General features: G+C 71.8%; 112 protein-coding genes, 2 tRNA genes and 2 pseudogenes (1 of these 116 cut by a window edge). 63 read left to right on the top strand and 53 right to left on the bottom strand.

Features of this window, described 5'->3' with window-relative positions; all coding sequences use genetic code 11:
* Nucleotides 1–333 precede the first annotated feature (333 nt).
* From FF096_RS26545 to FF096_RS26535, 4 genes and pseudogenes are all read left to right on the top strand, one after another.
* A pseudogene (locus FF096_RS26545) lies at nt 334–519 on the top strand (nucleotidyltransferase family protein); the annotation flags it as partial.
* Between the two features lie 313 nt (nt 520–832).
* A tRNA-Arg gene (locus tag FF096_RS05950) sits at nt 833–905 on the top strand.
* A gap of 108 nt (nt 906–1,013) precedes the next feature.
* Nucleotides 1,014–1,262, top strand: coding sequence for a hypothetical protein (locus FF096_RS26540; protein WP_230462284.1), 249 nt, complete (start codon nt 1,014–1,016; stop codon nt 1,260–1,262).
* Nucleotides 1,247–1,507, top strand: coding sequence for a hypothetical protein (locus FF096_RS26535; RefSeq protein ID WP_230462283.1), 261 nt, complete (start codon nt 1,247–1,249; stop codon nt 1,505–1,507). Before FF096_RS26540 ends, FF096_RS26535 begins: the two co-directional genes overlap by 16 nt.
* 355 nt (nt 1,508–1,862) lie before the next feature.
* Here FF096_RS26535 and FF096_RS05940 read toward each other — a convergent pair whose 3' ends face one another.
* A complete protein-coding gene (locus tag FF096_RS05940; protein WP_155215293.1) occupies nt 1,863–2,633 on the bottom strand; it encodes a phosphotransferase in 771 nt (256 codons plus the stop codon).
* Nucleotides 2,634–2,844: 211 nt separating this feature from the next.
* On the opposite strand from FF096_RS05940, the gene FF096_RS05935 reads away from it, so the two are divergent.
* From FF096_RS05935 to FF096_RS05915, 5 genes are all read left to right on the top strand, one after another.
* Nucleotides 2,845–3,402: an RNA polymerase sigma factor gene (locus tag FF096_RS05935; protein ID WP_155215292.1), complete on the top strand. Its 558-nt coding sequence runs from the start codon at nt 2,845–2,847 to the stop codon at nt 3,400–3,402.
* The gene (locus FF096_RS05930) at nt 3,399–4,205 is read left to right on the top strand and encodes a hypothetical protein (RefSeq protein WP_155215291.1); all 807 of its coding nucleotides are present in this window, start codon (nt 3,399–3,401) and stop codon (nt 4,203–4,205) included. Before FF096_RS05935 ends, FF096_RS05930 begins: the two co-directional genes overlap by 4 nt.
* A gap of 136 nt (nt 4,206–4,341) precedes the next feature.
* Nucleotides 4,342–5,142, top strand: coding sequence for an ABC transporter ATP-binding protein (locus FF096_RS05925; protein WP_155215290.1), 801 nt, complete (start codon nt 4,342–4,344; stop codon nt 5,140–5,142).
* Nucleotides 5,139–6,524 carry a hypothetical protein gene (locus FF096_RS05920; RefSeq protein WP_230462282.1) on the top strand — a complete coding sequence of 462 codons (1,386 nt, stop codon included), beginning with the start codon at nt 5,139–5,141 and terminating at the stop codon, nt 6,522–6,524. Before FF096_RS05925 ends, FF096_RS05920 begins: the two co-directional genes overlap by 4 nt.
* Complete coding sequence (locus tag FF096_RS05915) at nt 6,521–7,120, top strand: hypothetical protein (protein WP_155215289.1); 600 nt, start codon at nt 6,521–6,523, stop codon at nt 7,118–7,120. Before FF096_RS05920 ends, FF096_RS05915 begins: the two co-directional genes overlap by 4 nt.
* Nucleotides 7,121–7,175: 55 nt before the next feature.
* Here FF096_RS05915 and FF096_RS05910 read toward each other — a convergent pair whose 3' ends face one another.
* Both FF096_RS05910 and FF096_RS26290 read right to left on the bottom strand, forming a co-directional pair.
* The gene (locus FF096_RS05910; RefSeq protein WP_155215288.1) at nt 7,176–7,763 is read right to left on the bottom strand and encodes a ClpP family protease; all 588 of its coding nucleotides are present in this window, start codon (nt 7,761–7,763) and stop codon (nt 7,176–7,178) included.
* Between the two features lie 162 nt (nt 7,764–7,925).
* Nucleotides 7,926–8,558 carry a helix-turn-helix domain-containing protein gene (locus FF096_RS26290; RefSeq protein ID WP_196222466.1) on the bottom strand — a complete coding sequence of 211 codons (633 nt, stop codon included), beginning with the start codon at nt 8,556–8,558 and terminating at the stop codon, nt 7,926–7,928.
* A gap of 161 nt (nt 8,559–8,719) precedes the next feature.
* On the opposite strand from FF096_RS26290, the gene FF096_RS05900 reads away from it, so the two are divergent.
* Nucleotides 8,720–9,733, top strand: coding sequence for a potassium channel family protein (locus FF096_RS05900; protein WP_309222763.1), 1,014 nt, complete (start codon nt 8,720–8,722; stop codon nt 9,731–9,733).
* Nucleotides 9,734–9,811: 78 nt separating this feature from the next.
* Here the strand turns inward: FF096_RS05900 and FF096_RS05895 are convergent, their stop codons facing one another.
* Together FF096_RS05895 and FF096_RS05890 are read right to left on the bottom strand one after the other, a co-directional pair.
* On the bottom strand, nt 9,812–10,849 hold the full coding sequence (locus FF096_RS05895) for a 2-oxoacid:ferredoxin oxidoreductase subunit beta (protein ID WP_155215287.1): 1,038 nt from the start codon (nt 10,847–10,849) through the stop codon (nt 9,812–9,814).
* Entirely contained in the window at nt 10,842–12,689 is a 1,848-nt protein-coding gene (locus tag FF096_RS05890; protein WP_309222762.1) for a 2-oxoacid:acceptor oxidoreductase subunit alpha, read from the bottom strand. Before FF096_RS05890 ends, FF096_RS05895 begins: the two co-directional genes overlap by 8 nt.
* Nucleotides 12,690–13,035: 346 nt before the next feature.
* Between FF096_RS05890 and ndhC the strand changes: the two genes are divergently transcribed.
* Complete coding sequence (ndhC, locus tag FF096_RS05885) at nt 13,036–13,413, top strand: NADH-quinone oxidoreductase subunit A (RefSeq protein ID WP_309222761.1); 378 nt, start codon at nt 13,036–13,038, stop codon at nt 13,411–13,413.
* 62 nt (nt 13,414–13,475) lie between these two features.
* On the opposite strand, the gene folP is transcribed toward ndhC, so the two are convergent.
* The gene (folP, locus tag FF096_RS05880; protein ID WP_309222760.1) at nt 13,476–14,345 is read right to left on the bottom strand and encodes a dihydropteroate synthase; all 870 of its coding nucleotides are present in this window, start codon (nt 14,343–14,345) and stop codon (nt 13,476–13,478) included.
* Between the two features lie 142 nt (nt 14,346–14,487).
* Here folP and FF096_RS05875 point away from each other — a divergent pair, with 142 nt between their 5' ends.
* The 4 genes from FF096_RS05875 to FF096_RS05860 are packed head-to-tail and all read left to right on the top strand — an operon-like array spanning nt 14,488 to nt 16,898.
* A complete protein-coding gene (locus tag FF096_RS05875; RefSeq protein WP_155215286.1) occupies nt 14,488–15,156 on the top strand; it encodes a DivIVA domain-containing protein in 669 nt (222 codons plus the stop codon).
* A complete protein-coding gene (locus FF096_RS05870; RefSeq protein ID WP_309222759.1) occupies nt 15,153–15,650 on the top strand; it encodes an SRPBCC family protein in 498 nt (165 codons plus the stop codon). Before FF096_RS05875 ends, FF096_RS05870 begins: the two co-directional genes overlap by 4 nt.
* A 29-nt stretch (nt 15,651–15,679) precedes the next feature.
* Nucleotides 15,680–16,267, top strand: a complete 588-nt coding sequence (locus tag FF096_RS05865; protein ID WP_309222758.1) for a DNA-3-methyladenine glycosylase I — start codon at nt 15,680–15,682, stop codon at nt 16,265–16,267.
* Between the two features lie 7 nt (nt 16,268–16,274).
* Nucleotides 16,275–16,898 carry a hypothetical protein gene (locus FF096_RS05860; protein WP_155215285.1) on the top strand — a complete coding sequence of 208 codons (624 nt, stop codon included), beginning with the start codon at nt 16,275–16,277 and terminating at the stop codon, nt 16,896–16,898.
* 12 nt (nt 16,899–16,910) lie between these two features.
* Here FF096_RS05860 and FF096_RS05855 read toward each other — a convergent pair whose 3' ends face one another.
* Entirely contained in the window at nt 16,911–17,702 is a 792-nt protein-coding gene (locus tag FF096_RS05855) for an enoyl-CoA hydratase-related protein (RefSeq protein WP_309222757.1), read from the bottom strand.
* The gene (locus tag FF096_RS05850) at nt 17,699–18,523 is read right to left on the bottom strand and encodes a PaaX family transcriptional regulator C-terminal domain-containing protein (protein WP_155215284.1); all 825 of its coding nucleotides are present in this window, start codon (nt 18,521–18,523) and stop codon (nt 17,699–17,701) included. Before FF096_RS05850 ends, FF096_RS05855 begins: the two co-directional genes overlap by 4 nt.
* A 193-nt stretch (nt 18,524–18,716) precedes the next feature.
* Between FF096_RS05850 and FF096_RS05845 the strand changes: the two genes are divergently transcribed.
* Complete coding sequence (locus FF096_RS05845) at nt 18,717–18,884, top strand: DUF3117 domain-containing protein (protein WP_155215283.1); 168 nt, start codon at nt 18,717–18,719, stop codon at nt 18,882–18,884.
* Nucleotides 18,885–19,109: 225 nt separating this feature from the next.
* Entirely contained in the window at nt 19,110–20,576 is a 1,467-nt protein-coding gene (locus FF096_RS05840; RefSeq protein WP_309222756.1) for a leucyl aminopeptidase family protein, read from the top strand.
* Between the two features lie 64 nt (nt 20,577–20,640).
* Here FF096_RS05840 and FF096_RS05835 read toward each other — a convergent pair whose 3' ends face one another.
* A complete protein-coding gene (locus FF096_RS05835; protein WP_230462281.1) occupies nt 20,641–21,315 on the bottom strand; it encodes an O-methyltransferase in 675 nt (224 codons plus the stop codon).
* A gap of 193 nt (nt 21,316–21,508) precedes the next feature.
* Here FF096_RS05835 and FF096_RS05830 point away from each other — a divergent pair, with 193 nt between their 5' ends.
* Nucleotides 21,509–22,828 carry a S1C family serine protease gene (locus FF096_RS05830; protein ID WP_375335293.1) on the top strand — a complete coding sequence of 440 codons (1,320 nt, stop codon included), beginning with the start codon at nt 21,509–21,511 and terminating at the stop codon, nt 22,826–22,828.
* Nucleotides 22,829–22,900: 72 nt separating this feature from the next.
* Nucleotides 22,901–23,314 (top strand): preprotein translocase subunit TatB, encoded by a 414-nt coding sequence (locus FF096_RS05825; RefSeq protein WP_309222755.1) that lies wholly within the window; start codon nt 22,901–22,903, stop codon nt 23,312–23,314.
* 54 nt (nt 23,315–23,368) lie between these two features.
* On the opposite strand, the gene FF096_RS05820 is transcribed toward FF096_RS05825, so the two are convergent.
* From FF096_RS05820 to FF096_RS05810, 3 genes are all read right to left on the bottom strand, one after another.
* Nucleotides 23,369–24,517, bottom strand: coding sequence for an Mrp/NBP35 family ATP-binding protein (locus FF096_RS05820; protein WP_155215281.1), 1,149 nt, complete (start codon nt 24,515–24,517; stop codon nt 23,369–23,371).
* A gap of 65 nt (nt 24,518–24,582) precedes the next feature.
* On the bottom strand, nt 24,583–25,209 hold the full coding sequence (locus FF096_RS05815; protein WP_155215280.1) for a DUF1003 domain-containing protein: 627 nt from the start codon (nt 25,207–25,209) through the stop codon (nt 24,583–24,585).
* Complete coding sequence (locus tag FF096_RS05810) at nt 25,202–26,512, bottom strand: magnesium transporter MgtE N-terminal domain-containing protein (protein WP_309222754.1); 1,311 nt, start codon at nt 26,510–26,512, stop codon at nt 25,202–25,204. The genes FF096_RS05815 and FF096_RS05810 overlap by 8 nt, the downstream gene beginning before the upstream one ends.
* Nucleotides 26,513–26,692: 180 nt before the next feature.
* On the opposite strand from FF096_RS05810, the gene FF096_RS05805 reads away from it, so the two are divergent.
* Nucleotides 26,693–27,562: a PhzF family phenazine biosynthesis protein gene (locus tag FF096_RS05805; RefSeq protein WP_155215279.1), complete on the top strand. Its 870-nt coding sequence runs from the start codon at nt 26,693–26,695 to the stop codon at nt 27,560–27,562.
* Nucleotides 27,563–27,644: 82 nt separating this feature from the next.
* Nucleotides 27,645–28,109 (top strand): hypothetical protein, encoded by a 465-nt coding sequence (locus FF096_RS05800; protein WP_155215426.1) that lies wholly within the window; start codon nt 27,645–27,647, stop codon nt 28,107–28,109.
* A gap of 23 nt (nt 28,110–28,132) precedes the next feature.
* On the opposite strand, the gene FF096_RS05795 is transcribed toward FF096_RS05800, so the two are convergent.
* The gene (locus FF096_RS05795) at nt 28,133–28,843 is read right to left on the bottom strand and encodes an HAD family hydrolase (RefSeq protein ID WP_155215278.1); all 711 of its coding nucleotides are present in this window, start codon (nt 28,841–28,843) and stop codon (nt 28,133–28,135) included.
* Nucleotides 28,844–28,992: 149 nt separating this feature from the next.
* Between FF096_RS05795 and FF096_RS05790 the strand changes: the two genes are divergently transcribed.
* Nucleotides 28,993–29,919 carry a DMT family transporter gene (locus tag FF096_RS05790; protein ID WP_155215425.1) on the top strand — a complete coding sequence of 309 codons (927 nt, stop codon included), beginning with the start codon at nt 28,993–28,995 and terminating at the stop codon, nt 29,917–29,919.
* Nucleotides 29,920–29,933: 14 nt separating this feature from the next.
* Here FF096_RS05790 and FF096_RS05785 read toward each other — a convergent pair whose 3' ends face one another.
* Complete coding sequence (locus FF096_RS05785; RefSeq protein WP_155215277.1) at nt 29,934–30,647, bottom strand: GNAT family N-acetyltransferase; 714 nt, start codon at nt 30,645–30,647, stop codon at nt 29,934–29,936.
* 90 nt (nt 30,648–30,737) lie between these two features.
* Nucleotides 30,738–31,562: an SDR family NAD(P)-dependent oxidoreductase gene (locus FF096_RS05780; RefSeq protein WP_309222753.1), complete on the bottom strand. Its 825-nt coding sequence runs from the start codon at nt 31,560–31,562 to the stop codon at nt 30,738–30,740.
* 109 nt (nt 31,563–31,671) lie between these two features.
* Between FF096_RS05780 and FF096_RS05775 the strand changes: the two genes are divergently transcribed.
* Nucleotides 31,672–32,628 carry a CoA ester lyase gene (locus tag FF096_RS05775; RefSeq protein ID WP_155215276.1) on the top strand — a complete coding sequence of 319 codons (957 nt, stop codon included), beginning with the start codon at nt 31,672–31,674 and terminating at the stop codon, nt 32,626–32,628.
* A gap of 54 nt (nt 32,629–32,682) precedes the next feature.
* On the opposite strand, the gene FF096_RS05770 is transcribed toward FF096_RS05775, so the two are convergent.
* Complete coding sequence (locus tag FF096_RS05770; protein WP_155215275.1) at nt 32,683–33,219, bottom strand: DUF4190 domain-containing protein; 537 nt, start codon at nt 33,217–33,219, stop codon at nt 32,683–32,685.
* 189 nt (nt 33,220–33,408) lie between these two features.
* On the opposite strand from FF096_RS05770, the gene FF096_RS05765 reads away from it, so the two are divergent.
* Nucleotides 33,409–34,245, top strand: a complete 837-nt coding sequence (locus FF096_RS05765; RefSeq protein WP_196222471.1) for an SDR family NAD(P)-dependent oxidoreductase — start codon at nt 33,409–33,411, stop codon at nt 34,243–34,245.
* 8 nt (nt 34,246–34,253) lie between these two features.
* Here FF096_RS05765 and FF096_RS05760 read toward each other — a convergent pair whose 3' ends face one another.
* The gene (locus FF096_RS05760; RefSeq protein ID WP_309222752.1) at nt 34,254–34,736 is read right to left on the bottom strand and encodes a DUF4190 domain-containing protein; all 483 of its coding nucleotides are present in this window, start codon (nt 34,734–34,736) and stop codon (nt 34,254–34,256) included.
* Between the two features lie 204 nt (nt 34,737–34,940).
* On the opposite strand from FF096_RS05760, the gene FF096_RS05755 reads away from it, so the two are divergent.
* The gene (locus tag FF096_RS05755) at nt 34,941–36,137 is read left to right on the top strand and encodes an acyl-CoA dehydrogenase family protein (protein ID WP_155215273.1); all 1,197 of its coding nucleotides are present in this window, start codon (nt 34,941–34,943) and stop codon (nt 36,135–36,137) included.
* Between the two features lie 52 nt (nt 36,138–36,189).
* Here FF096_RS05755 and FF096_RS05750 read toward each other — a convergent pair whose 3' ends face one another.
* The 3 genes from FF096_RS05750 to FF096_RS05740 all read right to left on the bottom strand — a co-directional run bounded on the left by FF096_RS05750 (nt 36,190) and on the right by FF096_RS05740 (nt 39,329).
* A complete protein-coding gene (locus tag FF096_RS05750) occupies nt 36,190–36,735 on the bottom strand; it encodes a DinB family protein (RefSeq protein ID WP_155215272.1) in 546 nt (181 codons plus the stop codon).
* A 42-nt stretch (nt 36,736–36,777) separates the two neighbouring features.
* Entirely contained in the window at nt 36,778–37,185 is a 408-nt protein-coding gene (locus tag FF096_RS05745; protein WP_155215271.1) for a CoA-binding protein, read from the bottom strand.
* Nucleotides 37,186–37,268: 83 nt separating this feature from the next.
* Nucleotides 37,269–39,329: an intein-containing Rv2578c family radical SAM protein gene (locus FF096_RS05740; protein ID WP_155215270.1), complete on the bottom strand. Its 2,061-nt coding sequence runs from the start codon at nt 39,327–39,329 to the stop codon at nt 37,269–37,271.
* 91 nt (nt 39,330–39,420) lie between these two features.
* On the opposite strand from FF096_RS05740, the gene FF096_RS05735 reads away from it, so the two are divergent.
* Entirely contained in the window at nt 39,421–39,819 is a 399-nt protein-coding gene (locus FF096_RS05735; RefSeq protein ID WP_155215269.1) for a thiol-disulfide oxidoreductase DCC family protein, read from the top strand.
* A gap of 71 nt (nt 39,820–39,890) precedes the next feature.
* Here FF096_RS05735 and FF096_RS05730 read toward each other — a convergent pair whose 3' ends face one another.
* The 3 genes from FF096_RS05730 to trxA all read right to left on the bottom strand — a co-directional run bounded on the left by FF096_RS05730 (nt 39,891) and on the right by trxA (nt 41,743).
* On the bottom strand, nt 39,891–40,820 hold the full coding sequence (locus FF096_RS05730) for an HTTM domain-containing protein (protein WP_155215268.1): 930 nt from the start codon (nt 40,818–40,820) through the stop codon (nt 39,891–39,893).
* Entirely contained in the window at nt 40,817–41,257 is a 441-nt protein-coding gene (locus tag FF096_RS05725; protein ID WP_155215267.1) for a hypothetical protein, read from the bottom strand. The genes FF096_RS05730 and FF096_RS05725 overlap by 4 nt, the downstream gene beginning before the upstream one ends.
* A gap of 123 nt (nt 41,258–41,380) precedes the next feature.
* Complete coding sequence (trxA, locus tag FF096_RS05720; protein ID WP_155215266.1) at nt 41,381–41,743, bottom strand: thioredoxin; 363 nt, start codon at nt 41,741–41,743, stop codon at nt 41,381–41,383.
* Between the two features lie 614 nt (nt 41,744–42,357).
* On the opposite strand from trxA, the gene FF096_RS05715 reads away from it, so the two are divergent.
* The 11 genes from FF096_RS05715 to FF096_RS05670 all read left to right on the top strand — a co-directional run bounded on the left by FF096_RS05715 (nt 42,358) and on the right by FF096_RS05670 (nt 50,854).
* A complete protein-coding gene (locus tag FF096_RS05715) occupies nt 42,358–42,873 on the top strand; it encodes a MaoC family dehydratase (protein WP_093408321.1) in 516 nt (171 codons plus the stop codon).
* A 133-nt stretch (nt 42,874–43,006) separates the two neighbouring features.
* Nucleotides 43,007–43,474 (top strand): hypothetical protein, encoded by a 468-nt coding sequence (locus FF096_RS05710; protein WP_155215265.1) that lies wholly within the window; start codon nt 43,007–43,009, stop codon nt 43,472–43,474.
* Nucleotides 43,475–43,582: 108 nt separating this feature from the next.
* The gene (locus FF096_RS05705; protein ID WP_309222751.1) at nt 43,583–44,206 is read left to right on the top strand and encodes an RNA methyltransferase; all 624 of its coding nucleotides are present in this window, start codon (nt 43,583–43,585) and stop codon (nt 44,204–44,206) included.
* A gap of 29 nt (nt 44,207–44,235) precedes the next feature.
* Nucleotides 44,236–44,985: a DUF6758 family protein gene (locus tag FF096_RS05700; protein WP_375335292.1), complete on the top strand. Its 750-nt coding sequence runs from the start codon at nt 44,236–44,238 to the stop codon at nt 44,983–44,985.
* A 116-nt stretch (nt 44,986–45,101) separates the two neighbouring features.
* Nucleotides 45,102–45,260: a hypothetical protein gene (locus FF096_RS26285; protein ID WP_007455302.1), complete on the top strand. Its 159-nt coding sequence runs from the start codon at nt 45,102–45,104 to the stop codon at nt 45,258–45,260.
* Between the two features lie 6 nt (nt 45,261–45,266).
* Nucleotides 45,267–46,133 carry a PH domain-containing protein gene (locus tag FF096_RS05695; protein WP_155215263.1) on the top strand — a complete coding sequence of 289 codons (867 nt, stop codon included), beginning with the start codon at nt 45,267–45,269 and terminating at the stop codon, nt 46,131–46,133.
* 100 nt (nt 46,134–46,233) lie between these two features.
* Nucleotides 46,234–47,073: a SigE family RNA polymerase sigma factor gene (locus FF096_RS26530; RefSeq protein WP_309222749.1), complete on the top strand. Its 840-nt coding sequence runs from the start codon at nt 46,234–46,236 to the stop codon at nt 47,071–47,073.
* A 50-nt stretch (nt 47,074–47,123) separates the two neighbouring features.
* Nucleotides 47,124–48,335 carry a hypothetical protein gene (locus FF096_RS05685; RefSeq protein WP_155215262.1) on the top strand — a complete coding sequence of 404 codons (1,212 nt, stop codon included), beginning with the start codon at nt 47,124–47,126 and terminating at the stop codon, nt 48,333–48,335.
* A 24-nt stretch (nt 48,336–48,359) separates the two neighbouring features.
* Nucleotides 48,360–49,220, top strand: a complete 861-nt coding sequence (locus FF096_RS05680; protein WP_155215261.1) for a PHP domain-containing protein — start codon at nt 48,360–48,362, stop codon at nt 49,218–49,220.
* Nucleotides 49,221–49,260: 40 nt separating this feature from the next.
* Nucleotides 49,261–49,875: a MarC family protein gene (locus FF096_RS05675; RefSeq protein ID WP_309222748.1), complete on the top strand. Its 615-nt coding sequence runs from the start codon at nt 49,261–49,263 to the stop codon at nt 49,873–49,875.
* 136 nt (nt 49,876–50,011) lie between these two features.
* Nucleotides 50,012–50,854 (top strand): PD-(D/E)XK nuclease family protein, encoded by an 843-nt coding sequence (locus tag FF096_RS05670; protein WP_155215422.1) that lies wholly within the window; start codon nt 50,012–50,014, stop codon nt 50,852–50,854.
* A 7-nt stretch (nt 50,855–50,861) separates the two neighbouring features.
* On the opposite strand, the gene FF096_RS05665 is transcribed toward FF096_RS05670, so the two are convergent.
* Nucleotides 50,862–51,728 carry an oxygenase MpaB family protein gene (locus tag FF096_RS05665; RefSeq protein ID WP_309222746.1) on the bottom strand — a complete coding sequence of 289 codons (867 nt, stop codon included), beginning with the start codon at nt 51,726–51,728 and terminating at the stop codon, nt 50,862–50,864.
* A gap of 125 nt (nt 51,729–51,853) precedes the next feature.
* Here FF096_RS05665 and FF096_RS05660 point away from each other — a divergent pair, with 125 nt between their 5' ends.
* Nucleotides 51,854–52,339, top strand: a complete 486-nt coding sequence (locus FF096_RS05660; RefSeq protein ID WP_155215420.1) for a DUF2231 domain-containing protein — start codon at nt 51,854–51,856, stop codon at nt 52,337–52,339.
* A 21-nt stretch (nt 52,340–52,360) separates the two neighbouring features.
* Here FF096_RS05660 and FF096_RS05655 read toward each other — a convergent pair whose 3' ends face one another.
* Nucleotides 52,361–52,726: a hypothetical protein gene (locus FF096_RS05655; RefSeq protein WP_309222745.1), complete on the bottom strand. Its 366-nt coding sequence runs from the start codon at nt 52,724–52,726 to the stop codon at nt 52,361–52,363.
* Nucleotides 52,727–52,854: 128 nt separating this feature from the next.
* On the opposite strand from FF096_RS05655, the gene FF096_RS26280 reads away from it, so the two are divergent.
* Both FF096_RS26280 and FF096_RS27220 read left to right on the top strand, forming a co-directional pair.
* Nucleotides 52,855–53,022, top strand: a complete 168-nt coding sequence (locus FF096_RS26280; RefSeq protein WP_196222474.1) for a hypothetical protein — start codon at nt 52,855–52,857, stop codon at nt 53,020–53,022.
* Between the two features lie 72 nt (nt 53,023–53,094).
* On the top strand, nt 53,095–53,304 hold the full coding sequence (locus tag FF096_RS27220) for a hypothetical protein (RefSeq protein WP_309222773.1): 210 nt from the start codon (nt 53,095–53,097) through the stop codon (nt 53,302–53,304).
* A 14-nt stretch (nt 53,305–53,318) separates the two neighbouring features.
* Here FF096_RS27220 and FF096_RS27215 read toward each other — a convergent pair.
* Both FF096_RS27215 and FF096_RS05645 read right to left on the bottom strand, forming a co-directional pair.
* Nucleotides 53,319–53,459: pseudogene (locus tag FF096_RS27215) on the bottom strand (FmdB family zinc ribbon protein); the annotation flags it as partial.
* Between the two features lie 61 nt (nt 53,460–53,520).
* Nucleotides 53,521–54,150 (bottom strand): 5-formyltetrahydrofolate cyclo-ligase, encoded by a 630-nt coding sequence (locus tag FF096_RS05645; protein ID WP_375335291.1) that lies wholly within the window; start codon nt 54,148–54,150, stop codon nt 53,521–53,523.
* A gap of 118 nt (nt 54,151–54,268) precedes the next feature.
* Between FF096_RS05645 and FF096_RS05640 the strand changes: the two genes are divergently transcribed.
* The 8 genes from FF096_RS05640 (at nt 54,269) to FF096_RS05610 (ending at nt 62,801) form a co-directional block, all read left to right on the top strand.
* The gene (locus FF096_RS05640) at nt 54,269–56,530 is read left to right on the top strand and encodes a diguanylate cyclase (RefSeq protein WP_155215257.1); all 2,262 of its coding nucleotides are present in this window, start codon (nt 54,269–54,271) and stop codon (nt 56,528–56,530) included.
* Between the two features lie 9 nt (nt 56,531–56,539).
* Complete coding sequence (locus tag FF096_RS05635) at nt 56,540–57,493, top strand: UTP--glucose-1-phosphate uridylyltransferase (RefSeq protein ID WP_155215256.1); 954 nt, start codon at nt 56,540–56,542, stop codon at nt 57,491–57,493.
* Nucleotides 57,490–58,803: a gephyrin-like molybdotransferase Glp gene (glp, locus tag FF096_RS05630; RefSeq protein ID WP_155215255.1), complete on the top strand. Its 1,314-nt coding sequence runs from the start codon at nt 57,490–57,492 to the stop codon at nt 58,801–58,803. The genes FF096_RS05635 and glp overlap by 4 nt, the downstream gene beginning before the upstream one ends.
* 57 nt (nt 58,804–58,860) lie before the next feature.
* On the top strand, nt 58,861–59,469 hold the full coding sequence (locus tag FF096_RS05625) for a GNAT family N-acetyltransferase (protein ID WP_155215418.1): 609 nt from the start codon (nt 58,861–58,863) through the stop codon (nt 59,467–59,469).
* A 179-nt stretch (nt 59,470–59,648) separates the two neighbouring features.
* Entirely contained in the window at nt 59,649–60,557 is a 909-nt protein-coding gene (locus tag FF096_RS05620) for a hypothetical protein (RefSeq protein ID WP_309222743.1), read from the top strand.
* 256 nt (nt 60,558–60,813) lie between these two features.
* Nucleotides 60,814–60,887, top strand: a tRNA-Ala gene (locus tag FF096_RS05615).
* Nucleotides 60,888–61,010: 123 nt separating this feature from the next.
* Nucleotides 61,011–61,370: a DUF6086 family protein gene (locus tag FF096_RS27450; RefSeq protein WP_375335290.1), complete on the top strand. Its 360-nt coding sequence runs from the start codon at nt 61,011–61,013 to the stop codon at nt 61,368–61,370.
* Nucleotides 61,371–61,613: 243 nt separating this feature from the next.
* Entirely contained in the window at nt 61,614–62,801 is a 1,188-nt protein-coding gene (locus tag FF096_RS05610; RefSeq protein ID WP_155215254.1) for a Cmx/CmrA family chloramphenicol efflux MFS transporter, read from the top strand.
* On the opposite strand, the gene FF096_RS27210 is transcribed toward FF096_RS05610, so the two are convergent.
* A complete protein-coding gene (locus FF096_RS27210) occupies nt 62,798–63,418 on the bottom strand; it encodes a response regulator transcription factor (protein WP_309222742.1) in 621 nt (206 codons plus the stop codon). The two genes, FF096_RS05610 and FF096_RS27210, sit on opposite strands and share 4 nt — an antisense overlap.
* A gap of 144 nt (nt 63,419–63,562) precedes the next feature.
* Here FF096_RS27210 and FF096_RS05600 point away from each other — a divergent pair, with 144 nt between their 5' ends.
* The 4 genes from FF096_RS05600 (at nt 63,563) to FF096_RS05585 (ending at nt 69,495) form a co-directional block, all read left to right on the top strand.
* A complete protein-coding gene (locus tag FF096_RS05600; protein ID WP_309222741.1) occupies nt 63,563–65,386 on the top strand; it encodes an ABC transporter ATP-binding protein in 1,824 nt (607 codons plus the stop codon).
* The gene (locus FF096_RS05595; protein ID WP_155215252.1) at nt 65,373–67,178 is read left to right on the top strand and encodes an ABC transporter ATP-binding protein; all 1,806 of its coding nucleotides are present in this window, start codon (nt 65,373–65,375) and stop codon (nt 67,176–67,178) included. Before FF096_RS05600 ends, FF096_RS05595 begins: the two co-directional genes overlap by 14 nt.
* 75 nt (nt 67,179–67,253) lie before the next feature.
* A complete protein-coding gene (locus FF096_RS05590) occupies nt 67,254–68,390 on the top strand; it encodes an acyl-CoA dehydrogenase family protein (protein WP_155215251.1) in 1,137 nt (378 codons plus the stop codon).
* A gap of 76 nt (nt 68,391–68,466) precedes the next feature.
* Nucleotides 68,467–69,495: an acyl-CoA dehydrogenase family protein gene (locus FF096_RS05585; RefSeq protein WP_155215250.1), complete on the top strand. Its 1,029-nt coding sequence runs from the start codon at nt 68,467–68,469 to the stop codon at nt 69,493–69,495.
* A gap of 112 nt (nt 69,496–69,607) precedes the next feature.
* On the opposite strand, the gene FF096_RS05580 is transcribed toward FF096_RS05585, so the two are convergent.
* A complete protein-coding gene (locus tag FF096_RS05580; protein ID WP_155215249.1) occupies nt 69,608–70,006 on the bottom strand; it encodes a glyoxalase/bleomycin resistance/extradiol dioxygenase family protein in 399 nt (132 codons plus the stop codon).
* Nucleotides 70,007–70,183: 177 nt separating this feature from the next.
* Between FF096_RS05580 and FF096_RS05575 the strand changes: the two genes are divergently transcribed.
* The 4 genes from FF096_RS05575 to FF096_RS05560 are packed head-to-tail and all read left to right on the top strand — an operon-like array spanning nt 70,184 to nt 73,115.
* On the top strand, nt 70,184–71,119 hold the full coding sequence (locus FF096_RS05575) for an ABC transporter ATP-binding protein (RefSeq protein ID WP_155215248.1): 936 nt from the start codon (nt 70,184–70,186) through the stop codon (nt 71,117–71,119).
* The gene (locus FF096_RS05570; RefSeq protein WP_155215247.1) at nt 71,120–71,896 is read left to right on the top strand and encodes an ABC transporter permease; all 777 of its coding nucleotides are present in this window, start codon (nt 71,120–71,122) and stop codon (nt 71,894–71,896) included.
* Nucleotides 71,896–72,681: an ABC transporter permease gene (locus FF096_RS05565; protein WP_155215415.1), complete on the top strand. Its 786-nt coding sequence runs from the start codon at nt 71,896–71,898 to the stop codon at nt 72,679–72,681. Before FF096_RS05570 ends, FF096_RS05565 begins: the two co-directional genes overlap by 1 nt.
* 44 nt (nt 72,682–72,725) lie before the next feature.
* Nucleotides 72,726–73,115: a VOC family protein gene (locus FF096_RS05560; protein WP_155215246.1), complete on the top strand. Its 390-nt coding sequence runs from the start codon at nt 72,726–72,728 to the stop codon at nt 73,113–73,115.
* Between the two features lie 4 nt (nt 73,116–73,119).
* Here the strand turns inward: FF096_RS05560 and FF096_RS05555 are convergent, their stop codons facing one another.
* Complete coding sequence (locus tag FF096_RS05555; protein WP_155215245.1) at nt 73,120–74,208, bottom strand: bifunctional 2-polyprenyl-6-hydroxyphenol methylase/3-demethylubiquinol 3-O-methyltransferase UbiG; 1,089 nt, start codon at nt 74,206–74,208, stop codon at nt 73,120–73,122.
* 79 nt (nt 74,209–74,287) lie between these two features.
* Here FF096_RS05555 and FF096_RS05550 point away from each other — a divergent pair, with 79 nt between their 5' ends.
* Genes FF096_RS05550 through FF096_RS05525 form a run of 6 tightly spaced genes read left to right on the top strand, consistent with a single transcriptional unit; the run spans nt 74,288 to nt 78,440 of the window.
* Nucleotides 74,288–75,268, top strand: coding sequence for a TauD/TfdA family dioxygenase (locus tag FF096_RS05550; RefSeq protein ID WP_155215244.1), 981 nt, complete (start codon nt 74,288–74,290; stop codon nt 75,266–75,268).
* Between the two features lie 31 nt (nt 75,269–75,299).
* Complete coding sequence (locus FF096_RS05545; protein WP_309222740.1) at nt 75,300–75,695, top strand: MmcQ/YjbR family DNA-binding protein; 396 nt, start codon at nt 75,300–75,302, stop codon at nt 75,693–75,695.
* Between the two features lie 12 nt (nt 75,696–75,707).
* Nucleotides 75,708–76,466: a thioesterase II family protein gene (locus FF096_RS05540; protein ID WP_155215243.1), complete on the top strand. Its 759-nt coding sequence runs from the start codon at nt 75,708–75,710 to the stop codon at nt 76,464–76,466.
* Nucleotides 76,463–76,735, top strand: coding sequence for an acyl carrier protein (locus FF096_RS27005; RefSeq protein WP_196222465.1), 273 nt, complete (start codon nt 76,463–76,465; stop codon nt 76,733–76,735). The genes FF096_RS05540 and FF096_RS27005 overlap by 4 nt, the downstream gene beginning before the upstream one ends.
* On the top strand, nt 76,735–77,838 hold the full coding sequence (locus FF096_RS05530) for an LLM class flavin-dependent oxidoreductase (RefSeq protein ID WP_155215241.1): 1,104 nt from the start codon (nt 76,735–76,737) through the stop codon (nt 77,836–77,838). Before FF096_RS27005 ends, FF096_RS05530 begins: the two co-directional genes overlap by 1 nt.
* Entirely contained in the window at nt 77,835–78,440 is a 606-nt protein-coding gene (locus tag FF096_RS05525; protein ID WP_155215240.1) for an NADPH-dependent FMN reductase, read from the top strand. Before FF096_RS05530 ends, FF096_RS05525 begins: the two co-directional genes overlap by 4 nt.
* Before the next feature lie 57 nt (nt 78,441–78,497).
* Here the strand turns inward: FF096_RS05525 and FF096_RS05520 are convergent, their stop codons facing one another.
* From FF096_RS05520 to FF096_RS05510, 3 genes are read right to left on the bottom strand one after another with little or no spacing between them, the layout of a single operon-like run.
* Nucleotides 78,498–80,099 carry a (2,3-dihydroxybenzoyl)adenylate synthase gene (locus FF096_RS05520; RefSeq protein WP_196222473.1) on the bottom strand — a complete coding sequence of 534 codons (1,602 nt, stop codon included), beginning with the start codon at nt 80,097–80,099 and terminating at the stop codon, nt 78,498–78,500.
* Complete coding sequence (locus FF096_RS05515; protein WP_155215238.1) at nt 80,083–86,889, bottom strand: non-ribosomal peptide synthetase; 6,807 nt, start codon at nt 86,887–86,889, stop codon at nt 80,083–80,085. The genes FF096_RS05520 and FF096_RS05515 overlap by 17 nt, the downstream gene beginning before the upstream one ends.
* The gene (locus FF096_RS05510) at nt 86,886–88,241 is read right to left on the bottom strand and encodes an LLM class flavin-dependent oxidoreductase (RefSeq protein WP_155215237.1); all 1,356 of its coding nucleotides are present in this window, start codon (nt 88,239–88,241) and stop codon (nt 86,886–86,888) included. Before FF096_RS05510 ends, FF096_RS05515 begins: the two co-directional genes overlap by 4 nt.
* Nucleotides 88,242–88,363: 122 nt before the next feature.
* On the opposite strand from FF096_RS05510, the gene FF096_RS05505 reads away from it, so the two are divergent.
* Nucleotides 88,364–89,833, top strand: coding sequence for an aldehyde dehydrogenase family protein (locus tag FF096_RS05505; RefSeq protein ID WP_309222739.1), 1,470 nt, complete (start codon nt 88,364–88,366; stop codon nt 89,831–89,833).
* Nucleotides 89,834–89,861: 28 nt separating this feature from the next.
* Here FF096_RS05505 and FF096_RS26520 read toward each other — a convergent pair whose 3' ends face one another.
* The 20 genes from FF096_RS26520 to FF096_RS05405 form a co-directional block, all read right to left on the bottom strand.
* Nucleotides 89,862–91,085, bottom strand: a complete 1,224-nt coding sequence (locus tag FF096_RS26520; protein ID WP_309222738.1) for a cytochrome P450 — start codon at nt 91,083–91,085, stop codon at nt 89,862–89,864.
* 59 nt (nt 91,086–91,144) lie between these two features.
* The gene (locus tag FF096_RS27205) at nt 91,145–92,287 is read right to left on the bottom strand and encodes an acyl-CoA dehydrogenase family protein (RefSeq protein WP_309222737.1); all 1,143 of its coding nucleotides are present in this window, start codon (nt 92,285–92,287) and stop codon (nt 91,145–91,147) included.
* Nucleotides 92,288–92,293: 6 nt separating this feature from the next.
* The gene (locus tag FF096_RS05490; RefSeq protein ID WP_155215235.1) at nt 92,294–92,584 is read right to left on the bottom strand and encodes a phosphopantetheine-binding protein; all 291 of its coding nucleotides are present in this window, start codon (nt 92,582–92,584) and stop codon (nt 92,294–92,296) included.
* Complete coding sequence (locus tag FF096_RS05485) at nt 92,584–93,915, bottom strand: condensation domain-containing protein (RefSeq protein ID WP_155215234.1); 1,332 nt, start codon at nt 93,913–93,915, stop codon at nt 92,584–92,586. The genes FF096_RS05490 and FF096_RS05485 overlap by 1 nt, the downstream gene beginning before the upstream one ends.
* Before the next feature lie 59 nt (nt 93,916–93,974).
* Nucleotides 93,975–94,190, bottom strand: coding sequence for an MbtH family protein (locus FF096_RS05480; RefSeq protein ID WP_155215233.1), 216 nt, complete (start codon nt 94,188–94,190; stop codon nt 93,975–93,977).
* A gap of 14 nt (nt 94,191–94,204) precedes the next feature.
* Complete coding sequence (locus FF096_RS05475) at nt 94,205–95,455, bottom strand: cytochrome P450 (protein ID WP_155215232.1); 1,251 nt, start codon at nt 95,453–95,455, stop codon at nt 94,205–94,207.
* Nucleotides 95,452–96,969, bottom strand: a complete 1,518-nt coding sequence (locus FF096_RS05470; protein WP_155215231.1) for an AMP-binding protein — start codon at nt 96,967–96,969, stop codon at nt 95,452–95,454. Before FF096_RS05470 ends, FF096_RS05475 begins: the two co-directional genes overlap by 4 nt.
* Before the next feature lie 10 nt (nt 96,970–96,979).
* Nucleotides 96,980–97,735 carry a class II aldolase/adducin family protein gene (locus FF096_RS05465; protein WP_375335289.1) on the bottom strand — a complete coding sequence of 252 codons (756 nt, stop codon included), beginning with the start codon at nt 97,733–97,735 and terminating at the stop codon, nt 96,980–96,982.
* Nucleotides 97,722–98,399, bottom strand: coding sequence for a 2-hydroxychromene-2-carboxylate isomerase (locus FF096_RS05460; protein ID WP_155215230.1), 678 nt, complete (start codon nt 98,397–98,399; stop codon nt 97,722–97,724). The genes FF096_RS05465 and FF096_RS05460 overlap by 14 nt, the downstream gene beginning before the upstream one ends.
* Nucleotides 98,396–99,310 carry a thioesterase family protein gene (locus FF096_RS05455; protein ID WP_309222736.1) on the bottom strand — a complete coding sequence of 305 codons (915 nt, stop codon included), beginning with the start codon at nt 99,308–99,310 and terminating at the stop codon, nt 98,396–98,398. The genes FF096_RS05460 and FF096_RS05455 overlap by 4 nt, the downstream gene beginning before the upstream one ends.
* Nucleotides 99,307–100,089 carry an alpha/beta hydrolase gene (locus FF096_RS05450; RefSeq protein WP_309222735.1) on the bottom strand — a complete coding sequence of 261 codons (783 nt, stop codon included), beginning with the start codon at nt 100,087–100,089 and terminating at the stop codon, nt 99,307–99,309. The genes FF096_RS05455 and FF096_RS05450 overlap by 4 nt, the downstream gene beginning before the upstream one ends.
* Nucleotides 100,086–100,865, bottom strand: a complete 780-nt coding sequence (locus FF096_RS05445; protein ID WP_155215229.1) for a beta-ketoacyl synthase N-terminal-like domain-containing protein — start codon at nt 100,863–100,865, stop codon at nt 100,086–100,088. The genes FF096_RS05450 and FF096_RS05445 overlap by 4 nt, the downstream gene beginning before the upstream one ends.
* Nucleotides 100,859–101,974, bottom strand: coding sequence for a beta-ketoacyl synthase N-terminal-like domain-containing protein (locus FF096_RS05440; protein WP_309222734.1), 1,116 nt, complete (start codon nt 101,972–101,974; stop codon nt 100,859–100,861). The genes FF096_RS05445 and FF096_RS05440 overlap by 7 nt, the downstream gene beginning before the upstream one ends.
* Complete coding sequence (locus FF096_RS05435) at nt 101,965–102,987, bottom strand: beta-ketoacyl synthase N-terminal-like domain-containing protein (RefSeq protein WP_309222733.1); 1,023 nt, start codon at nt 102,985–102,987, stop codon at nt 101,965–101,967. The genes FF096_RS05440 and FF096_RS05435 overlap by 10 nt, the downstream gene beginning before the upstream one ends.
* Entirely contained in the window at nt 102,984–104,198 is a 1,215-nt protein-coding gene (locus FF096_RS05430; protein WP_309222732.1) for a beta-ketoacyl-[acyl-carrier-protein] synthase family protein, read from the bottom strand. The genes FF096_RS05435 and FF096_RS05430 overlap by 4 nt, the downstream gene beginning before the upstream one ends.
* Before the next feature lie 5 nt (nt 104,199–104,203).
* A complete protein-coding gene (locus tag FF096_RS05425; protein ID WP_155215227.1) occupies nt 104,204–104,476 on the bottom strand; it encodes an acyl carrier protein in 273 nt (90 codons plus the stop codon).
* 37 nt (nt 104,477–104,513) lie between these two features.
* Complete coding sequence (locus tag FF096_RS05420; protein WP_155215226.1) at nt 104,514–105,404, bottom strand: hypothetical protein; 891 nt, start codon at nt 105,402–105,404, stop codon at nt 104,514–104,516.
* Complete coding sequence (gene fabG / locus FF096_RS05415; protein WP_155215225.1) at nt 105,401–106,138, bottom strand: 3-oxoacyl-ACP reductase FabG; 738 nt, start codon at nt 106,136–106,138, stop codon at nt 105,401–105,403. Before fabG ends, FF096_RS05420 begins: the two co-directional genes overlap by 4 nt.
* 118 nt (nt 106,139–106,256) lie before the next feature.
* Nucleotides 106,257–107,441 (bottom strand): CaiB/BaiF CoA-transferase family protein, encoded by a 1,185-nt coding sequence (locus FF096_RS05410; protein ID WP_155215224.1) that lies wholly within the window; start codon nt 107,439–107,441, stop codon nt 106,257–106,259.
* Nucleotides 107,442–107,443: 2 nt separating this feature from the next.
* Nucleotides 107,444–107,815 carry the 3' end of a steroid 3-ketoacyl-CoA thiolase gene (locus tag FF096_RS05405; protein WP_309222731.1) on the bottom strand. It continues 825 nt past the right edge of the window, so 372 of the gene's 1,197 nt are visible here — the last part of the coding sequence; the start codon falls outside the window, past its right edge; its stop codon occupies nt 107,444–107,446.

Raw genomic sequence — 107,815 nt, 5'->3', positions numbered from 1 at the left:
CTGCGCATTCGTCACCCTCGCCGCCGCCCTGACCTGCCACAAGCGCTACCTCAAACTCACCACCTGAGACACGCTCTTAATGTGCTGGGTTTCGGACATGCTGGTGGGCGTGTGTCCCCGATATGCAAATGTCGACGTCGCCTGCCTCGACCCGACGGGTCAGCGGCGACAAACCGCGCCACCAGACGGCTGGTAGCGGCCTGGCCGGAGCCACCATGGGAAGCGACGAACCAAGCCGCCGTACACGCCTGGTATCCGGCGAAGTTCGGCAGCGGCCCGGTGCCACCGTTGCGTAGCATCGCCCAAGCAGTCGCCACCTAGCCCGAATACGCCACCGCCGTGGCCATCCGCCTCGACCCACACGACCACATCGCCGTCTGCGCACCACACGGCCTCGACGACCTCCTCGACGGCATATGGCGACCCAACCCCACCAGAGTCAACCCCGAGACCTCCCGGCAACGACTCGCCCGCCACCGCCCCACCGAACGCTGGCCCGACATCCGCGTCATCACCTGAATCCACCCCACGACCCACGCCGACAGCCGCCGCCACGGCCAACACCCGTCCACCAGCATCCCTCCGACCCTGTCCCGGACAGCCAATCGAGATCTTGGTTGATGGGTGCGGCGTGTGCTCTCCAGCCGACACCACCCTGGGTCAACCGGTGCCACACCAGGTCAAAGCAGGCCAACGATCACGACCGCAGGCGCGGCCCGTGTGATCGACGTGTGGTCATCCGCCGCCCCGACCAGCCAGGACAACCCAGGTCAACGCAGGCCACTCCCTGCCACCCCGGGTCAACCCGCAGGCCGTTAGACTGGGCCCTCGCGCCCTCGTAGCTCAGGGGATAGAGCATCGGTTTCCTAAACCGTGTGTCGCAGGTTCGAATCCTGCCGGGGGCACCTCAAAGATCAGCAGAAGCCCCGGGGTGCCGTTTGGCGCCATCCGCGCTCGGTCTGGGGGCGCCTCCGGCATGCATCGGCTGGCGCGGTCCTCCGTCGTTCGTTGCCGTGCACAACTATGTGGTGGATGCAGCCACGCTCAAGCAGGCGCTTGATGACGTGTTTGACCAGGTGCTGGTGTACCACGGGTTCACCGACTACATGCGCGACTACGAGGTCATCGTCTACGCCACCGCGGATCCTCGCAGCGGCATAGCACCGGCCTACCTGCGTTATCTGTTCCACTACTGGTCGAGGCGCACTGCCGGACAACGGTCACGCCTTCCACTTGACGGCAGTCGTTGGATGACCGCCTGATCGACGAGACCGGCGTCGAGTTGGACGGCTACGTCTGGGGCGTGAATTGGCACAACCTTTACCCGGGCGCGCTGCAGGAGTCGCCCACGGCGCGGAGTTGGACCCAGTCGATCGGGCTTGAGTTCCACGAGGTACGGATCGAGACCAACGCACACGAGCTGACTCTGGTGTTCTCGGACTTGCAGGTCAGCGAGCGACCGCAGGGTTATTGCCCGTTCGTCGTCAAGCCGGATGGCGAGCAGTAGGTGCGGGTGGCGTGCCGTGCCTCATGTTCACCGTGGTGGCAGCAGGACCAGGAGGCCGGGTGGAGTCGGGCGACCCATCAGCACCTTTCGGTTCCTCTCGCGAGCCGGATCGTGAAGGATCAGCCCTCGGACGCCGAGACGTGGAGGCATCGCCATGAACCCCGACGAAGCTGAAAAGGCGGCGAGAATGAGGTTCCTCCTCGCTGGCACTGCCTTCTTCCGCGCAGGGCAGGTGGTCGCGTGGGTCGGAGTGGTCTACACCCTCGTGGCGTTGTTGCAGCGAATCAGCGGCTAACGGGCAGGCCGCCGAGGCGCGGCGGGAACCGTCGGCCAGCAGCACCGCGTGGGGCGCGGCCTATGCTTCCGCGAAGGCGGTGCGTAGCTCGTCGCGGTGCGACTGTACGTAGCGGATGTCCGCCTCGTACAGATCGGCGTGCCCCTCCGCGATGTGCTGCTGGAACGCCTCGTTGCCCTGGCTGGCCTGATCGTGCATGAAGTCGACGAGCGCCTGCAGTCGGTCCGGGACGACGTCGATGACCTCGGCGCCCGCTTCCGGCCCGTACGCGCGGCAGAACTCGGCGGTCCGACGCCCCTGCTCCTGCGGTGTGCCGAAGCTTTCCGGGTTGTCCGGCCCCTGCAATGGCGCGAACCGGTAGACGGCGTAGGCGATGTCCCAGACGCGCGGCCCGGGGTGGGCCGCGTCGAAGTCGATGAAACCGACTGCCCGGCCGTCCTTGACGACACAGTTGTACTGGGCGGCGTCACCGTGGCAGATGACCTCGGCCGGCTGCCGGATGGGGAGGAGCCAGCGGTCGTCGGGGCGCGGCCGGAACGTGACGCTCGCGTCGTGCAGGCCGCGCAGCAGTACGGCCGCGGTGGCGAGGACTTCGGGCGTACGCAGCTCAGGCGTGAGCGCATTGGGTACTTCGCCGTCGAGGAACGTGAGTATCTCGTTGCCCTCACTGTCGAAGCCACGCGGCTGCGGCGCGCCGTGGAACCCGTGGTCGTGGAGGTGCCGCAGGAGCCGGTGGATCGCCGGTGTCGCCGGTGCAGCCGGCCGGTGGACGACATCGCCGTAGCGGCGCACGACGTTCACTCCGCCACGAAGTTCCTGCTGTTCAGTCATGTGTTGCTCGCTTCCACCAGCACGCGCCGACGGTACTTGGAGGGGGTGAGGCGGGTGCCGGAAGTTCCCGCAGGGCGAGATCGGGTGGCAGCCTGCTCTGCGGGTGCCTGGCTGGCAGAGTTCCGCCAGCGGGTGAGTGAGTGACGGCGATCACAGGATTTTGTGACCCGTTGCGGGTGGGGGTGTCGTCTTACCGGATGTGAGTGATGGCATGGACGTGGCTGACGAGGGCGAACTCGTGCGGCGCGTGGCCTGTGGGGATCGGCGGGCGTTCGACGAGTTGTACCGGCGTACGGCGCCGTGGCTGGAGGTGCGGCTGCGCCGCCGGTGCGCCGACCCGGACGTTGTCGCCGAGGTTCTCCAGGACACGTACCTGACGGTGTGGCGCGCGTCGGGCAGTTTCGTCGGCACCCGGTCCGGGGGTGACGGCGGGGCGCGGGGAAGTGCGGTGGGCTGGTTGTGGACCATCGCCGCCACTCGCCTGGTCGACGCGTTCCGTCGTCGGGCGCGCCGGGCGCGGGTGCCGCAGGTGCAGCTCATGGCGAGCACGGTCCCGGCGGCCGAGGACGAGGTGATGGCCGTCCGGGTCGGTCAGGAGTTGGAACAGGCGTTGCTCGTCCTGCCACCGGAGGTCCGGGCGGCCCTGCGGGCCACGGTCCTCGACGGGCTCTCCATGCGGGAGGCGTCGGTGCTGTTGGGCGTGCCGGAGAACACCGTCAAGTCTCGGGTACGCCGTGCCCGGATCGCCTTGCGGGAGGCACTGTCATGACGACCGACCATCCCACGTTGTCCCAGCTCGAACGGTACGCCGCCGCAGGCCCCGGCCTCGACGAGCCCACGGTTTGGGCGATCGAGGTGCACCTTGAGGACTGTGCCGACTGTCGTGCCCGGTTGGCCGGCAGTACCACCGGCGACAGCCGGGCCCTGGTCGAGCGGGTCGCGGTGAGCCTGGATCGGGAGATCGCCGCCCGGCCGGTACCCGGCGGCCGTAGTCGTTCCTGGTCGCGGCTGCGGCACCGCTGGTTCGTCGGGACGCTGGCACCGTGGCTGGCCATGACGGCGGCGGTGCTCGCCTGCGCGGCGGTGCTGACCAACCTGTGGACCGGGCTGCCGTCACTGGTGCTCCTGATCGCCCCGCTGGCTCCGCTGCCCGGCGTGGCGGTCGCCTGGCACCGCCGGGCCGACCCGGCCTGGGAACTGATCGCCGCCACTCCGGCCGCCGGCATGACGACGTTGCTTCGGCGTACGGCAGCGGTGCTGGCCTTCGTCATCCCGGTGCTCGCCATCGTCGGAGCCGGTACCGGTGTGTCCCTGGCGCTGGTGCTGCTGCCCTGTCTGGCGTTCACGGTCGGCACGCTCGTGTTGGGAACCCTGATCGGTGTACGCCGGGCCGCAGCGGTCCTGATCGCGGTCTGGATGCTCGTCGTCGTCGCACCCAGTATCGCCGTCGCCCGGGTGCCGATGCTGCTGGAGGCGGACGGGGCCGGTGGCTGGGCACTGGCCACGGTGGTGCTGTCCGTCGTCGCGCTGCTGCGGATGGACGGATTCCGCCGACTCGCCAACCACGCCTAGACGGCCACCACCCCGAAACAACCGGCCACCCCGAAACAGCCAGCCACCCGGAATCAACCGGCCACCCCTAGCAGGCAGCGCCCACTGCGAACCCGGCGATGCCTGCCGCTGACCATGCCAGCTGAAGGAGTTGATGATGCGTACCGTGAGCGCGGCCGAGACGGCCGCCACCACCCATCCCTGGGCGATCCACGCCGAGGGGTTGCAGGTCCGGGCGGGACGGCACCTGGCCGTGAACGGCCTCGACCTGACCCTGACCATCGGTGTGCACGGACTGCTGGGCCCGAACGGTGCCGGCAAGACGACCCTGATGCGGTCACTGGCGACCGTGCTGGCACCGTCCGGCGGGCGGTTGGCACTGCTCGGGCACCCGGTCGACGGCCGCTCCGAGCTGCGTTCGGTGCGCCGCGCCCTGGGCTACCTGCCGCAGCATTTCGGCTTCTACCCCCGGTTCACCGTCCGCGAGTTCGTCGGCTACATGGCCTGGCTGAAGGAGATGCCCAAGGCCGGTGTGCCGGCGGCGGTCCAACGGGCCATCGACCGGGTTGGATTGTCCGCCAAGGCCGACGCCCGACTGAAGGCGCTCTCCGGTGGCATGTTGCGCCGGGCCGGGATCGCGCAGGCCATCGTCAACGATCCGCAACTCCTGCTGCTCGACGAGCCGACCGTCGGCCTCGACCCGGAACAGCGGCTCGACTTCCGCGAGCTGCTGCGTGATCTCGGCACGGACAGTTGCGTGCTGGTCTCCACCCACCTGGTGGAGGACGTGGTGGCGGCCTGTTCCGACGTGATCGTGGTCAACGAGGGACGCCTGGTGTGGCAGGGCAGTCCGGAGAGCCTCAGCGACCAGGGCGGCCAGGGCGATGCCGGGGACAGCCCGGCCGAGCGGGGCTACTCCGCGGTCCTCCGTCGGCACCGCGCGGAGGCCACCCGATGAGCGGGCGTGGCGTTGCCGGCACGCGGCGGAAGGCCGGTACCCGCATGAGCGTCTACGGCATCGAACTACGCCGTTCCGCCGCGCTCGGTGCGGCACTGCTCACCGTGGCGGTCGGGGTCGGCGCACTGTACGCGGCCCCGGGCCGGTGGGCGGCCGGCTGGATGACGCTGGCCATGACCAGTCGGGAGTACCTGCTGCTGCTGTGGCCGTTGGCCCTGGCCGCAGGTGCCTGGCAGGGGCGTCGGGAGCACCGGGCGAAGGTCGGTGAACTGTTCGCCACCACCCCCCGGTCCCGGCTACGACGGATCCTGCCGGTCGTCGGTGCGATGGCTGTCACCCTCGCGGTCGCCTACCTGCTGATGACGGCGGCGGGCATCGCCTGGATCGTGACCACCGCAGCGTACGTGCCGGTGCTGAACTTCACCGTCGTCACCGCTGTCGGTGCGCTGTCCCTGGTCGCGGCGGCGTGGCTCGGACTGGCCATCGGGCGGATGCTCCCCGCCCTGGTGACCGCACCGGCGGTGGGGGTGGCCGGGGTCCTGCTGGTCTTCCTCAGTGCCATCCGGCTCCCGGACTGGCTGGCCGCAGCGGTCTCCCCGGTCCACGGTGCGGTCTCGTTCCACGCCTTCCAGACGATCGACAATCGGGTCAGCGGCGCGCTCGCGATCTCGATGATCGCGCTCGCCGTGACCGGTTTGCTGCTGTTCGCCGCGGACGGCTGGCGGGCCCGGACGGCGGCGCTGGTGCCGGTGCTGCTCGGGCTCACCATGGCGGCGGTGGTCGTCCCCCGGGACGAGGAGGTGCTCAATTGGCCGGTCGATCCCGTCGCCCGGGAACTGGTGTGTACCGATGACGCGCCGACGGTGTGCGTCAGCCGGGTCCACGCCAACGTCCTCGACGCGCTGACCCCGCTGGCCCGGGAGGGTCTGAGCGCGCTGGCGAAGCTGCCGGGTGCCCCGGCCGCCGTGCACGAGGAGACCAGCAGGTTCGGATCCGACGAGGTCAGATCACTCAACGACGGCGTCGTCCGGATCATGATCCGGTCCGATCGGCGGGGCGGGCTCGGCCATCCGGCAGCGGTGGTGTACGAGACCGTCAGGGGGCTCGGGGTCGACTACGACGAGAAGTGCCACAACCGCGACGAAGCGGCCGAACGCGCGGCGACCTACTGGCTGTTGGACCGCGAGCCGCAGTCCGAGGTGGAGGTGATTCCCGAGGTCTTCTACGAGGATCCCGAGGTCACGGTCGAGGCGGTCAGACTGTGGCACAGCCTGCGCGAGCTGCCCGACGACGAGGCGTTGGCCCGGGTGACGGCACTCCGCGATGCCCTGCTGGCCTGCGCGGACCTCACCGGCATCCTGTCCGGGGGCGGGGCCCGATGACCGGCGTCGCGCTGTATCTGCGCTCGCGGCGCGTACCGCTGACCCTGGCGGCGGCCGTCGGCGGCGCGGCGCTGATCTGGGCGCTGTGCCTGGCGTTCGCCAACGAGCGGGACGTCGCTTCGCTGCTGGTCGTCATGACGGTGCTGCTGATGGTCGCGGTGCTGTCGGCCACCCTTGCCGGTCCCGACGAGAACCTGGAGCGGACCGCCTCGCGGCCCTGGCCCTGGCGACGTGCGGTGCACCTGCTCGCCGCCCTGGTGCTGGTCGTCGTGGTCCTGCTCGCCACCCGGCAGACCGGAGCCCGGTTCGGGCCGACTGCTCTGGTGGTCCGCGACGCCGCCGGCCTGATCGGACTGACCGCCCTGTGCGCGACGGTGGTGGGCGCGGCCCGGTCATGGTTCCTGCCACTGGGCTGGACCACCGTCGCGGTGCTGTATCCCCAGGACGGTGTCTGGGGCGCGATCGCCACCTGGCCGGGCCAGCCGTCCGACAGCGGTGCCGCGGTGCTGGCGGCGGTGGTTCTCGCTCTCGGCGGGTCGGTCGTCTACTCGATCGTCGGCCCGGCCCGGCCAGCGGCGTCCGGCGAGGCCGGCTGACCGGTCGGTCGGCCCTACCGCACCGGTCACCAGATTCTCCGGGTACGCCGTCGGGTCAGCTCGCGGGCAGTTGGGTGGCGGCGGTGATCACCTGGTCGATCAGGCCGTAGTCGCGGGCCTCCTCGGCGGTGAACCAGCGGTCCCGGTCCCAGTCACGCTGGATCTCGCCCAGGGTCCGCCCGCTGTGCTGAGCGATCAACTCCTGCATCGTCTGCTTCACGTGCAGCATGTTCTGGGCCTGGATGGTGATGTCGGAGGCGGTGCCGCCCATGCCACCGGAAGGCTGGTGCATGAGGATGCGGGTGTGCGGCAGCGCGTACCGCTTGCCGGGCGTGCCCGCGCAGAGGAGGAACTGACCCATCGAGCCGGCGAGCCCCAGGGCCAGGGTCGCCACGTCGTTGCGGACGAAGCGCATCGTGTCGTAGACCGCCATCCCCGCGCTCACCGAGCCGCCCGGTGAGTTGATGTAGAGGGTGATGTCCCGTTCCGGGTCTTCGGCGGCGAGCAGCAGGATCTGGGCGCAGATCCGGTTGGCGATGTCGTCGTTCACCTCGCTGCCGAGGAAGACGATGCGTTCCCGCAGCAGCCGCTCGAACACCTGGTCGCCGAAGGTCTGTCGGCCATCGTCGAGCATCGTGATCATGGTTAACCTCCACTGCCGGCGGCGACGTCGAACGCTCGGAGACCGGCCCCTTGAGCCTGCGGGATGCCGACGTTCGCTGGCCAGCCGTTCTGCCCCGGGCAGATTCGCCCACGGCAGAACGGCCACACGGCCGGAACCGGTGGCAGCGAAGGGCTGGGCGCGCTACCTCGGGTGACGTCCGGCGGCGACGCGGACGGTGGGGATCCGCCGGGCCGGGCGTCCGGTCCTGGCGCGCCGCGCCGCGCCGACCGACGGCCGTCCGGCCGACGCGCGACGCAGCAGTGGTCCCCGGGTGACGACGTGGACCGGGCCGGTCCGGTCGGCCAGGGCGATGATCCTGATCCCGGCGGAGACGGTGCTCTGCGCCCCGCCGATGCCACCGACCGAGCGGAGCCGGCCGCCGTCGACCGCGTCGCTGCCACCCGGCCCTGCGGTTAGGTGGGAACCGAAGCCGAGACGGGCGACGGGCCCGTCCGTGCCCCGACCGGCCGACGCGGCCACTGGGTCGCCGGGACGGCTGACCGGCACCCGGCCGGTCGGCTCGGTGACGGGCAGTCGCCGTTCGACTCGCCGCAACTCGTCTCGGACCTCCTCCAGCAGGTCCGACAGGTGCAGGCCGAGCGCCCGGCAGATCGCCGCGAGCACCTCGGAGGAGGCCTCCTTGCGCCCCCGTTCCACCTCGGACAGGTACGGCACGGAGACCCCGGCGGCCAGGGCGACCTCCCGCAGCGTACGGCCCTGAAGCTGTCGCCTGCGGCGTAGTACCGCACCGATCACCCGTCTCAGCAACGACATAGGGGCCTCACTCTCGCCGCTTCTTTGCTGATCGTCCCATCATGCCTGGCCGCCGCTCCGTTCGCCGTACCGTGTGCCCGCAACGCCACCCCGCCGTGCGGTTGCCGGATCAGCGGCTATGTTGTGGGCGTGCAGACGACCGAGGTAGGGCGTGTCCTCCGGTGATCCACTTTCCCGCGCAGCGGCGTGGGCCGCTCAGCGCGCTGAGCATCCGGTTGGCCGCCGCCGTCGGGCTGGTGCTCGCCGTGGTGGCGGTGGTCTACCTCGAACGGGAGCAGTACCACGACAACAACGGCGACGGCCTGACCCTGCTGGACTGCTTCTACTACGCGGTGGTTTCCCTGTCGACCACCGGCTACGGCGACATCGTGCCGGTGACCCAGGAGGCCCGGCTGGTCAACGTCCTGTTCATCACCCCCGCCCGGGTGCTGTTCCTGATCATCCTGGTCGGCACCACCCTTGAGGTCCTGACCGAGCAGTACCGGACCGGCCGTCGCCTGCACCGGTGGGAGAGAAAAGTGAAGGACCACGTCATCATCTGCGGCTACGGCACCAAGGGCCGGAGCGCGATCTCGGCGCTGATGGAGAACGGGCTGGACAAGTCCCGGATCGTGGTGGTGGAACGTGCGGGCCCGGCGTTGCGTCAGGCCACGTCGAACGGGCTGGTCGCCATCGAGGGGTCGGCGACCCGATCCTCCGTGCTCAACCAGGCCCACGTACGCACCGCCAAGGCGGTGATCATCGCGACCGACAGCGACGACGCGGCGGTGCTGGTGGCATTGACCGTACGCCAGCTCACCGCCGGTCAGGTGCGGATCATCGCGGCGGCCCGGGAGGCGGAGAACGCTCCGCTGCTCAAGCAGAGCGGCGCGCACCACGTGATCGTCTCGTCGGCGACCGCAGGCCGACTGCTGGGCCTGTCGACGTCGGCGCCACCGCTGATCGACGTGGTGGAGGACCTGCTCACCCCGGGTCAGGGCATGGCGCTGGCCATGCGGTCCGCGGAACGCAGCGAGGTCGGCAGGTCGCCCCGCGAACTGGACACGCTGGTGATCGCGCTGGTCCGGCGGGGCAAGGTGGTCACCCTGGCGGACCGGGCCGGAGCGGTCATCGAGACCGGGGACATGCTGGTGCACGTCCGCGACGACCGACCCACCGCGAACACCCTGCCCTGATCGGCGGTCGGCGAGGCTTCCGGACGCCGACCGGGCCGCCCCCAGCGGGAACGACCCGGTCGGTGGGGTCAGGCCCGGTCAGCCGACGATCGTCCAGGTGTCGCCGCTGCCCAACAGCCCGGCCAGCTGCTGCTCCGGGGTGTCGGTGACGCTCGCCTGTGCCTCGGCCACCTGACCCTGCACCACGCTGTCGTAGGACGGCCGGTGCACCGAGCGGAACACACCGATCGGGGTGTTGCGCAGGTCGAAGCCGGGCAGCCGGGACAAGGCGAACGCGTACGCCGGGTCGTCGACCGTGGCGTCGTGCACGACGATCTCCTCAGCCGGGGTCGACGCGGTGTCGCGTACCTCCAGACCGAAGCCGCCGGGCGGGTGTACGACGCAGAACTGCCCGTCCTTGCCGAACGTGATCGGCTGGCCGTGTTCCAGCCGGATCAGGTGATCGTCGCGGGTGCCTGGCTCCTTGAGCTGCTCGAACGCCCCGTCGTTGAAGATGTTGCAGTTCTGGTAGATCTCCACGAACGCGGACCCCGAGTGCTCGGCTGCGGCGCGCAGCACCGATTGCAGGTGCTTACGGTCGGAGTCGATGGTCCGGCCGACGAAGGTCGCCTCCGCGCCGAGCGCCAACGACAGCGGGTTGAACGGCGCGTCGGCCGAACCGACCGGCGTCGACTTGGTGATCTTGCCGACTTCCGAGGTGGGGGAGTACTGCCCCTTGGTCAGCCCGTAGATCCGGTTGTTGAACAGCAGGATCTTGAGGTTGACGTTGCGGCGCAGCGCGTGGATCAGGTGGTTGCCGCCGATGGAGAGGGCGTCGCCGTCACCGGTCACCACCCACACCGACAGGTCCGGCCGGGAGACCGACAGACCGGTGGCGATCGCCGGTGCCCGCCCGTGGATGGAGTGCATCCCGTAGGTGTTCATGTAGTACGGGAAGCGCGACGAGCAGCCGATCCCGGAGACGAAGACGATGTTCTCCCGGGGGATGTTCAGCTCCGGCATGAACTGCTGGACGGCGGCGAGGATCGCGTAGTCGCCGCAGCCGGGGCACCAGCGCACCTCCTGGTCGGACTTGAAGTCCTTGGCGGTGAGCTTGAGGGCGACGGGCTCAGACATTCTTCAGGACCTCTTCCAGCGTCGTCTCCAGCTCGGTGGCGGTGAACGGCAGGCCACGGACCTGGTTGTAGCCGATGGCGTCGACCAGGTAGCGGGCCCGGATCACGTGTGCGAGCTGGCCGAGGTTCATCTCGGGGATGACCACCCGGTCGTAGGAGCGCAGCACCGTGCCGAGGTTGGCCGGCATCGGGGCCAGGTGCCGCAGGTGTGCCTGCGCGATCGACAGGCCGCGCTGGCGCAGGGCGCGGCAGGCGGCACCGATCGGGCCGTACGTCGAGCCCCAGCCGAGCACCAGCACCCGGGCGTCGCCGTCCGGGTCCTCCACCTCCACGTCCGGCACCGGGATGGTCTCGATCCGGGCCGCCCGGGTACGCACCATGTAGTCGTGGTTCGCCGGGTCGTAGGAGATGTCACCGGTCTTGTCGGCCTTCTCCAGCCCACCGATGCGGTGTTCCAGGCCCGGGGTGCCGGGCACGGCCCACGGCCGGGCCAGGGTCTGCGGATCGCGCAGGTACGGCAGGAAGGTGGTGCCGTCCTCGCTGTTGGGCGCGGTGGCGAACTCGACCCGCAGATCCGGCAGGGAATCCACCTCGGGCAGCAGCCACGGCTCGGAGCCGTTGGCGACGTAGTTGTCCGACAGCAGGATGACCGGGGTGCGGTAGGTCAGCGCGATCCGCGCCGCCTCCAGCGCCGCGTAGAAGCAGTCGGACGGTGACTTCGGCGCGATCACCGCCACCGGCGCCTCGCCGTGCCGGCCGAACAGCGCCATGTTCAGGTCGGCCTGTTCGGTCTTGGTCGGCATGCCGGTCGACGGCCCGGCCCGCTGCACGTCCACGATCACCAGCGGCAGCTCCAACGCCACCGCGAGGGAGATGGTCTCACCCTTGAGCGCCACGCCCGGGCCGCTGGTGGTGGTCACGCCGAGCGCGCCACCGTACGAGGCACCCAGCGCCGCGCCGATCGCGGCGATCTCGTCCTCGGCCTGCATGGTGGTGACACCGAACCGCTTGTGCTTGCTCAGCTCGTGCAGGATGTCCGAGGCCGGCGTGATCGGGTACGCGCCGAGGAAGACCGGGAGGCCGGAGCGGACACCGGCGGCGACGATGCCGAGCGACAGCGCGGCGTTGCCGGTGATGTTGCGGTAGGTCCCCGGCGGCATCTTGGCCGGTTTCACCTCGTAGCGGACGGCGAAGTCCTCGGTGGTCTCGCCGAAGTTCCAACCGGCCTTGAACGCGGCGACGTTCGCCGCGACCAGCTCGGGCCGCTTGGCGAACTTGCGCTCCAGGAACCGCAGCGTCGACTCGTACGGCCGGGAGTACATCCAGCTCAGCAGGCCGAGGGCGAACATGTTCTTGGCGCGCTCGGCGTCTTTCTTGGACACGTCCAGGTCGGCCAGCGCACCGATCGTCATGGAGGTCAGCGCGACCGGGTGCACCGCGTACCCGGCGAGCGTGTCGTCGTCGAGCGGGTTGCTCGCGTAGCCGACCTTGGCCAGGTTGCGCTTGGTGAACTCGTCGGTGTTGACGATGATGTCGGCGCCCCGGGGCAGGTCCACGAGATTCGCCTTGAGCGCCGCCGGGTTCATCGCGACCAACACGTTCGGCGCGTCGCCGGGGGTGAGGATGTCGTAGTCGGCGAAATGCACCTGGAAGCTCGACACGCCCGGCAGGGTGCCGGCGGGCGCGCGGATCTCGGCGGGGAAGTTGGGCAGCGTGGAAATGTCATTGCCCAGTTGCGCGGTCTCGGAGGTGAATCGGTCTCCGGTCAACTGCATGCCGTCGCCGGAATCGCCGGCGAACCGGATGACCACCCGTTCCAACTGGCGGATCTGCTTGCTCACGGCCGCACCTCGCTTCGTCGCGCGCCGTGGCGCGGCCGGCTGAACTGGATGGTGACCTCGCCTTGCCCGGCCACGAGACCTCCTTGACGCGCCGTTGTACCGGCCGTCCGCTAACGTCCGGCCCGTTGTCCTTTCCTCACCGAGAGCCTACGTCTAATCACGGTCCCGCCCGGCCCGGAGGTCCGCCGACTGGGATCGAAAAGTGAGGGTTTATGTGGTCACTTGCGGTGTTTCGCCGGGGCCGCCGTAATCCATATCACCGTACGTATCAACCCGGTCGGTCATCGGTCCGGGACCGGTCGTCTGGTACGGAACAGTCCGACACGGGACGGTAGGCTGATCTACCGTGACCGGTTACCTGGGCTCGTACGCGACGCTCGGGCTCCTGCTCCTCGCCGGCGTGCTCTTCCTCGTCGTGGCGTTCACGGCCAACCGGGTGCTGCGCCCCGCCCGCCCGGCCGATCCGCCCGGCAAGCGCGCCAGCTACGAGTGCGGGCTCGACCCGGTGGGTGGCGACTGGGCGCAGATGCAGATTCGTTACTACGTCTACGCCTACCTCTACGTGCTGTTCGCGGTCGAGGCGGTGTTCCTCTTCCCCTGGGCGGTGGTCTTCGACCGGCCCGGGTTCGGGCTGGTCACCGTGGTGGAGATGGCGATCTTCGTGGGTGTGCTCGCGCTCGGCCTGGCCTACGCCTGGCGGCGCAACATCCTTCGCTGGACCTGAACCCGCAGCTAAGCCTGGGCCGCGCCGACCCCACAGCTCAGGCGGGGCCGCAGCGGCCCGCATCAGGCGAGGCCGCGTCGGCTGAGCGTCGGTGGGCGGTCACCCCGGATGGCCGCGACCATGTCCAGCAGCCGGCGGGTCGGGCGGACCTGATGGGCGCGGAAGACCCGGGCGCCCAACCACGCGGACACCGCCGTCGCGGCGAGCGTCCCCTCCAGCCGCTCGGTGACCGGCAGGTCCAGCGTCTCGCCGACGAAGTCCTTGTTCGACAGGGCCACCAGCACCGGCCAGCCGGTCCCGACCAGCTCGCCCAACCGTCGGGTGATCTCCAGCGAGTGCCGGGTGTTCTTGCCGAAGTCGTGTGCCGGGTCGATGAGGATCCCGTCGGGGCGTACACCCAGGGACACCGCGCGTTCGGCGAGCCCGGTCACCGTCGTGACCACGTCCGCCACCACGTCGTCGAAGGCCGCCCGGTGCGGCCTGGTGCGCGGGGCGAGTCCGCCCGCGTGTGAGCAGACCAGCCCGACCCCGGTCCGCGCCGCCACCTGGGCCAGCGCCGGATCCGCCCCCGACCAGGTGTCGTTGAGCAGGTCCGCGCCGGCCGCCACGGCCTCCACCGCCACCTCGGCGCGCCAGGTGTCGATCGAGATGACGACCTCGGGGAACGCCTCGCGTACGGCGGCGATGGTGCCCACCGTGCGACGGATCTCCTCGGCGACGTCGACCTCGGCGCCCGGCCCGGCCTTCACCCCGCCGATGTCGACGATGTCCGCGCCCTCCTGCACCGCCCGTTCCACCGCCCGCAGCGCGCTGTCGGCCGCGAAGGTCGCGCCCCGGTCGAAGAACGAGTCCGGGGTGCGATTGACGATCGCCATCACCACCAGGTCGCCGGGGCCGAACCGCCGAGCCCCGAGCCGCAGCACCCCGGCCACGCCACCTCCCACATCGCCGTACGCCGTCGGCCGATCACGTCGGCGTCACGATGACGCTATCCGGTCGTCGCCCTGGTGCCTTGTCCGGTACGGCGCGCCGGGTGGGGTCGCCCCGTTCCCTTCGGCGTGCCACGATCAGTGCATGGATCAGCTTCTGCTCCTGCTGGTCGTGGCGGTCACCGTCGCGGCGGTCGTGTTCGGCGTGACGGTGTTGGTGACCGGTCGGGATCCCGGCCTGACCCCGGCCGAGGCGGACGGGCGGGCGGTGCCGTTGCCCGGCGACCGTCCGTTGCGCGAGTCGGACGTGGGCGAGGTGCGCTTCGACATCGCCCTGCGTGGGTACCGGATGGCCCAGGTGGATCAGGCGATGCGCCGGGCGGCGTACGACATCGGCTACAAGGCCGAGCTGATCGGGGTGCTGGAGGCGGAGGTGACGGCGTTGCGAGACGGGCGGACCGCCGACGCGGACGCGCTTCGCCGAGCCCGTGAGCAGGCGGCCAACCCGACCGAGGCGGAGGCGGCGTCGCAGGACGCGCCGGTGATCGACCTTTCGGTGACGGTCGACCCCGACGGGGTCTCCAACCCGGGTTCGGGTGCCGCGTCGGCGACGGAGGCGGAGGCCACGGCGACCGAGCCGACCGACCGCTACGTCCGGCCGGCCGCCGAGCAGTCGGCGGCGGACGGGAAGCCGGTGTCGAACGGGCAGTCGGCCGACGCTGCCGCTGACCCGACCACCGACGGGCAGCCGACCACCAGCGACGCACCGGCGAACAACGACCGCGAATCGGTGGTCCGGTCGGAGTCGACGTGAGCAACCCGGACGGCGCAGACGATCTTCGCGAGGCGGCCCGACCGGGTGCCGGTGAGGTCACCGCCACCGTGATCGTCGACGCGCCGGCCGAGAAGGTCTTCGCCGCCCTGCTGGCCTGGGAACGGCAGTCCGAGTGGATTCCGTTCACCACCGTCCGGGTGGTGGAGGGCGACGGCGGCGAGGGGAGCCTGGTCGAGGCGGTCACCTCGCTCGGCCCGGCGGTGCTGCGGGACACCATGCGGGTGGTCCGGGTGGACGCGCCGTACGAGATCGGCGTGGTGCACTGCGGCACGCTGCTGCGCGGGCCCGGTGCGCTGCGGTGCACCCCGCTGGAGAGCGGGCGCACCCAGGTGGTCTGGCACGAGTGGTTCCACCTGCCGGGTGGCCCGGCCGGGCGGGTGGCCTGGCCGGTGCTCTGGCCCGGCTCCAAGATGAGCCTCACCCGGGCGCTGCGTCGTTTCGCCCGCCAGGTCGAGCAGGGACACCTGCCCTGACTGTCCCGCCCCGGCACTAGCCTGGTCGCGTGACTGAACTGGTGATCGGTGCCGACGGTCTGGCCCGGTGTGGGTGGGGAGCCAGCACCGCCGACTACGCGGTCTACCACGACACCGAGTGGGGGCGCCCGGTGCACGGCGACGACGCCCTCTACGAACGGATGACGCTGGAGGCGTTCCAGTCCGGGTTGTCCTGGCTGACGATCCTGCGCAAGCGACCGGCCTTCCGGGCGGCCTTCGACGACTTCCACATCGACACGGTGGCCGGCTACGGCGAGGCCGACGTGACCAGGTTGCTCGCCGACGCCGGCATCGTCCGGAACCGGGCCAAGATCGAAGCTGCGATCGCGAACGCCCGCGCGGCGCGGGTACTGCCCGAGGGGTTGTCGGCGCTGCTCTGGTCCTTCGCGCCGCCGCCCGGCCGGGCCCGGCCGAACTCCGGGGCCGACGTGCCGGCGTTGACCGACGCCTCCACGGCCATGGCCAAGGCGCTCAAGAAGCGCGGCTTCCGGTTCGTCGGCCCGACCACGGCGTACGCGCTGATGCAGGCCACCGGGATGGTCGACGACCATCTAGCGGGCTGCCACGTCGTGACGTCCACGACGGGCGTGATGTGATGAGGGCATGACGACCGACACCGCACACCGGGTGAACGGGGCGAGCCAGGCCGACAGCACGGGCACCTGGGCCGTGCTCCTGCCCGCCGGACGGTACGACGCCGAACGGCTCGTCCATCACGACACACTCGAACTGACCGGGCTGGACGAGGCCATCCGGCCCCGCCTCGGTGACCAGGTCGCGGTGCTGGCCGACGAGCCGCCCCGGCTGGTGGCGGTGGGTCGGGTCGCCGGCCCGTCCGACCGGCGCCCGGAGGACCCGGACGATCCGCAGTCCGACCTGGCGCCCGGCGAACTGGTCGTCGCGTACACCCGGCGGGCCTTCGACGAGCCGGTCCCGGCCGATGCGCTGGTCCTCAGCGGGCCGGTCACCGCCCTCGACGCGGCCACCTTCCGTGAGCTGGTCGACCGGCTCGGCCCGCCGCCGCAGCGCCGGACCTGGCTGGTCAGCCTGGACCTGCCGATCGAGGCCGACTCGCCGGGCGAGGCGGTCCGGCTGTTCTGGGCGTACGTGCAGGAACTCGGTCCTCGGGAACTGCCCGCCTTCGTCTCACCCTCCGGCGACGAGTTGGCCATGCAGGCGTTCGTGCTCGGCGCGGAGGCGAACCAGGACCCGGAAGAGGACGACTGACCGGCCGACGGTTCACCGGCCTTCGAAGACCGGCTTCTGCTTGTCGACGAAGGCCATGGTGGCCGCGCGGTGGTCCGCGGTAGCGCCGCAGATGGCCTGCGCCTGCGCCTCGGCGGCCAGCGCGTCGGCCAGGGTGCCGGCGTCGGCGACGGAGAGCTGACGCTTGATCGCCCCGTAGGCGACGGTCGGACCGGCGGCGAGCCGGGCGGCCAGTTCCTGCGCGGCGGGCAGCACCTGCTCGTCGTCGTCCAGCATCCGGTTCAGCAGCCCCAACCGGCACGCCTCCTCGGCGCGTACCGGCTCGGCCAGCATCAGCAGCTCGACGGCCTTGGCGTGGCCGACGAGCCGGGGCAGGGTCCACGAGGCGCCGGTGTCAGCGGCCAGCCCCACCTTGGCGAAGGCCATCAGGAAGCTGGTGGAGGGCCCGCCGATGCGGATGTCGGCCAGGAAGGCCAGGGAGGCGCCCGCCCCGGCGGCCATGCCCCGGACCGCCGCCACCACCGGCTTGGGCAGGCTGGCCAGCCGGGCGGCGATCGGGTTGTAGTGCGCCCGGACCGTGTCCAGCGGGTTGCTGTCGCTGGCCTGGAGGGTGTTGACGTGCTCCCGCAGATCCTGACCGGCGCAGAACGACCCACCCGCCCCGGCCAGCACCACCGCCCGGCAGCTGCGGTCGGACTCCAGCTCGGCGAGGGTGTCCCGCAGCGCCTCCTTGAGCGCCACGTCGAGCGAGTTCATCGCCTTCGGGCGGTTCATGGTGAGGGTGACGACCGCGTCGGTGCGGTCGACGAGCAGCGGCTCGGTCACGTCTGGCGACCCTTCTGTCGGGCTATCCGGTGTCCACCGTCGAGGCACTGCTCGACGTACCGGTCGGCGGCCGGTCGGAGCCGGGCCGCGTGGCGGTCGAAGAAGCTGGCCGCGGCGATACCGGGCCAGCGTTCGGGCAGCAGTGCCGGTGGCAGCTGCGGATCCCGGAAGAGGAACGTACGCCATGCGTGCACCAGCCGGAACCGGGCCGCGTACGCCTCCTCGTCGCCGCTGCGGGCCGTGACGCCGGTCAGCAGCGTGCGCTGCTCCGCGACGAACTCCTCGTACGCTCGGCCGATCTCGGCCAGGTCCCAGGCCCGGCGGACCAGACCCATCGCGCCCGGCGTCCCGGCGGCGTGCGCGGCACTGAACCGCTCGAAGCGTACGCCCGCCTCGCTGAGCAGCAGGTCGACGTCCTCGGCCGGGCGGGTGGCCACCCAGGTCTGCTCGTCCAGCGTGCCGTAGCCGAGGTAGCGCAGGTTGGCGGCGAGTCGCTGGCGGTCCCGCCGGGCCCCCGGCCCGTCCAGCACCAGCAGGTCGAAGCGCCCGTCCCAGGTGACCCGGCCGGTGCGGTAGATCCGCGAGGCGGCCTCGTCCAGCCGGCGGGCCGCCTTCGGCGTGATCGAATATCCCGGACCGGAGGTCAGCCTGACCGGTTCGAGCCAGCCCTGGCGGACCATCCGGGACACCGCCGTGCGTACGGCCGGTGGTGCGATCCCGAGCGGTGCCAGCAGCTTGACCAGCGCGGCAACGGGTGCGCGGCCACCCCGTGGTCGGAGGTGGTCGCCGTACAGGTCGAAGAGTGCCGACCGTGCCTGCATGACCGCACATTGTGACAGGCCATCTAAGGATAAGCTAGATGCTGTTACATCAATGCTGCTTCGGTTTGGGTCCGGCGGTGTTCATCAGGGAAAATCGTCGGTCGACACCCACGTGCAAGTTGCGGCGGGTGGTCATGGCGAAGTGGCTGTGGGGCAACCCACCGACCCTGGTGTAGGTCTGAGGGGAGACAACATGGCGGCGATGAAGCCGCGGACGGGCGACGGTCCGCTGGAAGTCACCAAGGAGGGCCGGGGCATCGTCATGCGGGTCCCGCTGGAGGGCGGTGGCCGGCTCGTCGTCGAGATGACTCCCGACGAGGCGACCGCTCTCGGTGAGGCGCTGAAGGCGGCTGCTGGCTGAGACCGACCGGCAATAGGGCGGTGGGAGCGAGGTAGCCCGCCGCAACCCCGCCAGTCCTACTGCCGGTCGGTCCACGTGCGGCCGGGTTCGTCGGCGACGCTCGCCGCCGCGGACGGTTCGTCTGGTCCCTGGCTCTGAGCCACCGGTTTCACCGGTGGCTCAGAGCCGTCACACCCTCGCGCGGCTGATCGACCGCGCGTCCGTCTTCTGGAGGTACGGCTCCGCGTGCTCGCCATCCGTCTGACCGCCGAGCCGGAACGGCTCGACACCCTGGTCCTGCCCGTACGGCCCGGCGTCGCCGACGACGCGTCGGCCGAGCCCGTACCGACCGGGGTGACCCCACCCGACGGGATCGTCGACGAGGTGGCCGCGCTGATCCCGGTGACCCGGTTCGCGGGTCGGGCCGGTGACCTACACACGCAGTGGCGGCCCGGAGGTACTCCACGCCGGCTGCTGCTGCTCGGGATCGGCGACGCGGACGAGGCGGCCTGGCGCCGGGGCGGCGCGGCACTGGTGCGCGCGGTCAAAGATGAGACTCATGTCACACTTTCCCTGCCGGAGGGGATCGCGTCGGACGCGGTTCGAGGTCTGGTCGAGGGGCTGCTGCTGGGGTCGTACCGGTTTCGGCTGGGCGCGGATCCCGACGCCCCCGCGCTGACCGACGTCGACCTGGCCGTCGCCGACCCGGAGGCGTACGAGCAGGCCGTCACGGTGGCCCAGACCACCGCCCGGATGACCCGGCTGGCCCGTGACCTCACCAACATGCCCTCCTCGGTGAAGAACCCGCAGTGGTTCGTGGAGCAGGTCGCCGAGGCCGTGGCCGACCTGCCCGGGCTGACGTTGCGGGTCCGCGAGCCGGAGCAGCTGGCCGCCGAGGGCTTCGGTGGCATCCTCGCCGTCGGTGGCGGATCGGCCAGCGGTCCGCGCCTGATCGAGCTGGACTGGAACCCCCCGCAGGCGGACACCCACGTGGCCCTGGTGGGCAAGGGCATCACCTTCGACACCGGCGGCATCTCGATCAAGCCCGTGCCGGCGATGAAGCTGATGCGCAAGGACATGGCCGGTGCCGCCGCCGTCGTGGCGGCCACCCTCGGCGCGGCGTCGCTGCGGCTGCCGGTCCGGGTGACCACGCTCGCGCCGCTGGCCGAGAACATGGTCAGCGGGGCCGCGTTCCGGCCCGGCGACATCGTCCGACACTACGGCGGGATGACCAGCGAGACGACCAACTCCGACGCCGAGGGTCGACTAGTCCTCGCCGACGCGCTGGCGTACGCGGTGCGGGAGATCAAGCCCGACCTCCTGATCGACCTGGCCACCCTGACCGGTGCCAACGCGGTGGCCCTGGGCACCCGCACCGGTGCCCTCTACAGCGACAACGACCAGCTTGCCGAAGACCTGCTGACGGCGATCAGGGCGGCCGGTGAGTCGGCCTGGCGGATGCCGCTGCCCAACGACTACGTCGAGCACCTCGGCAGCGATCTGGCCGACCTGCACAGCGCGCCGACGCAGGGCGGCGGCTCCGTGCTGGCCGCGCTCTACCTGCGCGAGTTCACCGGCGAGCTGGGTGAGCGTTGGCTGCACATCGACATGTCCGCGCCCTCCTGGTGCGAACGCGACGACGCGGAGCTGACCAAGGGCGCGACCGGTTGGGGCGTACGCGGCCTGCTGCGGTGGCTGGCGACGCTGGACTGACCCTCGACCGCCACGCCGACCCCGGCCGCTGTGCAGGCGTGGGGTCGGCGTGGCGGGCCGCTGCTCAGCAGCGCACCGCGGCCAGCAGCCCGTGACCGACCGGCAGCAGGGCCGGAATCCAGTGCTCCGACTCGCGGATGGCCTTCACCGTCTCGCGTACCGTCACCGTCTCCGCGTCCCGGGCGGCCGGATCGCCGATCCGACCGGCGGCCAGCGCTCCGTTGAGCACCAGCACCCCTCCCGGCCGCAGCAGCCGCAGCGCCGCGTCCACGTAGGCGGTGAAGCCGGTCACCTCGGCGTCGACGAAGACCAGGTCGTACGCGCCGTCGGCGAGCCGGGGCAGCACGTCCAGCGCCCGGCCGGTGATGATCCGGGTGCGGCCGGACACGAAGCCGGCCTCGGTGAAGATGCGCCGGGCGATGCGCTGATGCTCCACCTCGACGTCGATGGTGGTGAGCACCCCGTCGGCCCGCATGCCGCGCAGCAGCCACACCCCGCTGACGCCGGTGCCGGTGCCGATCTCGACCACCGCGCGGGCGTGACCGGCGGCGGCGAGCAGGCGCAGGGCAGCGCCCGCGCCCGGCGTGACGGCAGTCAGGCCGACCTCGTGGGCGAGGCTGCGCGCGGTCCGCAGGACGAGGTCCTCGGTGACGTACGACTCGGCGAACTGTAGGGCCGGGTTCGTCGAACTGCCGGAACCGGCGACCGTGGCGATGGGACACCTCCGGGCGACGAGCATGATGCGCAGGGCGGATGGGCACTGTGACTCTAAAGGCGGCGCGCTTGCAACGCAGCGGGGCATCCACCCGGAGTGACAACCGCTGACCCCGTTGGGCGCATCCGTGCAATCCTGGAAGCGGTATCCGTCGCCCGTACCCGGCGTGCCGGACGTGGATCGCGTGGATACCGGGGACGGGAGTGGGAGGCACCGAGTGACCGACGGCTGGGACTGGCGCCAGCCCGGCGTGGGCGGAGCACCGGCCGGGCAGCCGATGGCGGGGCATCCGCCAGCCGGTGTGCCGGCGACACCACGCGACGGTGGCCAACCGCCGTCGCCGTGGTGGTCCGACGCGCTCGCCGATCCGTGGCGGGATCCGCACGCACCGGCGGCGGTGGTGCTGCCCGCCGCCCCGGTGGCCGGCAGCGAGCCGGAACCGGTCACCGACCCCGACGCGGTCGGCCGGCCCAGGCTCCAGCAGCTTCTGGTCATTCCGCTGGTGACCGCCCTGCTCGCGGGCGCACTCGGCGGTGCGCTCGGCTACGCGTTCGCGCTTCGCGGTGGTGCCGGTGGGGCGGTGCTCGGGGCAGCCCCCGGAACCGCGCCGACGCTCGCCCAGCGCCCGCCGGAGTCGCTGGCCGGTGTCGCCGAACGGGTACTGCCCAGCGTGGTCACCGTCCGGGTGGCGGGCCTGGGCGGCACCAGTGAGGGCTCGGGCTTCATCGCCAGCGCCGACGGGCACGTGATCACGAACGATCACGTGGTGGCCGGCGGCACCGGAAAGGCGTCGGTGATCTTCAACGACGGCAGCTCGGCCTCCGCGACCGTGGTCGGTCAGGACGCCGAGTCCGACATCGCGGTGATCAAGGTCTCCCGCACCGGGCTGCGTCCGGTCGAGTTCGGCGACTCCGACGCCCTGGCCGTGGGCGATCCGGTGCTGGCGATGGGCTCGCCGCTGTCGCTGGCGAACACGGTGACCGCGGGCATCGTCAGCGCGCTGGACCGGACGATGCACGCGGGCGAGCCCGGCGGCCCGACGCGCTACTACGCCGCCATCCAGACCGACGCGGCGGTCAACCACGGCAACTCCGGCGGCCCGTTGGTCGACGCGGCCGGTCGGGTCATCGGTGTCAACTCCACGATCAAGTCGCTGGTCGCCGACGGCCAGGAGGCCGGCAACATCGGCCTCGCCTTCGCCATCCCGATCAACCAGGCGAAACGGATCACCCAGGACATCATCGGCACCGGGAAGGCCCGCCGCACGGTGATCGGCGCCCAGGTCGGCGGGCCCGGCTCGGGTACCAACGGCAGTGGGGTGCGCCTCGCGGCGGTCGAGCCGTCCGGGCCGGCAGCCGGTGCGGGCCTACGCGCCGGTGACGTGATCCTGAAGCTCAACGGCCGCCCGATGACCGAGCCGACCGACCTGATCGCCCTGGTCCGCAAGTACGCCCCCGGATCGGTGGTCACCGTCGAGTACCGCCGGGGTTCGAGCCGGCAGAACGCCTCGGTCACCCTCGCGGCGGATGCGAAGTGACTTCCCACCCTCTTCTGACAACGGCACCTACCTGCGTACTCTGGCTGCGGTAGCCGGGGGAAGGGGACCGAGGTGTTCGAGAACCTGAACGTGTGGGAGGTCGGCGCGCTGCTGATGCTGGCGCTGCTGATCTTCGGCGACCGGCTGCCGGTGGTGATCAGTGACGGGCTCCGGATGGTGCGCAACCTGCGCAACATGGCCCGCAGTGCCACCACCGACCTGAGCAAGGAACTGGGCACCGACATCCAGTTGGAGGACCTGCACCCCAAGGCGTTCATCCGCAAGCACCTGCTCAGCGAGGAGGACGAGCAGGCGATCCGGAAGCCGCTTCAGGGCGTCTACGACGGTCTGAAGGCCGACGTCACCGGCGTGCACCAGGAACTCAAGGACGTCGCCACGGCGGCGGACCCCCGCCGACCCGCTCCGGCCCCGGCGAGCACCTCAGCCCCGGCCCCCCGTACGCCCAACTACGACGACGTCACCTGACACCCGGCCGCATCAACGGCCGAGGTGGCCAGGTTGTCGCGGTGACCGCCCGGCTCAGCGCCCGGCGGGCTTGAGGCCCAGCGGCTTGCCGAGCAGCGACTCGCGGCGCAGCGCGAGCCGGTCGGCCACCTGACCCAGCGCCTTCGCCGCCGGGGAGTCCGGCGCGGCGAGCACGATCGGGTTGCCCTCGTCGCCCGCCTCCCGGACCCGGGTGTCCAGCGGCACCTGGCCCAGCATCGGCACCTGTGCGCCGATCGCCTGCGTCAGCGAGTCCGCCACGGTCTGACCACCACCGGCGCCGAAGATCTCCATCCGGGAGCCGTCCGGCAGCTCCAGCCACGACATGTTCTCGATCACGCCGACCACCCGCTGGTGGGTTTGCAGGGCGATCGCGCCGGCCCGCTCGGCCACCTCGGCGGCGGCTGCCTGGGGGGTGGTGACCACCAGGATCTCGGCGTTCGGCAGCAACTGGGCCAGGGAGATCGCCACGTCACCGGTGCCCGGGGGCAGGTCGAGCAGGAGGACGTCCAGGTCGCCCCAGTAGACGTCGGCGAGGAACTGCTGCAACGCGCGGTGCAGCATCGGGCCGCGCCACACCACGGCGGCGTTGCCGTCGGTGAACATCCCGATCGAGATGACCTTCACGCCGTGCGACTGCGGCGGCATGATCATGTCCTCGACCCGGGTGGGGCGGCCGTCCGCACCGAGCATCCGGGGCACGGAGTGTCCGTAGATGTCCGCGTCCACCACGCCGACCGACAGGCCCCGCGCAGCCAGCGCCGCCGCCAGGTTGACCGTCACGCTGGACTTGCCGACCCCGCCCTTGCCGCTGGCCACCGCGTACACCCGGGTGCGGGAGCCGGGCTGGGCGAACGGGATCACCGGCTCCGCGGTCGCACCCCCACCGCGCAGCTTCGCCTGGAGTTGCTGGCGCTGCTCGGTGCTCATCACCCCGAACTCGATCTCCACGCCGCTGACCCCGGGCACCGCGCCAACGGCGGCGGTGATGTCCGAGCGGAGCTTGTCCTTCAGCGGGCAGCCGGCGACGGTCAGCAGCAACTCGACCCGGACCACACCGTCCTCACCGACCTCGGCGGAGCGCACCATGCCGAGTTCGGTGATCGGCCGGCGGATCTCCGGGTCGTTGACGGTGGCCAGGGCGGCCATGACGGCGTCGTTGACGGTGCTGACGGGAGCTGACATGCCCGCAATGCTACGTCGGCGGTGAACCGCCACCGGTGCCGGTCACAGCGGTGTGAGCGAGTCGATCAGCTCTCCGGCCGACGGGTCGAGGCGGTGTCGTGACGACCGTCACCCGGGGAGTCGCCGTCCAGCTCGTCGCGGGGCTCGTCCAACCCGTCACCGCCGGTGCGGACCGGATCGTCCCGGTGCCGACGCTCCAGCCGCTGTCGCCGCTGCGCCGCCTCGTCCAACTCCTCGGCCAGCCGGGACAACTCGGAGCGGACGAAGTCCCGGGTGGCCACCTCGCCCAGCGCGATCCGCAACGCGGCGATCTCCCGGGCCAGGTACTCGGTGTCCGCCTTCTGCATGGTGGCCCGGCGGCGATCCTCGTCCAACGCCACCCGGTCGCGGTCGGCCTGGCGGTTCTGCGCCAGCAGGATCAGCGGCGCGGCGTAGGACGCCTGGATGGAGAGCACCAGGGTGAGGAAGGTGAAGGTGTACGGGTCGAAGCGCAGGCCCGCCGGAGCGAGGGTGTTCCAGAGGAACCAGGCGGTGATCACCAGCGTCATGTAGACGATGAAGTTCGCCGTACCCATGCCACGGGCGATGCCCTCGGCCCAGCGTCCGAACGTCTCCTGATCCACCCGGGGCAGCTTCAGACCTCGCGGCTCCCGTGGCAGGTCCAACCGTTCCGCGCGCCGTTGCTCAGTCATGGTCACCGTCCATCGCCGGGTCCGGAGCGGTCGACGTCGTCGCCCCGTTGTGGTGGCCACTCATCACCGCGTTGCGGTCCCGCCAGTCCCGTGGCAGCGAATGATCCAGCACGTCGTCGACGGTGACCGCGCCCACCAGCCGGTTGTTCCGGTCGATCACCGGCATGGCCACCAGATCGTAGGTGGCCATCCGACGGGTGATCTCCGGCAGCGGGGTGGTCGGGCTCAGCGGGTCGATGTCGTTGACCACCACACCACCGAGCAGATCGGCCGGTGGCTCGCGAAGCAGCCGCTGGAAGTGCACCATGCCCAGATAGCGGCCGGTGGGGGTGGCCATCGGTGCCCGGGCCACGAACACCTGCGCGGCCACCGCCGGGGAGAGTTGCGGCTCCCGGATCCGGGCCAACGCCTCGGCCACCGTCGCGTCCGGGGGCAGGATGACCGGTTCGGAAGTCATCACGCTGCCCGCCGTACCCGGCGTGTACTTCAGCAGCTGCCGCACCGAATCGGCCTCGTCCGGCTCCATCAGGTCGAGCAGCACGTCCTGCTCCGGCGGCGACAGCTCACCGAGCAGGTCGGCGGCGTCGTCCGGCTCCATCTCCTCCAGGATGTCGGCGGCCCGCTCGCGGTCCAGCGCGGCGAGGATCTCCACCTGGTCGTGCTCGGGCAGCTCGCTGAGCACGTCGGCGAGCCGCTGGTCGTCCAAGGCCGCCGCGACCTCGTTGCGCCGGGCGTCGGGCAGGTCCTGGAGCGCGTTGGCCAGGTCGGCCGGACGCAGTTCCTCCAGCACGGCCAGCAGGTTGGCGGTGCCCCGGGTCTCCGCCACCCCGCTGAGCCCGCCTACCTGGTTCCACTCGACCTGGCGCAGGTGACCCCGGCGCGCCAGTCGGCCGGTCTGTTCGCGTACCGCCACCCGGGTCAGCGACCACTCGCCGGTGCGACTGCACTCCATCGCCACGTCGACCACTGACGCGGTACGGCCCTCCGGGGCGATCTGCACCCGCCGGTCCAGCAGCTCCTGGAGGACGAGCAACTCGTTCGGGCGTTTCTCGAACCGGCGCAGGTTCAACGTGCCGCTGCCCAGCACGATCGCGTCAGCGTCGATCGAGGTGATCCGGTTGATGGAGAGGAAGATCCGGCGGCGCATCGGCATCTCCGCGACCAGCCCCACCACCTCGGGCGGTCGTTGGCTCGCGCGCAGCCGGGCCACCGCGTCGCGTACCCGGCCGACCTGGTCACCGTTGGGGTCGAAGACGGCGACTCCGGCGAGGCGGGCGATGTAGACCCGGGACGGCGTGCTCACGAGCACCAGCCTAGGGGGTAGGTCGGCGCACCGGCCCGAGTCGTGGCGAGCCTCCGGCCAGGGCTGGGCCGGCGGGGGAGCGTGATGGCGTCGGCCGGTGACCCGGCCCGCCACGGCACAGGATCGGCACTGCCGGCCAGTGGCCCCGATGGACGCTTCGAGGGCCTAGTGTCTATCAACATGTCGACCTTGGCTTACGAGATCGTGGACGTCTTCACCGACCGTCCGTACGCCGGGAACCCGCTCGCGGTGGTCTTCGGCGCCGAAGGACTGGCCACCGACCAGATGCAGGCTCTGGCGCGCGAGTTCAACCTCTCGGAGACGGTCTTCGTACTGCCCGCCACCCAGGCCGGGGCCACCTACCGGGCCCGGATCTTCACGCCGGTCGACGAGCTGCCGTTCGCCGGGCACCCCAGCGTCGGCGCCGCGGTCACCGCCGCTCGCCGGGGCCTGTTCCCGGTGGGGCAGGTCACTCAGGAGTGCGGTGCCGGGGTGCTGCCGATCGAGGTCGGCGACGGTTCCGCCACGCTGACCGGCGGCAGCCCCACCCTCGGGCCGGAACTGGAGCCGGAGCCGCTGCTGGAGATGGCCGGGCTCGGCGCCGAGGACCATCTCGGCCCGGCACCCCGGGTCGCCGGCTGCGGTCTGGAGTTCCCGTTCCTGCCGGTACGCCCCGACGCCCTCGCCCGGGCACAGGTGAACCCGGTCGCGGCAGGACGGTACGGCATCGAGCATGTCAGCGTCTTCTCCTGGAACGCCGCCACCCAAACCGCGTACGCCCGGGTCTTCGTCCCCGGTCTCGGCGTGCCCGAGGATCCGGCGACCGGGTCGGCCGCGCTCGGCCTCGGCGTGTGGCTGGTCGCCAGCGGCCTGTTGCCGGGCGAGGGACGATCGTCGTACACCGTCCGGCAGGGCGTCGAGATGGGCCGGCCGTCCTCGCTGGCCTGCACGGTGACCGCAGCCGGTGGGATGGCGGTGGGCACGAGCGTCGCAGGTCAGGTGATGCCGGTGGCGCGGGGAGAGATCCTCGTCCCGCCGTTCGTCGGCTGAGCACCGACGTGGACCAGCCCGGATACGAGAGGATGCCGCGGTGACCGACGAACGCGAGAACCACCCGCTGGTCGACGAGGCGATGAAGAAGGCTTCAGTGGCCTGGGTCGCGGTGGGCGACCGTCCGCCGCTGGCCCTGTGGTGCGTACCCCTGGAAGCGGCGCTGTTCGTGGTCAGCGGCCCCGGCGAGCAGTCCGCGCCGGGGTTGGCCGAGGCCGACGAGGCCCAGGTGACACTCCGCGGCGACCACGGTGGCCGGATCATCACCTGGCCGGCACGGGTCAGCCGGGTGGCCCCGGGCACGGAGCAGTGGGAGACGCTCGCCCCGCTGGTGGGGGCCAAGCGACTGAACGCGCCCGGACCGACCGCTGAACTCGTCGCCCGTTGGGCGGCCGACGGCTGTGCCCTGGTGCGGCTCGCACCGGCCGGTGAGTCGGTGCGCGGTGCCGACCTGCCGGCCGACTCGCTGGCCGAGCCACCCCGGCCGACGCCGGCCGCGCGGGCCACCCGTCGGCCGTTCCGGCTGCACCGCGTCCGCCGTCGCTGACCCGCCGTGGCCGTCGGGCGCGGCTACCGCAGCGCACCCACCGGGCTGGGTACCCCGTCGACCAGGTCGACCACCTCGCTCAGGGACGCCAGCGTCCGGCCGACCCACTCGACGTCGAGGTTGAACACCAGGTGGTCGACGAGGTCGGGTGCGGCCAGCCGGGCAGCGCTCATGCCGGTCCGCTGCGCGCCGGTCAGCTCCTGGCTGCCGCCGTCACCCACGTAGAGGCAGTCCTGCGGTGACAGGCCGAGCCGCGCGCAGGCGTCCAGGTAGAGGGCGGTGTCCGGCTTGCACCGCCCCACCTGGACGGAGAACACCTGGACGTCGAGCAGCCGGGCGACCGCCAACTCCGGCAGGAGGAGCGGCAACTCGTGCGTACAGTCACTGATCACGCCGGTCCGCACCCCTCGACGCCGCAGCGCCCGCAGGGTCGGCACGGCCTCGTCCCGTAGCCGGGTCTCCGCGCGGATGGCCTGGTGACGGGCAGCGGCGGCGGCTCGCAACGCCGTCGCCGGAGGGTGTACGCCGACCTGCGCGCACACCCAGCGCAGGGACGCCTCGACGCTGCCGAAGCGCCCACTGGCGCGGTCGTAGAAGCTGCTGTCCAGCACCTTGAGAAAGATGTCCGGTGGACAGCCGAGTAGCTCGGCGATGCTGAGGTGGCCCGCGCCACGCTGGACCGGACCGGTCAACGTGCCGAAGAAGTCGAACAGCACCGCGCGGAACCTGGGCATGGGGAAACTGCCTTCCGGCGGATGAGGGGGGGAGTCCCGGGGGAGGACGCGCCTGATCGTAACCGAACGTTGACGGTCAGTGCCGCCCCGGCGACATGTGAAGATTGCACCTCGTGGTCCCCGAACCCCATCGTCCGCCGTTCGACCTGATGACCGGCGCGGCCCTGGCCGTGGCCGTCTTCGCCGTGTCGTCATCCGCGCCGCTGATCGCCTTCGCCGCCGCACCGGCCCTGGCGGTCGCGTTCTGGCGCAACGTGCTGGCGGTGGCCGTGCTCAGCCCGTTCGCGCTGACCCGTCGCCGGTCCGAGTTCCGCTCCCTGACCAGCCGCGTCGGCCGTCGCGAGGGCATGTTCTGCGTCCTGGCGGGGGCGGCGTTGGCGGCCCACTTCGCCGCCTGGATGCCGAGCACGAAGCTCACCTCGGTGGCGGCGGCGACGGCGCTGGTGGCCACCCAACCGGTCTGGCAGGGCCTGATCGCCCGTGCCCAGGGCCGTCGGCTACCGACGGGTGTCTGGGCCGGTATCGGGGTGGCGGTGGTCGGGGCGGTGCTGGCGACCGGGGCCGACTTCACGGTTTCCGGCCAGGCCTTCACCGGGGACCTACTGGCGCTGGCCGGTGGCCTGTTCGCGGCGGTGTACACCGCGCTGGGGGAACGCGCCCGGGTCACCGTCAGCAACGCCACCTACACCACCATCTGCTACGGGGTGTGCGGGCTGATCCTGTTGGTGGTCTGCCTGGTCGGCGGGGTGCCGTTGCGTGGCTTCGACACCGGCACCTGGCTGGCGGTGCTCGCCCTGGTCGGCGGGGCGCAGTTGCTCGGCCACTCGATGTTCAGCTACGCCCTGCGGCGGGTCTCCGCCACCACGGTCAGCGTGCTGATCCTGCTGGAGGCGCCCGGCGCGGCGTTGATCGGCTGGGCGTGGCTGGGCCAGTTGCCCGACCCGGTGACCCTGCCCGGCCTGGCGCTGCTGCTGGTCGGCGTCGCCGTGGTGGTGTTGTCCAGCGCCCGCACGGCTCGGCGTACGGCACGGGTCACCACCGCAGTGCCGGCGGACGCCGCGCCGGTCCGCGACTGACACCCCCGCGAGCGTCACACCTCGTGCACCTCCAGCACCCGGGTCTGCGGCGCGGCCTCGCCCAGGCCCGCCCGCAGCGCGATCCGCTCCGGATCGGCCAGGTAGCCCGCGTAGCCGGCCCGGGTGTCGAACCGGATCACGTGCACCTCGGTACGCCCGTCGCCGGTTCGCAGTCGCCGTTCCAGCCGACCACCGTGGCGGGGCAGCAGGGCGAGCACCGAGTCCTCGTAGTGCCGCCCGGCCGCCACGTCGGGCAGCTCCACCAACGCGACCAGGCGCACCGCCGAGGCGGTGTCGGTGACCAACGACTTCCAGAACTGGTGGTCGACGTGGCCGCCCGGGATGCCCTCCCGACGGCCGGTGTCGAGGTAGCCGTGCCGACGGTAGAAGCCCGGGGCCTGGAACGAGAAGGAGGCGACCGAGATCTCGGTGCAGCCACGACGGCGGGCCTCCCGCTCGGCCGCCGCCAGCAACCGGCCACCCCAGCCTCGGCCGCGACGGTCCGCCCGGACCCAGACCATGTTGATCCCGGCGCAGGTGCCCCAGCTCCATCCGGTCAACCCGGCGACGAGTTCACCGTCGGCGTCGGTCACCCGGACGGACAGCTCCGCCTCGTCGGCGGCGCCGGTGGCCTGCTGGTTGAAGGCGGTCAACTCCGCGTCCAGCCGGTTGGTCAGTTCCTCGTCCTTGCCGAGTACCCGCAGGACGGCGTCTTCGCTGCCGGTCATGGCGCGCAGTATCGCAACGCCGACCGACCGTGGCGATCCGGTTTCTCCTCACTGACCTTCTCACCGGCCTCGCAGGCGCGGGACGACCCGTCAGGCCGGGACACCGACGGCAGCGGCGCTGGCTGCCCAGAGCCGTGCCGCGAGTTGCGGATCGGCCGCTTTCGGCCACGGGCGACGTGGTCGGCAGTCGAAGTAGTAACCGCCGCTGTTCAGCCGGGTTCGCTCCTGGTTGGTCAGCCACACCAACGTCTGCGCCCCCTTGACCGGGGTGCGGAACGGCAGCAGGCGCATGCCCAGGGCGACCAGCCGACTGTCGTTGCCGAAACGGGTCCGCACCACCCCGGGATGGAAACAGTACGAGTCGAGCTGCGGCCACCTCCGGGCCGCCTCGGCGGTGAACAGGATGTTCGCCTGCTTGCTGGTGCCGTACGCGGTCAGTGCCCGGTAACGGCGCAACGGCGCGTTGAGGTCGTCCGGGTCGAGGGCGCCGCTGCGGTGCGCGCCGGAGGCGGTCACCACCGTCCGCCGTACCCGGTCGACGAGCAGGTTGGTGAGCAGGAAGGGCGCCAGGTGGTTGGCCTGGATGGACAGTTCGAAACCGTCGACGGTGGTGACCGGCTGGAGCGCGATGGCGCCCGCGTTGTTGGCCAGCACGTCGATCTGGTCGTACGCGGCGCGCAGCCGCTCGGCCAACCGCCGGACGTCGTCGAGGACGGCGAAGTCGGCGCGGAACACCTCGGGTCGCTCTCCGGAGGTCTCGCGTACCTCGTCGGCGGCGGCCCGTAGTCTGGCCGGGTCGCGCCCGACCAGGACGACCTGGTCACCCCGGCGGGAGAGGTGGCAGGCGGCGGCCAACCCGATGCCGGAACTCGCTCCGGTGATCACGATCAGACGGCGGCCAGTGACATCTTCCACAGGTCCATTCACCGGGGTCACGCGACGAGGTTACCGTGACGTCACAATCACCTTTGGGATCGTTAAGTCAGGGGCGGCGCAGCGGCCGTACCCGGAAGGAGCACCGTCGATGGCCGTTGTTGGGCGTCCCCGCCGGTCCTGTCTGGCCGTGCCCGGGTCGAGCGTCAAGATGCTCGGTAAGGCTCAGGGACTTCCGGCCGACCAGGTCTTCCTCGATCTGGAGGACGCGGTCGCCCCGCTGGCCAAGCCGGACGCCCGCAAGAACATCGTGGCGGCGCTCAACGAGGGTGACTGGGCGGGCAAGACCCGGGTCGTCCGGGTCAACGACCTCACCACCGCATGGACCTACCGGGACGTCATCGACGTGGTGGAGGGCGCGGGCGCCAACCTCGACTGCGTGATGCTGCCGAAGGTGCAGAACGCGGCGCAGGTGCAGTGGCTGGACATGACCCTCACCCAGTTGGAGATGACCCTCGGTCTGGAGGTCGGCCGGATCGGCATCGAGGCGCAGATCGAGAACGCCGCCGGGCTGGTCAACGTCGACGCCATCGCCGCCGCGTCGCCACGTGTCGAGACGATCATCTTCGGCCCGGCCGACTTCATGGCCTCGATCAACATGAAGTCGTTGGCGGTCGGTGCCCTCATCCCCGACTACCCGGGCGACCCGTACCACTACATCCTGATGCGCATCCTGATGGCCGCCCGGATGCACGACAAGCAGGCCATCGACGGCCCGTTCCTACAGATCCGGGACACCGACGGGTTCCGTGAGGTGGCGAAGCGGTCCGCGGCGCTCGGCTTCGACGGCAAGTGGGTGCTGCACCCGGGCCAGATCGACGCCGCGAACGAGGTGTACTCGCCCGCCCAGGCCGACTACGACCACGCCGAGCTGATCCTCGACGCGTACCAGCACTACACCTCCGAGGCGGGCGGCCGGCTGGGTGCGGTCATGCTCGGCGACGAGATGATCGACGAGGCGTCCCGCAAGATGGCGCTCGTGATCGCCGCCAAGGGGCGAGCGGCCGGCATGACGCGTACCTCGACGTTCACCCCACCGGCCGAGTAGCCCCACCGCTGTTCCCGCGCCCGCCCCGACCTCGATCGGGGCGGGCGGCGCGGGTCAGTTGTTGGCCCCGATGGCGATGGCGATGGCGATGGCGTAGGCAATGATCGCCAGCGTGACCAGGCCGGTGAGGATCCAACCGACGATGATGGCGGCCTTGGCCATGCCCTCGCCGCCCTCACCGGTCTCCCGGATCTGGCGCATGGCCGCATGACCCATGATGGCGCCGATCGGCGCGGTGATGCACGAGCTGACCCCGAGCAGCGCGAGCACCAGGGCGGCGATCGCCATGGCGTTCGTCTTCGGCTGCGGGTAGCCGTATCCGGGTGGGACCGGCGGGTAGCCGTGCGGCTGGGCGGGCGGGTAACCGACGGGCGGGTACGGCGCGGCGGCAGCCTGATCGGACTTCAGACCGGCGTACGGGTCGGCACCGGGCTGGTACGGGTCGGCGCTGGGCTGGTACGGGTCGTATCCGGACGGCTGCGATGGGACCTGTGGTTGCGGAGTGGCCGGCAGTGTCGGGTCGGCGGGCGGGCCGGACGGCTGGCCTGTCGATGCGGGGTCGGGCCAGCCCGCCGGCGGGGGTTGCGTCATCGGGCTTCTCCTCCGTCGTGAGGTTGTGGCGCCGTCAGGGTAGTCACGCCCCGCACTTCGCGACGCGCCCGGCACCGGGTGCGCGTTGCCCGACGGCGACGGTGAGGGCAGGATCTCGGCATGGGGATTGACGCGCGGGCGGCGGACCGTTCCGGCAGCAGACCACGACGGGACGTCAGCCGGCCCGGCATGGTCCGGCGGACACGCTCCGTCGCGACACCGGAGCCCGGAGAGCAGGACGCGCCGGCGGCACTGCCGGAACCGGTGACGATGCGGCTGGACGGCAAGGTGGCCCTGGTGACGGGGGCGGGCAGCCCGGACGGCATCGGGTACGCCACCGCACGCCGACTGTCCGACCTGGGTGCCCGGGTGGCGATCGTGTCGACGACCCGGCGCATCCACGAACGGGCCGGTGAACTCGGGGTGACCGGTTTCGTCGCCGACCTCACCGACGAGTCCGAGGTGGGCGCCCTGGCCGATGCCGTCACCGAGCAGCTCGGCGATGTCGAGGTGCTGGTCAACAACGCCGGCCTGGCCAGCCGGGCCAGCCCGGAGGTGCTGCGCCCGGTCGCTCAGCTCAGCTACGACGAGTGGCAGGGCGAGATCGACCGGAACCTGACCACCGCCTTCCTGTGCAGCCGGGCCTTCATCGGCGGGATGGCCGAGCGTGGTTGGGGCCGGATCGTCAACCTGGCGGCCACCGCCGGACCGGTCAACGCGCTGCCCACCGAGGCGGCGTACGCGGCGGCCAAGGCCGGTGTGGTGGGCCTGACCCGGGCGCTGGCCATGGAGATGATCGCCGACGGGGTGACGGTCAACGCGGTGGCCCCGGGCACCATCTACACCGCGGCGTCGACCGTGGCCGAGATCAAGCAGGGTCTTGGTACGCCGGTGGGTCGCCCCGGCACTCCGGACGAGGTCGCCGCCGCGATCACGTTCCTCTGCTCACCGGCCGCGTCGTACATCACCGGGCAGATGCTGGTGGTGGACGGCGGCAACAGTGTCCGGGAGGCGCAGTTCCGCTGAGCGGCCGGCTAGGTGTTGGCGCTGTCGGAGCCGGCCCAGATCACCAGGGCCAGCCAGCCGCAGCAGGCCAGCAGGATGAGGCCGGTGAAGACGTAGCTGAGGATCAGGCCCCAGGTGGCGAGTTGCTCGCCGTCCTCGCCGCTGGTGCGCAGCTGCCGCTTGGCCAGGTGCCCGAGGGCGATGCCGGCGGGGGCGAAGACGAAGGCGAAGACCAGCGACAGGACGGCCAGGACGTTGGTGCCGCGTCCGCCGCCCTGTCCGGTGGGCGGTCCGTACTGCCCGTAGGGGGTCTGTGGGGCGTACGGCGGTTGTTGGCCCCACTGCTGGCCGTGCGGCGGTTGGCCCGGGTGTTCGTACGACGGCTGCCCGTACGCCGGCTGTTCGGGCTCGCCCGGCTGCTGTCCGTACGGTTGGCCGTACTGCGGCTGCCCTCCGCCCGGGGGTGGCTCGTAGGGCGACGGTGGCTGTTCTGGTTCCGGTGGTTGGCCCACGCTCTCTCCTCCGTCCCGCCGTCCGGTTCCCTGGCCCGCCCGGCTCGGGTTGGGCGGGCCCTCATTGCGGGACGCTACCCGTCGCGGTGAACCTTTTCACAGCGGTTGTGGGTACTGGTCACCTTGGCCGCTCCGGCCGGGCGACCGATACTGATCGAGCGTTTAGTTACCAATGAGTAAGGTGCCGATTCCCCGGAGGCTGAGATGGCTCGACTCGCCCAGACGCCCGGCCTGACCGACGAGCAGCGGTCGATCCTGGAAACCGTCCGGGAGTTCGTCAACAAGGAGATCATCCCGCACGCGCAGCGCCTGGAGCACGCCGACGAGTACCCGGCCGACATCCTCGACGGGATGAAGGAGATGGGCCTGTTCGGCCTCACCATCGCCGAGGAACACGGCGGTCTCGGCGAGTCCCTGCTGACCTACGCGCTGGTGGTGGAGGAACTCTCCCGAGGCTGGATGTCGATCTCCGGCATCGTCAACACGCACTTCATCGTGGCGTACCTGATCTCCCAGCACGGCTCCGCCGAACAGCGGGCGCGGCTGCTGCCGAAGATGGCCACCGGCGAGGTGCGCGGCGCCTTCTCGATGTCCGAACCGGAATGCGGCTCCGACGTCTCGGCGATCAAGTCGAAGGCCGTCCGCGACGGCGACCGCTTCGTCATCAACGGGCAGAAGATGTGGCTGACCAACGGCGCGTACTCGTCGGTGGTGGCCACCCTGGTGCGGACCGAGACCGGCGCCGACTCGGTCTACGGCAACATGAGCACCTTCCTGCTGGAGAAGGAACCCGGCTTCGGCGAGACCGCTCCGGGCCTGACCATCCCCGGCAAGATCGACAAGATGGGCTACAAGGGCGTCGAGACCACCGAGATGGTGCTCGACGGCGTCACCGTCGACGACAGCGCCGTCCTCGGCGGGGCCGACCAGGTGGGCCGGGGCTTCTACCAGATGATGGACGGCATCGAGGTCGGCCGGGTCAACGTCGCCGCCCGCGCCTGCGGCATCTCCATCCGGGCCTTCGAACTGGCCGTCGGCTACGCCCAGCAGCGCCGGACCTTCGGCCAGCCGCTCGCGAAGCACCAGGCCATCGCCTTCAAGCTGGCCGAGATGGGTACGAAGATCGAGGCCGCGCACGCCCTGATGGTCAACGCTGCCCGGCTCAAGGATGCCGGGCAGCGCAACGACGTCGAGGCCGGGATGGCGAAACTGCTCGCCTCGGAGTACTGCGCCGAGGTCGTCCAGGAGGCGTTCCGCATCCACGGCGGCTACGGCTACTCCAAGGAGTACGAGATCGAGCGGCTGATGCGGGAGGCCCCGTTCCTGCTCATCGGCGAGGGCACCTCGGAGATCCAGAAGACGATCATCTCCCGCGGCCTGCTCCGCCACTACAAGCTCTGAGCGGTAAGGAAGGGCACCTTATTAACGCCTCCGGTAGAGCAGGGGCCCCCTATTAACGCTCGGGGCCGGAGCCGACGGCCTGCGCCGTACGCATCAGCCGGAGCTGACCGATCTCGGCCACGTTCTTCATCAGCTCGGCGTTGACCCAGCCCAGCAGGTGTCGGACGGTGTGCCCGCTCTCCGCCGGCCACGGGAACGTGGCCGCGGCGTCGAGATCGCCGTCGGTCAGGTTGTCGAGCACGGCCAGCCATCGCGTACGCAGGTCGCGCAGCCACGCCACGGTCTCGTCACCCGGCCCGGGCCAGCCGACATCCGCCCGCTGCGGGATCGGGCGGCCACGCAGGTGGTCGATCGCCGCAGTCCACCACCACCCGAGGTGCCAGGTGAGCCACGCGATCGTGGGTACCGGGACCGGGTCGGGTTCGCTGTCCGCCCAGTCCGGCGTCCACCGACCCGCGGCATCCCGGTGCATGGTCCAGTGGTGCCCGGCCGGTGCCCAGCCGAAGTCCGCCGGTTCGAGCTGTTCGAGGTGGTACTCGAACAGCGACCAGGTCAGGTCGAACTGCCACCGGAGGAGGGTCTGGCACGACGTGGGCATCCGCACAGGATGCCGCTGATCGCCGCCCGGGTCGACTGGTATTCAGCTCCGCCGGGTCAGCCCGGCCCTGGCCCGCTCCACGATCAGGCAGCGGTCCTCGACGTAGTCGATCCCGGCCTCCTCGGCGATCTGCCGAGCCTGCGCCGAGACGATGCCGAGCTGCAACCACACCGCCGGGGCACCGATCGCCACCGCCTGCCGCACCACTTCCACGGCGTCGTGGGCCGGCCGGAACACGTCGACCAGGTCGACCGGGTGCGGGATGTCGGCCAGGGACCGGTAGACCGGCTCGCCGAAGAGTTTGTCGGCGGTCGGGTTGACCGGAATGATGCGCCAGCCATGCCGCTGCATCTCCAGCGGTACGCGGTGAGCAGCCTTGAACGGATCGCGGGACGCACCGACGACGGCGATCACGGCGGCGTCGGCGAGGATCTGCTTGGCGGCACGCATCCGACGACTGTAGCCGCGTCGCTGTCCAGGCTGCCCCCGATCGACCCTTTCGACAACGCTCAGCCTCCCCCGCCCCGCCCTGTTCAGAGCAGGCTCAGCTGCTCCGGTGCTGGTGCTGGCTGCGGCGCGGCACGGTGTTCGCCGGCCTCGGCCCGGATCAGCCCGTGACGGCGGGCGGCGATGCGGACCCGGGCGGTCAGCTCCCGTTGGTAGGACTGCGGCGCGTACGCGCCCGCCCGGAACAGCTCCCGGTAGCGCGGAACCAGATGGGGGTGCTCCCGCCCGAGCCATCGCGCGTACCACTCGCGAGCGCCGGGACGCAGGTGTAGCGCAAGCGGCGTCACGCTGGCCGCGCCCGCCGCGGCGATCGCCGCCACGGTGGCCTCGATCGACTCGTCCGAGTCGGAGAGGCCGGGCAGGATCGGCGCCATCAGTACGCCCACCTCGAAGCCGGCGTCGGCGAACCGGCGTACCGCGTCGAGCCGGCGGCGTGGGCTCGGCGTGCCGGGCTCGACCGAGCGCCACAGTCGCTCGTCGACGAACCCGACCGAGAAGGAGACGCCCACCCGAGCGGCCTCGGCCGCCTGCCGCAGCAGCGGCAGGTCACGCAGGATCAGGGTGCCCTTGGTCAGGATGGAGAACGGATTCGCGAAGTCGCGCAGCGCCTCGATGATCGGCGGCATGAGCCGGTAGCGCCCTTCGGCCCGCTGGTAGCAGTCGACGTTCGTGCCCATCGCCACGTGCGCGCCGCGCCAGCGCGGTGCGGCCAGCTCACGGCGCAGCAGCTCACCCGCGTTGACCTTGACGACCACCCGGCTGTCGAAGTCCGCCCCCGCGTCGAAGTCGAGGTAGGTGTGAGTATTTCGGGCAAAGCAGTTGTGGCTCACCACCCCGTCGGCGATGAAGTCACCGGTGCCCGTGGTGATGTCCCACAGCGGAAGGTCCAGGCCGAGAGATTCGATCTCGGTGACCCGCAGCCTGGCCCGGCACTTCACCGCAGCCCCCTCGATCGAACGTTTGCGGGTGATGGCGGGATCGGTCAGGTGGAAAAACCGCAGACGTACCGCGAGGCCACCCGTCACCCTCAGGGTGCGGACCCGGTTGGCCCGCCCGGAACCCTCGAGTATGGCGGAGAGGTCGAAGTGACGTAACGCGTCCGCTGTCTGGGTCAGGATGGCGTCGTCGGCATTGGAGATCCGGAGGATCCCCCGGCTACAACTTCCTTCGGCGTCGAAGATGCCGGCGAGGAAACCTCGGTACCAGTCGTCGTCGGGCTGCGCGGGCCACGCGATGAGCCTCCGGATGGCGTTCAGGTCCGCCTCACTGGAGGAACGGATGGTTTTCATCGCCCGGCGATGTGAACTGGCCGGTGTGAAGCAGGACCGTGTCGTCTCAACTCCGAACGCGCGCAGATAGCGCTGGGTGCGATGCAGCGCTTCCTCGTCGGCCAGCGTGAGCCGGAACCTGTGCACGACGCCGTACGGGTCGACGTAGGTGCCGAGGTTGCCGTCCCCGCGGATCATGCCGCTGAGATAGCCCTTTCGGTAGGCGTCGTTCTCCTTCGGCCCGGCTGCGAATCGCCCTGTGCCGATCAGGCGGTTGTTCGTGGTCAGGTAGGGGCGCTGGCCATCGCCGTGCATGGCGCCCGTGACGTGCTTCCAGCCCCGTTCGGTCAGGAAGCGGTGATCGCCACTCGCGACAAATGTCGTGCCGTCCTCGAGCGTGAGCCGGTAGGCCGGCTTCATCGTCGACCACTTGGCCAGAACGGTGGTCACCACGTAGCGGCGGTAGGCACCCCGCCGTTCGGTCCCATAGATGCGGTCGCCCACCTCCAGATCGCGTATCGCTCTGATGCCTCCGTCGGCCATCAGGATCGGAGTGTCCCCGGACAGGCAGTACGAACATGCGTGACTGCATCCCCGGTACGGGTTGACGGTCCACTCGAACGGGACGCGGGAGGTGCCGGGGACCTTGTTGAGGATCGACTTGGCGTGCACCTCGTAGAAGGTCATGCCGGCGAAGTCGGGGGTGTCGAAGGTGCGGACGATCGCCTCGGGCAGCGCCAGCGGCAGGGGTGGCGTCGCTGGCGCTGCCCGGGTGGGAACTCCCTCGACCGGGGGAGCGGCGAGGTTCTCCCAGCGCATGACCAGTATCCGAACACACGTTCTAGTCGGGTGCAAGTGACTCGCCGGACACCCGAGTGTGGATCGCCTGCTGCGGGGGGAGGATGGAGGCATGTCGACCTTCGTCTACGACGGGGACTGCGCCTTCTGCACCCGCTGCGCGGAGTTCATCGAGCGTCGTATCCCGACCGCCGCCCGGGTGGTGCCCTGGCAGTTCGCCGACCTCGACCAGCTCGGGCTGACCGAGGCGCAGTGCGAGGAGGCGGTGCAGTGGGTCGGCGCCGACGGCAGCCGGGCCGCCGGTCCGGACGCCATCGCCGCGCTGCTCGCCAGCAGTGGCCGGGGGTGGCGGATCGCCGGAGCCGGGCTACGGTTCCCGCCGGTACGCGCCGCCGCCTGGCCGGTCTACCGCCTGGTGGCCCGCAACCGGCACCGGATGCCCGGCGGCACGGCCGCCTGCTCACTGCCCCAGGAGACCCGGAACCGCCTCTACGGCTCCTCCGGCGGCTGACCACCGCCATCCGCCGCGACACCCGGTACGGGGCGAACCGGCCCGCCGACCGGGCGGCCTGCCCCCTCCGGTCAGGACGGTGCCGGGTCCGGCGCCGGGGTGTCGTCACCGTCCCGGGTGTCCGCCGGGGTGCGGGCGCCCGCCGGTGGCTCCGGGGCGAGGTCGCTCCGCGCCGACCTGCGGGCCAGTAGGCGTCGCAGGGCGACCACCGGGCGGACCTTCTCCAGCGGCAGGAAGCTGGTCATGGCGACCAGGTGTGGTGCGAACGAGATGGTGATGGTCGCGATCGTCACCAGGTGGAACGAGTAGAAGAACGCGACCGTGGCGAGCCGCCAGCGCTCGGGCAGTACGAAGACCACTGGGCTGAGCAGTTCGAAGGCGAGGATGCCGAACTGGGCGACGAGCAGCAGGTGAGGGACCTGCGCGATCAGGTCGGCCAGGTCGGTGCCCCGCCGGATGATCGCCTTGGCGAGTACCGAGCCGGTCGCCCAATCCAGGCCGCCGAAGCGGAACTTCGCCCAGGCGGCGAGGAAGTAGGTGCAGATCACCGAGATCTGGGTGACCCGCAGGGCCCAGCCGCCCGCTTCGGTCCTGGTCTGGTCACCGTGTCTTGCCCGGCCGGCGGTGGGTAGCACGGCCAGCGCGACGAGCAGGGCGAACCGGTCGTGGTCGACCTTGCCGTAGCTCATCGCGATGATCATCCACTCGAAGTAGAGCGCGAAGACCGTCCAGCCGAGCAGTCGGTGGGCCCGTCCGGTGGCGGCGAGCAGGGCCAGCGACAGCAGGGCCCAGAAGATCACGCTCACCCACGCCGAGGTGGGGGTGGGCAGCGGCAGGACGCGTCCGATGAAGAGTGGTTGGTAGAGGTTGCCGGGCACGTCGACGCGGTCGCGTACCCAGGGGGTGAAGACGACCAGGTCGGCGGCGACGAAGAGGTAGACCAGCGTGCGGAACGCGGCGACCCGACCGCGTGGCACCGCCTCGGTGAGCCAGCGGGTCATCGGGTGACCTGCCAGCTGACGACGGTTTCGTCGACCCAGCGGCCGGTGGGTCGACGGTCGGTGATGTCATGCCACCGGATCACGATCCGGACCTCGGTCAGTTCCGGTGCGTCGGGATGCCGCCGGCCGTACGCCTCGGCGACCTCGCGTAACCGGCTCGGGTCGGCGACGTACCGGCTCTGCTGGCCTTCGATCTCGGCCCGGCGGATGCCGGTCGCCCGCTCGCCGAGGTCGACGAGGTTGCCGTTGCGGTCGACCCCTTCCACCCGGGTGTCCGGGGCGTCGGCGTCGGCCGGATCGGAGGTGGAGTACATCCGGAACGGGCCGAACGGGAAGTGGTCGTCCGCGCCCCAGACCGTGCCGGCCAGCAGGACTGCGAGGCCGAGGGCCGTCACCGCCACCCGGACCGTGCGGCCACGGCTCGTCAACGCATCCATCGCGTGCTGAAGATACGGCACGGCAGTTCGCCGGAACGTGCCGACTGGCGGGCCGTGTCCTAGCTGTGACGGCCCCGACACCACGACGGCCGGGCCCCGATCGGGCCGGCCGTCGTATGTGGGTCAGTGCTTGTGCTCGGCGAGCTTCTTGCGTACGTCGTCCATGTCGAGCGCCCGGACCTGCTCGATGAGGTTCTCCAGCGCCGACTCCGGCAGCGCGCCGGGCTGAGCGAAGACGATCACCCCGTCGCGGATGGCCATGATCGTCGGGATGGACCGGATGTCGAACTTGGCGGCGAGTTCCTGCTGCGCCTCGGTGTCGACCTTGCCGAAGGTGATGTCCGCGTGCTTGTCGGACGATCGCTCGTAGACCGGAGCGAACCGCTTGCAGGGGCCGCACCAGTCTGCCCAGAAGTCCACCAGCACGATGCCGTTGGCCTCGGTCACCTGGTCGAAGTTAGCCGTGGTCAGCTCGACGGTTGCCATGTGAGTCTCTCCGATCACGCGGAACAGCTATGTCTGGTGGAACTCGGGCGTACCTCATCGCATTCCCGGCGTGCTGCCACCGTAACCCTGGTCGCGGTGCCCCGTGGGGCGTTTGTCCGCATCGACCGTCGTCGGTCTCCCAAGGCGTTCGCATGTCGCACATGCATGTCGCATTTGCGTAACCGCCCGTAATGGGAGCGTTTCCAATGAGATCAACGGCTTGACCCGGTACTACGCAAGAATTTCGGCACTGACTAGCGAGGATTCGACCTGCGGAGATCGCTTAGGGGCCGATGATCGCTTACCCAGAGTGATGTAACAAAAAGGTAAATGTGACCTCGGTCTCTGTGCTGCCGGACGGGCGTACGGCAGAATCTTGAGGCATCAGAGCGTGGGCGGCGGGTGCCGGGGAGGGCCCCGCCGCTCATTGCGTCCGGCCTCGGTTTCACCCACGCCGGGAGCGCACCCGATCGCTCGCCCACCTGCTGAACAGCCGACCCGCCGGCCCTGCGGCGGTGTGACTTTTCGGCCGCCGCCCCGCCCCGCGACACGCCTTAACCTTCGATAAGGCATGCTGTGCCGAACTCCGTCGCCTCCCGTCGAAGGGGACCAGGATGCAGTTCGGCCGCTACTACGAGGAGTTCGAGGTCGGCGCGGTCTACCGGCACTGGCCGGGCAAGACGGTCACCGAGTACGACGACCACCTCTTCTGCCTGCTGACCATGAATCACCATCCGCTGCACATGGATGCGCACTACGCCGAGACGGCGAGCCAGTTCAAGCGCAACGTCGTGGTCGGCAACTACATCTACTCGCTCCTGCTCGGGATGTCGGTGCCGGACGTCAGCGGCAAGGCCATCGCGAACCTGGAGATCGAGTCTCTGCGGCACGTCGCACCCACCTTCCACGGCGACACGATCTACGGCGAGACGACCGTGCTGGACAAGCGGGAGTCCGCCTCCAAGCCGGATCGGGGCGTGGTCGCCGTGGAGACGCGCGGCTACAACCAGGACGGCACCCTGGTGTGTGTCTTCCGGCGCAAGGTGATGGTCCCCAAACGGGAGTACGCGGCGGCAGCCGTCCCGGACGGCGTCGACCCCGAGCGGCCCAGCTTCCCCGAGCCCCGCTGACCCGTACCGGCGGCGCCCGGTTCGCCTGATCGAACGCCGCCCGTACGGTCGCGCGAGGCGCGCCGGGGCGGGTTCCCACCGGAGGGGTTCGGTCCCGGTTCCGGGCGCATATGCTGGCGCCGGAGGTCCCGCCATGAGCGAGCGAATCACCACCGCCACCGCCTATTCCGCCACGGAGTGGGACCTGCTCACGAGCCTGCCCGGGCGGGTGATCGTGGCGGCTGCCCAGCCCGACCCCGGACGCCCGCACCGGAGCGTGGCGGCCGGCCTGGCCGGGTTGGACGCGGTGGCGGCCGGGCGGGCCTTCGACAGCGATCTGGTCCGGGCGGTGGTGGCCGCGATCTACGCCCGGCACGACGGCGCGGCCCCGACCGTGATCCAACTCACCGACCTGGTGGACGTGCTCGCCGCCTGCCGGGCCGTCGTCCGGGTGCTCGATCGCCACGCCGATCCCGCCGACTCGGCGGCCTATCGGCAGTGGGTGCAGTCGGTGGCCGCCCGGGTCTGTCGTACCGCCTCCTCGACCATGCCCGGCGGTGCGCTGGCTCCCGCCGACCGCCGCCTGCTCGACCGGCTCGGCGGCGCGCTCGCGCTGCGCTGACCGCTCGTCGGCCCGGCCGGGACGCCGCCCGTGGGGTCGAGCGGGCGTGGCCGGACCGGTGGCGGGCCACGGAGGCGGTACGGGCGGCGGGGCGTAACCTGCGTGACCGTGACCGGTGAGCAGCTCGAAGTCGGCGTGGGGCCGTGGCCCGGGGAACCGCCGACGGATCCCCGCTACGACCCGGAGCTGCTCGCCACCGGGGACCGGCGCAACGTGGTCGACCGCTACCGCTATTGGCGGCGCGAGGCGATCGTCGCCGACCTGGACCGGCGGCGGCACGACTTCCACGTGGCGATCGAGAACTGGCAGCACGACCTCAACATCGGCACGGTGGTCCGCAACGCCAACGCGTTCCTCGCGGCCGAGGTGCACATCGTGGGTCGGCGGCGCTGGAACCGGCGCGGTGCCATGGTCACCGACCGCTACCAGCACGTACGCCACCACGAGACGATCGACCAGTTGGTCGCCTGGGCGGCGGAGGACAACCTGCCGCTGGTCGGCATCGACAACCTGCCCGGCTGTCGGCCCCTGGAGACCGCGACGTTGCCACGACGGTGCGTCCTGCTGTTCGGGCAGGAGGGGCCAGGGCTGTCCGAGGCCGCCCACGCCGCGTGCGACCAGATCTTCTCCATCGCCCAGTACGGCTCGACCTGCTCGATCAACGCGGGGGTGGCGAGCGGAATCGCCATGCACGCCTGGATCCGGGCCCACGCCGGACCGCCTCCCACCTGACCCACCCTGCCGGTGGTGGGGCCGGGCGGGTGAATGGGGCGGCTCGGCTTGACGCGGGGCGGCCACGGGGTGACGGTGGAGTGGTGACGGTTGCGGTGAGTTGTCCGAGATGTGGTGGGTCGGTCCGATCCCCGGACCTGATGCACGCCGAATCTCGCTGCCCCGACTGCGGGCCGGTCGCTCCGCTGCACGTGCCGGAGCGCATCGGGGCGGAGATCGTGGCCAGCGTGGTCGATCTCATCCAGACCGCCGCCCGTCCGGCGCAGCCGACGGTTCCGCTGTGGTGCCCGTGGCCGCTGCCTCCGGGTTGGACCGCGACCGGCGTGGCGTGGGCGGGCGACGATCGACTCGGCGTGCGGGCCACGGCGGTCGCCTGCGCCGGGCCCGCGCCGCTGGGTGGTGGACCGGCGGATCTCATCTTCGTGGCCGAGGAACCCGGAGTCGGCCTGGGCGCGCGATACGCCGGAGTGTCCGGCCCGGACGCTGGACCGGAGCTGGCCGAGGCGTTGGCCGATCCGGGTCCGGGACATCCCGGCCATGTCGGACGAGCCGGGATCAGAGTGGCCGGTCACCCTACTCCACTGTGGTTGGTGAACTCACTGTCGGATCGAAGCGCGTACGCCGGCGAGGCTCTGGGAATGTGGCTCTATGCGATAGCCTGGCCGGCGAGTGCGGGGCATCTGCTCGCGGAGGACGTGCTACTGCACGACCTGGTCGAGTGGACGCCACCCGAACTCGTGTACGGCGCCCCATCTCCGTACCTGCACGGGAAGGCTTGACAAGTCTCCCGGAATGTCGGAGAACGGACGCAGATATTCACGGTAAGACACCACGCTGATACTCTGGGTGCCGCTGCGGTTATGGGACCCGGCGCCGCGCGAGAGGATGGCCCGCCATGGTCAAGAAGGTCCTCACCTGGGCCGGAATCGCATTCTTGATCTTTTTCGTCGCCTATCGGCCCAATTCCGCGGCGGATGTGTTCAAGTCGCTGGGTGGCGGCATCATGGACATCGCCCAGGGCTTCGGCGACTTCTTCACCTCACTGGTCGCTTAGCCGCCGATGGGAAGCCCCTCCGGCCCACCCTTCGATCCCGACGACCCTGACTGGGCCCGCCGGGAACACGACACGGAGCCGATTCCCCGGATCGACCCCGACGACGGACCGGGCTACGGCTCCGGTGCCCGCCTCTCCGACGGTCCGGCCTTCTCCGACGACGCCGGCTACGGCGACGGCCCGGGGTATGCCGGCGAGGGCCGGGCGTGGGTGCGCGATCCGGAGGCCGGTTATCAGCCGCCGGAGATCTCCGAGGAGGAGCTGGCCGGTCTGCGTGCCGACGCCAGTGGTGCCACCCCTCGCCGGGTGCTGCCGCTGGAGGACGAACCCAGCTCGCTGGTCGCCAGATATCTCTTCCCGACCGAGCGGTATCGGGGCGAGTGGAAGCGGCACTGGATCCACCTCGCCACGCCGATCATCGTCGGCGTCGCCGCCACCTTCGTGCTCGGCTACCTCTCCGGCTTCCTCGCCGGGCAGGACGTCGGTGCACTCACCACCATCGCGGTGCTGCTCTGGTTCGCGGTGATGGGCTGGGTGGCGTGGCGGGTCGCCGACTGGTGGTACGACCGGTTCATCCTGACCAACAAACGGGTCATGGTGGTCAACGGCATCATCACCCGCCGGGTGGCCATGATGCCGCTGGTCCGGGTGACCGACATGAAGTACGAGCAGACCCCGGCGGGGCGGGCGCTCAACTACGGCACCTTCGTGCTGGAGTCCGCTGGCCAGGAGCAGGCGCTCCGCGAGGTCAAGAACCTGCCCAACCCCAACGAGCTCTATCTACGCGTCGTCGAGGAGATGTACGAGCCGCAGGCGGTCGAGGCCCGGTTGGGCAAGGAACAGGACGAGGCCAAGGCCGACGACGGGGCCTGACGGTTTTTGACCGAACATCGGAGGTATTGCGCACCTTTCGTCCTCGACCCGCTGGTCACGCTGTGGCAGGCTGCGGCGGGAACAGGCACGGAGGTGGTGTGTGGCCAGCAGTGATCCGCTGGAGGAGGAGTTCCGCGACTTCGTCGCGGCCCGCTCTGGCGCCCTGCTGCGCACCGCTTACCTGCTCACCGGAGACTGGGGCACCGCGGAGGATCTTGTCCAGACCGCGCTGACCAAGACGTACCTGGCGTGGAAGCGGTTGGGCGGGATCGAGGCGATCGAGCCGTACGCCCGACGTGTCATGGTCAACACCTCGACCAGTTGGTGGCGGCGTCGCTGGCACGGCGAACGTCCGACCGAGGTGCTGCCCGAACACGCCGCCGTCGACGAGATCGACCAGCAGCTGGACCGGGACGTGCTCTGGCGGCACCTGCGGGCGCTGCCCGCCCGGCAGCGTGCGGTGCTGGTGCTGCGTTTCTACGAGGACATGTCGGAGGCGCAGACCGCCGCCCTGCTGGAGATCTCACCCGGCACCGTGAAGAGTCAGACCTCCCGGGCGCTGGCCACGCTGCGTCGACGCATCGGCTCGGAGGGTGCCCTCGGCCTGCGCGCCGACGGCGCGCAGTCACCCGAGCAGCCGCCTGCCGGAAGGCCGGAGCGGTCCAGCGGCGGGCGTCCGCAGCCGGAGGGAGGCGCTCGGCGCGGGAAGGTGACTCGGCAACGGGCGGACCGGACGCCCAGCGGCGGGGTCGTCCCGCCCAGGGAGACCGGCTCCGGCCAGGTGACGGCCGCCCGCGACATGCCCTCTGGGCTCGGCGAGCCGACCCCGGCCATGCCCTCCGGGCTCGGCGAGCCGACCCCGGCCCAGAGCGGCGGGCGGGACGACGCGACGGGATCGGTGGCGCAGCCGGACAGCGCGCTGGTCGGAGAGCGGCGGTGAACCGGAAACCCCCAGCTCATGACAACCAGAGCTGGTCCCCGGATCGTTCAATGGACGTGCCATCCAAGGAGTTGGAGGACGCCCTCAGGGAGCTGCTGTCCCAGCGGGCGGACCTGCCGCGTCCGGTGACCGCTGACCCGGCGGGGGTGGCGATCCGACGTGCCAACCGCATCCAACGTCGCCGTACGTTGACCGGCATGGGTCTCGCCGTGGCGACGGTCATGGCGGTCAGCGCGGTCGGCCTGCAACTGCGCGACGATCGACCGCCGACGGGCGGCACGGTGGTGATCAGCGACCCGGACCAACCACTGCTCGTCGAGCGGCCCATCCCGCCGCCCGAGCCGGCCACCACGACTCCGATCGCCGAGGTGGACCTGCTGATCGACGGGTTGATCGCCACCGCACAGGGCCGCCGGGTGCCGCTGCTCGGCACCGGCGAGGTGGAACGGGCGCATCGACTCACCGACGGCCGTGGTTGGCTGGCCGTCGGCGTGCCGACCCTGGCCGGACGCTCACTGTGGGCGGTCGCCGGGGACGGTGCCGCGCAGGCGCTCCTGGCCGGTGCCGACGAGATCGTGCTGGACCCGCAGGGGCGACAGGTCGCCTGGAAACAGGGCACGGTGCTGGCCGCAGCGAAGATCGTCAACGGCGAACTGGACACCGTCGTGCGGGCCGAGGCACCGGCCGAGGCGGTGCCGGTGCGGTTCGTCGGCGATGCCGTGCTGGTCAGGCTCGCGCCCGACCGTCCCGGGCACGTGCTGTGGCCACCGCGACCCGGGACCCTGGGTCCGGGCGGTGACCGGGCCAGCACCCACATCTTCGGTGCGCTGCCCGACGGCCGGTTGGTCGCTACGGTCATCCCAGGCACCGGTACCGGCACCGGCACTTGCCTGACGCTGCTCGACCCGGCCCGGGATCTCGCACCCGCCACGCCGGAATGCGGGCCGCAGCTGCCCGGCGACGGCCCCGGCGCGGTGTCACCGGACGGGCGCTGGTTGCTGGTCAACGGGCCGTCGGCGGGTGAGGAGTCGGCGCTGCTGGTGGACCTGGCGAAGCTCGACGCCTCCGGGGTGCGACCGGCCGGGCCGGCGATGACCGGCACCGTGGTCTGGAGTACGCCCGACACGGCCCACTACGCCGACGCCGACGGTCGGCTGGTGCGGGTCGCCGTCGACCAGGTGACCGAGGGCCGTCGTGCCGCACCGACCGCCCTGCCCGGCCTCCCGGACGGCGCGTCGCCGGTGGTGGTGAGCGGTGGCTGACCGGGCACCGGGTGGCAGCGGACGATGAGTACCCGCATCGACCTGCACACGCACTCCACGGCCAGCGACGGCACTCTCGACCCGGCCGAGCTGGTCCGCGCCGCCGCCGCAGCGGGGCTGGACGTCGTCGCGATCACCGACCACGACACCACCGACGGCTGGGAGCCCGCGCTGCGTGCGCTGCCGTCCGGGCTGCGGCTGGTCCGTGGCGCGGAACTCTCCTGCCGTTGGGACGGTGAGCAGCCTCCGGTGTCGCTGCACATGCTGGCGTACCTCTTCGATCCGGAGCATCCGGAACTGGTCGCCGAGCTGACCCGGTTGCGGGCCTCGCGGCTGGCCCGGGGAGAACGGATCGTGGACCTGCTGCGTGCCGACGGCATCGATGTGGACTGGACCCAGATCCTGGCGCTGGCCGGCGACGCGACGGTGGGCCGACCGCACATCGCCCAGGCGCTCATCCGGGCCGGTCTGGTCGCCACCACCACCGAGGCGTTCGGGCCGGACTGGCTGGGGAAGCGGTACCGGCTACCCAAGGACGACATCGACGTGTTCCGGGCCGTACGGCTGATCCGGGCGGCCGGAGGTGTGGCGGTGTTCGCTCACCCCCGGGCCAGCCGTCGCGGTCGGACCGTGCCGGACGAGCTGATCGCCGAGCTGGCCGCAGCGGGCCTGGTCGGCCTGGAGGCCGATCACGAGGACCATTCGCCCGCCGAACGCGCCCACGTGCGTGGCCTCGCCGCCGAGCTGGGCCTGCTGGTGACCGGCTCGTCGGACTTCCACGGCAGTCACAAGACGGTACGGCTGGGTGCCTTCACCACCAGCGTCGAGGCGTACGAGCGGATCGTGGCCGCCTCCTCCGGGGTGACCGAGGTCGCTTCGGGCTGACCTGGCGCTCGACGCCGACGGCCGCGGCTACGGTGACCGGGTGGATCTCAAGCTGTTCGGCGAGGTCTTCGTGACCCTGTTGGTGATCGTCGACCCGCCCGGCATGATGCCGATCTTCCTGGCGTTGACCGGCCCGTTGTCGGCGCGGGAGCGGCACCGAGCCGCCTGGCAGGCCGTCGCGCTGGCGCTCGGGGTCATCGTGATCTTCGCGGTGGCGGGTCAGACGCTGCTCGCCTACCTGCACGTCGACCTGCCGGCGTTGCAGGCGGCCGGTGGGCTGCTGCTGATCCTGGTGGCGCTGGAACTGCTCACCGGCAAGACCGACGACCCGACCAAACAGGCCACCGCCAACATCGCCCTGGTGCCGCTGGGTACCCCGTTGCTGGCCGGGCCCGGCGCGATCGTGGCGACGATGCTCTTCGTCCAGCGGGCCGACGGGCCGACCGACTTCTCCGCCATCGCCGCCGCGATCGTCGCGGTGATGCTCACCGTCTGGATCGTGCTGCGGTTCTCCGGAGGCATCGTGAAGGTCCTGCGTCCGGGTGGGATCGAGGTGCTCACCCGGATCGCCGGTCTGCTGCTGGCGGCGATCGCCGTACAGCTCATCGCGGACGCGATCGCGGCGTTCGTGACGCAGTACAACGGCGGCGGCTGACCGGCTCGTCTGGTCTGTCGGGGGTGGATGGCAGGATCAGGTCGTGCGACGAGCCTCCCCAGCCGGACGACCCGCCGCCGGTGGCCGCCCGCCCCGGCCCCGCGACGCGCAGCCCGAGCAGCTCGGCTTCGAAGGAATGCCGGAGCGCCTGTTCGTCTGCACCCCGAGTCGCCTCGGTGCGTACGCCGACTGTCCCCGGCGCTACCGCTACTCCTACGTCGACCGTCCGGCACCGCCGAAGGGCCCGCCCTGGGCGCACAACTCGCTCGGCGCCAGCGTGCACACCGCGTTGAAGAACTGGTTCGCGCTGCCCGCCGACCGGCGTCGCCCGGAGGCGCTGGCCGCCCTGCTCAAGGGCACCTGGGTGCGGGAGGGCTACCGCGACGACGAGCAGGAGCGCGCGGCCTACCGGCGGGCCCTCGGCTGGCTGGAGGCGTACGTGGGCGGGTTGGATCCGGCCGACGAGCCGATCGGGGTGGAACGGGTGGTCGCGGTGAAGACCGGAGTGTTGGCCTTCAACGGCCGCGCCGACCGGATCGACTCCCGGCCCGGTCAGCAAGGGCCCGAGCTAATCATCGTCGACTACAAGACCGGCCGCAGCGGGCTCGACAGCGACGACGCGCGCGGGTCGCAGGCGCTGGCGCTGTACGCGTACGCGGCCGAGCGGGTGTTCCGGCGGCCGTGCCGCCGGGTCGAGTTGCACCACCTGCCGAGCGGCACCGTGGCGGCGCACGAGCACACCGCCGAGTCGCTGGCGCGGCAGGTGACCCGCGCCGAGGAGACCGCCCGCGACATCATGGCCGCCGAACGTTCGGTCGCCGACGGTGCCGATCCGGACGACGCCTTTCCGACCAACCCCGGCGCGCTCTGCTCCTGGTGCGACTATCGGCGCGACTGCCCGGCCGGTTCCGCGCTGCCGGGCAAGGATCCGTGGGCCGCGGTGGAACGATTCGCCGAGCCGTCCGCGGAGCGGGACTGACCGACCGTCAGCCGGTGGTGGCGGCGGTCGAGGTCAGCCGGGCCGCGCGTTCCTTGGCAGCGCGCTGCATGGGGCCTTCCCGCCAGTCGCGCGGCAGGGCGGTGAGGGCGAGCCGCAACGCACGTACCGTCACGTCGGCCGACAGCGCGGTGGTGGGCAGACCCAGCCCGCCGTAGAGCCGCCGCGCCCAGGACGGCAGCAGGGCGAGCGCGGTGCCGGCGATGCCCAGGTACGCCCACCGGGGCGGGCCGAGGTTCAGCCCGATCCGCGCCGGCAGGCTGAGCTTCCACGGCAGGGGCGGGGCGGTCAGGAACAGGGCGGTCTCGGCGGCCTCCCGGGTCATCCGCAACTCGGGTCGGATCCGCCGGTAGTAGTCGGCGACCTCGGCGGCGGTGCCGGGAACGGTCTCCGGGTCCAGCCCGACGAGGGCGGCGGTCCGCCGCTGTTCGGTGTAGTAGCGATCGATCTCGTCGGCGTCCAGCGGTACACCGGCCCGCCGCGCCGTGTCGAGGAACGACTCCACCTCGGTGACGTGGACCCAGCGAAGCAGGGCCGGCTCGTCGATCCGGAATCGGGTGCCGGTCTCCGGATCGACAGCGGTCATCCGGGCGTGCAATCGGCGTAGCCGCTCTCCGGCCCGCTCCGCCTCGGCGGTGGTGCCGTAGACGGTGGTCCCCACGTACTCGGCGGTGCGGATCAGGCGCCCCCAGGCGTCCTGACGGTAGTTGCTGTTCTGCGCCACACCGGCCATGGCCCGGGGGTGCAACGCCTGCAGGTAGAGCGACCGCAGCCCGGCGACGAACAGGATCGGTTCCTGGTGCAGCTTCCAGGTGACCGAACCGGGACCGAACAGGCCGACGTCGACGGTATCCACCCGTCAAGGGTGCCACGCCGGCTCAGTGAACCGGCCCGCTGCGGTCTGCGTGTGGAGCAGCAGGGCGTTGGGCGATCAAACTTTGGCCCGTACGCTGACATTCACGATCACCTTCGGAGGTGCCGATGTTCGAGAAGGCGCTGGGCCTGCCCCTACACGTGCTGGTCGTCCACGCGGTCGTCGTCCTCGTGCCGCTGCTGGTGCTGCTCGCTGTCGCGTACATCGTGCTGCCCCGGTTCCGGGCCCGGCTGGACTGGGCGGTGGCGGCGCTGGCGGTGGTCACCCCGATCACCGCGTGGGTCGCGGCGAGGTCCGGTGAGGCGCTGGAGGCCCGGCAGATCGAGCGGGGCTTCTCCGGCGAGATTCTCGACAAGATCACCGATCATGCGGCGCACGGCGAGATGCTGTTCCGCATCACGCTGGCGCTCGGCCTGGTGGTCATCCTGTTGCTGGTCGCCAACAGCGGTCACTCCCGGGTGCCGAAGCTGCCCGGCTGGGTGCCCGTGGTGCTCTCCGTCGCGGCGGTGGGGTTGGGCGTGGCTGCCCTCGTCTACGTCTGGCTCACCGGGCACTCCGGTGCCGAGATGGTGTGGGGCAACACCTTCGAATAGACCGACCGCCGGGTCGACCGTTCAGAACAGCAGCCGGGTGCAGAGCAGACAGGTCAGCACCACCAGGACGGCACCGGCGATCGCACCGACGGTCCAGGTGACCCGCTGCGCCCGTTGTTCCTGCGCGTCCAGGTCGATCATGTCCTGGGCCGGTAACTGGCGCGGTGGTGCCGGTCGCAGGTGCACCGGGGGCCGCCAGCCCGGTGGCGGTGCGGTGGTGGGTGGCGGGCCGGTATACCCGCCGTCGGGTGCGGACCGACCCGGGGACGTGGGCTGACTGACGTCGGCCGGGGTGCCCTGCACCGACGGGTCGGCGGGCGACCCGCTGGCGGACTCGGGCCGCCGCCACGGATCGTCTGGGTCCAGGCCGGGTCGGGGGGTCGTCACGCCGTCCGACGCTACCAACCACCCCGTCGCCACGCTGTCAGGCCGCGCCCGAACCGGTCATGGTCAGGTGCGGCCCCGGGACGTCGCTCGGACTCCGAGGGCTGACGGCTGCGTTAGTCTTGCCGCTCGTGAGCGAACCGCATGGCCCGAGGGATGACGATCGCACGGTCGAGCTGACCGACGACTTCGTGGTGCTGCCGGAGCAGACCGCCGACGACACCGACCACGGCTGGGGTGAGCGGGCCGGCGGCAACGACGACTGGTTGCTCGGCGAGCGCCCGCCACATTGGGAGTGAGCACCCGCCGAGCGATCCTGAGCCGGTCGGAGAGCGACCTCGCTGCGACGATCAGGTCAGGAGGAGCTGGCCGTGGCCGACGCCTTGCTCGTGCCGCCGGAGGACCCTCCCGACGAGCCCCCGGACGACCCGCTGCCGGAACCGGACGAGGCGGAGGCGGACGAGGTGGAGCTGGTCGACGACGAGTTCGACCCGGTCGAGCTTGAGGTCGAGGATTCCGACTTGCCGTTCGAACCGCTGGCCACGGTGTCCGAGCCGGAGGAGCGGGAGTCGGTGCGGTAGAAGCCCGAGCCCTTGAAGACGATGCCGACCGAGTTGAACAGCTTGCGCAGTCGTCCCTCGCACGCCGGGCAGTCGGTCAGCGGCTCGTCAGAGAAGGACTGCACCGCCTCGAGCTGATGACCGCACGCGGTGCAGGCGTACTGGTACGTGGGCACGTTCTCCTCCGGATCTGACACGGCCGATTGGCACTCGACGTATTCGAGTGCCAATGGTGCGTCATCGCCCCCCGGTTCGTCCAGCGGAAGTGTGTGGCACGACACCCGAGATGGCCGTCAGCCCGTGCTCCGGGGTGACCACCGCACGCACCGGCCGGTCGTGCGGCTCGGCGGGCAACTCCTCCAGCAGCTCGCCGTCGTGCAGCGGCACCACCGTGAGCGCGGTCGCCGTCACCCGTGCCAGGGCCCGATCGTACGAACCGCCGCCGCGTCCCAGGCGGATGCCCCGGCGGTCCACCGCCAGCGCCGGCACCACCACCAGCTCGGCGGTGGCCACTGCGGTCACCCCCAGCCGGGGCCCGACCGGCTCGCGGATGCCGCGTCCGGCGGCGACCATCGCCTGCGGCCCGTCCCACGCGGCCCAGTCCAGGTCGAGATCATCGCGGAGCACCGGCAGCAGTAGGTCCGCACCGGGGGGCAGCGCGGCGGCGAGCACCGCCGGCAGGTCCGGGCCACCCGGTTCCCCGCCGACCGGGACGTACGCGGCCAGCCGCCCCGGCCGCAGCCGGCGGACCAGGGAGGACAGCTCGGCCTGGACCCGCGCTGCGGCGGTGGCGCGCTCGGCCTCGGTGCGGGCGCGGCGGTTCGCGAGCAGCCTGATCCGAGCGGTCTGCTTCGCGTCATGCGTCACTTCCGCTCCTTCCGCAAATTCCGGCACGCAACACTCCTCACGCAACGTTTGTCTAGCCGTCGCTCTGTGTCAGCATCGCAAGCGACGGTCGCGCAACTTCCGGGGGGAAGGGGAAGCGTTGACGCTACGCGGGCGGTTGACCGCAGCCTTCCTGGCGGTGGCGTTCGGCCCGGTCCTGCTCGGTGCCGTCTTCGTCGCCTCCACCGTAGCGGCGGTCGACCGCAGCCGCGCCACCGAGCGGTTGGCGGTGGCCGCCACCGCCGTGCGTACCTCGGTCGACGCGCTCTGCCAGCAACTGCGGGCCGCCGCCGACGCGGTCGCCGTCACCGCCGACCACGCCGGAACCGCCGCGCAGGTGGTCAGCCGGGGCCTGGCCACCGCGGTGCTCGTCACCGACGCGACCGGTCGGGTCAGTTACACCACCCCGAACCCACCCCCGCCGCCCTGGCGGGACTGCGCGACGCCGGAGCCACCCGGCGCGTCGGTCAGCGCCCTGGTGGTGCGGGTGCAGTTGCGCGACGCGGCCGGCTCGGCGCTGGGTACCGTCGCCGCCGCTCAGCCGGTCGACCCCGCCTTCGTCGCGCGACTCGCCGCGGTGACCGGGGTCGCGGTGACCCTGCTCGACGGGGCGATGCCCGTCCAGGTGGCCCACACCACCGAATCCGGCAACGGTCGGGACGCGGTGCTGGCTGCCGCCGCGTCACTGCGCGACGAGCGCGTCACCGGCACCATCGACGGGCGGTACGTGCGCCGAGCCGGCCCCGCTGCCGGGCAGCCGCTGCCGCTGGTGCTCTCCGTACCCAGCGACCAGCCACCCGGCCTGCACGCGGTGCTGGTCGGCGTGGTGCTGCTGGCCGCCCTGTTGGGCGTGGCCGTGGCCTGGCGACTGGCCCGGGTGACCACCCGGCCACTGGTGGAACTGGCCGTCGCGGCCGATCGCGTCGCCACCGGCGACCTCACCGTCCGGGTACCGGTACGCAGCGGCGACGAGATCGGTCGGTTGGCTGTCGCCTTCAACCGGATGACCCGCGAGACCGGCGGCTACCTGGCGGCGTTGACCAGCAGCCGGGACCAGTTGCGCGGCCACCTCGCGGTGCTCGGCGACACGCTGGCCAGCACCCACGACCTGCCCCGGATCCTGCGGCTGATCCTGCACAGCGCGCTCGCCGCGACCGGGGCGCGGGCGGGGGCCGTGCTCCTCACCGAGCAGGGTGAGCAGCTCGTCGCCCGGTGCAGCGAAGGGCTTGACGACCGGTGGCCCGGCACCGCGCCACTGCGGGTGCCGCTGGGCTGTGGGGTGGTCGGCGCGGTCGCGGCGACCGGCCAGCCGCGCCGGGGCCGGGCGGAACCGACGGGCTCCTCCTCGGACGAGCCACCCTGCCGGACGTACATCGCGGTGCCCTTCGCCGCCCCCGACGTCGCCGGAGCCGACGCGCCGGGCGCGACCCCGGCGGCCGGCCGCCCGGCGGAGGTGGTGCTCGGCGTGCTGGCCCTCTACGACCGCCTCGGCGGGGAGGAGTTCGACGACGACGACCTGGCCACCCTGCGCACCTTCGCCCGGCACGCGGCGGTCGCCGTGCACAACGTGCGGGTGCACGAGGAAGCGCAGCGGCTGTCGCTGACCGACCCGCTGACCGGGCTGTGGAACTACCGGTACCTCCGCGAGTCGCTGCGCCGGGAGGTGGAACGGGCCAGCCGGTTCGGCCGGATGGTCAGCGTCCTCGCCCTCGACCTGGACCGCTTCAAGACGGTCAACGACACGTACGGGCACGCGGCCGGGGACACCGTGCTGGCCGAGTTCGCCCGGCGGATACGCGGCGAGATCCGGGAGGTGGATCTGGCCTTCCGTCGCGGCGGGGAGGAGTTCGTGGTGCTGCTGCCGGAAACCGACGCCCGAGGCGCGGCCACCGTCGCCGAGCGGCTCGGCTCGGCCGTGCGGGACACCCCGGTGACGGTGGTGGGGCACGCCGGTGCCCGGGAGCCGATCCAGGTGACCGTCTCCATCGGCATCGCCGTCTTTCCCGACCACGCCGACACCGGACCGCAGGTGTTGGCGGCGGCCGACGAGGCGCTCTACGCCGCGAAAGCCGCGACCCGGGACACCTGGCGGTTGGCGATGCCTCGGGAGTCGTCACCGACCCGGGAGGTGCCGGTGTCGGTGGTGGCCCATAGCCCCGCCGACGGGCTGCCTCGGGCCGGCCTCGACGTACCGGCCGGTCCCGACACGCCGGACACCGGCGACCTGCCGGCCGGCTCCGACGCCGTCCAGCACAGCGGCGACCCGACTGCCGTGGCGGGTACCACCGGCACCGGCAGAACCGGTCCGACGGGCGGCGCGTCTTCTGGTCCTCACCCGCCGAGACATGCCGATGGCCGATAGTCTCGCGACATGTCGGAGCACTCAGCGAACCCCTCAGCGGCCGCAGTCACCGGCCGTCCCCGTGCCGTCAAAGCCGTCATCCCGGCAGCCGGCCTGGCCACCAGGTTCCTGCCTGCCACCAAGGCCGTCCCCAAGGAACTGCTGCCGGTCGTCGATCGGCCGGTGTTGCAGTACATCGTCGAGGAAGCCGCACAGGCCGGCATCAACGACGTGCTGCTGATCACCGGCCGGGGCAAGACATCGATGGTGGACCACTTCGACCGTCGCCCCGACCTGGAGGAACGACTCGCGGAGAAGCCCGACCTGCTCGCCGCCGTCAAGCGGACCGAGGAACTGGCGTCCATCTACACCTGCCGCCAGCCGGAGCAACTGGGTCTCGGGCACGCCGTCGGGTACGCCGAGTCCCACGTGGGCGACGAGCCCTTCGCGGTGCTGCTCGGCGACGAGTTCGTCAAACCCAGCGAGCCGCTGCTGCCGGCCATGCTGGAACTCCAGGCGCGTACGGGTGGGGTGGTGCTCGCCTTCTTCGAGGTCGACCCGGCGGAGACGAAGCGGTACGGGATCGCCTCCGTCGAGCCGGCCGAGTCCGAGCTGGCCGACATCGGCGAGGTCGTGAAGGTGACAGGCATGGTGGAGAAGCCGCAACCGGAGGAGGCGCCGAGCAACCTCGCCGTGCTCGGCCGGTACGTCCTGCCCGGCAAGATCTTCGACGCCATCCGCCGGACGAAGCCCGGCAGCGGCGGCGAGATCCAGTTGACCGACGCGATGGAGATCCTGCGTACCGAGGGCACACCGGTGCACGCGATCGTCTACCGAGGCACCCGCTACGACACCGGGATGCCGCTGGGCTACCTCCAGACCGTGGTCCAGATCGCCGCCGACCGTGAGGATCTGGGCAGCGAGTTCCGCAAGTGGCTGGTCGAGTTCGTCAACTCCGACGCGTCGGGCGGTCCGAATACATGACCACGACGGCCGACGCCGAGGCGGCCGAAAACGGGTTGACGCCGCTCGCCGACTACCTGGGCAGCGTGCTGCGCAGGTTGCGCGCGCTGCCTCCGCTCGACCTCGACCTCACCCAGGCGTACGGCAACGTCCTCGCCGAGGACGTGGTCGCCCCGCACTCGTTCCCGGCCTTCGACCAGGCGGCCGTGGACGGGTACGCGGCGCGCTGGGAGGACATCGCGGGTGGGGGCCGGGGCGCGGGGTACGTCCCGGCCCAGTCCAGTCGGCCAGGCGGACGCACCGTACGACTCAACGTCGTCGGTGACCTCGGTGCGGCGAGCTGGCGGCCGGTCCGCCTCACCCCGGGCTCGTGTTTCTCGGTGGCGGCCGGCGCGCCACTGCCGATCGGCGCGGACGTGGTCGTCCCGGTCGAGTGGACCGATCAGGGCATGGCGGCAGTGGAGATCTTCCGGGTCCCGAAGCGGGGGTACGGGGTCCGCCGGACGGGGGAGGAGGTGGCGGCCGGTGCGCTGCTCGCCCGCTCCGGCACCTACGTCTCGCCCGCGCTGGTGGCGGTGCTCGCCGCCACCGGCATCGGGCACGTGGTGGTGCGCCCGAGCCCCCGGGTGGTGATCGTGGCCACCGGAGACGAACTGGTCGACGTGGGTCGGGGCAGCCAACCGGGCCAGGTCGTGGACGCCAACTCGCACGCCCTGACGGCCGCGGCGGCGGAGGCGGGAGCGTTGGCGTACCGGGTGGGTATCTGTGACGACGACCCTGAGGGGCTGCGCGGGCTGCTGGAGGACCAGACCCTGCGCGCCGACCTGATCATCACTACCGGCGGCACCGGCACCGGGCCGGGCGACATGGTCCGCCGGATCCTGTCGCGTCGGGAGGGCAACCGCGCCGGCCCGGTCACCTTCACCGACGTGGCGCTCTATCCGGGTACCGCCCTCGGCTTCGGCACCGTCGGCGCCGAGGAGGTGCCGGTGGTCTGCCTGCCCGGCGACCCGGGGGCCGCGATGATCGGCTTCGAGGTGCTGGCCCGGCCGGCGATCAACCTGCTGGCCGGCGCGGAGCCGGTGTTCCGTCCCAGCGTACGGGCGCACCTGCTGGAAACCGTCTCCTCGCCGGCCGGACTGCGCGAGTTCCGGCCCGCGCACGTCGCCGAGCGGCGGGGCGGGGGTTACACTGTCCAACCGCTCAACGGCGGTCCGTTCACGCTTTCCGGCCTGGCAGAGGCGAACGGTCTTCTCGTCCTCGGCGAGCGGGTGACCGCTGCCGCCGCCGGCTCCACCGTCGACGTGTTGCTGCTGGACCGCCGCCGGTAACCGGCGACGCTCGGGAGTGGAGGTTCGGTGTTCCGACGAGCGCCTGGCTGGCCGGCGATGCTCTCCGACGGCCCGGTGCTGCTGCGTCCGTACCGGCGGTCGGACGCGACGGCCTGGTCGCAGGTGCGCCGAGCCAACCGGGAGTGGCTGGCCCCCTGGGAATCGTCGGCACCCGGTGACTGGGACGACCTGAACTCCCCGGCCACCTTCCGGTGGGTCTATCGCGACCAGCGACGCTCCGGGCGTACCGGTGAGGGGATGCCGTTCGCGGTCTGCCTGTACGAGGACGGGGAAGAACGGCTGGTCGGCCACATCAACGTGGGCAACATCGTGCGGCGGGCCTTCTGCTCCGGCTACGTCGGCTACTGGGTGGACCGGCGGGTCGCCGGCCGGGGTGTCATCCCGACCGCGTTGGCCCTGGTGGTCGACCACGCCTTCGGCCCGGGCGGGCTGCACCGGATCGAGGTGAACATCCGCCCCGAGAACGTGCCGTCCCGCCGGGTGGTGGAGAAGCTGGGCTTCCGCGAGGAGGCGTACCACGCGCGCTACATGCACATCGACGGTGCCTGGCGCGACCACATCGGCTACGCGATGACCAGCGAGGAGATCGCGGCCGAGGGCGGCCTGCTGGCCCGCTGGCACCGGCTGCGCGCCCGTACCCCGTGAGTCGTCCCACGTGCGGGATCGGCGCGGCGCGGCGGTTCCGGCGATGGTGACCCGTAACCTCAGGTAACTGCAAGCTGCGGCAGGCGCTGCCCGCCCCGCATGATTCACGTCGCCGACGCCGATCGGTGGAAGATCCTGCGGCGGTCGGCGTCTGCTCCGAATCTCTGGTGACGGGAGGGGTGAGGGTGCCGACCTCGGTGCTCCTCGCCGTCCTCGCCGCCGCCGGGCTGCTCGCCCTCGCTCCGGCGCTGGTTCGCCGGTACGACGCCGCCGAGCGGCTGGTGGCGGAGCGGGCGCAGTCGACGGCGCGGGTGCTCCAGCGCCGCCGACGCCGTCGCACTGTCCCCGGTCGGCGACCGATCAACCCCTCCCGTGCCCTGGTGATCACCCTCAGTGAGAGCCCTAGCTCCGGTGGCCTCGCCGCTCCGGTCTCCGGACCGCCCGCCCTGCGCCGCGCGGTTCCTCCTCAGCCCCGTCGCTCAGCTGACGACGGCCAATCATCCACGCGTCCCGCTGACGGAACCACTCGGGGCGCGGCCGGTGATCGCGCTGTTCCGCGCCGCTCCGGTCGGCCGAGCCGGTTACGTGCCGTACCGGCAGGAGGGGGTCGACCCCGACGTCGGCCCGACCGGCGGCACCACCACACCCCCGCCATCTACCGCCGCCGCCGGGTGCTCGCCGCGCTGGTGCTGCTCAACGCCGTCGAGCTGGTCGGTGTGCTGGTCGTCGGCCCAGGATTCTGGATCAGTTTCGCGGTCACCGCCACCCTGCTGATCGTGTACGTCGTACACCTGCGTGCCCGTGCGGTCGCCGACCGCCGCCGACGCCGGGCCCGGGCCCGCGAGGCCGCCTGGCTGGCGGCTCGTCAGGCCGAGGTACGCCGGGAACAGGCCCGCCGGGCCGCCGCCCGCCGGGAGGCGCAGCGCCGCCTGGCCGCCCAGCGAGAATCCGTCCGGCGCAACGCGATGGGCCTGGACCGCCCGGCCGACCTGCCGCAGGCCGCCAACGGCGGCTCGGTGTCCTACCGCCGGGCCGGTGGCCTACGCGGTCGCCCCTACGAAACCGGCCCCGGCTCCCACTCCGCCTAATCCCCGCCCCCTCGGCGCGCGCCGCGCGCCGAGGCGTGGGGAGGCGTGGGGAGGCGTGGGGAGGCGTGGGGAGGCGACAACTTCGGGGAAACTGCTGCCTCAGGCCGAGCTTGAGGCAGCAGTTTCCGGGAAACTGCGCGGATCTTGTGGAGCCGGGGTGGCGGGGTGGTTCGCGGCGGGAGCGCTCGACCTGTTAGCCTTGTCGCCGGCCCGCCCGGTGACAGCCGGGTGGGACCGACGCCGGTCGACCGGCGGAGGGGCTGTGGCGCAGACCGGTAGCGCACCTCGTTCGCATCGAGGGGGTCAGGGGTTCAAATCCCCTCAGCTCCACCCACACCATCAATGGCCAGCGGAAACGCTGGCCATTGATCATTTGGCACAGATCCGGCACAACTCAACCCAAAAACGCGGCCTCGAGCGTGCTTCAGATGTTCGGCCTTGGGTCATGACGCGGTGAGTCAGTATTTCCAGGTCGGCGATCTTGTGTTGTGGAATCCGTCCAGCACAGTCGCGCAACTGTTCGCCCGCATGACCGCAGCGATGGTGCTGATCGCTGGGCGCCCGTCAGGCGTCGGACCCGGCATCCGACGGGACGAGTACACCATCGACCCGGACGTCTTCGCGGCGTTCGTGGACGCCCTGACCGCGCAAGCCCAACCGGGAAGCGATTCCGCACGCTCTACACGCCGACGGCGAGCCGCCGAATTTGAGAGTCCTGTCGGAAGACTCACTCCCGGACATCGGGTCGGCTGTGGCGGTCGGTCGGTTCAGGCTCTGTCGCCCCAGCGTCGCGCTGGGCTGTGGGATGGCTGAGGTCGGAAAATCAGGTTGCCTGAGGGGCGACGGGTTTGAGTAGTGTTTGCGTCATGTCGAGCCCTGAGGCATCCAAGGTGGGGGCTTTCGGTCACGCCGTCAGCCCCCTGAACCACTGAGTTCCTAGGTCGCTGCCCAGCAGTCTGCGCTGCTGGGGCATGCGCATGCGCGCGTACGCCTGTTGGGGCGCTGGCCGCGGTGACGAGACGCCTTCCCTTCCTCTCGCTCACCTCGGAGTTGTCGATGCCTCTTCCGCTCTACCTGCTTGCCGTGGCGGTCTTCGCCATGGGTACCTCGGAGTTCATGCTCGCCGGCCTGGTGCCGGACATCGCCGCGAGCCTCGACGTGTCGGTCGGGGCTGCTGGGCTTCTGACCTCGGCGTTCGCCGTCGGCATGGTTGTCGGCGCGCCGTTGATGGCGTTGCTGGCGCGTCGCTGGCCTGCCCGGGCCAGCCTGTTGACCTTCGTGCTGGTCTTCGCCGTGGCCCATGTCGCGGGCGCTCTCACGACGAGTTTCGCGGTGCTGCTGGTCAGCCGCGTGATCGCGGCACTGGCCAACGCGGGCTTCCTGGCGGTGGCCCTGACCACGGCCGCGACGCTCGTCGCGGCTGATCAGAAAGGGCGCGCCCTGGCGGTGTTGCTCTCGGGTACGACGGTGGCCACCATCGCCGGAGTACCCGGCGGCGCGCTGCTCGGCGCGATGCTCGGCTGGCGGGCGACCTTCTGGGCGATCGCACTGCTCTGTCTGCCCGCTGCCCTCGGCGTCGTGAAGGGCATCCCCGCCCGCGTCGGTGGGACCGATCTGGACGGTGTGCCCACCTCGTCACTGTGGGAGGAGGTCGCCCAACTCACCAGGCCGAGGCTGGCCCTGGTCATGCTGCTCGGTGCCCTGGTCAACGCCGCGACCTTCGCCACGTTCACCTTCCTGGCGCCGATTGTGACCGACACCGCCGGGCTGGGCGAACTGTGGGTGTCGGTCGCCCTGGTGCTCTTCGGGGTCGGTTCCTTCGTCGGTGTCACCGTCGCGGGGCGGTTCTCCGATCGGCGTCCCGGGATCGTGATCGCAGTCGGTGGCCCGGCGCTGTTGCTCGGCTGGGTCGCGATGGCGAGCCTGGCCGCTCGGCCGATGGCGCTTCTGCCGCTGGTGTTCGTGCAGGGTGCGCTGTCGTTCGCGCTGGGCAGCACCCTGATCGCCAGGGTGCTGTACGAGGCGGCCGGCGCACCCACCATGGGTGGTTCGTATGCGACTGCGGCGCTCAACATCGGTGCTGCCGGCGGGCCTGTCCTGGCCGCAGCGGCTCTCGGCGCCGATTCCGGCGACCTCGGCCCGGTGTGGGTCAGCTCCACTTTGGTCGCAGTCGCGCTGCTCATCGCCCTACCGCTGCTGCGACTCGTCGCGCGGAGCCCCGAGCGGGCGGTGCTGGCCGGCTAGGCGAACTGTGGCGGCTCGGCGGCGACATCACGTGCCGCCGAGCCAGCCCAGGTCACCGACGGGTGGAACCGGCCGAGCAGCGCGGCCCGGGTGAGTTCGGCCTTGTTGCTCACGCCGAGCTTGGCGCGGATGCGTTTGACGTACGTGTCGACGGTGTTCGGGCTGAGGCCGAGCCGGGTCGCGATCTGCCAGTGGGTCAGGCCGTGCGAGATCTGCGTCAGCACCTGACTCTCCCGTTCGGACAGTGCGCGGCCGGGCGGGGAGTCGTCGACGTGGTCCGTCCCACCGAGGGTGCGTACCGCGTCGACGATCTGGTCGGCCGGCGCGTGCCGGTCGACCACCCCGAGGGCACCGGCGCGTAGGTAGGCCGTGCGGTCGTCGGCCGGGCCGCCGTCGAGCACGAGTACGCGTAGCCGCCGGGCGGCGTCGGCGATCGCGCCGACGCCGTCGGAGACCGGAAGCCCGTCGAGGTCGACGATGGCGGCCTCGGCTGAACCGGCCGGTTCCTCGGCGGGTGAGCGACGTACGCCCACGACCTCGACTCCGGCGGCGGCGAGCGTGTGGACGAGACCGATGGTGTAGATGGGAGAGCGGACGAGCAGATCGGTTCGGATCACGTATCACCTGCCTCGATGCCTGCTCCGGCTTATCTGGGTACAGGTGTCGCAGGGGCGGCGGCAAGCCGTACGAGTCGTCGCGGTCGCCGTTCATACGCCCGGCGCTGCCTGACGGCGGGGGTGATCGGTGGCATCATCGCCATCGTGACCCTCCCCGCACAGCAGAACGTGGGCCGGCTGCGCCAGCGGCAGGAGTGGCAGTTCTTCGCCACGACGTTCCGGGCGCGGCCGGGGCTCGCCGGGCTGTGGTGGGCGATCGTGCTGCTGCGTGGCGCGCTCCCGGCGGGCTTCGCGGTGGTGATGGGGTGGCTGATCGGGGCGATCGACGACGGCGCGCCGCTCACCGCTCCGCTGGTCGTCACCGGCGTGATCTTCCTGGGCATGCAGGTGCTCGGCCCGATCCACATGGCGCTGAGCCGTAACCTCGGTGACCAGACCGCCGCCTGGCTCTACGACCGGCTGACCGACTACTGCCTTGAGCCGCCTGGCCTCGGGCACCTGGAGAGCCCGGAGTTGGCCGCCGACCAGGCGGCAGCCCGGGACTTCGATCTCGGCCAGAGCGCGCCGCCGCTGCGGCTGGCGATGGGGTTCATCGCCGACGGCATCGTCTCCTTCGTCAGCGGTGTCGCCTGTGCGTTGGTGCTCTTCGGCTACGCCTGGTGGGCGCCACCGATCCTGGCCGGTTGCTGGTTGGCCACGCACTGGCTGCTGCGGGAGAGTGGGGTCTGGCGGGACCGCAACACCGATGTGGTGCGGCGAGCGCAGCAGGAGGCGGAATACCACTACCGGTTGGCCGTTGATCCCGCCCCGGCCAAGGAGATCCGCCTCTTCGGGCTGGCCGACTGGGTGCTGAATCGGTTCGTACTGCGTCGTCGCAGATTGCACGAACTTCAGTTCGAGGCCACCCGGCTGCGCGAGCGGTCGGTGTTGGCGAGCCTGGCCGTCGTGTTGGCAGGCAACCTGATCGTGTTCGGCGCGATCGGCCGGGACCTGGTCGGGGGCGGGCTCGCGCTCGGCGCGGCGGTGACGTTCGCCCAGGCGGCGATCGGGGCGGTCGCGATCGCGTTCGGTGGGCTCAACTGGTCGCTCGACTCGGCTGCCGCCCCGGTCGCCGCCGTGCTGCGGCTACACGCGCCGATGATGGCCGCCGGTGCGCTACCGGGCCCGCCTGGTTCGCTGACCCCGCAGCCCGTTTCGGGCAGCGGAGAGTTGCGGCTGCGCGGCGTGACCTTCAGCTATCCGGGCACCGACACGCCGGTGCTGCGCTCGCTGGACCTGACGGTGCCGGCCGGCTCGTCGGTGGCGATCGTCGGCCGTAACGGCGCCGGCAAGACGACACTGGCGAAGCTGATCTGCCGCCTCTACGACCCTGACGAGGGCAGCATCGAGTACGACGGCGTCGACATCCGACAGTTCGACGTCAGGCAGTGGCGCGAGCACATCTCGGCGGTGTTCCAGGACTACATCCGGTTCGAGTGGCCGCTCCGCGACAACGTCGCGCCGACCGGTGCGCCGGACAGTGCCGTGTCGGCGGCGTTGGCCGCAGCCGGGGCACATGGCCTGGCCGACCTCGACACCGTGTTGGCCAAGGGCTATCCGGGTGGCATCGACCTCTCCGGTGGCCAGTGGCAGCGCGTCGCGTTGGCCCGTACGTTGGTCGCGGTCCGTGGTGGTGCCGGGGTGGTGCTGCTCGACGAGCCGACCGCGCAGCTCGACGCCCGCGGCGAGTTGGAGATCTTCTCGCGGGTGCTGGCCGAGACCCGGGGCTGTACCACCGTGCTGATCTCCCATCGGTTCTCCACCGTCCGGATGGCCGACCTGATCTGCGTGGTCGAGGACGGCGCGGTGGTCGAGGCGGGCAGCCACGACGAGTTGATGCGGGCGAACGGGCGGTACCGCACCATGTTCGACCTACAGGCCCAGCGTTTCGACGACCCGCAGGAGGCCGGTGACGATGTCCTCGCCTGAGCGGGAGGTCCCACTGCCGCCGCCGTTGCGGTCGATGTGGCGGGTGTGCCGGTTCGGTCTACGCCACGAGCCCCGGTTGATGCTCGCCGCGCTGGGGATCGCGCTGCTGGCGGCGGTACCGGATGCGCTGTTCGCGCTCTGGCTGAAGCTGCTCAGCGACGGTGTGCAGACGGGTGACCGGCGATGGATCTACGCGGCGCTGATCGGTCTGGGTGCGTCCGCGGCGCTGACCTGGTTCCTGTCGGTGATCTCGGCTCGGGTACAGCGCCGGTTCCGCGATCGGGTGACGATCGAGCTGGAGTCGCACGTCGCCCGGCTACAGGCCCGGGTGTCCACCATCGCCCACCACGAACGGCCGGACTACCTCGACCGGCTGGCCGTGCTGCGGGACCAGGTCTTCGTGCTCGACCACATGTACCTGTCGGTGTTCACCACGCTGGGCTGGATCCTGCGGCTGGTCATCACCCTCGCGCTGCTCGCCTCGATCAGCCCGGTGTTGATCCTGCTGGCGGTGTTCGCCGTTCCGACCCTGGCCATGGCCGGCTGGCGTCCGGCTGTCGAGCAGGCCGCCCACGAGCAGGCCGCCGCCGCCGGGCGGCTGGCCCGGCACCTCTACGTCACCGCGACCACCGCCGGGCCGGCCAAGGAGGTACGGGTCAGCGGCGTCGGCCCACGGCTGAGCCGGGAGCGCCGCGCGGCCTGGGACAGGTGGTACGCGATTGTCGCCCGCCCCCGGAACAGGTCGGCGGTGTGGCACTCGTTCGCCTGGATCGTGTTCGGGCTGGGCTACGTGGGCGCCATCGCCTACGTCGCGGAGGTGCTGCGGGCACCGGCGGGCGATGTGCTGTTGGTGCTGGCTGCCGGTGCCCGGCTGTCCGCGTACGTCAGCGCGACGGTGGGGGAGATCGGCTTCCTGCGCGGCATGTGGATCGACGGTGCCCGTCGGCTCAGCTGGCTGGAGGACTACGTGGCGTCCTTCGACCGGGATGCCGAGGCTCCCGCTCCCGATCGCCTCGTCGACGGGATCCGACTGGAGAACGTCTCGTTCGCCTACCCCAACAGCGACCGGCTGGCGCTCGAAGACGTGACGTTGACGCTGCCGGCCGGGTCCGTGGTGGCGTTGGTCGGCGAGAACGGTGCCGGCAAGAGCACCCTGATCAAGCTGTTGTCGAAGTTCTACTCGCCGACCAGCGGCCGCATCCTGGTCGACGGCCGTGACCTCGACACCATCTCGGCGGAGTCCTGGCGTACCCGGCTGGCCGGTGCGTACCAGGACTTCTACCGTTTCGAGCTGCGCGCCGGGCAGGCGATCGGCGTGGGTGACCTGCCCCGGGTCGAGCAGGAGCCCGCGATCGTCGGCGCGGTGGCGCGGGCCGGTGCCGACGAGGTGGTCGCCGCGCTGCCCCGGGGCCTGGACACCCAGTTGGGTAAGGAATGGCCGGACGGCGTCGAAGTCTCCTTCGGACAGTGGCAGAAGGTCGCGCTGGCGCGTGGGTTCATGCGGGACCAACCGTTGCTGCTGGTGCTCGACGAGCCGACTGCGGCGCTGGACGCGGAGACCGAGCACGCCCTGTTCGAACGGTACGCGGCCGGCGCGCGCAGCGACACCGGAACCGGACGGGTCACCGTCCTCGTCTCGCACCGGTTCTCCACCGCCCGGATGGCCGACGTGATCGTGGTGCTCAACGGGGCCCGGGTGGCGGAGGTGGGCAGCCACGAGGAGTTGATGGCCGCTGGCGGCCGGTACGCCGAGCTGTACGCGATCCAGGCGGCCGGCTACCGCAGCGGCTGACCCCGACGAGGTGGCCGGAACCGTTCGTACGCACGGATTCCCGCACACGCACAGTGTCGCCTAGCATCGGCCGCCATGCGGCTGCACGATGACGAGCAGGAGGCGGAGTTCCGGAAGAACCTGCTGGTCTGGCTGCGTGAACACCTGCCGCCCGCGCCGGAGGTGGGCACCCGCCGATGGACCCCGGAGCAACTACGCGCGTGGAACCGGACGCTCTGGGCAGGCGGGTACGCCGGGCTGGCCTGGCCGGTCGCGTACGGCGGTCGTGGCGCACCACCGGCCATCCAGGAGATCTTCGTCGCGGAGTCGGCCCGAGCCGGTGCACCCGACCACGCCAATCTCGTCGGACTCAACATGGTGGGGCCGACGGTGATCCGCCACGGCACGGCCGCCCAGCGCGACACCTACCTGCCGGGGATCCTCCGTGGCGACACCCTGTTCTGCCAGGGCTTCTCGGAACCGGAGGCCGGCTCGGACCTCGCCGCCATCCGCACCCGGGCGATCCCGGCTCCGGACGGCGGCTACCGCATCACCGGGGAGAAGGTCTGGTCCTCGTACGCCGACAGCGCCGATGCCTGCATGTTGCTGGCCCGTACCAGCGGGTCGGCGGGTCGACACGACGGCCTGACCTGTTTCCTCGTCGACATGTCGACGCCGGGCGTGACGGTCCAGCCGTTGCGTCGGATCTCCGGTGACGCCGCCTTCAGCCGGATCACCCTCACCGACGTGGCGGTGCCCGAGTCGGCGGCGGTCGGCCCGGTGGACGGCGGCTGGCGGGTGGCCATGACCACCCTCGCCCACGAGCGCGGCACCCTCGCCGTGACCCTCGTCGCCCGGCTGGCCGTGCAGTTCGACCGGCTGCGGCGGACCGTGGTGGCGGCCGGTGTCGACCGGGACCGTTCGGTCCGCGAGCAGGTGGCGGCCCTGTACGTGGAGGTGGAGGCGCTGCGGTGCACCGCGCACCGGGCGGTGGCCTCCGCGCAGGGCGGCGATCCGGCTCCCGAGGCGACGGTGCTGAAACTCCGTTGGTCCGAGGTGGACCAGCGGGTGTGCGCCCTCGGCTTCGAGGTGGCCGCACCACGGTCGCCCTGGCGGGCCCACTGGGAGCGGGAACTGCTGTGCAGCCGGACGTCGACGATCGAGGGAGGCACCTCCGAGATCCTGCGCGGCATCGTGGCCGAGCGGGTGCTCGGCCTGCCCCGGTCGCGGTAGGGCCTGGTGGAAGTCCCTGGCCGGCTTCGACACAGGAGCTAAGCCCGACAGGCAACGAGGAGCCGGAGGTGGACTGGTGGATCTGACTCTCACCCGCGATCAGCTCGACCTGCGGGAGGCGGCGCGCCGGTTCCTACGTGCGGCCTGTTCGCCCGCGACCGTCGCCGTACTGGCCGACAACGGCGGGTGGGCCAGCGGCACCTGGCCCGAGTTGATCCGGCAGGGGTGGGTGGATCCCGAGCTGTCGGCGGTGGAGCTGACCCTGCTGGCCGGGGAACTCGGGTACGCGCTGCTGCCGGTGCCCTGGTGGACGACGGTCGGGCTGGCGCTGCCGGCGTATCACGCGGCGGGTGAGTCACCGCCCGGACCGGCGACCATGGTGGACGGTCAGGGCGGCGGTGCGACGGTGCCGGCCGCGAGCCGGGACTCCGGTGGCTGGCGGATCGACGGCGTGGCGTCGGCTGTCGACGCCGCCCCGGCGACCGAGTTCGTCGTCGTCGCCGTCGCCGACGGCGAGGTGGCGCTGTTCGCCGTGCCGGCTGGCCCGACCGGCCCGGTCTGTGCCCCGGCCGAGGGCATCGATCCGTTGCGGGTGGTCAGCGATCTCACCTTCGACGGTACGCGGGCGCGGCTGCTGGCCGGTCCGCCCGACGCCGCCGGTTTGCTGGCGCGGATCCGGGATCGGGCGGCCGTGCTGCTCGCCGCCGAGGCGGTCGGGGTGGCTGAGCGGGCGCTGGAGTTCGCCGTGGAGCACGCCAAGGTCCGTACCCAGTTCGGTCGGCCGATCGGCTCCTACCAGGCGGTGAGTCACCGGTTGGCGGAGTGCTACGCCGATGTCGAACTGGCGCGGTCACTGGTCTGGCGGGCCGCTGCGGCCCACGACGGACCGGCGGGGGGACCGGCGGACGCCACCGCCAGCGCGGTCGTGGCCGCCCGCCGGGCAGCGGTGCTGACCTGCGAGGCGGCCGTTGGGGTGTTCGGTGCGATGGGAGTCACCTGGGAGTTCCCGGTGCACTGGTGGTATCGCCGGGCCCTGTCGACCGGCGGGTCGAAGGAGTCGCTGGCCGCGATCGCCGATGTCGTGTTCGCGGGTGAGGCGCGCTGAGCGACAGCGGGGGAGCGTCGGGACCTCGGCGCTCAAGCGGTACGGGCCGACCGGTGGGCGAGGTTCTTCGAACACCTCGTCACCGGCGGCCCGGTCCGTTGGTTCTCCTACGTCAGGAGAGAGCTTTCATGAACGACCAGAGGTGGCCCTCCGGGTCCCGCGCGCTGTACTCGCGGTAGCCGTACTCCTGGTCGACCGGCTCGTGTTCGATCGCGGCACCCTTCTCGCGGGCGTGCCGGAAGTGGGCGTCGACGTCGTCGACGAGGATGGCCATGCTCGCGGTGGCCGCGCCGACGGAGCTGGGCGGGGCGAGCTTCATGTCCTCCTGCACCGGGTGCAGCCAGATGACACCGTCGCCGGCGGTCACCTCACCGTGATCGACGCGGCCCTGGTCGTCCCGGATCACCACACCGGCCTCCAGTCCGAAGACCTCGACCAGGTAGTCATGGGCGGCCGCGATGTCGTCGTACATCATCAACATGATCCGGCCGCGTACGATCGTGTCCGGCATGGTCGGTCCTTCCCAGTCGGGGCAGTAGCAGGCCGTCACCGTACGGCCGGCCACCGGGAAGGCCGCAAGCGTCGCTGCCGAACGCGGGCCGACGCCGCCGGGCCGTTCGACTGCCTCGGCTGCGCAGTCGAACGTTCACCTTGACCGCCGGTACCGGTCCCGGTTGAGCATGGACGCATGAGCATCGAGTCATCTCTGGTCAGATCCCGTGGACTCGTGAAACGTTACGGCGACCGGGTTGCCGTGGCCGGTATCGATCTCGATGTCGCCCGCGGCGAGGCCGTGGGCATCCTCGGGCCCAACGGTGCCGGCAAGTCGTCCACCATGCGGATGATCGGCTGCGTCACCGACATCACCGATGGCGAGTTGACCGTCCTCGGGCTCGATCCACGTCGTGACGGACCGGCCATCCGGGAACGCCTGGGGGTTTGTCCCCAGGAGGACAGCCTCGACATGGACCTGTCGGTTCGGGACAACCTGGTCACCTACGCGCGCTACTTCGGCTACTCGCGCTCGGAGGCACGCCAGCGGGCGGACGCGCAGCTCGAATTCATGCAGCTCGCCGACCGGGCCGACAGCCGGATGGACCAGCTCTCCGGCGGCATGCGCCGCCGACTGGCGATCGCGCGTGCGTTGGTCAACGACCCCGAGCTGCTGATGCTGGACGAGCCGACCAGCGGTCTGGACCCGCAGGCCCGGCACCTGCTGTGGGAACGGCTGTTCCGGCTGAAGCGACGCGGCGTGACGCTGCTGCTGACGACCCACTACCTCGACGAGGCCGAGCAGCTGTGCGACCGGGTGATCGTCATCGACGAGGGCCGGATCGTGGCCGAGGGGGCACCGGCGGCGTTGGTGACGGAGCACGCCCCACGGGAGGTGGTCGAGCTTCGTTTCGGCAGCGACGACCTCGACGCCCACGCCGACAAGCTGACCGACGTCGGCCAGCGGGTCGAGGTGCTGCCCGACCGCATCCTGCTCTACGTCGACGACGGTGACGCCACCGTGCCGGCCGTCTACGCCCGTGGTGTCGCCCCGACCGGGGTGTTGGTCCGGCGGGCCAGCCTTGAGGACGTCTTCCTCAAACTGACCGGTCGCACCCTGGTGGAGGCGTAGATGGCGACCAGCGCCCTGACCCGTGGCCGGGCGGTCTTCGAGTACCACGTGGCGTGCTACCGGCAGACCTGGCGCGGCACGTTGGCCAGCTCGTTCCTCACCCCGGTGCTCTTCCTGCTGGGTCTCGGCGTGGTCCTCGGCGAGTACGTCGACCGTACTCCGGTGCTCGGAGTGCCGTACGCCGAGTTCGTCGCGCCCGGTCTGCTGGCCCACACGGCGATGCAGGTGGCCATGATGGACTCGGCCACCCCGGTGATGAACAACTTCCGGTGGCAGCGGATGTACCACGTCATCGCGGCGGCCCCGCCCGGACCGTCCGACCTGGTGGTGGGTCATCTGGCGTACGCCGCGCTGCGGGTGCTCGTGGCGACGGTGTCCTTCCTCGTGGTGATGGTCGTGTTCGGCACGGTCTCGTCGTGGGGCGCGTTGCTGGCCCCGCTGGTCGGCCTCCTGGTCGGTCTGGCGACGGCGGCCCCGATGTGCGCGTTCTCCGCCACCGCCGAGGACCCCGGGGTGATGGCCATGGTCAACCGGTTCGTGTTGCTGCCCATGATGCTGTTCGCGGGGATCTTCTTCCCGGTCTCCGAGATACCCGGGGTGTTGCAGCCGTTGATCTTCGCAACGCCGTTGTGGCACGGAGTCGAGCTGGCACGGGCCGCGACCGCGGCCACCGAGACCGCCTGGCCGGTGCCGGCGCACGTGGGCTACCTGCTGATCTGGGCGGTCGGCGGCCTGCTGCTGGCCCGGCGTCAGTTCGCCGAACGTCTGGGGGCGTGATGCTGTCGACCGCGATCCTGGCTCGATCCGCCGCGGTGACCGGACGCAACGTCCGGGTGCTGCACACCAAGAAGGGCTACTGGCTCCTGGTCGCCTCGGCGTTCGTCGAGCCGCTGCTCTACTTCGTCGCACTCGGGTGGGGTGTCGGCTCCCTCGTGTCGACCGTGCCGCTCGGTGACCGTTCGGTCTCCTACCTGACGTTCATCGCCCCGGCGATGCTTGCCGCCTCGGCGATGAACGGCGCCGTCGCCGAGGCCACCACGAACTTCTTCACCAAGGCCAAGTACGCCCGGCTCTACGAGGCGGCACTCAACACCCCGCTGCGGCCGGTGGAGGTCGCCTGGGGTGAGCTGGGCTGGGCGACCATCCGGGGCACCCTCTACAGCACGGCGTTCCTGGTGGTGATGACCGCCCTCGGGGTGACCACACCGCTGCGGGCCCTGGTGGCGCTGCCGGCCGCGGTGCTGGTGGGAGTGACCTTCGGCGCGGTCGGGCTCGCCCTGGCCACCTACATGAAGAGTTGGCAGCACTTCGACTACGTGACGCTGGCCCAGATCGCGCTGTTGCTCTTCTCCGGCGCGTACGTGCCGGTGAGCACCTACCCGGCGGTGCTGGAGGCCCTGGTGGCCTGCACCCCGCTCTATCACGGCATCGAACTTCTGCGTGGCGTCACCGTCGGCACGCCGGGGTGGAACACCGTAATCAGCATCGGCTACCTGCTCGTGCTCGCGCTGGTGGCGGTCGGCGTGGCCGGTCGCCGGACGGCGCGGTTGCTCCGCCGCTGAGTCGCGGCGAAACCAACGGCGCGGCGAAACCAAAGGAGAAGAGAATGTCCTCGACAGTCATCCACGTCCTGGCCTACCACGACGCGCCGAAGGCGATCGACTGGCTGGTGGAGGCGTTCGGATTCGAACGCCGCCTGGTGATCGACGCGGGGCCGAGGAAGGTGGCGCACGCCGAACTGACCTACGGCCCCGGCATGCTGATGATCGACTCTGTCGGTGACGACGCGGCACCCCTGGACGCCGACCAGAACCGGCCGGGCGGCGTCTACGTGATCGTCGACGACGTCGACGCGCACGCGGCGCGGGCCGTCGCCGCCGGTGCCCGCATCGTCGACGAGCCGACCGACCAGCCGCACGGCGGTCGGGCCTACTCGTGCGCCGACATCGAGGGATACGTGTGGGGGTTCGGCTCCTACGACCCGTGGAAGGTCTGACGGCTCAGGCCATCAACCGGTAGAGGCGGTGGAAGCGGTCCGGGACCGGCACGACCACGGTGGCGGCGTAGCCGGCCCGGGCGGCCATCGCGCGTACGTCGTCCGGGCGCAGCACCGTGCCGTGACCACCGCCCTCGACCGACCGCGCCGCCGGCAGGCAGTGCAGCACACTCGTCGCGTACTGGAACTGCTCCACGTCGTCGCCGGGCGCGGTGAAGGCCGGTGCCACCTTCGCGTCCATCACCAGCATCGTGCCGTCGGCGGCACACAACTCACGACAGGCGGCCAGCACGCCGACCGGGTCGGTCAACTCGTGCAGCGCGTCGAAGAGGCAGACCAGGTCGTACCCCTTCGTGCCGTGCTGGGCTGCGGCGTCCCCGACGGTGAAGCCGACCCGGTCGGCCAGCCCCGCTCGGGCGGCGTTTCCGGTGGCCAGGGCGATCGCGCTGGCGCTGATGTCGATCCCCGTCACGCTCAGCCCCGGATAGGCGCGGGCGAGGGCGATGCTCGACCAGCCGACCCCGCAGGCCACGTCCGCCACCCGCCGGCCCGGCTCGCAGAGCCGCGCGTGCAGGTCGGGCAGGTAGGTCTCGATCCAGCCGGCGAGCTGATGCCGGTAGAGCGCGCGGTTGGCGCCGGAGTGGCCGTGCAGCCAGTCGTCGCCGAAGACCTCGTCGGCGACCCGGCCACCGGTGCGGTAGGCGTCCAGCAGGTGCGGGAGCGCCATGGCGATACCGCCGACGGGGAGCACGGCCAGCGCCGCCATGGACGCCGGATCGTCGGATTCGGTCAGCACCGTGGCGTGGGTGGCCGGTAGCGCGTAGCGCCGCCGGTCGGGGTCGGCGTCACCGGGAGCCGTGACGGCGACCAGGATGCCCGCCGTGGCCTGCTGCTCCAGCCATTCCCGGGCGTAGCGGGGGTCGACCTCGGCGGCCTCGGCCAGCTCTGCCGGAGTGCGGGGATCACCGTCGCGCAGGGCGTCGTAGAGCCCCAGCCGGACACCGAGGTAGACGGTGAACATCTCCTGGGTGGCGAGCATCGTGCGGAACAGTCGTAGCGAGAACGCCAGGGTGCGGGGATCGGGTTGCGTCATCACGGCCTCACGGATTCCCGGACTAGGGTGTCCACCGTGCACCAGCGCCGTCGATACGACCAGGGTAGCGAGGTGGACGATGACCAACCGACCCGTCACCGTCGATGTCCCGCCGGGCGCGGGCGACGTGGAGTGGGTACGGCACCGACGCGGTGAACTGCGGACGCTGCTGCACACCACCGGGGCGGTGTTGCTGCGCGGACTGTCGGTGCGGGACGCCGCCGACGTGGCCGGGATCCGGGCGGCGCTGGTCGACGTCGCCGTGGGATCGCACGAGCCGTTCGCGCCCCGCCCCGCCCACGGACACGACGTGCACGGCGACTTCCAGTGGCCCGCCGACCGGGAACTGTGCCCGCAGCACGAGCAGAGCTACCGGCTCAGGATCCCCCGGGTGGCGCTGGTGGCCTGCCGTCGTCCGGCCGACTCCGGCGGGCAGGTCGTGCTCGCCGACGCCCGCCGGGTGCTCGACCGGGTCCCGGCCGAGGTCCGGGACCGCCTGCGTACGCAGGGCTGGCTGTTGGCGCGTACGTTCCGGGAACGGATCGGGGTCGGCTGGCGGGAGGCGTTCGGCGTCGACACCCGGGCGGACCTGGCCGAGGCGCTGCGCCGCGAACTCGTCGACCATCGCTGGCTCGACGGGACGACCCTGCGGACCGTACGGCGACGGGCCGCCGTGGTACATCACCCGGAGACCGGAGAGCCGTGCTGGTTCAACCACGCGGGGTTCCTCAACGAGTGGGGACTCGACCCGGTCGAGCGGCAGGTGATGCGCCAGGCGTTCGGGGACGACCTGGCGTTCAACACGCAGGCCGGTGACGGGTCGCCACTGACCGCCACCGAGGTCACCGGCATCGAGGCCGCCTACGCCGAGGTCGCCGTCGAGGTGTCGCTGGCCGCCGGTGACGTGCTCGTGCTCGACAACATCCTGACCGCGCATGGTCGGCGTGCCTACCGAGGTCGGCGGGACGTGCTGTGTGCCTGGGGCGAACCGCTGGACGTCGCCGATTGCCGACCGACGACAGTGGTGTCATCACCGGTGATCTGCTTCGATACCGAGTGACCAGGGCGGCGAGACGACTTGAGGTGCCGACGTGACCCTCCCCGTGCCCAATCCCTCCCAGAACCTGCGGCGGTTCGCCGAGATCGCGGCCGAGCTGCCGGAGTCCGAGTGCGTGGTCGTCGAGGGCTGGGGCGGCGAGCCCACCTTCCGGGTACGCGGCAAGGTCTTCGTCTTCGTGTCACCGCCGGGCACCACGATCTGTGTGAAGCTGCCCCGCGACGAGGCGGAGGCGGTGGTCGCGAGCGACGAGTCCGTGGTGCCGATGCGCTACGGCCTCGGTCGGCACGGCTGGGTCCAGGTCAGCGTCCGCGCCGACGAGGACGACGAGAAGCGCTGGCAGGAGATGTCCGAGTGGATCCGGATCTCCTACACCCTGGTCGCACCGAAGAGCCTGGCCCGGCGCGTCGACGGCCCGCAGTCCAGGTGACGGGGGGTCGGCATGTCGGTCGTCCAGTTCACCGCCGAGTCGCCCTACCTGCGTCGGGCCCGGCGGGCCGCACCCACCCACCGGCTGTTCTGCCTGCCGTACGCCGGTGCCGGTGCCTCCGCCTACCGGGACTGGCCGGCCGCCCTGCCCGACCACGTCGAGGTCGTGGCGCTCCAACTGCCGGGACGTGAGGACCGGCTCCGGGATCGGCCGTTCACCCGGATCGAGCCGCTGGCCCGGGCGGTCGCCCAGGTCGTGCGACCCTACCTCGACCTGCCGGCGGTGTTCTTCGGGCACAGCAGCGGCGGGTTGCTCGCGTACGAGGTGATGCGGGTGCTGGCCGGTCGGGTCGCGGCCGACGGGCCTGATCTGCGGCTGGTCGTGTCGGGCTGTCCACACCCGCGACGTCGCTCCCTCGGCCGTCCGGTGGCGGATCTGCCCGAGGACGAGCTGGTGGCGGAGATCGCCGCGCTCAACGGCACCGCCATGGAGGTCATCGACAACCCGCAACTGCTCAGTCTGGTGGTGCCCGCGTTGCGGGCCGACGCGGCGATGACGGAGTCGTACCGGTTCCGAGCCGGGGCGCTGCTGCCGTGGCCGGTCACCGTGTTCGGTGGCGAGTCGGATCCGCACGTCGACCCGGCCGACCTCGCCGGTTGGGCGGACTACACGAGCGCGCCGTCGCAGGTGCGGTTTTTCCCCGGAGGCCATTTCTTCCTGACCGAATCCGCCGCGGCGGTGTACGCCGCTATCGCATCGGAGTTGACGTGAGCGAATCGTCGTCCCAGCCGGAAGCGGTGACCGTCGACCAGGTCGCCGCCGAGATCGTGTCCCCCGTGTTGGGCGTGCCGAGCGTCGCGCCCGACGAGGACTTCTTCGACCACGACGCCACCAGCCTGCACCTGGTGCGGATGGCTGCCGACGCGTACCAGCGCTACGGCGTGGAACTGCCGCTGCCCGAGCTGTTCGACGAGCCGACCGCCCGCGGCCTGTGCCGGCTGATCCGGGAAGAGCTCGGAGCGGCTGCCGGGACGCCGTGATGAGTCTCGCGCTGTACTGGTTCATCCCGGCCCACGGCGATGGTCGTGACGTGGCCAAGTCGGCCTCCGGTGAGCCGCTGGCCCGCCCGCCGCGACGCGACCCGGACCTGGCCTACCTGACCCAGGTGGCGCTGGCCGCCGACGGGTTGGGCTTCACCGGGGCGCTGGTGCCGTTCGGCATGTTCTGCGAGGACCCCTGGCTGGTCAGCGCCGCGTTGGCCACGCAGACGACCCGGTTGCGGTTCATGCTGGCGCTGCGCACCGGGCTGATCGCGCCGCCGCTGGTCGCGCAGATGGCCGCCACCCTGCAACGGATCAGCGGCGGGCGGCTGCTGTTCAACGTGGTGACCGGCGGGGACCACGACGAGCAGCGCCGCTACGGTGACGCGTTGCCGCACGACGAGCGCTACGCGCGTACGGCCGAGCTGCTCCAGGTCCTCGACCAGGCGTGGGCCGGGCGTGAGTTCGACTTCCGGGGCGAGCACTACCAGGTCGAGCGTGGCCGGTTGACGCGTCCGTACCCGCTGCGTACCCCCATCTTCGTGGGCGGTTCGTCGCCGGCCGCGCAGGCGGTGGCCGCCCGCCACGCCGACGTCTACCTGGCCTGGGGGGAGTCACCCACCGGCCTGGCCGAGCTGATCGGCGCGGCCCGGCGGCTCGCCGAGGAGCACGGCCGGACGCTGGCCTTCGGCACCCGCTACCACGTCATCGCCCGGGACACCGCCGACGAGGCATGGCAGGTCGCACAGGAGTTGCTCGACGGCATGGAGCCGAGCCGGATCGCCGAGGCGCAGGCCCGGTTCCGGCGCTCCGAGTCGGTGGGGCAGCGCCGGATGACCGCGTTGGCGCAGAGCGCGGTGGGGCTGACCTCGCACCCCAACATCTGGGCGGGTTACGGCCTGGTCCGGCCGGGGGCGGGAGCGGCGCTGGTCGGCAGCCACGACGAGGTGGCCGACCGCATCGCCGAGCTGCACGCGTTGGGCGTCGACCATCTGATCCTGTCCGGTCAGCCGCACCTCGAAGAGGTCTACCGGTTCGGCGAGGGAGTCCTGCCCCGTCTGCGGGCGCGTGGCCTGGTGACCGAGATGGAGCCGGCGCGATGACGGCGGTCCGCGCCACGGTGAGCCCGGCGGCGTCCACCGTGGTGGCGTCCCCGCCCCGGGTGGGGGTGGTGGTGGGCAGCGCCCGGCCCGGGTCCCGGACCCGTGGCATCGCGCTGGCGTTCGCCGCCGCGATCCGTGCCGGGCTGGAGCCGTCGAACGGCGACCCAATGGCCCAGTGCGACGTGATCGACCTGTCCGACCTGCTGCCCGCGCTCGGCCTCCACGTGCCCGGGGTCGATCCGGTCGCCGCCGACCCGGTCACCCGGGCGCTCGCCCGTACCCAGGCCGCGCAGCTGCTGGTCGTCGCCAGTCCCACGCTCAAGGGCAGCTACTCCGGTGTCCTCAAGCACTTCCTCGACCTGCTGCCGAGGGCCGGGCTGACCGGCACGGTAGCGGTCGGGATGATGACGGCCGCCAGCGCCGAGCACCGTTTCGCCGTCGACCTGCACCTGCGGGCCCTGCTCGTCGAACTGGGGGCGCGGGTGCCGACCCGGGGTCTGTCCGTGCTGGAGCGTGACTTCGAGCGGTTCGACAGCCACCTGGACCGGTGGCTGTCGGAGAACCTGCCGACGTTGTCCGCCCTGCTCGCCGGGGCCCGTTGACGGGGGCGGTGAGCCCCGGCGCGATCTGTGCGGCGACGCCCCGCCCGGTCCGACTGGTCAGGCCCTCGCCTCGGTGACCATGGCGACCAGGGCGGCCTTGTCGATCTTGCCAACTCCGGTACGTGGCAACCCTCCGACGACGACCAGGCGGTCGGGCAGCTTGTAGTCGGCGACTCCGCGTCCGGTGAGCCAGTCGCGTAGCGCCGCGAGCGTCGGCGGTTCACCGGCGGCCACCACGGCCGCGCAGGTCTTCTCGCCCAACACCGCGTCGGCGATCCCGATGACCGCCACCTCCCGCACCTGATCGTGGGTGAGCAGGTGTTCCTCGACCTCCTCGGGTGGCACCTTCTCACCGCCCCGATTGACGACGTCCTTGATGCGGCCGAGCACCACCAGCCGGCCGTCGGCGTCGAGGCGTACCCGGTCACCGGTGCGCAGGTACCCGTCGGCGGTGAAGGCGCGGGCGTTGTAGTCGGCGGCCCGGTAATAGCCGCGCAGCACGGTCGGCCCCCGGGCGAGCAACTCGCCGCTCGCGCCCGGTGACACCGGGCGGTCCTCGTCGTCGACCACGAGGATCTCGTCGGCAGCGGACAGGGGAAGGCCCTCGGTGCTCGTACGGACCTCCAGCGGGTCCTCGCGCCGGGTGAAGACCAGCAGCCCCTCGGCCATGCCGAACCACCGGGTGATCGTGCAGCCGAGCGCCGCCTCGGCCCGCTGGGCGACGGCCGGTGCCAGTGGCGCACCGCCGACCTCGATGGTCACCGCCGACAGGTCGGCGCCGAAGACACCGGCCAGGTCGGACCAGAGCGGCAGGTACGCGGGCATGAGGGTGGTCAGGGTGACCTGCTCCCGGGCGACCAGCGGGAACACCTCGTCCGGGCTGGGACTCGACGCCAGCACGGCCCGTCCGCCCACCCGGAGCGCGCCGAGCAGGCCAGGACAGCCGAGCGCGGCATTGTGACTCACCGGCAGGGCGGCCAGGTAGACGCCGTCGGCGTCGAAACCCATCTCGGCCGCCGTCGCCCGGATCTGGAAGTCGTAGTCCCGATGGGTACGCGGGATCAGCTTCGGCGTGCCCGTGGTGCCCCCGGAGAGCAGGAAGAAGGCCACCTCGGCCGGGTCGACGTCGACCCGCACCGGCGGGCCGTCCACGGCGGACAGCGGGGTGAACTCCCCGGCGTCGTCGTCGGCGATGAGGATGTGACGCAGCGACGGCACCTCCTTGCGCACCTCGGCGGCGAGCCGCCGATGGTCGAAGCCGGCCACCGTGCCCGAGGTCAGGTAGGCGACGGCGTCGGTGTGTGCGCAGAGGTACGCGATCTCACTGCGGCGGTGGGCCGGCAGCGCGAACACCGGAAGGGCACCGAGCCGGAACGCGGCGACGGAGACCGCCGCGAACTCCGGGACGTTGGGCAGCTGCACCACGATCCGGTCGCCGCGCCGGATGCCGAGACGGTGCAGACCACCCGCCAGGCGGTCGGCCCAGGCATCCAGGTGGGCGTAGCTGACCGTCCGAGATCCGCAGACCAGCGCCACCCGGTCCCCGTCGGTGGTGGCCACCTCCCGGAGCAGATCGGCGAGCGTCGCGTCACGCCAGTAACCCGACCGGCGGTAGCGTTCGACCGCCTCCGGTGGCCACGGCTCACAGCCGTCCAGCACCGCGCACCTCCTCGATCGGTTGCCGGGCCGATGCCGACAGGACCCAGCCCAGCGCCTCCGGTAGGTGGTCCTGCCAGGTGGCGAACGTGTGCCCGCCTGGACCGGCCACATGACGGACCGGATTGCCGGCGGCGGTCAGCGCGTCGGCCAGCTGTACGCTCCAGGCGCGGATACGCGGATCGTCACCCTCGGCCGCGTACACGTGGAACCGGGTGCCCGGGGCGGCGTCGCTTCGACGCAGCAGCCAGCCGGGCTCCTCACCGGCTGGCGACCACCACAGCGGACCGGACAGGGCCAGCACGCCGTCGACCATCCGTGGGTGCCGCACGGCCGCGGTGACGGCGGCGACGGCACCGAGGCTGGCACCGGCTGCGACGACCCGTACCCGATCTGGGTCGAGCCCGAGCCACTCACAGGCCAGCGGCACCGCCTCGGCCATCAGCGCGTCGACGAAGGCGACCCCCTCCGACAGTTCGGCCTGGCGTGTCGACCAGTCGGGGTGGGAGACGAACAGCGCCGGAGTCGGTGGTATCCGCCCGGCGTGGGCGAGGTCGTCGAGGACGCCCGGCGCCCGCATCACGTCGACGAAATCCGACCCGTCCGGGGCGACCAGCAGGGTGTCTCCGGCAGCTGGCGAATAGCCCGGCGGCACGTACAGGTCGACCCGCCGGAGGGTGCCCAGCAGTTGGCTGCGCCACTGTCGCCGATGGACGACACCGGTCGGCCGCTCGCCGTCCTGCCGCAGCCGCTCCAGCGCGGCGGCGTACCGGGCCACCGACGGGTGGTCGAAGAGCAGCCGCAGCGGCACGTCCCAGCCCAGGTCGGCGCGGAGCCGATCGGTGGCGTGCACCACGAGCAGCGAGTGTCCGCCAGCGGCGAAGAAGTCGTCGTGCACCCCGACCTGCCGGCCCAGCACCGCCGACCAGACCTTCGTGACCTCACCCTCCAACGAGGTACGGGGTGAGCCGGAGTCCGGGGCCGCCTCGATCCGGGGCTCCGGCAGGGCGTCCCGGTCGAGCTTGCCGTGGATCGACAGCGGGAGGGTCGGCACCGTCTCCACGACCGCCGGCACCGCGTACGGCGGCAGCAGGTCGGCGAGGTGGCGGCGGATCTCCTCCGGATCGGTGGTGGTGCTGTCGTCCTCCGGCACGAAGTAGCCGACGAGGACCGGGCCGGTCTCCGCGCGGTGCACCTTCGCGGCGGCGAACCGCACCTGCGGGTGCGACCGCATCGCGTGCTCGATCTCCTCCAACTCGATCCGGTACCCCCGGATCTTCACCTGGGTGTCCGCCCGGCCGCCGAACTCCATCACCCCGTCCGGACGTTGCCGCCCGAGGTCGCCGGTGCGGTACATCCGGGAGCCGGGGGGACCGAACGGGTCGGGCAGGAACCGGTCGGCGGTCAGGTCCGGTCGGCCCAGGTAGCCACGCGTGACCCCCGCGCCGCCGATGTAGATCTCGCCGCGTGTGCCCCGGGGGACCGGCCGCATCCGGGAGTCCATGACGTACCAGTGCACGTTGGCGACCGGTCGACCGATCGGCACCGGCCCGGTCATCTCCCCGTCGTCGAGGTCGTCCCCGGTGAGGACGGAGGCGATCACCGCGGTCTCGGTCGGACCGTAGACGGGCATGAGACGCCGTGGTGGCTCACCGCAGTGCAGGGTGTTGAAGCTCGACGTGGCGATCACGTCGCCGCCGGAGACGATCCGGCGCAGCGGGGCCAACCTGGCCACGCCCCGGTCGATGGCCAGGTCCAGCAGCGGCGGGACGAGGAAGACGACGGTCACCTGGTAACGGTGCACCAGCGTGGCGAGATCATCGGCGAGCACGTCGACCGGCGCGCTGATGGTGGCCGCGCCCGCGCACAACGGCGCCAGCAGTTCGAGAGTGGCCACGTCGAAGGTGTGCGGGGCGAGCTGGAGCATCCGGTCACCCGGTGCCAGGGCGAGCCAGTGCCGGGCACCGTGGAAGAAGTTGGCGAGAGCGCCGTGCGGTACGGCCACCCCCTTCGGCGTACCCGTCGAACCGGAGGTGAACAGGACGTTGGCCAGGTCGTCCGGGCCCAGCTCGACCTCGGGTGGCGTCGGCGGTTGACCGGCGACGGCCGGGTCGTCGGGTTGGTAGTCGCGCACCGGCACCTCGTCGGTGGCCAGCAGCGAACCCAGGTCGTCGGCGACCAGGAGCGCCGGGCGGGCCTGCTGGAGCGCATGGTGGATGCGGCGCGGCGGGTGGGTGGGGTCCAACGGAAGGTAGGCGGCACCGGCCTTGAGGATGCCCAGCAGTACGACGACCCGGTGGACGTCGCGTCGTCGGCACACGGCGACCACGTCGCCCCGACGGATCCCCGTCTCACGTAGATGTCGGGCGTAGCGGTTGGCCCGCGTGACCAACTCGGCGTACGAGAGGCAACCGGTCTCGTCGACCACCGCCACCGCGTCGGGATGCCGGGCCGCCTGGTCATCGATCATGGCGACGGGCGAGTGGAACGGGACCGGTTCGACCGGCCCGGCGGCCAGCCGTGGTTCGGGCCGCTCCACCGGGCGGACGTCGGACAGGGCCCGGTCGGGCTGCTCGACGACCGCGACGGCGAGGGCGTTCATCCGGTCGAGCAGGGCCCGCATGTCGGCGGTGTCGTAGCTGGCCGACCGGAAGATGACGACGAGCGCGAGCGTGTCGTCGAGCAGTGTGGTGTGCACCTCCACGCCGAAGCGCGGCCCCACCGCCATCGGTGGCTCGTCGCCAGGTCGGTCGAGGGCCGCCGCCAACTCGTCGCCGGAGTGAGCGGTGTGCACCAGCAGCACGTCGGACAGCGGGTTGCGTCCGCCGTCGGACTGCCCACCCATCGTCGGGACGACCAGCTCGTAGGGGGTGTCCTGATGCTGCTGGGCGGTCATCGTCTCGGTGCGCATCCGGCGCAGCAGCGTGCGGAACGACGGGTCGTCGGTCGCGTCGGCCCGCAGCATCACGGTGTTGGTGAGCAGACCGACCAGGTCGGCCATCTCGGCCAGCAGCCGGCCGGTCAGGCTCGACCCGAAGACCACGTCACCGCTGGTGGTGTAGGGGGCCAGGCAGGCCGCGAGGAGGCTGGCGACGGCCGCGTACGGGGTGACCTGTTCGCTGGCGGCCAGCCGGAGCAGACCGGCGGTGACCTCCGGATCCCACCGGGCCGTCACCATTCCCGCGTCGGTCGAGGGGCTTCCGGAGGTCCTGCGGGGGCTGGTCGGCAGTTCCAGTGGTGGGGCACCGGCCAACCGCTCCTGCCAGTACCGCAGCTTCTGGTCGAGCACCTCGCCGGTCAGTTGGCGACGCTGCCAGTGCGCGACGTCGGCCATCTGCGCCGCCGGTTCGGGCAGGGTCTCGTCCCGGTACGCCGCCCGCAGCTCGCGGGTCAGCACCGCCCGGGACCAGGCGTCGACCGCGATGTGGTGGCAGGCCAGCAACACCGTGCAGGCGGTCCGGTCGCGGACCACGATGCCGCGCAGCACCCTCCCGCCGGCCAGGTCGAAGGGCTCGGTGTAGACGGCGGAGAACAGCTCGGAGGTACGCCGCCGCGCCGCGTCGTCGGTCAGGTCACGCAGGTCGTGCCAGGCCAGAGCGGGTGGGTACGGGGCGATCACCACCTGGTGTGGAGTGCCGTCCGGGCCCGCCTCGTAACGGGTACGCAGGGCCTCGTGGCGGCGGATCAGCGTCGCCACGGCCTGCTCCACCCGGTCACGGTCGGCGTCGGCGGCCAGCCGGACGCTGATCGGCACGTTGAACGCGTGCTGTGCCTCGCCCAGCTGGTCGAGGATCCAGAGCGCCTCCTGCCCGTGGGTCAGCGGTGCTGGCGCGTGCCGGTCCGCGTCCGGTCGACGCAGCGGCGACGGCCCGTCGTCCCGGTCGGCCAGATGGCGGGCCAGGTCACGCACGGTGGGGAAGTCGAAGAGCGACGCCAGCGGCAGGGTGATGCCGGTGGCGTCCTGGACCCCGCGCAGCACCGGCAGCGCCAGCAGGGAGTGACCACCGACGTCGAAGAAGCTGTCGGTGACGGTGAAGTCGTCGATGCCGAGCACCTTCCGCCACACCTCGCCGACCAGGCGTTCGTAGCCGGCGACCCGCTCCGGGTCGGGCGCGGCCTCGGCCCGACGCAGGCGGGCCAGCAGCGCGGCGTGATCCGGCTCGGCGGGCAGGTCCGGTGCGACCTCGGCGTGCTCGGGCAGTGCCGCGCCACCGACCGCGCGGGCGGCACCGGCCAACACGCCGGTGAGCTGTTCGGGCGCGGTGTCGACGAACGCGGCGAGCCGGGTGCGCCCACCGGAGCGGTGGCTGACCACCGCCGCCCGGCGCACCCGTGGGTCGTCGGTCAGTACCCGTTCCACCTCGGCGAGGTCGACCGGGACACCGCCGACGGTCACTCGGCGGTCGCGGCGGTCGAACCAGCGCAGGTTGCCGTCGGTGTCGACGAACGCCCGATCGCCGGTGTCGAACAGGCGCCCACCCGGCGGTCCGAACGGGTCGGGTCGGTACCGCTCGGCCGTGCGGGCGGGCTGCCCGTGGTACCCGACGGTGACGCCCGACCCTCCGAGGTAGAGGCGTCCCACCATGCCCGGCGGCACCGGGCGCATCCGCTCGTCCAGCACGTGGGCGGTCGCGCCGTCGACCGGCGTACCGATGATCCGAGGCTCACCCGCCGGGGCGGTGCACGCGGTCGCGATCCCGGTCGTCTCGGCGCGGCTGTGGGTACGCCGTACCGGCTGGGGCACCGGCAGCTCGGCGAGCGCCACCGGGTCACCGGCGACGACGACGGTGTCGACCGGATCCAACGCGTCGGGGTCGGCGTCGATGACGTCGGCCAGTTGCTCGGCGGTCAGCAGCAGGGTCGACGGCGCGTGCCGGGACACCTCGCCCACCACGTCGCCGCTGTCGGCCAGCAAACAGGTCCCACCGGCCCGCAGGACGGCCCAGAAGGCGAGCGGGAACCCGTCGAGGAGCAGCACCGGCTCGTCCGGTCCCAACTCGACGCCGGCCGACACGGCCGCGAGATTGCCGTGGTCGACCAGCACCGGGCCGTCCGGGGTGACCTGGAGGACCGCCACGTCCAGCGGCGTCGGCCAGTCCTCGCCGGGGTCGGCGTCGAGAGCCGCCACCGTGTCGGCGTGGTGCGTGACGCCGGGGACCGGCGGATCGCCCGGGTCGACGAGCGTGTAGGCCGCGCCGCAGCGTAGGACGGCGAGCGCGTCGACGATCGCCTCGGGACGGAGCGGTCCGGACACCGCCACGACGTCGCCTCGACCGACGCCCGCCTGCCGCAGCCCGGCGGCCTTCCCCTCCGCCGCGTGCACGAGTTCGGCGTAGGTCAACGCGCCGGAGTCGGTGGCCACCGCCTCGGTGTCGGGGCGGTGCCGCGCGTGCTCGGCGATGGCCGCGAGCAGCGTGACCTCCGGGGCGGGTGGCGGCTCGGCGGGCAGTCCGGCGGCCAGGTCACCGGTCAGCGGCAGGTCGAACAGGGGCGTGTCCGGCTCCCGGGCCACCTGCCGGGCCAACGCCACCAGGTGGTCGCGGAGCCGTTCGATGGTCGGCGCGGCGAACAGGTCGGCCCGATAGATGAGCAGGCAGGAGAGCTGACCGTCGACCACGGCGGTCTCCGCGTCGAGGTCGAAGTGACTGGCCACGACGGCGGCCGTCTCCTGAGGTTCGAGCCGGATCGCCCCGTCGTCGTCGGCCGCCGCGCCGGTGAACTCCTGATGCGCGATCACCACGTTGAACACGGGCTGTCGGTGCAGGTCGCGTCGGGGCGCGAGGTCGGCGACGACATGGTGGAACGGGGCGTCCGCGTGTCGCATCGCCTGGAGGACCTTGGTGCGGACCCGCCCCAGCAGTTCCCGGAACGACGGGTCGTCGGTCAGGTCGACCCGCAGCGCGACGGTGTTGACGAAGTTGCCCACCACGTCGGTGAGGGCGGCCATGGTGCGCCCGGCGGTCGCGGTGCCCAGCAGCAGGTCACGCTCGGACGTCCAACGGGCCAGCAGCGCGGCGACCAACGCGGTGGTGGCGACGAACCCGGTCGCGCGGGCCGATCGGGCCACGGCGAGCAGGTCGGCGGTGACCTCGGCGGGCAACATCATGGTGGCCACGGCCGCGGTCGCGGTGGTCATCGGCCCCGGCGTGAAGTCGGTAGGCAGCACCAGCGGGGTCGAGGTGGCGAGTTCGTCCCGCCAGTAGGCCACCTCGGCGTCGAGCGCCTCGCCCCGCAGCCAACCGCGCTGCCAGGTGGCGAAGTCGGCGAAGGTCACCGGTAGCCGGGGCAGTTCCGTCCCGGAGTGCAGCGCGGCGAGGTCACGTGAGATGAGCCGTACCGACCAGCCGTCGGCGACGATGTGCGGGATGGCCAGGCACACCCGGTGTCCACCGCCGGGTGCGGGTGCGCCGACTCCGCGTACGAGGCGACCGCTGGTCAGGTCGAAGGGTTCCCGCATGACCTCGGCGACCAGCTCGTGCCACCGGTCGTCGTCGACCGTCTCGTGCCAGCGCACCTCCGGCAGGTAGCCGGGGCCGACGCGGAGGGTCGGCGCGTCGCTGCCGTCGGCCTGGAACCGTAGCCGCAGCGCGTCGTGCCGGTCCACCAGTGCGGTGAGAGCCGCCTCGAAGCTCGTCCTGGTGACCTCGGGGGCCAGCCGCAACGACAGCGGGACGGTGTAGGCGGTGTTGGCCGCGTCGAGCTGCTGGAGGAACCAGAGCCCTTCCTGCGAGTACGCCAGCGGGGCGCTCTCCGGCGCCGGGTCGGCCGGTAGCAGCGGCGGTTTCCGCGTCATCGCACACCCTTCGGATAGTGGCGGACCCCGGCACCGAAGTAGCGTTCCCGCTGGGTGCTCTCGGCCGGGTCGTAGGCGGTACGGAACAGCCCTCGGCGCTGCAACTCCGGCACCAGCAGGTCGCAGATGTCGTCGATCGCGACCGAGGGTGGGCAGGGCACCAGGTTGAATCCGTCGACGTCGGCGATTTCGAGCCACTGCTCCATCCGGTCGGCCACCTCCTCGGCCGTGCCGAACAGCATCATCGGCGCGTCACGGCGGGCCCGGCGGGGCCGGGAGGCGATGTAGCGGATGTCGCCGACGGTCCACTCCCGGTCGGGGCTCAGCCGACGCAGGAAGTCGAGGAAGGAGTGGCTGGCCTGACCACGGATGTCGCTGACCGGGGCGTCGTCGGGATACGCGGCGATGTCGAAGTCCATCCAGCCGCACCACTTGGCCAGCTGTCCCTCGCCGCTCCACAACTGGGAGTAGAGCTTGGCCCGGGCGCGGGCCTGCTCCCGATCGGCGCCGACCATCGTCATCGAGCCCTGCAACGCTTTGATCGACCGGGGATCGCGGCCCGCCCGGCTCGCCGCCTGCCGCAGCTCGGCGACCTTCTTCGCCCCGGTCTCCGGATCGGCCAGGGTGAGGAAGACGACCTCCGCGTGGCGGGCCGCGAACTCGATGCCCCGGGGTGACGCGCCCGCCTGGAACAGCAGTGGTGTCCGCTGTGGTGACGGCTCGCACTGGTGTGGGCCCCGGACGGAGAACCACTTCCCGGCGTGGCCGATCTCGTGCACCCGGTCCGGGTCGGTGAAGGTGTCGTTGGCCGCGTCGCGGACGACCGCGTCGTCCTCCCAGCTTTCCTCCCACAGCGCCCGCACGACCTCCACGTACTCGTCAGCGCGGTCGTAACGGACGTCGTGGTCGAGGAACTCGCCCATCCCGTTCTCGGCCGCCGACCGCAGATAGGAGGTGACCATGTTCCAGCCGACCCGGCCGTCGGTCAGGTGGTCGAGCGAGGAGAACAGTCGGGCTGCCTGGTAGGGCTGGTGATAGGTGGTGGAGTAGGTGACCGCGAAGCCCAGGTGCCGGGTGACCGCGGCCATCGCGGGCAGCAACAGCGTCGGATCGATCATCGGGACCTGCACACCGTGCCGGACGGCCGCCGCCCACGACCCCTGGTAGACGTCGTAGAGGCCGAAGACGTCGGCGAAGAACAGCGTGTCGACGCGGGCGTCCTCAAGCCGTCGGGCGAGCGCGGTCCAGTGGGACAGGCTCTTGTAACCCTCTGCGGTGCGGTCCTGCGGATCCCGCCACATGCCCTTGAACTGCGGTGCGGGCGAGCACTGGGTGAACACGGCGAGATGCATGCGTGTTGTCCCCTCGTCGGGCCGAAGATCGAGCGAAGTCTACGGTCGACGCCCGTCTAGGACACCGGTGTGCGAGCTGCGCGCAACCGCACTGGGCAGGGACGACGATTAGCATCCGGGCTGTGGCCGTTCTCGATCCACCGCTCGACCGCATCCCCACGAGCGCCGTCCTGATCGGCGGGGACCACGTCCCGTCGGCGACCGGCGGCATCTACCGTCATCACTACGCCGCGACCGGTCGACCCACCGTCGAGGTGGTCGGCGGCGGGGCGGCCGAGATGTCGGCGGCGGTCGCCGCCGCCCGTTCCGCCCTGCCCCGTTGGTGGGCGATGCCGCCCGCCGGTCGACGCGACGCGCTGCTGCGACTGGCCGACCTGATCATCGAAGACGCCGAGACGCTCACCGAGTTGCAGGTCCTGGAGATCGGCCTGCCCCGTCAGTTCGCCGCCGCCACGCCCCAGGTGGCCGCCGACTTCCTGCGCTACAACGCGGGCTGGATCGACAAGTCCGGCGGCGAGGTGGTGGCCGGGGCGGTCGGTCACGGCTGGAGCCACACCCTCGACGAGCCGTACGGTGTGGTGGCCGCCCTGCTGCCCTACAACGGCGCGGTGGCCATGCTCGGGCAGGTGCTCGGGCCGGTGCTGGCGGCCGGTAACGCGGTGGTGGTGAAGCCGTCCGAGTTGGCACCGTTCACCGCGGTGCGGATCGGTGAGCACTGCCGGCGGGCGGGCCTACCGACCGGCCTGGTCAACGTGGTCACCTCCGACGCCGTCGGGGGCGAGGCGCTGGTGCGTACCGCCGGGGTCGACAAGATCCACCTGACCGGCGGTGTCCCGACCGCCCGCCGGATCCTGACCGCCGCCGCCGAGCGGCTCACCCCGGCCAGTCTCGAACTCGGTGGCAGCTCCGCCCACCTGATCTTCGCCGACGCCGACCTTCGGGCGGCGGCCCGGCAGGCCCTGTCCGGTGCGGTGATCCTCAACGGGCAGGCCTGTGCGCGGGCCAGCCGGATCCTGGTCGAGGACTCCGTCTACGACCGGGTGCTCGACCTGGTCCTGAGCCGGCTGTCGAAGCTGGTGGTCGGCGACCCGCAGCGGCCGGGCACGGTGCTCGGCCCGCTGGTGTCCCAGGCGGCCGTCGACCACTGCACCGAGGTCATCGACCGGGCCCGCCGGGACGCCGCCGTGGGCAAGTTGGTCATCGGGGGCGAGCGGCTCGGCGGCGACCTGGCTGACGGGTACTTCGTGGCTCCCACCGTCTTCTCCGGCGTCGAACCGGCCGCCGAGCTGGTGCAGGAGGAGGTCCTGGGGCCGGTGCTGGCCTTCTCCCGATTCTCCACCGAGGACGACGCGGTGGCCGTGGCCAACGGCACCCGCTACGGGTTGGCGGCCTACCTGCACACCACCGACCTGCGTCGGGCGCACCGCCTGGTCCGGGCGTTGGACGCGGGGGCGGTGTGGGTCAACGGCTTCTCCGGGCTGTCCCCCGCGACGCCGTTCGGGGGGACCGGGCACAGCGGGTACGGCCGACTCGGCGGCCGGGCCGGTGTCGAGGAGTTCCGGCGTCCGAAGGCCGTCTGGTTCGGCCGCTGAGCGCGTGTAGAGCAGGGCACACACGCTCCTACCGAGACGTCACCGCCAGCGGGACCTGGTGGTGTCCACGCAGGTTGAAGTGGGGGCGGAGTACCGCCTCGCCGGCGGGTTCGAGCGAGTCGACGCGGGAGGCCAGCCGCTCGAACACCACCGTGCCCAGAGCCCGCGCCAGCACCGTACCGAGGCAGGTGTGCGGGCCCCCGCCGAAGCTGACGTGCGGGTTGGGGTGGCGGGTCAGGTCGAGCCGGTCGGGGTCGGCGAAGCGCCGTGGATCGCGGTTGGCCGAGGCGAGCAGCAGCAACACCGCACGGTCCTTACGGATCGTCCGGTCGGCGATCTGCACCGGCGCCGACGTGAGACGGGCGACCCACTGGATCGGCGCGTCGTAGCGCAGCAGTTCCTCGACCGCGTTGGCCGCCAGCTGCGGCCGACCACTGAGCTGCCTCCAGGCGTCGGGATGCCCGGCCAGAGCGGCGCAGCCTCCGGCAACCAGGTGGATCGTGGTCTCGAAACCGGCGAAGAGCAGGAACACCGCGTTGTCGACGATCTCGTCGTCGGAGAGCACGGTGCCCTGGTGGCGTACCCGGGTGAGACGGGAGATCAGGTCGTCACCGGGCACGCGGCGTCGGGCGGCGACCAGCTCGGCCACGTAGTCGCGCAACCAGCCGATCGCCTCGTGCTGCGCGGCGATCCCACCTTCGGCGACGTACGGGATGAGGATGAACGCCCGGCCGACGTCGATGGCCCGGCGGACGATGTCGGGCCGGTCGGCAGCCGGTGCGCTGAGCAGCTCACACGCGACGGCGGTTTGCAGCGGTAGGGCCAGGTCGGTCATCGCGTCGAATCCGCCGCGCTGTACGGCGTCGTCGAGGAACCGGTCCATCCACGTGCCGACGTCCGCGGCGATGGCGCGTACGGCGGCCGGGTTGAGGGCCTGGGCCATCAACCGGCGAACTCGCACGTGGTCCTTGCCGGGCAGCCGGGGCACGATCCGGGTGAGCGCGGTGTCCGCCCGGCCACCGGCGACCGAGTAGGCCAGCCGCAGCAGGTTCGACTCACCGGTGGCGGCGAAACCGTGCCCGAGCCGGGGATCGCGCAGCAGCTCGGCCACCTCCGCCCATCGGGGCACCACCCAGGTGGCCGGGCCGCCCCGGCACACGGCGGCCTGTTCGCGCAGGCGGGCATAGGTCGGGTACGGATCGACGAGCAGCGCCGGATCCAGCGCGTCGAATCTGGCTGCGGTGACGGGCACCGTGACCTCCAGTTGAGTTCCCTGATCGCGGCCGACCCGCGCCGGAGGATCAGGCCGCCTCATCGGCCGCCGTCGTCCGGTGTCTCACCGACCAGCGACGCCCCGAGCGCGGCGAAGGACTGGCGGCCGGCCACGAAGTGTTGAGCGGCGGTCCGCATGTCGCGGAAGCGGCGCTGTAGCGGGCACGAGTCGTAGACGGCGGTGCCACCGGCGAGCCGGTAGGCCGTGTCGACGACCGCGGTCGCCTCGGCGATGAGATGTGCGGCGGTGGCCCGGGTGCGTGCCCGGCGACGTGCGGGTGACGCCTCGATCTGTTGCTCGGCCGCCCGTGCGGCGTCGAGCAGGACCGTCCGGGCCGCCCGACAGCGCACGTCCGCCTCGCCGAGCTGGTCCTGGAGCTGCGGCGACCGGGACAGCGGCACCCGGCTCAACGCCGGTCGCTTCCCGGACATGACCAGCTCGATCAGCTCTGTGGTGGCACCCTCGGCGATACCCAGGGCGACGGCGGCGATGATCAGACTGGACGTGGCGACCCGGTCCGCGACCACCTCCGCCCCCGGGTCGGTCCGCGACCCGGTGAAGCCGCGGTGGTCCGGGCAGAGCGCCCGGGTGACCGTGACGTCGTGGCTGCCGGTGCCGCGCAGGCCGAGCGCCTGCCAGGAGGGCTCGATCGTGACAGCGGACGCGGGCAGCACGACCATCCGGCTCGACACCTCGCCGTCCGGCCCACGGGCCAGGCTCCTGCCGTCCTGCACGGCGCAGTTGAGATAGAACCAGGACGCGTGCCGACATCCGGAGACGAAGGGCCAGCGACCGCTAACCTGCCATCCGTCCGCAGTCGACGCGGCCCGTCCCTTGATCGCCACCGCGCCGGCCGCCACCACGTCGGGTCCGTCGGCGTAGACCTCGGCGGCTGTCTCCGGACCGCCACAACCGATGATGAGCTGCGACAGCGCCACCTGGCCGACCACCCAGCCGACCGACGGGTCGGTACGGGAAAGGGCGGCGAGCACCGGCAGCACCTCGCTGACGGGCAACTCGTCGCCCCCGTACCGGGCCGGCACGACCATCCGGAACAGCCCCGCCGTGCGCAGGGCGGTCACCGTGTCGGCCGGCAGCTGGGCGCTACGTTCGGCCTCGTCGGCACCGGCGGTGAGCGCGCCGACCACCGCGTCGACGCGGTCGAGGGCATCGGTCCGCACGGTGGATCAGGCCCGGTCCGTCACCGGAGCCGAGGGTGCGCCGTCCCGCTCCGCGATCCGCTCCAGCACGGTCTCGACGACCAGGCCGACGGTGGTGATCCGCCGGGCGGTCTGCTCGTCGATCGGCTCCAGGTCGAACTCGTCCTCCAGGGCGAAGGCCAGTTCGAGCAATGCCAGCGAGTGGTATCCGAGATCCTCGACGAGCCGGGTATCGGGTCCGAGGTCGTCGTTGGGCGCGGGGGCGAGATCACGCACGATCGCCGTGATCTGGTCGGCCGTCACGGTCGGTTGGCTCATCACTGCTCCTCGGTCAGGGTGGGGGATGGTCGTGCTGCCTCGGTGCGGGCGAGTTGGCTGACCGCGTCGCCGACCGGGTCGTCGGGCTGCCGTCCGAACCGATCCGCGAGGTACCCGAAGTCGCGGACGAAGGCCCGCGCGGTCGTGTCGTCGAAGAGCCGGTCGGTGTACCGGAGCTGGACGACCAGCGAGTCGCCGATCGGCACCACGAGCAGTTCGAGGTCGAAGCGGGTGTTGCGGGTCTGCGGCTCCAGGTCGGCCAGGTGGTCACCGCGCATGTCACCACGGGTCGTGCCGGGGTCGAGCATCTGGAAGACCACCTGGTCGGCCCGGCCGCTGGGGGACTGCACGATGCCCGGCGGCAGCATGTGGAACGGCAGGTCCTGGTGCGGCAGGGCGCGGATGGTGGCGCCCCGGACCCGCCGCACCAGCGCGGTGAACGGCTCGCCGCTGTCGACCTGGCTGCGCAGTGCCACCTGGTTGACGAAGAAACCCAGGGTGTTGGCCACCTCGGAGCGGGCCCGGTTCGCGAAGAGCGAGGTCACGGTCAGGTCCGCCTGGCCGGTGCGCTGGTGCAGCAGGGTGTAGAAGACCGCCAGCAGGACGGCGAACATGCTGGTCCGGTGGGTCCGCGCGAGGGCGCGCAGGGACCGGACCACCGGCTCGGCCAAACGTACGCGGGCCGAACCGGAGTCGACCGGCTCCGGGTTCCGGACCGGCAGCATCGGCAGGCTGGCTCCGTCGAGGGTGTCCCGCCAGAACGTGTCGAGCCGACGGCGGCTCTCCCCGGCCAGCCGTTCCCGCTGCCACTGCGCCCAGGTGGCGTACTGCCAGGTGACCTCGGGTAGATCGGGCGGTGTGGCCTCCGCGAGGGCTTCGTAGATCGTGCGCAGGTCGCGCAACACCAGGCCGTTCGACGAGTGATCGGTGATCAGGTGGTGCATGCTCAGGCAGACGACGGCCCGGTCGGGCAGGCGGTAGAGCGTGGTGCGGGTCGGCCACTGCTCGACGGGCACTCGCTGACGCAGGTCGGTGGCGAGCGCGTCGCGCAGGGCGTCGACCGGGTCGCGTACGCCGGTCAGGTCGACGACGTCGAGGTCCGGCTCACGGTTCGGGCAGACCTGCTGCATCAACTGGCGGCGACGCTCGACCAGTCTCGTCCGCAGTGCTTCGTGGCGGTCGCCGAGCAGGGTCAACGCCTCGCGGAGCCGACCGACGTCCACCGTGTCGCGCCGCAGCAACACCTGCTGCGTGAGGCTCCGCCGGCCGCCCTGGTAGTGGTCCATCAACCAGAGCAGTCGTTGGCCCACCGAGGCCGGCGATTCACGCATGGCCGGAGCGTAGGTCGGCGTCGGTCGGATACGCACCGCTGAGAAGGCCGTACACCATCTCAGCGGTCCGCGGCGTCGCGGGCGAGCGCCGCACGGAGGCTGCGCGGCGTCATGTCCGTCCAGATCCCGGCGATGTGGTCGAGGCACTGCTGCCGTGAACCGGCCGTGCCCTCCCGCTGCCAGCCAGGGGGCAGCTCCTGGTCGTCGGGCCAGATCGAGTACTGGTCCTCGTCGTTGTGCACGACGGCGAACCGGTACCGCTCGCTCTCCTCCATGATGGGCGCTCCTTTCATCTGCCGGTCGACCTGGGCGCGGGCTCCAGCGCGGCCGGCATCGTCTTGATCCCGTTGACGAAGTTCGACTGCAACCGGACCACCGGGCCGGCGAGTCGCAGCCGGGGCAGGTAGGGACGGATGGCGGTCAGCAACTCGGCGAGTTCCAGTCGGGCCAGATGGGCGCCGAGGCAGAAGTGTGGGCCGATGCCGAAGGCCAGGTGCGGGTTGTCGGGGCGGTCCGGCCGGAACCGGTGCGGGTCGGCGAACACCCGCTCGTCCCGGTTCGCCGAGGTGAAGTAGAGGACCACCTTGTCGCCCTCGGCGATCCGGGTACCGGCCAGTGTGGTGTCGCGGGTCGCCGTCCGGCGGAACTGGGTGATCGGGCTGACCAGGCGCAGCAACTCCTCGACGGCACCCGGTCCGGACGCGTCGACGCGCTCGTCGATCAGCAGGGCCAGCGAACCGGAGATCAGGTGCCGGGTCGTCTCGTTACCGGCGACGATCAGCAACAGCCAGATCTGGCAGAGCTGGGCGTCGGTGAGTCGGCGTCCCTCGACCTCGGCCGCCACCAACGCCGAGACGAGGTCCTCCCGGGGCCGCCGCCGACGGTCGCGGACCAGTGCTGCGGCATAGGCCAGTGCCTCGCCCAGCGCCTGCCGGTACGCCTCGATGTCGCCACCGCCGAACTCGGGGTCGTCGAAACCCACCAGGTGGTTGCTCCAGCGCAGCAGCAGCCCCCGGTCGGCCGGTGGCAGGCCCAGCAGGTCGGCGAGCACCAGCAGCGGCAGTTCGGCGGCGAGGTCGCGGACCAGGTCGATGTCGTCGCCTGCCATCGCCCGTGCCACGGTCGACCGGGCGTGCCCGCCCACGTCCGCCGCCAACCGCTGGACCGATCGTGGGGTGAACGCGGGGGAGATCGCCCGGCGGATCCAGGTGTGCTGCGGGGCGTCCATGTTGACCAGGAGTTGCCGGGCCCGTTCCAGGTCGGCCTTGGTACGCGGGTCGACCAGGAACGCGCCCCGGCGACTGGACGAGAACTCGTCCCGCCGCCGACAGACGTCGACGATCTCCGCGTGGGTCGTGACGGCCCAGAAGCCAGTGCCCCGCTGCACCGTCGACCCGGCGGTCGAGCGGCGGACGAGAGTCGGTTCGGTGACCCAACCGACCGGCTCCTCGCGTCGGCGTCGGGCGAACTCGTCGTGCGGAACCCCCCGCGCGTAGGTGGCGGGGTGCGCGATGTCGGCTGTGGGCAGGCTGACGTTCATGAGCCACCGCCCGGCAGGTCGGCCAGCATCCGCCGGACGAGTTGTTTGCGGAGCTTGCCGGTGTCGTCGCGGGGCAGCGCGTCGACCAGCCGGTACGCCCGCGGCACCTTGAATCCGGCCAACGTCTTCCGGGTGTGCCGGTCGAGGCGTTTCGGCAACTCGTCGGCGTGGTCCGGCTCGGCGGCCACCACCACCGCGACCACCCGCTCGCCGTACTCGTCGTCGGGCACCCCGACGACGGCCGCGTCCCGGACCTCCGGATGACGCAGCAGCACCGCCTCGACCTCGGCGGCGTGCACGTTGACCCCGCCGGTGACCACCACGTCGCGGGCACGTCCGGTCAGGTAGAGGTATCCGTCGCCGTCGAGGTGACCGATCTCCCCGACGGTGAACAGGTCGGGGGCGCGATGCGCGGCGGCGGTCTCGGCCGGGGCGTTGTGGTAGTGGAACCCGCTCCCGCCGATCCGTCGCGCGTAGACGGTGCCGGTCTGCCCGGCCGGTAGTGGGCGTCCGGCCGGGTCCAGGATGACGATCTCGTGCGGGGGCAGCGCCCGGCCGACGCTGCCCGGCCGCTGGCCGGCCTCGACCGAGTCGATGACGGTGAGCGCCCCCGACTCGGTGGCGCCGTAGTACTCCAGCAGCACCGGACCCCACCACCTGATCATCCGGTCCTTCACCTCGACCGGGCAGGGGCCGCCGCCGTGCCAGACCAGCCGCAGGTCCCGGGGGGTGAGTTCGTCGCGTACCGCCGGGTCGAGCGCCAGCATCCGGACGAAGTGGGTGGGCACCAGATGTGCCGTGGTGACCCGGTGTCGGGTCATGGTGGACAGCGTGCGGACCGGGTCGAACCGCTCCTCGATCACCAGGGTGCTGCCGCGCAGCAGGGGCAGCAGCGCGAAGAAGAGTTGCGCGGAGTGATACCAGGGGGCGACGACGAGCGTCCGTCCCCCCGCCGGGAGCCGCAGCGTCCGCGCGGCGTAGTCACCCAGGCGGCCCACGCGGGAGAACGGGGCGTCGGCGACGAAGAGTCGATTGGCCACCCCCCGGGGTCGGCCGGTGCTGCCGGAGGTGTAGAGCAGCAGGGCGCCGCACCGCTGGCCGTCCGGCTCGGTGGTGTCCGGGGTGGGCGTCCGGTCGTCGATCACGAGCGGGCGCGGGCCGTCGCAACGGGCCACCGCGTCGGCGGCCACGGCGGCGCGGGGTGCGTCGACGACCAGCAGACGACACGCGGCGTCGGTCAGGATGTGGGCCACCTCGGCGGCGGTGAGGTGCCAGTTGACCGGCACCACGGTCGCCCCGAGGTGCAGCCCGGCCAGCACCACCTCGAAGGTCTCCCGGCGGTTGCCGGCCATCACGGCCACCGCGTCACCGGCTGCCACCCGGTGCCCGCGCAACTCGGTGATCCACCCGTTGACCCGGTCGTTGAGCTCCCGCCAGGTGGTCGAGCCGCGCTCGTCGACCAGCGCCGTCTCGGCTGGCGAACGTGACGCGAGGTCGATCAACAGCTCCGCCATGTCACCCCCATCACTCAAGAAGATCGGGTTGCGTACGCACGATGTCGGCGTACAACGGCCGGAAGTTGAGTCGGGCGATCCCGGGGCTACCGATCGTGTCGCGGGTGGACCGCGCGGTCTCCGGGTCGAGAGGTATCGGGGTGCCGGCCGCCTCGGCCAGCAACTGCACCTGGCACGAACGGTCCATCGAGATGAACCACCAGGCCGCTTCCTCCACCGAACCGCCGACCGTGAGCAGTCCGTGGTTGCGCATGATGACGGCCTTGCCCGTGCCCAGGGAGTCGGCGATCTGCCAGGCCTCCTCTGTGGCGAGCACGACGCCCCCGTACCGGCCGTAGACGGAGTGATCCTCGAAGAAGGCGCAGGCGTCCTGGGTGATCGGATCGAGTAGGCGACCCAGCGTCGACCAGGCCCGACCGTAGGTGGAGTGCAGATGCACCGCGGCCACCGCGTCCGGCCGCCGATGGTGCACGGCGGTGTGGATGACGAGACCGGCCGGGTTGACCCGGCCCTCCCCGGAGATCACCGAGCCGGTCTGGTCGACCAGGAGCAGGTCACTGGCCCGGACATGACCGAAGTGGACGCCGAACGGGTTGATCCAGAAGTGGTCGGGGTGCTCCGGGTCACGGGCCGTCATGTGTCCGCCCGCGCCCTCGTCGAACCCGAGCCGGGCGAACAGCCGCAGCGCCGCCGCGAGGCGCTCGCGCCGGTGTCGCCGTTCCTCCTCGACGGTGCGCCGCCGCCGGCCGCCGCTAGCCACAGCCACCCGCCGTGTCCGCGTCGTACGCCGTGGTCACCGGCGGTGGGCTCGGGGGCTCGGTCGGTCGCGGCCAGGTCGCGAGGAACGCGTCGAGCCGGTCGTAGCCCCAGAACCGGTGGTGTCCCAGCTTCAGGTAGGGCACCCCGAACACGTCGTCGTGGTAGGCGTGCGACAGGCACTCCACGCCCTCCGCGCGCAGCTCTGGGTCGTCGGCGCAGGCCGCCGCGACGTCCGGGTCGAGTCCGGCCTGAGCGGCGCAGGCGGCCACCACCGCCGGGTCGGAGATGTTCTCCCCGCGCTCCCAGCGGGCGGCCGTGACGGCGTCGTAGAACGGTTCGGCGCGGCCGGACCGGCGGGCCCACAGCCAGGCCAGGTGCGCCGGCTCCCACCACGGATCGACGTCGACCGGCCAGGCCATGGCAGCGCCGTCGGCGGTGGCCAGCCGCTTGGTGTCCAGCAGGATGTACCGGTGCTTGGACCGGCTCATCTGGCCGTAGTGCAGGTCGACGCCGCGTTCGGCGAGCAGCCCGGCGGTCGTACCGTCAGGGTCCCAGTAGGGCAGCCAGTCGAGCGCGTCGAACGCGTCCGGCACGGCGGCCCGCAGCCGTCGCACGGTCAGCCAGCTGTAGGGGCTGCGGAAGGAGAAGTACAACCGGGCCCGTCGGGTCATCGCGCACTCCCGGTGAGCGTGGCGACGATGTCCGGTCCCAGCCGGGCGACCTCGCCGGCCCGGTCGCCCCGGCTGATCGCGTAACCGTGCAGCACCCGGCCCTCGGCCACCGTCAACAGCCGATCGTCGCGCACCACGTGGCAGGTGAGCCGGACCTCGAACAACTGCTCGCGCAGCACCGAGTCGACGTCGACGACGGTGTGCACCGTCTCCTCCATGTGCGCGGCCTGGTGGATCCGCACCCGGGCCCGCGACACCACCGGAATCCAGGCACGTTCGGCCAGCAGCCGGCCCACCGAGATGCCGCGCGCCTCCAACAGCCGGTCCACGGCCGCCTCGACGCAGCGTACGTAGGCCGAGTGCTGCACCCGGTCGGAGTAGTGGCAGTAGAAGTAGCGGGCCCGCCAGGGCCAGTACAGGGCCGGTGAGTCGGGGTCGACGAGTTGGTCACGCACCGGCCGCCGAGGGTCGTAGGGGCGTGACCCGGGTGCGTCGGCCGCACCGCCCAGGTCGTCGACCACCCACGGGGCGAGGTCGGGGGCTACCGGTGTCGACTCCTCGGCCGTGCGCTCGCGTACCAGGGCCAGTCGCACCGAGGCGCGGGCCACCGTCACGTCCCGACCGTCGCGGCGGACCCGGAGCGTGACGTCGAGCCGGTCGCCGCGCCCCCGATCCACCTGTGCGTCCACCTCGTCGTCGATGTCGAGTACGGCGGGTAGCTGCACCGAGCAGTCGACGATCTCCACGCCCAGCCCGTGCCGGTGGAACAGCTGCCCGGGTGGGTGGCCGTGGTCGCGCAGCCACTGCAACACGGCCTCCTCGACCAGGTACATGAAGTGTTTGAAGCCGATCCAGGTGCGGATGTTGGCCCCTTCGAAGCGGGGGCGGCCCGCCACGACGGTCGGGGTCACGGGACCTCCTCGAATTCCGGGCGTGCGGCGAAACGGCACAGCCGGGCCGCGACCTCGGCCGGGTGCCGCAGGTGGCAGAAGTGGTCGTAGCGGTCGTCGACGACGAGTCGGGCGTCGGGCAGCGCCCGGGCGAGGGCACCGGCCGCCGCCGGGCTGAGGGTCGGGTCGTCACCGCCGCCGAGCACCAGCACCGGCGGGCGGACCCGGTCCAGCGGCAGCGCGGCACTGGTGACGTACTGCTCGAAGACCGCGAGGAAGCCGGCCGGTCCGGCCCGGTCGATCGCCTTGCGGGTCATCGTCGCCAGCACGTCGTCCGGCGTACGGGCCAGACGCTCGCCCTGGCGGCTGCGCAGCGACTCGTGGATGTGCCGTTCGAATGCGGCCCGTGCGCGGTCGAACAGCGCCCACGTCACCGGACGGCCGGGAGGGCGGTAGAGCGGGCAGATCAGCGCCACCTGTCGGGCCGGCAGCGCGTCCCGGCACAACAGGTGCAACGTGGCGTTCGCACCGTAGGAGTGGGCGACCAGCAGATCGATCTCCGCGCCGAGCCCGTCGACCGCGTCGGCGAGCGCGTCGGCAGCCGGCCGGTGCCGCCACCGGTAGTCGGTGCCCGGCCGCCACGGCAGGTCGAGTGCGGCCACCCGCCACCGCTGCCCGAGGACGTCGGCCAGCGGCAGCCAGGTACGCCAGGAGTCCTCCAGCCCGTGCGCGAGCACCGCGAGGGGCGCATCGGGCGGGCCGTCCGCCAGCCACCGAGGGCCGTTCGCCGCCGCGCTCACCGGGCACCCACCGATCCGGAGGACACGGTCAGCGACCGGTAGCCGTCGGTCCCGCCACCGCAGGACACCTCGACCGGGCCCCCGGTGGCGCGGACGCGGTCGGCCGCGAGTGCGACGCCGACCAACCCCTGGGCGCCGTAGCAGTCGCCCCACGACGCCACCGTGACCGGCGCGGGAACGCTGCCGTTGAGCCGCACCCGCACCCCGTCCGGGGCGGACTCGACGATCACGCACGCCGCACCGCTGGTGAGGGACTGCCCGTACAGGGCCGTCGCCGTGCCGGTCGCCGCCTCGGCACCCACCACGACCACCCGGCGGGCGCGCCCGGCGCGCAGCAGCAGCGCGGCGGTCGCCAACGCGTCATAGCTCGCGGCGGCACCCGAGCAGACCATGAGGTTGGGGCCGGCGAACCGGAACCAGATCGCGACCACACTGGCGATCACGTTGCTCGACGCGTTCGGGGCGGCGAGCGGGCTGACCGCCCGGACGCCGTCGGTCGTCGCGGTCCGGGCCAGGTCGGCGACGGTGTCGACGTTGCCGAGGTTGCCGCACGCCACCACCGCGACATCGGTCCGTGCGTCGCCACCGGGCCGTACGCCGGCCTCCAGCCCGAGCGCGCGGTGCACCGCGCAGAGCGCCAGCCGGGTCGCGTCGTCCCGGCCGAGCAGGCCCTTGCGGCCCAGCAGCTCGGCGGCGGCGTCGGGCCGGCAGGCGGACGGGTCGCTCTCCGGCAGGTGTATGCCCCACCCGCGCAGCGCCAACGTCGCGGTCAGCATGCCGGCTCCAGCAGCGTCACGGCGTTGACCCCGCCGAAGCCGAACGAGTTGATCTGGGTGAGCGAGCCGGGCACCGCGACCGGGTGGTCCCGGACCAGCCGTACGCCGTCCGCCTCGGCCAGCGGGTTGCCCAGCCCGACCACCGGCGGCACCGCACCGAGCCGCAGCCCGCGTACGGCGATGTCGACCCCGCACAGCGCGGCGGCCCCGGAGGTGTGGCCGATCGCGCCCTTGAGCGCGGTCACCCACGGATCACCCTGGTCCGCGTGGATCACCTCGCGGATCGCCTGGCACTCGGTCGGGTCGTTGAGCGCGGTGCCGGTGCCGTGCGCCACCACGACCCGGACGTCGCGGGCTTCCCGGTCGGCCCGCAGCAACGCGTCGCGCATCGCCCGGGTCATCCCGCCGACGTCGGGCGCGGTCTCGTGCACCGCGTCGCAGGACAACCCGGTGGCCAGCAGGTGGGCCAGGCGCGGACCCGGGCGTTCGACGGGGGTCACCACCACGGCGGCGGCGCCGTCACCGAGCAGCACCCCGGTGCGGTCGCGGTCGAAGGGACGTACCCGTGCGGTGGGCCGGTCGGCCACCTTGCCGATCATCGCCTGCATCGACAGCGTGGCGGTGTCCGCGGCGGCGGCGACCGCCACGTCGGCCTCACCGGCCTCGACCAGGTCCTGGGCCAGGGCCAGCGCGTGCCCACCCGCGCTGCACGCGTTGGCGAGGGTCACCACCTCCCTCACGCCGGGCAGCGCGGCCCGGACCGCCGACCCGAAGTGGAGCTGGTCGACCGGGCACGGGGTGTCGTCCAGCGCCCAGCGTTCGACGTCGGCCAACTGCCGCAGGCCGGTGCCGACCACCACCACGACCCGTTCCCGACGGGCGTCGACACCCGCCTCGGCGGCGGCTGCCCGCAGCACCGTGGCGAGCCAGTCGGCCGCCCGTCCCCGGTCTGCCCGGCCGGCGATCGGATAGGTGGCCCCGACGTTGAGCCGGGCCGCCGTGGCGGCGTCGAAAGGGCGGGCACCGCAGCGGCCGTCGGTCAACGCGGCCCAGGTCCGTGAGCCGTCGCCGAAGCAGGTCAGCTGGGTGGTCGCCGCGATCACCGGCACTGCGGGCTCCTCACCAGCGCCGCCGCCGCAGCACCGTCGAGGCCCTCGGCGACGAGCAGGGCGGTGGTGCCGGGCTTTTCGGGACGGGCCCGCCGGTTGAGGATCAGCTGAGCCAGACCGACCGCAGGCGTCGCGGCGTCGCAGTCGCCGAACGCGGCGGTGACCTGCCGGTGCCGGGGGCGGTGTCCGAGCGCCCGGGTGGCCGCCTCGAACTGACCGTGATCGTCCGGGCCGGTCTCGGCGGTGACGACCAGGTCGACCTCGGTCGCGGCGACACCGGCCCGGTCGAGGGCCCGACGCACACAACCGGACAACGCCTCGGCCCGGCGACCGTCCGGGCCGTACCCGGCCGCGGCGGCCAGGATCCGCGTCCCGGTCCCGCCGGTCGAGCCGTCGTCGTCGCGGCCGACCACGAACGCGGCGGCCGACTCGCCGCAGGCCGCGCCACCGCCGCCCCGGGTCAGCACCTGCGACCACACCCGGTGCGGCGACAGCTCCTCGGCCGCGCCGACCACCATCAGGTCGGCGTAGCCCCGGGCGAGGACATCGGCGGCGTAGCGCAGCGCGTGCAGGAACGCCACCGGTCCGCCGGCCACGGTGGCGTTCACCCCGCGCAGACCGAGCCGGATCGCGGACTGCCCGGCCGCACAGTTCATCACCGTGTTGGGGAAGAGCATCGGGTTGACCAGGTACGGCCGTTCCTGCACCAGGGTCTCCCGGGTGAAGTCACTGGTCGAACGGAAGCTGCCCAGCGTGGTCGCGAGTACCACCCCGATCCGGTCCTGCGGTTGCTGCGCACCGGCGTCGACGCCAGCGTCGCGCAGGGCGTCGGCGCAGGCGGCGACGGCGAGGGCGGTGGTCCGGTCGAAGAAGCTGGTGCCGCGACGGCCGAGGCGTTCCCGCACGTCGAAGCCGTCCACCGCGTGCACCGGCCGGTCCGGGAACGACGGGTCGTCGGGGGCGGTCACCGACGGCAGCAGTACGCCGAGTCCGCGTACCCGCAGCGCGGTCACCGGACCGCTCCGAAGATGACGATCGAGTTGTTGCCGCCGAAGGCGAAGCCGTTGTTCTGCGCCACCCGGACCGTCGCCGGTCGGGCCACGTTGGGCACCGGGTCGACTCCGGCGAGTTCCGGATCGGGATTCGACCAGTTCACCGTCGGTGGCAGGAACCCCTGGTCGATGGCGAGCACACTGGCGATCGCCCCGAAGCCGGACGCGGCACCCATCGTGTGCCCGATCAGGGATTTGATCGAGCTGACCGGTGGCAGGGCCGCGCCGAAGACCTCGACCAGGGCTTTCGCCTCGACCGCGTCGTTGGCCGGGGTGCCGGTGCCGTGGGCGCAGACGTAGTCGACGTCGGCCGGGCCGACACCGGCGTTCTGGTGGGCGATGCGGATGCAGCGGGCGATGCTGGTCCACTCCGGAGCCACCGGATGCTTGGCGTCGCAGTTGAGCCCGTGTCCGAGCAGCTCGGCGTAGATCCGCGCGCCCCGGGCCCGCGCGTGCTCGAAGGTCTCCAACACCAGCACAGCCCCGCCCTCGGCGGTGAGGATGCCGTCGCGATCGCGGTCGAACGGTGCGCAGTCCTGCGCCGCCAGCGCACCGAGCCGGAAGAAACCGGCGTGCGCCCAACGGCAGACCGAGTCCGCGCCACCGGCGAAGACCACGTCCGCCTCGCCGCTGACGAGCAGGTCGAAGCCGTACCCGAGGGCGTAGTTGCTGGCCGAGCAGGCGGTGGCGAGCGTCACCGACTCCCCGGCCAGCCCCAGCTCCTCGCTGACCCCGTGCGCCAGCCGCCCGGCCGGAAGCTGGGCCACCAGGTCCGGGTCGATGCCCGCGAAGCCGTCACCATCGGCGACACGAGCGGCGGTGAACGCCTCCACCGCCACCGACTCGCCGCTGGTCGTACCGATCACGGCGTGCGCCCGTTCCGGACCGCCGGGCAGCCGGTCCAGGTCGAGCCCGGCGTCCTGGGCCGCGAGCCGGGCGGCGGCCGCCGCGAACTGGCTCGACCGCCCCCAGTGCTCCGGCTTCAGCCGCCGCAACGAGCGGTGCGGGTCGAACCCGCGAACCTCACCGGCCCGACGGCGCGGGAATCCGCTGGCGTCGAAGCTGGTGATCTCCGAGATGCCGGACCGGCCGGCACGCAGCCCGGCGGCGAACTCGGCCGGGCCGATCCCGATGCTGGAGACCGGGCCGAGCCCGGTGACCGCGACGCGCACGGAAGTCAGTCCCGCCAGCCCGCGTGCCGGCTGAGGCTCTCGTAGACGGCCTTGAGATTGGTCAGCTCGGGAAGCTCCGACTGGGGGATCTCGACGTGGTACCGCTTGTCCAGCCGGGCGAGGATCTCGATGGCGCGCAGCGAGTCGGCGTCGTGGTCCTCCATGAAGTCGCTGTCGTCAGTCAGCTCCTCGGGCTCGATCTCCAGGACCTCGGCGATGATGCCGCGCAGCTCCTCCAGCCGCTCGCGCGGGTCGCCGGCCTCGTCGGTGTTGCTCATGGGCGTACCTCTCTGCTCGTTGGGTGCAGGGGGTTGCTCAGCGCAGCTGCTCGTCCGGCCGCTGCGCCGCCATCAGGGTTTCGACCCGGGCGATCCGGCGGTCGCCAACCCAGCTCTCGCCGTGGCAGAACCCGGTGTCGGCGACCACCTGGTCCAGCCGCACCACGTGGCGGACCACGTCGCCGGGGTATGCCTCGCCCGACACCTCGTAGCCCCGGGCGGTCAGGAACAGCAGGTGGCGGCGTGGTCCGCGCTTCTCGGCCGACGACTCGCTGTGCTGCCACAGCAGCGCGGCGCTCTGCCCGAGCGACTCAACCAGCAGCGACACCGGGTACGCGAAGCACGACGGCGCGGCGTCGTCCGGCAGATCGGCGTAGCAGGGCTCGTTCGCGGTGATCGCCTTGGTGGTGGTGATGGACTCACCCGCCCGCAACTCCAGCACCCGGTCGACCAGCAGCATCGGAAAGCGTTGCGGCAGCAGGGCGCGGATCTGGGAGTGCTCCAGCACGCCGTCGCCAGCCGGTGCCGACCCGCCGGCGGTGGTGCAGGTGACCCGCATCGTCGCGCAGACACTTCCGTCCCGTCGGGTGCCGGTCGCCGACACCTCCCAGGTGGACCCCTCCTGCGGTCGGGCGGTCGCCTCGATCGACAGTTCGTCACCGACCAGCAGCGGCGCGATCAGCCGCAGGGACGAAACCCGGCACACCCGTGCCGTCCCACCCGGCAGCCCGGCACGGATCAGCTGGCTGAGCGTCTCCAGCACGAAGACGCCCGGGTAGATCGGGAAGCGGGGAAAGTGGCCGCGCAGCGACGGCTCGGTGGCCTCGACCACCTTGCGGGCGTGCAGGACCAGCGGTCCGGTCGTGGCACTCGGCCACCACCTGTCGTACGCCGCCAGTGGCGCGGCCGTCGGAATCTGGATCGTCACAGCGCGATACCTCCGTCCACCCGGAAGACCTGGCCGGTGATGTAGCCGGCGTCCTCGGAGAGCAGGAACGAGACCAGCGGAGCGACGTCCTCGGCGGCACCGAATCGGCGCAGCGGCACCCGGCGCAGGGCGTCGTCGCGCAGCCGGCCGCTCAGCCCTGCGGTCATGTCGGTCTCGATGAAGCCGGGGGCGACCACGTTCACCCGTACCCCGTAGGCGCCGACCTCCTTGGCCAGCGACCGACTGAGCCCGATGACGCCGGCCTTGGTGGCGGCGTACGCGGTCTGGCCGTTGTTGCCGGTGACACCGGCGACGGACGACATGTTCACGATCGCACCGGCCCGCCGCTTCATGAACCGGAACGCGGCCCCCCGACACACGTTGCGGGTGCCGGTGAGGTTGGTCGCGATCGTCGCGTCCCAGTCCGCCGAGGAGGAGAGCACCAGCGGGGCGTCGCGGGTGATCCCGGCGTTGTTGACGACCGCGTCGAGGCCGCCGAGTTCCTTCTCCACCGCGGTGATCAGGTCGTCGACCGCGTCGGGGTCAGCCACGTCGCAGACCCGCATCATCGCCGGCACGCCGAGCGCCTTGAGGTCGATCGCGGTCCGGTCCGCCTCGTCGCTCTCCCGGGCGTGACAACCGGCGACCGCGTAGCCGCGCCGGGCCAGGTCGAGCGCGACGGCCCGGCCGATTCCTCGTGAGGCACCGGTCACGAGCGCGACGCGCCGAGTCATCTCGCCTCCCGACGGGGCAGGGTGCTGGGGGTGCTGCCCGACAGCTCGGGCTGGGTGCACCATCGCCCAGGAAATCCGCCGGTGGCAACGCGTTCGAGCAGCGGAGACCACACGCCACTCAGGCGTCGGCGGCCCACTCCTCGAGCACCTCGGCCGTGTCCGCGCCGGCCGCCGGGGCGGCCCGGCGGATCCGGGTGGGAGTGCGGGAGAACTTGGCGGCCGGGCCGGTCAGCTCGGCCTCGGTGCCGTTGTGCAGCCGGGTCCGCTGCAACATCTGCCGGGCCCGTACCTGCGGGTCGTCGGCGACCTGGCGCAGCTTTCGCACCTGCGACACGGCCAGGCCGGCCTCGGTGAGCGCGGCCACCGCCGCCGACACGGTCACCGTCGCGCACCAGCCCGCCACGATCGCGTTGACCAGGCTCCGGTTGGCCAGGCGGTCCCGGTTGGTGGCGAACGCCGGATCGCGGGCCAGCTCCGGGCGGCCCATCAGCTCGGCCAGCCGCCGCCAGTGACGGTTGAGCGATACGGCGAGGTAGATGTCGCCGTCGCGGCAGTGGTAGACGTTGGCCGGCACCACGAAGTCGGTCTGGTTGCCCATCCGCTGCGGTGGGGCACCGGCCGCCGCCAGCGACAGCAGGCCGCTGCTGCTGAACAGCAGCGAGTCGAGCATGGCGACGTCGACGTGCTGACCCTCGCCGGTACGCCACCGGTGTGCCAGCGCACCGAGCGCCGCGATGGCGGCGTGCAGCCCGGCCAACTCGTCGGCGAGGAACGTCGGGGCGCGTACCGGCTGCCCGTCAGGCGGTCCGTTGAGCGCCATCCACCCGCCGTCGGCCTGCACCACCGGGTCGTAGGCCGACCGGTCGATGCCGGGACCGTACTGACCCCAGCCGGACACCGAGACGTAGACCAGCTCCGGTCGGACAGCCCGGCACTGCGCATAGCCGACGCCCCACCCCTCCAGCACGCCGGGACGGTAGTTCTCGACCAGCACGTCGGCCACGCGTACCAGGGAGAGCAGGGTGCGTCGGCCCTCGTCGGTCCGCAGGTCCGCGCCGACGCTGCGCTTGTTGCGGTTGACGCTCTCGCGGAACCAGGACAGGCCGGTGCCCGGGATCGCGGGTGGCACCTCACCGTCGCGGCCACCGGGCAGCTCGACCCGTACGACGTCGGCACCGAGATCGGCCAGCACACAGGTGGCCAGCGGCCCGGACCAGACCTTCGTCACGTCGAGGACCCGGACGCCGTGCAGCGGCCCGTCGAGGTCGTCGCGGGCGTCACGGAAGAACTGCTCGCGGTCCATCGTCAGACCCGTTCGAGCAGGCTCGCGGTGCCGAGGGAGCCACCGCAGCACATCGTCACCAGGGCCGTGGCGGCGTCCCGGCGTTCCAGCTCGTGCAGCGCGGTGACCAGCAGGCGGGTGCCGCTGGCCCCGAGGGGATGACCGAGCGCGATGGCACCGCCGTTGACGTTGACCCGCCCCGGATCGACGGGGAAGGCGGACAGCCAGTTGAGCACCACGGCGGAGAACGCCTCGTTCACCTCGAACAGGTCGATGTCGTCCGGCCGGGCACCGGCCCGGTCGAGCAGCCTGGTGGTGGCGGCCACCGGTCCGTCGAGGAGGAAGTAGGGGTCGGCGCCGGTCACCACCTGCTGCGCCAACCGCGCCCGAGGGGT

This window comes from Micromonospora sp. CP22, from assembly GCF_009712475.1.
GTDB lineage: Bacteria > Actinomycetota > Actinomycetes > Mycobacteriales > Micromonosporaceae > Micromonospora.
Note: the sequence above shows the minus strand (reverse complement) of the source record. Positions and strands in the feature narration are given on the sequence as shown.

Bases quoted from the DNA above. Each gene is read 5' to 3' on its own strand.
- FF096_RS05940 (WP_155215293.1), bottom strand. From the start codon at position 2,633: ATGACTGAACAGCAGGAACTTCGTGGCGGAGTGAACGTCGTGCGCCGC.
- FF096_RS05555 (WP_155215245.1), bottom strand. From the start codon at position 74,208: ATGACGCAACCCGATCCCCGCACCCTGGCGTTCTCGCTACGACTGTTC.
- FF096_RS05765 (WP_196222471.1), top strand. From the start codon at position 33,409: ATGGTCCGGCGGACACGCTCCGTCGCGACACCGGAGCCCGGAGAGCAG.
- FF096_RS05920 (WP_230462282.1), top strand. From the start codon at position 5,139: ATGAGCGGGCGTGGCGTTGCCGGCACGCGGCGGAAGGCCGGTACCCGC.
- FF096_RS05860 (WP_155215285.1), top strand. From the start codon at position 16,275: ATGACGACCGACACCGCACACCGGGTGAACGGGGCGAGCCAGGCCGAC.
- FF096_RS05930 (WP_155215291.1), top strand. From the start codon at position 3,399: ATGACGACCGACCATCCCACGTTGTCCCAGCTCGAACGGTACGCCGCC.
- FF096_RS05550 (WP_155215244.1), top strand. From the start codon at position 74,288: ATGACCAACCGACCCGTCACCGTCGATGTCCCGCCGGGCGCGGGCGAC.
- FF096_RS05515 (WP_155215238.1), bottom strand. From the start codon at position 86,889: ATGACGCGGAAACCGCCGCTGCTACCGGCCGACCCGGCGCCGGAGAGC.
- FF096_RS05540 (WP_155215243.1), top strand. From the start codon at position 75,708: ATGTCGGTCGTCCAGTTCACCGCCGAGTCGCCCTACCTGCGTCGGGCC.
- FF096_RS05425 (WP_155215227.1), bottom strand. From the start codon at position 104,476: ATGAGCAACACCGACGAGGCCGGCGACCCGCGCGAGCGGCTGGAGGAG.
- glp (WP_155215255.1), top strand. From the start codon at position 57,490: ATGACCACGACGGCCGACGCCGAGGCGGCCGAAAACGGGTTGACGCCG.
- FF096_RS05565 (WP_155215415.1), top strand. From the start codon at position 71,896: ATGCTGTCGACCGCGATCCTGGCTCGATCCGCCGCGGTGACCGGACGC.
- FF096_RS05660 (WP_155215420.1), top strand. From the start codon at position 51,854: ATGTTCGAGAAGGCGCTGGGCCTGCCCCTACACGTGCTGGTCGTCCAC.
- FF096_RS05445 (WP_155215229.1), bottom strand. From the start codon at position 100,865: ATGCTGACCGCGACGTTGGCGCTGCGCGGGTGGGGCATACACCTGCCG.
- FF096_RS05480 (WP_155215233.1), bottom strand. From the start codon at position 94,190: ATGGAGGAGAGCGAGCGGTACCGGTTCGCCGTCGTGCACAACGACGAG.
- FF096_RS05635 (WP_155215256.1), top strand. From the start codon at position 56,540: ATGTCGGAGCACTCAGCGAACCCCTCAGCGGCCGCAGTCACCGGCCGT.
- FF096_RS05485 (WP_155215234.1), bottom strand. From the start codon at position 93,915: ATGCGTGAATCGCCGGCCTCGGTGGGCCAACGACTGCTCTGGTTGATG.
- FF096_RS05935 (WP_155215292.1), top strand. From the start codon at position 2,845: ATGGACGTGGCTGACGAGGGCGAACTCGTGCGGCGCGTGGCCTGTGGG.
- FF096_RS05805 (WP_155215279.1), top strand. From the start codon at position 26,693: ATGTCGACCTTGGCTTACGAGATCGTGGACGTCTTCACCGACCGTCCG.
- FF096_RS05730 (WP_155215268.1), bottom strand. From the start codon at position 40,820: ATGACCCGCTGGCTCACCGAGGCGGTGCCACGCGGTCGGGTCGCCGCG.
- FF096_RS05850 (WP_155215284.1), bottom strand. From the start codon at position 18,523: ATGCAGGCACGGTCGGCACTCTTCGACCTGTACGGCGACCACCTCCGA.
- FF096_RS05845 (WP_155215283.1), top strand. From the start codon at position 18,717: ATGGCGGCGATGAAGCCGCGGACGGGCGACGGTCCGCTGGAAGTCACC.
- FF096_RS05875 (WP_155215286.1), top strand. From the start codon at position 14,488: ATGGATCAGCTTCTGCTCCTGCTGGTCGTGGCGGTCACCGTCGCGGCG.
- FF096_RS05735 (WP_155215269.1), top strand. From the start codon at position 39,421: ATGTCGACCTTCGTCTACGACGGGGACTGCGCCTTCTGCACCCGCTGC.
- FF096_RS05510 (WP_155215237.1), bottom strand. From the start codon at position 88,241: ATGCATCTCGCCGTGTTCACCCAGTGCTCGCCCGCACCGCAGTTCAAG.
- FF096_RS05580 (WP_155215249.1), bottom strand. From the start codon at position 70,006: ATGCCGGACACGATCGTACGCGGCCGGATCATGTTGATGATGTACGAC.
- FF096_RS05915 (WP_155215289.1), top strand. From the start codon at position 6,521: ATGACCGGCGTCGCGCTGTATCTGCGCTCGCGGCGCGTACCGCTGACC.
- FF096_RS05525 (WP_155215240.1), top strand. From the start codon at position 77,835: ATGACGGCGGTCCGCGCCACGGTGAGCCCGGCGGCGTCCACCGTGGTG.
- trxA (WP_155215266.1), bottom strand. From the start codon at position 41,743: ATGGCAACCGTCGAGCTGACCACGGCTAACTTCGACCAGGTGACCGAG.
- FF096_RS05770 (WP_155215275.1), bottom strand. From the start codon at position 33,219: ATGACGCAACCCCCGCCGGCGGGCTGGCCCGACCCCGCATCGACAGGC.
- FF096_RS05490 (WP_155215235.1), bottom strand. From the start codon at position 92,584: ATGAGCCAACCGACCGTGACGGCCGACCAGATCACGGCGATCGTGCGT.
- FF096_RS05755 (WP_155215273.1), top strand. From the start codon at position 34,941: ATGGCTCGACTCGCCCAGACGCCCGGCCTGACCGACGAGCAGCGGTCG.
- FF096_RS05785 (WP_155215277.1), bottom strand. From the start codon at position 30,647: ATGACCGGCAGCGAAGACGCCGTCCTGCGGGTACTCGGCAAGGACGAG.
- FF096_RS05625 (WP_155215418.1), top strand. From the start codon at position 58,861: ATGCTCTCCGACGGCCCGGTGCTGCTGCGTCCGTACCGGCGGTCGGAC.
- FF096_RS05725 (WP_155215267.1), bottom strand. From the start codon at position 41,257: ATGGATGCGTTGACGAGCCGTGGCCGCACGGTCCGGGTGGCGGTGACG.
- FF096_RS05715 (WP_093408321.1), top strand. From the start codon at position 42,358: ATGCAGTTCGGCCGCTACTACGAGGAGTTCGAGGTCGGCGCGGTCTAC.
- FF096_RS05470 (WP_155215231.1), bottom strand. From the start codon at position 96,969: ATGGCGGAGCTGTTGATCGACCTCGCGTCACGTTCGCCAGCCGAGACG.
- FF096_RS05745 (WP_155215271.1), bottom strand. From the start codon at position 37,185: ATGCGTGCCGCCAAGCAGATCCTCGCCGACGCCGCCGTGATCGCCGTC.
- FF096_RS26290 (WP_196222466.1), bottom strand. From the start codon at position 8,558: ATGTCGTTGCTGAGACGGGTGATCGGTGCGGTACTACGCCGCAGGCGA.
- FF096_RS05775 (WP_155215276.1), top strand. From the start codon at position 31,672: ATGGCCGTTGTTGGGCGTCCCCGCCGGTCCTGTCTGGCCGTGCCCGGG.
- FF096_RS05410 (WP_155215224.1), bottom strand. From the start codon at position 107,441: ATGGACCGCGAGCAGTTCTTCCGTGACGCCCGCGACGACCTCGACGGG.
- FF096_RS05575 (WP_155215248.1), top strand. From the start codon at position 70,184: ATGAGCATCGAGTCATCTCTGGTCAGATCCCGTGGACTCGTGAAACGT.
- FF096_RS05530 (WP_155215241.1), top strand. From the start codon at position 76,735: ATGAGTCTCGCGCTGTACTGGTTCATCCCGGCCCACGGCGATGGTCGT.
- FF096_RS05590 (WP_155215251.1), top strand. From the start codon at position 67,254: ATGCGGCTGCACGATGACGAGCAGGAGGCGGAGTTCCGGAAGAACCTG.
- FF096_RS05740 (WP_155215270.1), bottom strand. From the start codon at position 39,329: ATGCGCTGGGAGAACCTCGCCGCTCCCCCGGTCGAGGGAGTTCCCACC.
- FF096_RS05800 (WP_155215426.1), top strand. From the start codon at position 27,645: ATGAAGAAGGCTTCAGTGGCCTGGGTCGCGGTGGGCGACCGTCCGCCG.
- FF096_RS05475 (WP_155215232.1), bottom strand. From the start codon at position 95,455: ATGAACGTCAGCCTGCCCACAGCCGACATCGCGCACCCCGCCACCTAC.
- FF096_RS05750 (WP_155215272.1), bottom strand. From the start codon at position 36,735: ATGCCCACGTCGTGCCAGACCCTCCTCCGGTGGCAGTTCGACCTGACC.
- FF096_RS05695 (WP_155215263.1), top strand. From the start codon at position 45,267: ATGGGAAGCCCCTCCGGCCCACCCTTCGATCCCGACGACCCTGACTGG.
- FF096_RS05595 (WP_155215252.1), top strand. From the start codon at position 65,373: ATGTCCTCGCCTGAGCGGGAGGTCCCACTGCCGCCGCCGTTGCGGTCG.
- FF096_RS05835 (WP_230462281.1), bottom strand. From the start codon at position 21,315: ATGCTCGTCGCCCGGAGGTGTCCCATCGCCACGGTCGCCGGTTCCGGC.
- fabG (WP_155215225.1), bottom strand. From the start codon at position 106,138: ATGACTCGGCGCGTCGCGCTCGTGACCGGTGCCTCACGAGGAATCGGC.
- FF096_RS05895 (WP_155215287.1), bottom strand. From the start codon at position 10,849: ATGTCTGAGCCCGTCGCCCTCAAGCTCACCGCCAAGGACTTCAAGTCC.
- FF096_RS05680 (WP_155215261.1), top strand. From the start codon at position 48,360: ATGAGTACCCGCATCGACCTGCACACGCACTCCACGGCCAGCGACGGC.
- FF096_RS05670 (WP_155215422.1), top strand. From the start codon at position 50,012: ATGCCGGAGCGCCTGTTCGTCTGCACCCCGAGTCGCCTCGGTGCGTAC.
- FF096_RS05790 (WP_155215425.1), top strand. From the start codon at position 28,993: ATGACCGGCGCGGCCCTGGCCGTGGCCGTCTTCGCCGTGTCGTCATCC.
- FF096_RS05820 (WP_155215281.1), bottom strand. From the start codon at position 24,517: ATGTCAGCTCCCGTCAGCACCGTCAACGACGCCGTCATGGCCGCCCTG.
- FF096_RS05815 (WP_155215280.1), bottom strand. From the start codon at position 25,209: ATGACTGAGCAACGGCGCGCGGAACGGTTGGACCTGCCACGGGAGCCG.
- FF096_RS05795 (WP_155215278.1), bottom strand. From the start codon at position 28,843: ATGCCCAGGTTCCGCGCGGTGCTGTTCGACTTCTTCGGCACGTTGACC.
- FF096_RS05685 (WP_155215262.1), top strand. From the start codon at position 47,124: ATGGACGTGCCATCCAAGGAGTTGGAGGACGCCCTCAGGGAGCTGCTG.
- FF096_RS05570 (WP_155215247.1), top strand. From the start codon at position 71,120: ATGGCGACCAGCGCCCTGACCCGTGGCCGGGCGGTCTTCGAGTACCAC.
- FF096_RS05610 (WP_155215254.1), top strand. From the start codon at position 61,614: ATGCCTCTTCCGCTCTACCTGCTTGCCGTGGCGGTCTTCGCCATGGGT.
- FF096_RS05560 (WP_155215246.1), top strand. From the start codon at position 72,726: ATGTCCTCGACAGTCATCCACGTCCTGGCCTACCACGACGCGCCGAAG.
- FF096_RS05925 (WP_155215290.1), top strand. From the start codon at position 4,342: ATGCGTACCGTGAGCGCGGCCGAGACGGCCGCCACCACCCATCCCTGG.
- FF096_RS05710 (WP_155215265.1), top strand. From the start codon at position 43,007: ATGAGCGAGCGAATCACCACCGCCACCGCCTATTCCGCCACGGAGTGG.
- FF096_RS05460 (WP_155215230.1), bottom strand. From the start codon at position 98,399: ATGACCCGACGGGCCCGGTTGTACTTCTCCTTCCGCAGCCCCTACAGC.
- FF096_RS05910 (WP_155215288.1), bottom strand. From the start codon at position 7,763: ATGATCACGATGCTCGACGATGGCCGACAGACCTTCGGCGACCAGGTG.
- FF096_RS26285 (WP_007455302.1), top strand. From the start codon at position 45,102: ATGGTCAAGAAGGTCCTCACCTGGGCCGGAATCGCATTCTTGATCTTT.